The sequence below is a fragment of the Novosphingobium sp. ST904 genome (assembly GCF_001298105.1).
Classification (GTDB): domain Bacteria; phylum Pseudomonadota; class Alphaproteobacteria; order Sphingomonadales; family Sphingomonadaceae; genus Novosphingobium.
This window is the reverse complement of the sequence record NZ_LGJH01000165.1, coordinates 171105-286447: the sequence shown is the minus strand read 5'-3', so window position 1 is coordinate 286447 and position 115343 is coordinate 171105. Positions and strand designations below refer to the sequence as shown.

Sequence of the window (115343 nt, the reverse complement as noted above, 5' to 3'; positions counted from 1 at the left end):
ACGCCTCGTCGATGACCAACTTCAACTTCCGCATCCCCGGCCTGCCGCTGACCGTGGTGGCAGCGGATGGCAATCCTGTGCAACCGGTCGAGACGGACGAAGTGCAGATCGCGATTGCCGAGACTTACGACTTCATCGTCGAACCCGGCACCGCGGAAAGCTACGGCGTGATCGCCGAGGCCATCGACCGCTCCGGGCTCGTGCGCGCGACACTGGCACAGCGGCCGGGTCTCGTCGGCGAAACGCCGAAGCTACGTGAGCGTCCGGTCCTCACCATGCGCGACATGGGCATGGACATGAGCGGCATGGATATGGGCGAGGGCGGCGAGATCGATCTCAGCAAGCCCGCCATCAGTTCGATGAGCGGCCATTCGATGTCGATGCGCGATCCTTCGGTCGCCGCCGGCGTGAAGATGGGGCCGGGAGTTGCCACGCTCTCGCCGATGCCCGCGGACCGACTTGCCGACCGGCCGACCGGGCTGGAAAGCGTCGATCACCGCGTGCTGACGTACGCCGATCTGCGCTCGCGCGACCCCAATCCCGATCCGCGCGTGCCGAGCCGCCAGATCGACGTGCACCTGACTGCTGCGATGGAGCGGTACATGTGGTCTATGGACGGCGAGGCGATGTCGGAAAACCCGGCACCGATACCGTTCCGTCTGGGCGAGCGCGTGCGCGTCAATCTCATCAACGACACGATGATGCCGCACCCGATCCACATCCACGGCCACTTCTTCGAACTTGTCAGCGGCGAGCCGGGGAACCGCGCGCGCAAGCACACCGTCAACGTGCTGCCGGGCGGCAAGGTCTCGTTCGATCTCACTGCCGATGCAGAGGGTGACTGGGCGTTCCACTGTCACATGCTTCTGCACATGCACGCCGGGATGATGCGCGTGGTGACGGTGCGCCGGGAGGGAGAAGCCTGATGGCAAGACTCTTCCCGATCCTTACCTCGCTCCTGCTGGCCGGTTTTCCGCTTGCAGCACACGCGCAGGAGAGTGAGGCTGCATCCTCACGGGCCGATGAACATGCCGGGATGGACCATGCCAGCATGAACCATTCGCAGATGGACATGTCCGGCATGAACATGAGCGAAGCGGACATGAAAGGCATGGATCACTCCGCCCACGTCATGCCCGCAAGCACCGTCTCCGATGAGCCGGGCGATGCTCCGCCCCCCCCGGTGCCGACCGATTTTCCCGCCGACCGCTTCTTCGCGCCTGAACGCATGGCCGCCTCGCGCGCGGCAATGGTGAAGGAGATGAGGTTCAACACCTTCGCCCTTCAGGTTGATCAACTGGAATTCCGCACCGGCAAGGGCGGCGACGGTTTCGGCTGGGAAGGGCAGGCGTGGTACGGCGGTGATATAGACCGGATCGTGCTGGCCAGCGAGGGTGAGGGCACATTCGGTCAGCGTGCCGAGCGAATTGAGCTTAACGCCTACTGGCGCCACGCGCTGGACCCTTGGTTCAACCTGCAATTCGGTACGCGGCAGGACTTCCGACCCGATCCGCAGCGAACCTACGCGCTGGTTGGCATCGAAGGACTGGCGCCTTACTGGTTCGAGTTGCAAGGTCAGTTGCTCGTCTCGAACAAGGGCGACATTCATGCACGCGGCAAGGCGGGTTACACCCAGCGCATCACGCAGTCACTGGTCGTCGAGCCTGAAGCCGAGATAGATTTCGCGTTTCAGGACGTGCCCGCCCTGAGTGTTGGCGCAGGCTTCGAGCGTCTCGAACTGGGTGCTCGGCTTCGCTACGAACGCAACCGCTCGCTAGCGCCTTACGTTGGCGTCAACTGGGAGCGTAAACTCGGCGGAACGGCAGACCTCGCACGGGCTGCTGGTGAGGATGTTTCCGGTGTTTCAGCGGTATTCGGCGTGCGCGCGATGTTCTGATTTACGCATTTCACGGCTTCCCGCTTCGAGATTTCTGCACGACCCTTTGTAAAGTCGCGAAATCGATGGCGCCGGGAATGAGGTAGTCGCCTATAACCAGCGAAGGCGTTCCTGAGAGACCAAGGGTCTCCGCCAGCCGTCCGGTCCTCTGTAAGGCCGCATCGATGTCATTGCCGTGGAGCTTGAGGTCGGTCTGCAACCGGGGCCAGTCGACACCGGCGCGCGCCGCTGCCTGGCGAATGGTTGTTGCATCGAGCTTGACCGGGCCAGCCATTAGGGCGTCATTGAAGGCAGCGTGCTTGCCCTGATAGCGCGTTGCCATGGCAACGCGAGCGGCCTCGCGCGATAGGCCTCCGAAGATTGGCCAGTCCCTGTAGACGACACGCAGCTTTCGGTCTGAGGCGAGGAGCCGGTTCAGGTCTGCGTGAAACTTGCGGCAGTATGGGCACTGGTAGTCCGAGAAGACGACCACGGTGACATCGTAACCTTGCGGAGCCAGGATTGGGACGCCCGGATCGTTTGCCAGGGCCTCCTTCATGCGGGCGCGCTCCTGAGGAGAGGCGATGGTCTCGGCCCTTGCGTCAAGGGAGCCCTGTCCGCAACCCAGGAATGCGGCGAGCGCAATGGCCAACCCGGAGATGGCCGGTCCCATGCCCAATTTCATATCGTGAATTCCATTCAAAGCTCTTGCGGCGGCGCTGCGCCAGATTGGACGGGACCGCAAGCCCCTATGTAACTGGACATTCCCGCAAACGGATGATGCGCAGACTTGCGCCTTCGGCCGATCTCCGGCCGACGCGGAAAGAATGAACGTCGAGGTTTGACGCATCATCCGGGCCTAGCTACCGCGTGAGACATGATCGTTCTGCTTTCTCCCGCCAAGACCCTCGACTTCGAACGGACGTTGCCCGCGATTGCCGCCACGACGCCGCATTTCACCGAGGAAGCGCATAATCTCGCCAAATCGGCGGCCAACCTCTCGCAGAAGCGTTTGGCGGAGCTGATGCGGATCTCGCCGCGCCTCGCAAAGCTCAATGCGGACCGGTTCCGCGACTTTGCCGAACTGCCCGAGCGACAGGCGCTTTATGCCTTTGCCGGCGATGTCTACACGGGGTTCGAGGTGGACACGCTGGACGAGCCGGGTGTGGACTTTGCACAGGACCATGTGCGAATTCTGTCCGGCCTTTACGGGCTTCTCCGGCCATTGGATGCGATCCGTCCCTATCGCCTGGAAATGGGTACGCGCTGGGCGCCCCGGCACAAGAAGTTGACCGACTGGTGGGGTGACCGCATCGCAGCGCTGTTGCGCCAGCAGGTCGCGGACGAGGGGTCTGGCGTAGTGCTCAATCTGGCCAGCCAGGAGTATTTTGCCGCCGTCGAGAACAAGCTGAAGGGCTTGCGCGTCATTCACGTCGACTTCCGCGAGCCAGGCCCGGACGGCCCCCGTTTCGTGAGCTTCAATGCGAAAAAGGCCCGCGGCATGATGGCGCGGTGGATGTGCGAGCATCACATCGTCGATGCAGATGCGATGCGCGGGTTTGACAGCGACGGATATCGGTTCGCCCCGGACGAAAGTGACGCCGACAATTGGCGCTTCATCCGGTCATGACCGGAAGAGGCGAAGCGTCCGCCGTCGTCGTCGGGGCATCGGGCGGCATCGGTGCCGCTTTCGAAGCTGCGCTGATCGAGGAGGGGGCTTTCAGGGTCGTTCACGGCTTCGCTCGGTCCCGTGGAGGATCGCAGCACCTCGATCTTCTTGACGAGGCAAGCATTGCGGAAGCGGCCGGACACATTGCCAAGGGGCCAGCGCCGACCTTGATAATCGTAGCGACTGGCTTGCTGCACAGGGAGGGTCTCGCCCCGGAAAAGGCGTTGGCGGATCTCGATCCTGCATGGCTTGCAGAAATCCATGCCGTGAACGCCATCGGTCCCGCGCTTATCGCGAAACACTTCCTGCCGCTCATGCCGAAAGGCGGACGAGGGGTATTTGCGGCACTTTCGGCGCGGGTCGGTTCGATAGGGGACAATCGTCTTGGCGGATGGCATGGCTATCGCGCGTCGAAGGCGGCGCTCAACATGCTGGTGCGCAATCTTGCCATCGAGGAACGTCGCCGCAATCCCGGCGCGATCGTTGTTGCCTTGCATCCCGGCACCGTAGACACTGCTCTGTCCCGGCCATTCCAGGGCAATGTGCCGCCCGGGCGGCTGTTCGACCCAGAGCGTGCCGCTCTGCAATTGCTTGACGTCATCGAAGAGCTGAAAGTGCCCGATAGCGGCAAACTGCTCGACTACGAAGCGAACGAGATTCCATTCTAGCCGATACTTCCAGCCGCTTTTCCTGCCAGCCGCTTTTCCTGAGCGCGTCTGTGGCTGGCCGGCGTCAGCGCCGCTGACGTCGCAAATCAGCGATAGCGTCAGGACTACACGAAGTTTTCTGGAACATTACGCCTCTCCTGTCATTCCATGATCGCAGCCGTAAAATGTTTCCGGAGTGTGAATGATGCTGTCTCGAAATGCGCAGCACCGGCCATCGCCGGCGCCAATCGTCCTGGGCAGCATCATTGCAGCGATCGGAGCGATACTGACGATAGGCGGGGTCTGGCTCGCAGGGCTGGGCGGCTCGGCCTACTATATTCTTGCCGGGATCGGCCTGCTCGGTTCGGGAGCGCTGCTTCTGCGCAGGAACATCCTCGGCGGCTGGCTTTACTGCATAATCTTCGTGTTGACGGTTATCTGGGCCCTGGGCGAAGTTGGCACAAACAACTGGGCGCTGGTGCCTCGGGTGGTCGCACCGCTTGTCCTGCTGGTGGCTTGCTTCCTGGTCATGCCAACGCTTTCGGTTCATCCGGCACGCTGGAAATTCGGCCTTGGCGCAGCCGTTGCCGGCATAGCCCTGGCCGGGGTGACCGCGACGATCTTCGCCCGCATGGCCGATCGTGGCCCTCAATCGGCTCTGCCAGATCTGCGTTTCGAGATGAGCGATCCTTCGCTGGCCTCCGCGGGAGACGATTGGCCTGCCTATGGCGGCAGCGAGGCGGCTCGCCGCTTCTCTCCGCTGGGCCAGATCACGGCAGCCAATGTCGGCAAACTCAAGCGAGCCTGGCTCATCCATACCGGCGATACACCGTCGTCCGCAAAGATCGCCAAGACTTACGGCGGCGAGAATACGCCGCTGAAGGTCGGCGACATGCTCTATGTCTGCACGCCTAAGAACATGGTTCTCGCGCTGGATCCAGCCACGGGCAGGCAGCGTTGGAAGTTCGACCCCAAGGTTGCGGACGATGCCATTCCCTACACGGCGGCCTGCCGCGGCGTCAGCTACTTTGCGGTTCCGAATGCGCCGGCCGATCAGCCCTGCGCCCGGCGGATCATCTACGGAACGCTCGATGCCCGCCTCTTTGCGCTTGATGCGCGTACGGGCGCGCGCTGTACGGGCTTCGGCACGAACGGGGAGGTGGATACCAAGATCGGGATGGGCGACACTCCTCCGGGGTATGTTTCCATCAACTCTCCGCCGACCATCGTTCGCGGTGTCGTCGTAACCGGCCATCAGGTGTTGGACGGGCAGGATCGCTGGGCACCTTCCGGTGTGATCCGAGGCTTCGACGCGATCACCGGCAAGCTGCGCTGGGCCTGGGACATGATGCACCCGGACTGGAACGGTTACCCCCCGCAAGGACAGACCTGGGCCCGAGGCACGCCGAACATGTGGACTATCGCCAGCGGCGACGAGCAACTCGGTCTCGTCTACCTGCCGATGGGCAACGCGGCGGCCGACTATTACTCCAGTTTGCGTCGTCCGCCGGAAAGGGACTTTGCCACTTCACTGGTCGCGCTCGACGTGGCAACCGGCAAGCCCAGGTGGAAATTCCAGGCGGTAAGGGATGACGTCTGGGACTACGACTTCGGCGCACAGGCGACGCTGGTGGACTTCAAGGGAACGCCGGCGCTGGTGTTGCCATCGAAGCAGGGCGATATCTACGTGCTGGACCGGCGCACCGGCCAGCCGCTGACACCTGTCGCACCATCAAGGCGCCGGGAGGTGGGGTCGAGCCGGCGCAGCGGGCACCGGTCCAGCGGGTGTCCCTGTGGCATACCTTGCGCAAGCCGGATCTGACCGAGCGGGACATGTGGGGCATGTCGCCGATCGACCAGATGATCTGCCGTATCCAGTTCCGCAAAGCGAGCTACAAGGGCTTCTTCACCCCGCCGGAAAGCGATCGCCGCTCGATCGAGTATCCCGGCTATAACGGGGGTACCGACTGGGGCGGCATTGCGGTTGATCCGCGCCGGGGTGTAATCATCGCCAATTACAACGACATGCCCAATTACGTGCGCCTCGTTCCTCGCGCGGAGGCGAACAGGAAGGGCTGGGCGCCGCGCGATCAGGCACGAGGCGAGATCGGCGGTGCCGAAGGCGCGGGCGATCCGCAAGCCCACACGCCTTACGCGATTGACGTCAATGCCGGCTGGCGCCTGCCGCTCACCGGCATGCTCTGCAAGCAGCCTCCCTATGGCGGTATCCGCGCCATCGACATGGCGACCGGGCGTACGATCTGGGATCGTCCTCTGGGTGAAGCACGCACCAACGGGCCTTTCGGCATCCCTTCGATGCTTCCATTGACGATCGGGACGCCGAACAACGGCGGCGCTGTCGTAACGGCGGGCGGAGTGATCTTCATTGCGGCCGCGACGGACAACCTGATCCGCGCAATCGACCTGAGGACCGGCAAGGTCCTATGGAAGGACGTGCTGCCTGCCGGCGGCCAGGCCACGCCGATGACTTACATGATGAACGGCAAGCAATACCTGGTGATCGCTCCGGGCGTCATCACTTCATGGAGACGCCGATCGGCGACGAGGTCATCGCTTATGCATTGCCCTGATGCGGTTGTTGATGACCACGCTCGGTCGAATTCGCTGGAAAATGCGTTTCGTAAGTAAGATGACATTACCGAGGCGATTTCCAAAAATGGCTCCGGGGAAACTTGCCGATGACCGACACCCAGAACGAACGCGGTTCCCTGAAGGGCATCAGTGACTACAAGGGACCGGCAGGGGGCTGGGGGGCTCTGGCGGCCGTTGCCCGGACGGTTCGCGAACAGATGAAGGCAAGCCCGGATACGCGGGCTTTGCTCCAGATGAACCAGCCTGACGGGTTCGACTGTCCGGGATGCGCCTGGCCCGATCCTAAGCATACATCCTCCTTCGAGTTCTGCGAAAACGGCGCCAAGGCGGTAACCTGGGAAGCGACCGTCAAACGCGTAGACCCGGAGTTCTTCGCGCTCCATTCCGCCAGCGAGCTTTGGGAGTGGAGCGACCATCAGCTTGAGGACGCAGGCCGCCTGACGGAGCCGCTTCGCTATGATCCTGAAACCGATCACTTCGTCCCGATCGGTTGGGATGAGGCCTTCATACGGGCAGGGGCTGCCTTGCAGGCGCTCGACCATCCCGACCAGGCGGAGTTCTATTGCTCGGGCCGTGCCTCGAACGAGGCGGCCTTCCTCTACCAGCTTTTCGCTCGTGAGTTCGGGACCAACAACTTCCCCGACTGTTCGAACATGTGCCACGAGGCCACCAGCACCGGCCTGCCGAAGTCCATCGGCATCGGTAAGGGCACAGTGACGCTGGAGGATTTCGACCACGCCGATGCGATATTCTGCATCGGTCACAATCCCGGCACGAACCATCCCCGGATGCTCTCGACGCTGGCGGCTGCCTCCAAGCGCGGCGCGCAGATCATCGTCTCCAATCCCATGCGCGAACGCGGCCTTGAAAGGTTCAAGTCTCCTCAGCACCCGACCGAAATGCTGTCTGCGCACGCCACGCCGCTGGCCTCGGCCTATCATCAGGTCCGTATCGGCGGCGACATGGCCATGTTGAAAGGGATGATGAAGGCCCTGTTCGCGATGGAAGAGGCCACGCCGGGATTACTCGACCAGGCCTTCATCTCGGAACATACCGAAGGCTTCGAAGCGCTGCGGGCCGATATCGAGGCAACCTCATGGACGTGGATCGAAGCGGAGTCCCGTTTGGCGCGGGAAGCTATAGAAAGCATGGCGCAAGTCTATGCAGCGGCAGAGCGGGTCATAGTCTGCTACGGCATGGGGATCACCCAGCATCGCCATGGCACCCAGAACGTGCAGGCGATCGCCAATTTGCTGCTGCTCCGCGGCAATTTCGGCAAGGCTGGTGCCGGGATCTGTCCCCTGCGCGGGCACAGCAACGTTCAGGGCGACAGAACCGTCGGCATCACCGAAATTCCCGCAGAGGACATGCTGAAACGGCTTGATGCCACGTTCGGCATCAAGTCCCCGCGCAAACATGGCCACAACGCGGTGGAAGCCCTGGCGGCGATGCGCGATGGGCATTCCAAAGCGCTGATCGCGCTGGGCGGCAATCTCGCGGTGGCGATGCCGGACCCGGAGGCCTGCTTTGCCGCGGTCCGCAATCTTGACCTCTCGGTGAACATTCTCACCAAGTTCAATCGCACCTGCCTGCTCACAGCCAGGGAAACTCTTGTTCTGCCGTGTCTTGGACGCACCGAACTGGACATGCAGGACGCGGGACCGCAGTGGGTCACGGTGGAGGACAGCATGTCGATGGTTCACGCCTCTCACGGTAAGCTCAAGGCACCGGGGTCGATGGTCCGGTCCGAACCGGCGATCGTGGCGGGTCTTGCCAAGGCCGCGATGCCGCAGAGCAGGGTGCCCTGGGACGAACTGGTCGCCGATTACGATCTCATCCGTGACGGGATCGAAGCCGTCTACCCAGACTTCCGCGACTTCAACGTGCGTGTTCGCACGCCCGGCGGATTTCGGCTGACGATCGGACCAAGCGAGCGTGTCTGGCATACCCCAAGCGGGAAGGCGCAGTTCATCGCGCATCCTCATGTCGAGGATGCGACAAGCAAGCCGCTGCTGCTTACGACCATTCGCAGCCACGACCAGTACAACACAACGATCTACAGCCTTGACGATCGCTATCGCGGCGTGACCGGGCGTAGGGACATCATCTTCGCCAACGAGGTCGATCTGGCCATGCTGGGTCTGGCTCACGGCGATGCCGTGGACGTGACTGCGACCGGCGGCAGGACGTTGGAGGGATTTACCGTGGTGAAGCACGCCATCGCACGAGGATCGCTGGCAGCTTATTATCCGGAAGCCAACTGCCTCGTTCCGCTTGACGATTATGATCCGGCCAGCGGAACGCCTGCCTACAAATCGATTCCTGTGACGATCCGGGCAGCGAGCTCAGCCTAATTCCGCGACCAAAGGGCTCGATCATCACCCTTCACGCAGAATCAATGCCAAGATCGATAATGCACATTATGTTAAACCATGCGCCGCTGAGCGCGGTGTCACGGGTCCTGATCTAGATTTCCTTGAGATCCGTGACGAACTCGTAGCGATCCCCGCGATAGACCGAGCGCGTGAATTCCACGATCTGCCCATTGGGAACCCTCGTCGTTCGCTCGATTCGCAGCACTTCTGAATTCTGCTGAACACACAGGATGCCGGCCTCCGTCTGTGTGGCCAACGAAGCGCGCACACGCTGGGTGCCGGATGTGGGACGAAAACCGTGCGCTTCCAACGCCTGATAGAGGGAATCTCCCAGGCTATCGAGGTCCGGCATGAACTCCGCAGGTATCACGGCATGTTCGATCGCCAGTGGTTCGCCGCCGGCAAGGCGCACGCGGCCGAGACGGGCGACACGCGCCGTGGCCGGGACTTCGAGAGCCGCAGCTTCCTCCTCGGTGGGCTGCGCGTAGGACTTGTAGATCCAGACAACACCGGGGTTCTCGCCACGTGAGCGGGTGTCGTCGCTGAAACTGCTCAACCGCGAGCCCGCCGTTTCGATCCGCCGGGCAACGAACGTGCCGGACCCCTGCTTGCGAACCAGTACGCCTTCATCGATCAGCTGTTCGATGCCCTTGCGTACGGTAACGCGCGAAAGGCCGGCCATTTCGCTAAGATCGCGCTCAGAAGGCAGTGCGCTGCCCGGATCGATCCCGCCGCTGCTGATATGCTCGCGCAGGCTGCGGGCGAGTTGCAGATAGAGCGGCGTCCCTTCCTCGCTTCGCGTCCAGGCAATGTCACGCATCTTCGGTCAATCTCGCTTTTCCAGCACCTGCATGACTTCGCGCAGACTGCCATTGTGTGCATCGAGCAGTTCCTGCCCTTCTTCGGCCGAAACACCGAGCGCGACGATCACGCCGAGCCGGATTTCGTTGTCTGCCGCTTCGAGAGCGCGTGCCGCAACGTCGGCATCGACCCCGGCGATATCCTGAACCATGCCCCTGCCCCGTTGCAAGAGCTTCTCATTCGATATGCGCATGGCGACCATGCGGCCCTGATAGACGAGGCCAAGGCGGATCATGATCGCGGTGGAGAGCAGGTTGAGTATCGCTTTCTGCGCCGTTCCCGCCTTCATGCGCGTCGAACCGGCGACGATCTCGCTCCCGGTCACCGCCAGAATGGCGTGCTCGGCCTTCTCCAGCAGGACCGAACCGGGATTGTTGGCAATCCCGATGGTCAACGCGCCCACTGCCCGCGCCTGTTCGATTGCGGCAACGGTATAGGGCGTGCGGCCGCTGGCGGCGACGCCGATCACGATGTCGGAAGGCCCGATCCCGCAATTGCCGATATCGGCGCGTCCGGCCTCCACATCGTCCTCGGCTCCTTCATAGGCTTCCGTAAGCGCGCTGGTGCCGCCGGCCATGAGGAACACCATGCGGCTCATGGGCCAGCCATATGTCGGGTAGAGTTCCGTACCGTCCTGCACCGCAAGGCGGCCAGAAGTGCCGGCGCCGACGAAGACGAGGCGGCCGGTTTCGCCAAGGCGCCCGGCTGCTGCTTCCGCGGCGCGGGCGATGGCGACGGTCTGCGACTGGATCGCCGCTATGGCCGCCATCTGGCCTTCGAGCATGGCTTCCACCGCCAGTTCGGTCGGCCAGAGGTCGAGATCGACGTAACGGGGGTCGAGCGCTTCAGTTTTCATGTTGTCCTTTGTCCCTGTCCGGTGACGTTTATCTGGCCGGGGATCATTATTTGGCCGGGGCCATGTGCTTGCCCGAACCTGCAGGAGCAGCGCAGACGAGGAAGGCCACGACCGTGCCGATGCAGAGCTGGAACGGGAACGACAGCCCATTGAGGATCGGCGGAAGGCCGATGGCGTGCGCGATACCGGGCTGAAGCAGCAGAATGGTGACAAAGCCGACAAGCAGTGCCGCGATGACCGAGCCCGTGGTGCCCCGCCCCGTAAACAGCGCGGTGAAATAGACACCTAGCAGGCCGGCATATGTAAATACCATGACTTGCAGCGCGAACTCCAGCAGTCCCATGTCGCTGTAACGCTGCCAGTAGAACGAAACCACCGCCATCACGAACATGGCAAAGCCGATCACGCCCATGCCGGCGCGTCCGGCCGAAACGAAATGGCGTTCCGGCGCCGGGCCGCGCTTTTCGCGCCAGGGACGATAGAAGTCCTGCACCAGCACCGATGACATCGCGTTGAGCGCCGAATTGGTGGTCGCCACTGCGGCAGCGCAGATGCCCACGGTTACGAGACCGCGCAGGCCGCCGGGAAGCTGGGTGAGGATGTAGTGCATGAAGATGCTGATCTTCTCGCCGCCGAACTCGTTTCCTGCCGCCGCCGTGGCGCCGCCCATCAGGTCTGGCCGGTCATAGAAGACATAAAGCAGGAGGCCGATGACGATGAACATGCCCACCACCGGAATGGTGGCCAGAACCGAAAGGTAGAGGCTGCGCGCGCCGGTCTTGGCGTCCTTGCAAGACAGCAGGCGCTGGGTCGTGTCCTGATCCATGCCCGCATTGGCGATATAGAGCAGCGACAGACCGGTGATGATCGCGAGCATCGAGAACGGGCGTGAAAGGTCGAGCGAAAAATCGAAGAACTTGAGCTTGTTGACACCCTCGGGGGTATTGGCGAGGCCCTGGATGATATCGCCGGTGGTGGCCGGGATCGACATGCGCAGGAACACCAGGACGGCTATGGCCGAACCGAGGTAGACGACGAACTGGATAAGATCGTTCCATAGGACCGACTTGAGGCCGCCCACGAACGTGAACAGCACGCTCGCGACGACGAGAACGGCTGCCGCGATCATGATGCCTTGCGCATCGACGCCGCCGGTGATGACCATGGCCAGGGCGATCGCGGCTAGATAAACGCGCGCACCGCCCGCGAATACACGGCCGACGAGGAACATGCCCCCTGCCCACCGGGTCGCCTTCTCGCTGAAGCGCAATGTCAGCATTTCGTAGGCCGTGGTCGCCTTGATGGCGTAGAAGCGCGGGATCATGACATGGGCGACGAAGATCGCGCCGATCAGTCCGCCGATATTGCCGCTGAGATAGGTCAGGTCGCCGTGATAGCCATAATCCGGGCCACCGAGGAATGTCGCTGCCGACTGGGTCGCCGACAGTACCGAAATCGCCGCGAGCCAGGCCGGAACGCTGCCGCCCGCGAGAAAGTATTCATGCGCGGATTCGGTCTTGCGCGGCGTGAAGATCCAGCCCCCCGCAACCAGCAGCAGCAGGTAGGCGGCTATCACCAGCCAGTCTGCCATCGAGAAAGGGAGCGTCATCGAATTCATCTCCGAACCCGGCCCTGAACGGGATTCCCGTTATCAGAGCCTTGCAAAAAAGCGGGCGCCCGGCCGGAGGAGGAGGTTGACCGGGCGCGCGCAGGGTGGGTTTCCTCAGATATTGCGCGGTCAGCGAGAAGCCGATCGTGCGTCCGAGGATGTCGTATGTGTCGGGGAAGGTGTTGAAGACACCGCCCGTCGACACATAAGGGGGATTCTTGTCGAAGAGGTTGTAGACGCCGGCGCTGAAGGTGATCGCGTCGGTGAACTCATACGAGGCGGACAGATCGAAGGTGTTCTGGGCCGAGATCGTCTCGGTAGACCCGACGGTGCTGGACCGGACCTTGCCGATGCGCTGCCAGTCGAACTGGACCACGCCCTTGTCGAACAGCCAGGAGAGGCCGACCGTGTGGCGATAGTCCGGCTGCACCAGCGTGGTGCCGTCGCTGGAGCAGGTGGCGCCGAAGGTGCCCTTGCACTGGACCGCCGAAACCGTCGAGTTTGCCTGGATCAGGTACGAGGTGACGATGTTGCCCTGATAGCTCAGGCGCATGCCCTCGCCCGGCAGGAATGCTGGATGCAGGGTGTAGCTCGCCGAGATGTCGAAGCCGCGCTGCAGCAGACGGCCCAGGTTCTGGTTGTTGACATAGGCGTCCTTGAAGGTGCCGTCCGCGTTGCGCGTCACCAGCGAGCACAGCGGGTTGCTGGCGGTCGGATTGGTGACGTAGCAGCTCGTGATCGCCGCGATCGGCTGGATCACGCCCACGGCGCCGCGCAGGTCAAGCTCGTACCAGTCCACGGTCAGGTTCAGGCCCGGAAGGAAGGTCGGCGTGAACACGGCGCCAAGCGTCGTGGTGTAGCCGGTTTCCGGCTTGATGTCCGGATTGCCGCCGTAATAGTAGTTGCCGGTCAGGTAGCTGGCAGACGTGGAATCCGCAGAGCCGACGGCCGGCGCACCGAAGCGGGCGCACTGGGCGGCGTCGCCGGTGCCCAGCACGCACGGATCGCCGCCGTAGCGCGGCTTCAGGCGGTCGACCGTAACGAGGTTGCTGAACGGCAGCGATGAGGTGCTGGCTGCGAACTCACCGAAGTTCGGCGTGCGCAGGACGCGCTGGTATGTGCCGCGCAGGCGCAGGTTGCGATCGACTTCCCAGTTGCCCTCGACCTTCCAGGTGCCGTGCGTGCCGAACATGTTGTAGTCCGACAGACGGTAGGCGCCGCCCACGTCGAGCTTGCGGATCAGCGGCAGGTCCCGAAGGATCGGCACTAGGACTTCGCCGTAGAGCTCCTTGACGTCGAACGAGCCGCTGTAGGCAGCCTGGACGCCCTGGCGGTAGGTATTGCCGGTCAGAAGCGCCGTATCCTGGTCGATGCTGGCGGTTTCGCGGCGATATTCGACGCCGACGGCGAAGCCGATCGGACCGGCAGGCAGCGAAAACAGCTCTTCCAGAGTGCCGCTCAGGGTTGCCGCCGTGACGAACTGGTCACGCTTGCGGTTGAACCCGTTGATCGAGCTGCCAAGGGCATCGGCGAGTTCGGTCTGGTTCGGGCCGAAGATGTTGACGCTGTTGACGATCGAAGCGAAGTTGTTGGCGCCGGTCGAGCTGGTGACGAGGCCATCGCCGGTAATCAGCGTGTTTTCGGTCGAGCGGCCGTACTGGGCGTAGACGTTCCACTTCACCGCACTGGTCAAGGGACCGCGCAGGCCGGTCTGGAGCTGAAGCGTGTTCCGCTCGGTTTCGTAGTTGATGAGGCCGAGTTCGGCGAGCGAGCGCGAAACGTTCACCTGCGCCGCTCCGTTGACGAAAGTCAGCTGGTTGCGGATGTCGTCGGTGAGGTACGGATTGCTCTCGCTGATCGAGACAGTGCGGTTCACCGAGGCCGGCGTGGCGCCGGGGGTGCCGGTCTCTTCGGTGCGCGAATTGGTATACATCGCGCGGCCGTAGACTTCGACCTGGGGCGTGATCTCATACTTGAACAGCGCCGCGACGTTGATGCGCTTGAGCGGCGATACCAGCGGGTAGCGGTCCGAGATGTTCGAGGTGGCCGAGGGGCTGGTCGTGAAGTCGCCGCTGTCGGTGAAGCCGAACTTGCGGCCGCTGGCCACGTCGGTGAAGACGCCGCCGATGCTGGGGATGGTCTGGTTGGGAGTTTCCGCCCAGTCCCGCTGTCCCGAGCGGATCAGGTCGCGCTGGGTATAGTCCGCCGCGATGACGATGTGGCCGCGATCGCCGAGGCCGGTGCCCATCATGATCGAGCCGCCGTAAGTGGCGCCGCCATGTTCGGACAGGCGGCTGGTGGCCGTGCCGCGAATGCCCTCGAAATCATCGTTCAGGATGAAGTTCACGACACCGGCGACCGCATCTGCGCCGTAAACTGCGGCAGCGCCGCCGGTCAGCACGTCAACGCGCTTGATCAGCGAGGCGGGAATGGCGTTGACGTCGGCCGAGTTGCGGAAGCTGAACGGCGTTGCGCGGGTGCCGTCGATCAGGACGAGCGAGCGGCTCTGGCCGAAGTTGCGCAGTTCGAGAACCTGCGCGCCGAAGGCGTCGCTGCCCTGCGAACCCTGGCGGACGCCGCCGGAAAGCTGCGGAAGCTTGGTGGAGAAGTCTTCAACGGTGAGCGCCGACTGCAGCTTGATCTGCTCTTCGCCGGTCGAGGCGACGGGGCTGCTGGACGTCAGGCCGGCTACCGCAATGCGGGTGCCGGTGACGACGATGTCCGCGGTGGTGTTTGCGTCTTCGCCCGAATCGGCTGCCTGCGCGAAAGCGGTGCCCGGCGCCTGCGACAGCGCGATGGCGAGAGCTGCGATTGCCACGGTATGTCGTTGAGACTTAACCATTTATGACTTCCTCATTTTCGTTTCCCTGGACCCAGATCCCGTCGTTTCTGGTGCGACCCGAAGACTCGACGGCGTGCCTTTTTAGCGTTTTTGCACCATGCATACCTGTCATGGATATGTAAAGGTGTGGTATTCAAGTGGTGATATAAAATTTGGCAGGATATCAGACCACTTCGAGCGCGGCCGGTTCCGGGCGCCAGATCGTGCCCCCGGTGAGCGGGCGGGCGACCCCGGTCGTGCCGGGGAAGGTGAGCGGCAGGCCGCGCAGGCTGCGCGCCGCCAGGAAAGCCATCGCCTCGGCTTCGACGAAGTCGCTCCGAAGGCCAACTTCGTCCGCCGTCCGGCAGTCTCCAAGCCGATCGCGCAGGGCCTGCATCAGCGTGGGATTGTGGCTCCCGCCCCCGCAGACGACCCAGACATTCGGCGCCTGCGGCAAGGTGCGGAGCGACAGTGCAACCGCTTCCGCCGTGAAGGCCGTGAGCGTTGCTGCCGCGTCCTCGAGCGAACAGGCCTCGGCCCATTCGAGAGGAAAGTCGTATCGGTCAAGCGACTTCGGGCCTTCTCCCCGGAAATGCGCGTGCGAAAGCAGGTCCGTCAGCACATCCCGATTGACCGTGCCTGCCGCCGCGATCCGGCCGCCATCGTCGTAGCGACCGGCGCCGTGCGCCTGAACCACCTGATCGATAAGACCATTTCCCGGCCCCGTGTCGAACGCCACCAGCGATCCGTCGGCTCCGATCCAGGTGAGATTGGCCACGCCGCCAAGGTTGAGGAAAGCCACCGGCCCATCGAGCCCGATCCGATCTGCCAGCGCGGCATGATAGGCCGGGACCAGCGGAGCCCCCTGCCCGCCCGCCATGAGATCGTCCTGCCGCATCTGCGCCACGACTGAAATTCCCAGCGCATCGGCCAGCACCTGCGGGTCGCCGATTTGCACGGAAAGCTTGCGCTCCGGCCGATGGAGCAGGGTCTGCCCATGGAATCCGATCAGGTCCGGCCGCCGTCCGGCCCGCGCGATCACGTCGAAACCGGCGCGGACATGCGCGCCCTCGATCACATCCGCCGCCAGCGCGAAGGATCGGGGCTCTTCACCCTGCCCGTCCCACGCCAGCGCCTCATGCGTGGCCCTTTCGAGCACGGCGCGTTCGGTTGCCGAAAAGGCGATCATCGCCGACGGCCCGAAAGCATCGATCCGCTCTCCATCGGTTTCGATCAGGGCGACATCGACACCGTCGAGCGAGGTTCCGCTCATGTATCCCATGACCAGCATCAGCGCGCATCCTCCCAGCTACAGACAACAAGGCTGGCATCGTCGCGCGGCTTCACGCGGGCAAAACGATGCAGCGAATCGGGCTCGTCCTCGAGATCGCGCAGCAGCCCAAGCCAGCGCGCCCAGTCCTCCTGCCCGGAAATGGCGAGGAGATCGGCCGGTGCCGCCGCGCCGAACAGTTCGACGAGGCGCAGAAAACCGTCACTGGCGATGGCGAATCTCTGGCCGGGCCGCACGGGCATCCGCACTTGCCAGAGATGATCCGCAGCGGCCGGCTGGGTGCCGAGCACCCAGTAGCCGCCATCGCGGTTCATCAACCGGCGATTGGCGCGCAGCCCCGGCATCAACCGGGCCTTGAGCGCCTCGAAACCGAGATCGCCCTCTTCCGCGACAATCGCCTTCATCGCCTCGATCGTGCGGGCCTCGATCGCATCGAGCGCGGAACTGCCGAACAGCCGGGCGCCGCCGCCGCTTTCGCATGCCGCGATTCGGCAGTCGGCCAGGGTCGTGAATTCCGCCTCGCCGCCGATGATCCGCACCATCGCGAAGGCCGCAGAAGGGTGCTCGTGCGGGCCGTCCGCAGGCCTGACCTGTTCGCGTGCCAGCGCTTCGGCGCATCCGGCCATGACCTGGCGGAGCAGTTCCACGGTCGGAATTTCCGGCGCTTGCGCTAGCGTGTCGGCCAGGAGGTCGCCGGCCTTGCGCGCCAGCCAGGAAGCGTCGCTCGGCGCGCCGAGCAGCGATGGCCCGATGCCGGTGGCACCGTCGATCACCCATGCCGCATCGCCCTGATGGCCGAAGCGGTCCTCATTGACTTCACCTTGCCCATCGGAGGCGGCAATCTCGATCCTGAGCATCGGATTCTCCCGTCACAATTCACTTGCGATGTAAGACCGGTATCACGACGACGGTAAAATATAAAACCACTTTAATGCCACTTGTGCCAAAAATCGAAACTGGTATCTGTCCTCGACATGACTCTAGCGACACCTAAAGAGACCAGAGCGGCACCTGAGGCAGGTACGCAGATGGCCCGCGAAGCCCATGAGGCTCCCCAGCGCTGCGTCGAGCAGCTTCGGCTCAATGCCGATCTCGTTCGCGAGGCCGGACGGCAACTCCGCGCGCTGGCACCGCCTTTCGCCGCCACCCTTGCGCGCGGAAGTTCCGACCAGGCAGCCGCTTTCGCCAAGTTCCTGCTGGAAACCCATGCCGGCGTTCCCACGCTGAGCCATGCGCCTTCGGTGGGCTCGCTCTATCATGCCACTTCGCCGCGTTTTGAAGGCGTGCCGCTGATCGCGATCTCGCAGTCCGGCCGCAGCCCCGACCTGCTGGCGGCGGCGCAGGATGCGCGCGAAAAGGGCGCGGTGGTGATCGCGGTGGTCAATGACGCCGCATCGCCGCTCGCCGAACTGGCGCAGATCGTCATTCCCGTCCACGCCGGACCCGAAACCAGCGTGGCCGCCACCAAGAGCTTCGTCTGCACGCTCGTCGCCCTCACCCATCTCGTGGCCGAGTGGAGCCAGGACGAGGCGCTGCTCGCCGCGCTCGAGACGACAGGCGAAGTGCTGGAAGAAGCCGCGAATGCGGACTGGACCGCGGCGGTCGAACTGCTCAGGGACGCCGGCGAGATGCTGGTGCTCGGCCGAGGCCCCACGCTTCCCATCGCGGGCGAGGCCGCGCTCAAGCTGAAGGAAACCTCCAGCCTGCATGCCGAAGCCTTCAGCAGCGCCGAAGTGGCCCATGGCCCGATGACGCTGGTGGGCGAAGGCGATCCGGTGCTGGTGCTCGCCCCGCTCGACGTGGCCCGCACCGGCCTGCGCGAACGGCTTGAGGACTTCGCGGCACGCGGCGCGCGGGTGATCGCCGCCGGGCTTGCCGAGGACATCGCCCCGGCAGCGCTCGTCCTGCCTTCGCGCACGGACGTTCATCCGGTACTGGGCGCCATCGGGCAGATCCAGAGTTTCTACAGCCTCGCCAACGAACTCTCGCTGGCGCGCGGTCGCAATCCGGACAACCCTCCGCACCTCAACAAGGTAACGCGCACGCTATGACCCTGACAGCCCTTATCGGAGCGCGCATCGTTCTTGCCGACCGCGTGGTGGAAGGCGAGGCGCTGATCCTGGACGGCGCGCGCATCCACGGCCTTGCCGCGCCCGGCGCCTTGCCGGAAGACTGCACGGTCGTCGACCTTGGCGGCGGCTACCTGCTGCCCGGCTTCATCGATACCCAGGTGAACGGCGGCGGTGACGTGCTGTTCAACGACATGCCCTGCATCGAGGGCATTCGCGCGATCGCCAAGGCACATCGCCGCTATGGCACCACCGGCCTGCTGCCCACGCTCATCAGCGATTACCCGCAAGTGGTGGAAGCCGCGATCGCAGCGGGCGAAGCCGCGCTGGCGGAAGGCGTTCCCGGAGTTCTGGGCGTCCATATCGAGGGGCCGCACCTCAACGTCGCCAAGAAGGGCATTCACGACCAGAACCGCTTCACGCGGGTCGATCCCGAAGTGATCGCACGGCTTTCCGCACCCACCGCCGGTCGCCGGGTGGTGACGCTGGCACCCGAACTCGCCGCCGAGGGCACGGTGCGCGCGCTTGCCGAGGCGGGCGTTCTCGTCTGCGCCGGACACAGCCTGGCCGATTACGACCAGGCCCGCGCGGCGCTGGCCGAAGGGCTGGCCGGCTTCACGCACCTGTTCAACGCGATGACGCAGTTCCTCAGCCGCGATCCCGGCATGGTCGGCGCCGCGCTGGAGGACCGCGCCAGCCACTTCGGCCTGATCGTGGACAGGTTCCACGTCCACCCCGCCGCCATGCGCGTGGCGGTTTCGGCCCGCGGCGATGAAGGCGTGATGCTCGTCACCGACGCCATGCCGCCGGTGGGCGGCACGCTGGGGCAGTTCACGCTGATGGATCAGGACATCAAGGTCGCCAATGGCATGTGCACCGGGCCGGACGGCACGCTGGCAGGCTCCGCGCTCACCATGGCGCAGGCCCTGCGCAACGCGATGGACATGATCGGCTGCGACATCGTGACCGCATCGCGCATGGCGAGCGGCAATCCCGCCCGTTTCCTGCGGCTGGATCATGAAACCGGCGCCATCGCGCCCGGCCTTCGCGCCGATCTCGTCCACCTGGGCGATGACCGTCTGGTCCGCTCGACCTGGATCGGCGGCGCCCGCGAGGATCACCGGGAATGACCCGGGAAGCTCCTGCCGCCAAGCCCGTGCTTCAGCCGGAACTGGGCCTGATCGAAGGGCGCTTCGGCCGTATCTGGAACGAGGCCGAGCGCAGCTACGTGGTCAGGACGCTGGCGGAGGCCGGTTACGGCTTCTACCACTACGGCCCCAAGGCGGACCGCTCGCTGCGGCGCGAATGGCGAAAGACGCATGACGCCGCGCAGGCCGAATCCCTCGCCCGCCTTTCCGCCGAGTGCCGGGCCGCCGGGATGCGCTTCGGCATGGCGATCACGCCGGTCGGCTCCACGCACCCCTTCGACGATGCCGCCCGCGCCGACCTGACGCGCCGCGTCGCCGAGCTTGACGCCATCGGCATAGACGACCTTGCAGTGCTGTTCGATGACCTTCGCGGCGACATGCCGGAACTTGCGGAGCGTCAGGCCGAAGTGGTCAACTTCTGCGCCGGGCTCACCCGGGCCACGCGGGTCTATACCTGCCCGACGTACTATTCCGACGATCCGGTGCTGGACCTCGTCTTCGCGGACCGCCCGGCGGACTATCTCGGCAAGCTCGGCCGCCTGCTCGATCCGGCCGTGCAGGTCTACTGGACGGGCGAGGAAGTCTGCGCGAAGGAAATCGGCCCGGCCCATCTCGAACGCGTGGCGGGCGAACTGGGCCGCAAGGTCTGCCTGTGGGACAACTGGCCCGTCAACGACGGCGCGCGCATGTCGCGCTTCCTGCACTTGCGCGCCTTCACCGGCCGCCCGGCAGGTATCGCGGAGCATGTTTCCGGCCATGCGATCAACCCGGCGATCCAGGCCCATCTCGGCTGCATCCCGGCGCTGACGCTGCCGATGGTCTATGCGCAGGGCGGCGACTATGCCTATGGCGCCGCCTTCGCCGCCGCCGCCCGCCGGCTTCTCGGAGATGAATTCGCCGTAATGTTGCAGCAGGACCTTCCGGCCCTCCAGGACGTGGGCTACGAGCGGCTCGGCGTTCGCGGCGGCCGTCTTCGCGCGCGCTACGAAGGCATAGACCATCCCGCCGCGCGCGAGATCCTGCACTGGCTCGACGGCGCCGACCTGATGACCGACGACGAGGTCCAGACCCAGTAACCGGGGAAAGAACCATGGCAGCGAGCATCACCACACGGGACAAGGCGCTTCTGGCCGCCCTTCGCGGCGCGGTCGGCAAGCGTGACGTGCTCACCTCTCCCCGTGCCACGGCGCGCTTCCGCAAGGGCTATCGCACCGGCGAGGGCCCGGCCATCGCGGTGGTGCGCCCCGGCACCCTGGTGGAGCTGTGGCGCGCGGTACAGGCCTGCGTGGCGGCGGACGTGTCGATCATCATGCAGGCGTCGAACACCGGGCTTACCGGCGGTTCCACCCCCGATGGCGACGACTATCCCGGCGGTCTCGTCATCATCAGCACCACGCGGCTCTCCGCGCTCAAGGTGATCCAGCGCGGCACCCAGGTGCTTTGCATGCCCGGCACCACGCTTTACAAGCTGGAGCAGGCGCTGCGCCCCTTCGGGCGCGAGCCGCATTCGGTGATCGGCTCATCCTGCCTCGGGGCCTCGGTCGTGGGCGGGGTCTGCAACAATTCGGGCGGCTCGCTGATCCGGCGCGGGCCTGCCTATACCCAGCTCGCGCTCTACGCGCAGGTCCAGGCCGACGGTTCGCTGCGCCTGTTCAACCACCTCGGCATCGATCTTGGCGACGAGCCCGAGACCATGCTCTCCCGCCTCGACCGCGAACAGTATACCGAGGCCGACATCGACCCCGCCGGCGACAAGTGGGCGCACGACCATGCCTATGCCCGGCACGTCCGCGATATCGAGAGCGAGGTGCCCGCCCGCTTCAACGCCGATCCGCGCTGCCTGTTCGAGGCGGCGGGAAGCGCAGGCAAGCTGATCGTCTTCGCCGTCCGCCTCGACACGTTCGCGCGCGAGGACGAGACGACCACGTTCTACATCGGCACCCGCGATCCCGACCGGCTGACGACCTGCGCCGCACCATGCTGCGCGATTTCGATACCCTGCCGATCGCGGGCGAATACATGCACGCCGAGGCTTTCGACGTGGCGGACCGCTACGGCCGCGACATGTTCTACGCCATCGAGCGGCTCGGCACCGATCGCCTGCCCGCGCTGTTCGCGGCCAAGTCCCGCTTCGACGGGCTGTTCGGCGGCGGCCTTGCCGACCGGCTGATGCAATGGGCAAGCCGGTTCATCCCCGAGCACCTCCCGCCCCGCATGCGCGAATACCGCGCCCGCTTCGCGCATCACCTGATCCTCAAGGTGCCGCGCGATCAGGTAGAGGCGGCGCGCGCGCTGCTTGCCGCGCTGTTCCCCGGCGATGCCGATGGCGATCATTTCGAATGCACGCCGCAGGAAAGCGCCAAGGCCTTCCTCCACCGCTTCGTCGCGGCGGGGGCGGCGGTGCGCTACCGCGCTGTCCATCGCCGCGAAGTGGAGGACATCGTCGCGCTCGATGTCGCCCTGCCCCGCAATACCCGCGAATGGGTGGAGCAGCTTCCCGCCGATCTTGCCGCGCGCACGATCCACACGCTCTATTACGGCCATTTCTTCTGCCAGGTGTTCCACCAGGACTACATCGTGAAGAAGGGCACGGACCCGCTCGGCTTCGAGCACGCGCTCTGGGCGCTGCTCGACGCGCGCGGCGCCCGTTATCCGGCCGAGCACAACGTCGGCCACCTCTATGTCGCGCGGCCCGAACTGGCGGAATTCTACCGCGAGATCGACCCGCGCAACCAGCTCAACCCCGGCATCGGCCATACCCCCCGTGGCCGCGACTGGACGGGGACTCACGGAGAACACCCATGACCTATTTCCTCGGCATCGACGCAGGCGGCAGCAATTGCCGCGCCCGGCTGGTCGACGCGCAGGGCAAGGAGATCGGCCATGGCAGGTCCGGCACCGCCAATGCGCGGATCGGCATGGAAGCGCTTTACGAAACGCTCAAGGATACGGTCGATCAGGCCGTGGCCGAAGCCGGACTGACCGCTGGGCAGCGCGCCGCCATTCATGCCGGCATGGGCATCGCCGGGATCACCCGCCCCGGCGTGCGCGATGCGCTGGCCGAACTCGATTTCGGCTTCGCTTCGGTGAATTATGCCACGGACGCGCAGATCGCCAACCTCGGCGCGCACGCCGGACAGGACGGTGCAATCCTCATCATCGGCACCGGCAGCGCCGCGCAGGTGCGGGTGGACGGCCGGGATTTCACCATCGGCGGCTACGGCTTCCCGATCTCGGACGAAGGGAGCGGCGCCGCGCTCGGCCTTTCCGCGATGCGCCACGCCTTGCGCGCGCTGGACGGGCGCACCCGCAAGACCCCGCTCAGCGCCGCCGTGACGAACGGTTCGAGCATGACACTGCACGGGCCATCGCCTGGATGGACCATGCAAGCCCGCGCGATTACGGCACCTTTGCGCCGCTGGTGATGGACTATGCCGAGGCCGACGACGCCATCGCCCGCTCCATCGTCGAACACGCGGCAGGCCATATCGAGCGCTTCATCGAGACCATCTTCGAACGCGGCGCCACGCGCTGCACGCTCGTCGGCGGTCTCGCCCCGCGGATGCAGCCGTGGCTGCGTTCGCGCACGGTCGAGCGTCTGAGCCCTGCCCTCGGAGATTCGCTGGACGGCGCGCTGCGCCTTGCCGGTTTCGTGCCTGCCTGAGCTTACGGCAGCCGATCGGGCGCTTCGCGGCTGTCGAGCGTGAGCTGAAGAAAGGCGAGGTCCAGCCAGTTTCCGAACTTGCAGCCGACCTCTTTCAACAGGCCCACGGATTCGAAGCCGAGCTTTTCGTGAAGGCGGATCGAGCCCTCGTTGCGGGCCTCGATCCCCGCGACCATGGCGTGCTTGCCGATGGCCCGCGCCCGTTCGATCAGGGCGATCATCAGACTCTCGCCGATCCCGCCGCCGCGCCGGTCCGCGCGGACGTAGACCGAATGCTCGACGGTGTGGCGATAGCCGTCGAATGCGCGCCAGTCCCCGAAGGAGGCATAGCCCAGCACCGTCCCGGATTCGTCGACCGACACCAGCACGGGATAGCCCGCCTGCCTGCGGTCGGCCAGCCAGGCGAGCCGGTTGGCGGTGTCGACGGCGGTTTCGTTCCAGATCGCGGTCGTGTTCAGCACGGCGTCGTTGTAGATGGCCGTGATCCCTTCGATATCCGCCGGTACGGCATCACGAATGGTCAAACATGCTCCACCGAGGTGCCGGTCGATATCGTCAGCTTGCGTCATCCCGGCACTATAGTGGACGGCTCGGTCCCCGCAAGCAGCCCCCCAATTGCGAAGTTTCCCCAGGCGGAAAATTATGACGGCCAAGCGCCCGGCCGGGGCCGCGGCTTTCCTATAAAGCATTGACGCAAAGGATTTCATTACGGCCGGCGAGCCGCCGCCGCACGGGAGATCAAATTGACAGTCAAGACGATCGAGGAACGGCTGGAATTCCTCGAGTTCGACCCTGCGCAGCGCCGCGTTCTCGCGGCGGCGCAGCCCCTGCTTCGCAAGTGCATTCCCCCCGCGCTCGACCATTTCTACGCACGGGTCCGCGCCACGCCGCAAATGGCGCGCATGTTCACCAGCGACCGGCACATCGATTCCGCCAAGAGCGCCCAGCTCGGGCACTGGATGGGCATCGCCACCGGCCGCTTCGACGAGAGCTACCACGCCGCCGTCAGCCGCATCGGGAAGGTCCATGCCCGGATCGGCCTTGAGCCCCGCTGGTACATCGGCGGCTATGCGCTCGTGCTTGAGGAAATCATGCGCGCGGTGGAGCGCAGCGCAAGCCCGTGGAAGCGGATGCTCGGCCTCTCGCGCCCCGGCAAGCTCAGCCGGGCGCTGATGAAGGCGGCCATGCTGGACATGGACCTGTCGATCTCGATCTACTTCGAAGAAGCCGAGGCAGAGCGCAACCAGGCCATCGCCGCGCTGGACCGCGCGATGTCTCGGCTGGCGGGCGGCGATCTCATCCATGACATCGACGACCTGCCCGGCGGCTTCCTCTCGCTCAAGCAGTCCTACAACGGCAGCCTCGCGAACCTGCGCGGCACGATCGGCTCGGTAGTGCGGACGTCGGAGGCGATCTACGGCGAATCCGGCGCGATCGCCCGCGCGTCCGAGGATCTTGCACGCCGCACCGAAAGCAGCGCCGCCAATCTCGAAGAGACCGCCGCCACCCTTGTGCGGGTGGAGGAACGGGTGAAGGCCACTGCCGGCGGCGCGCAGGAAACCCTCGGCATTGCAGGCGGCGCGCTTTCCGTCGTGCAGCAGGGCCGCGCCGTGGCCGAAGATGCGGTGCAGGCCATGCAAGTGGTCCACGAAAGCGCGCGCGGGATCGACGAGGTGATCGAGGGGGTGGACAAGATCGCCTTCCAGACCCGCGTCCTTGCCATGAACGCCGCCGTCGAGGCGGGCCGTGCCGGAAACGCCGGGCGCGGTTTCGCGGTCGTGGCCGACCTCGTCAGTTCGCTGGCCATGCGCGCCGAGGAAGAGGCCCGCAAGGCCCGCAACGGCCTTTCGGCCACCCGCTCCGAGATCGACCGGGCGGTAGAGACGGTATCGCGGGTGGACCGCTCGCTGGAACGGATCGCCGGAGAAGTCGACCGGGTTCACCACCTTGTCGAAACCATGGCGCGGGACAACGACGCGCAGGCCTCGGCAATTTCCGAAGTGAGCGTCGCCGTGGGCATGATGGACCGCACCACCCAGCAGAACGCCGCGATGGTCGAGCAGACGTCCGCTGCCGCCCGCACGCTGATCTCCGACGCGACCACCCTTGCCGAACATGCCAGGCGCTTCCAGATCGGCGAAGCACCCGGCGGCCTGAAGCCCAGGTTGCAGGCGGTCTGAGCGAAGCGGGGCCGGGTGCGGAAAGGACAATCCTTGCACCCAGCTCCCCCTTCGCCCCATTTTTCGCCCCTCTTCAAAGTTTAACTTTCGACACTTTGCCCGCCGGTAAAGTGTCACGGCCGACAAAGCGCAGAATTGCGAAAGATCAGGGATTCTCACGATTCGCGATCTGTGCTCTATAGATTCCCGTTATGTTTCTCGCGCCGACCGATCCCGCCCGCCGCGCTCCCGCCAGCGACATGGCAGCCCTGCTAGATCAGGTCGCTCATGCCAGCAACCGGCCCCGCTATGCCTTCATGGTGCTCAGCCTGATCGCCGAGATCGCCCGCCCGGACGGCAGCGCCGGGCCCTTCATCGCCCATCGCGGCCAGTCCATCCTGCTGCGGGACTGGCTCTGCGACGCGCTGACACCGATGGGCGGGCGCGATCCCAAACGGCAGGCGCTGATGATGAAAGTGCGCGCGGAGCTGGAACGGACGGGAAAACTCCCGCAGCAGCCCACTGCCGCCGAAGCCGCGATCGAGGCCGAAGTGCGCGAGCGTGTGCGCAGTTCGGGCAAGACCAACCTCAGCCGGGCAACCACCGAACTGGTCAAGGCGGGCCTGATCCAGCGTCATTATCAGGGCTTTCGCGTGGACCATCACAACCGGGGGGCGCAGCGGCACGTCGTCTACACCCTGACCGGCCGGGCGCGCTGCCTGATGGGACGCTCCGGCCCCATCTCGGGCGATCGCAGGCAGGGCGAACTCGCGCTCAACTGAAAACACGCGGGGCGCCCCCTCCGCTTCCCGGCGCTGGGCAAAGTGTCACGCGGGACAGGCACGCGCACCAGTCAATCTGCCCGAAGTGACGACAGGATATTGCCGAAAAGCGGCACTGCGGGCATTGACGTTTCGCGCCGCCTGGTGAACGGCTCCCGCTCCCCAACGCAGGAGCGATATCCAGTGAGCAACCAGAAGACCGGCAACGCCACCATCGCCGGCATTGCCTGCGGCGCCGGTGCGGGCGCGTTCTGGGGGCTCGTGTTCCTGGCGCCCGAACTGGCCGGAGACTTCACGCCGCTGCAGCTCACTGCCGGGCGCTACCTGTTCTACGGCGCGCTCTCGCTGCTTCTGCTCCTGCCGCGCTGGCGGCAGCTCGGCCCGCATGTGACCCGGCGCGAATGGCTGGCGCTGGGCTGGCTCGCCTTCACTGGCAATACGCTCTATTTCATCCTGCTATCAAGCGCGGTCCAGAACGGCGGCGTCGCGCTAACCGCGCTTGTCGTGGGGTTCCTGCCGGTTGCCGTAACCATCATCGGCAGCCGCGACCATGGCGCCGTGCCGCTGCGGCGGCTGGTCCCCTCGCTGCTGCTCTGCATGGCCGGCGCGATCTGCATCGGCTGGCAGGCCGTTGTCGATCCCTCTTCCGGCACGGTGGAGCAGCAACTGATCGGCCTGGGCTGCGCGGTGGGCGCGCTCATTTCGTGGACCGGCTTCGCGGTGGGCAATTCCCGCTGGCTGGCGCGGCTCGACCATGTTTCCCCGCATGACTGGAACCTGCTGACCGGCCTCGTGACCGGCGCGCAGAGCCTGCTGCTGCTGCCTTTCGCGCTGCTGCTCGATACCGCGCACCATACCGATGCCGCGTGGCTGCGCCTCGGCGCGATTTCGCTGGGCGTGGCGGTGCTCGCCTCGATCCTCGGCAATGCGCTGTGGAACCGCATGAGCCGCCTGCTTCCGCTGACGCTCGCCGGCCAGATGATCCTGTTCGAAACGCTGTTCGCGCTCGTCTATGCCTTCGTCTGGGAACGGCGCCTGCCCACCCCGATGGAGGCCGCCGCCTTCGCCCTGCTGGTGCCCAGCGTGATCTCCTGCATCGCCGCCCATCGCAAGCCCGGGACGGTGCCGGTAAGCGACGGAGATACCCTGCACCCCTGATCGCCGCGCTCTCCCGCTGCTCGCCCGCATTTGACTCCGGATTATAGGTAGCATACTACTTATATTCGTTGAGGCGGTACCCGTTCGTCCGAACCGGGAGCCCGCCTGTGTTGGAGAGGATGAGACGATGCAATTTCACCTGAACGGATTCCGCACCGGCGACCCGGCCGTTTCTGAACCGGCCCCCAACCTCGCACTTGGGAGCGACAGGCCCTCCGGCGCGCCGGACGATGTGGACGTGCTGATCGTCGGTTGCGGCCCCGCCGGGCTGACGCTGGCCGCGCAGCTTGCGCGGTTCCCCTCGATCCGCACCCGCATCGTCGAGCGCAAGGACGGTCCGCTCGCGCTCGGTCAGGCGGACGGCATCGCCTGCCGCACGATGGAGATGTTCAACGCCTTTGGTTTTGCCGACCGCGTGGCGCGGGAAGCCTACTGGGTCAACGAAACCACGTTCTGGAAGCCGGACGACAGCGAAGCGCGCCGGATTTCCCGCCACGGCCGCATTGCCGATACCGAGGATGGGCTTTCGGAATTCCCCCACGTCATCCTCAATCAGGCCCGCGTCCATGACTTCTACCTTGAAGCGATGCGCAATGCGCCAACCCGCCTTGTTCCGGACTACGCCATGGAAGTGGCGGGCCTGACCATACCGGAAGACCCGGCCGAGCCGGTCCTCGCAAGGCTGCGGCGCGTGGGCGCAGAGGGAGAGGAAGGCACCGAACTGGTGCGGGCGCGCTATGTCGTGGGCTGCGACGGCGCCCGCAGCCAGGTCCGCCGGGCGATCGGCCGCGAACTGATCGGGGAATCCGCCAACCAGGCCTGGGGCGTCATGGATGTGCTCGCCTACAGCGATTTTCCCGATATCCGCCTCAAGAGCGCGATCCATTCCGCGAACGAGGGCAACATCCTCATCATCCCGCGCGAAGGCGGCTATCTGGTGCGTCTCTACATCGAACTGGACAAGCTCGGCCGGGACGAGCGGGTGGCGGCGCGGAACATCACGCGCGAACAGCTCATCGACGCCGCCCGGCGCATCCTCCATCCTTACGTGCTCGACGTGAAGGAAGTGGCGTGGTGGTCCGTCTACGAGATCGGCCAGCGCCTTTGCGACAAGTTCGACGATGTGCCCGCCGGAGCGGAGCAGCGCCGCCTCCCCCGCGTCTTCATCGCGGGCGATGCCTGCCACACGCACAGCCCCAAGGCCGGACAGGGCATGAACGTGTCCATGCAGGACGCCTTCAACCTCGGCTGGAAGCTTGCTGCCGTGCTGCGCGGGCAGGCCGGGCCGGAACTGCTGCACAGCTATTCGGCCGAGCGGCAGACGATCGCGCAGGAGCTGATCGATTTCGACCGCGAATTCGCCGCGATGTTCAGTGCGAAGCCGAAAACCGCCGAGGACGAGGACGGTGTCGATCCCGCCGAATTCCAGCGCTATTTCGTGAAGCAGGGTCGCTTCACGGCAGGAACCGCCACGCAGTATCGCCGCTCCGCCTTGACCGGAAGCGGCGAGCACCAGCACCTTGCGGAAGGTTTCAGGGTCGGGATGCGCTTCCATTCGGCGCCCGTCGTGCGCCTTGCCGATGCAAAGCCGATGCACCTCGGGCACGCCGCCGAGGCGGACGGGCGCTGGCGGATCTACCTCTTCGCGGGCGATGACGGTCTCCAGCCCGGCTCCCGCCTTGCCCGGCTGTGCCGCACGCTGGAAACCGACCCAGCCTCGCCTCTGCTTCGCCACACGCCGAAGGGCGCCGATGCCGACGCCCTGTTCGACTTGCGGGCGGTATTCCAGCAATCGCACCGGTCGCTGTCGATGGACGAGCTTCCCGGGCTGCTCTGGCCGCGCAAGGGCGAACTGGGCCTGCGCGACTACGAAAAGGCGTTCTGCGCCGATCCGGGCGCGGGCGACATTTACGACATGCGCGGCGTGAACCGGGAGGAAGGCTGCATGATCGTGGTCCGCCCGGACCAGTACATCGCACAGGTGCTTCCGCTTGACGGCACGCGGGAACTGGCAGTCTACTTCGCCGCCAACCTGACCGCCGCCCGCATTCCCGAACCGGCGGGCTGAACCTTCCGGCCGAGGTCGGCCATGGCAGCACACGGGAGGCTTGAGCAGGCGGGCGTTATCAAGCTAGGTGGCTGTCATGAGCGACCTCGAGACCATGCCCGGCCACCTGATCCGCCGCCTTCAGCAGATTTCCGTGGCGCGCTTCACATCGCGCATGACCGAGGCCGGGCTTGACCTGACCTCGGTCCAATATGCGGCGATGCTGACCCTGCGCGATCATCCGGGGCTGGACCAGCAGACGCTGGCGGGCATGATCGCCTATGACCGGGTGACGATCGGCGGCGTGATCGACCGGCTCGTGCAGAAAGGGCTGGTCGAACGCGAGGTCAGCCCGACCGACCGCCGCGCCCGCGTGCTGATGCTGAGCCGGCAGGGCGGCGAGGCTCTGGCCGCGGCAACGCCATGGGTGGACCAGGTGCAGGAAGACATCGTCTCTCATCTCACATCAGAAGAACAGGATATCTTCCTGAAACTTCTGAAGAAGACCACGCGCGCCGGTAACGAGCTGAGCCGCGCGCCGCTGCGCCCGGCGCCCACGGGGGCAGGCAACCGGAGCGAGTGAGCAAGCCTTCCGGGAGGCAGGCCGTGCTCAGGCCGACTGGCGCCTGAGCACGCGTTCCGCCCATAGTCCGAAAGCCAGTCCGATGGTGGCCCACAGCACGAGCTGCGTCCCCATCGAGGCGAGCCGGAAGTTCCAGAGCAATACCGCCGGGAAATCGGCAGGCACTTCGTTGATCGCGGGAAGCAGGAACTGGCCGAGGCCGACCATCCCCAGATAGACCACGAATGCCAGCAGGGTGGCATCGAAGCCCCTGCCCGGCCGCGCCAGCCTGCCGCGAAGGCGCCCGGCAACCACGGCCGCGCCGAGCGACAGCGCGATCATGCCGAAATAGGCCGCCGTGCGCAGGGCCACCGTCTCGTGCTTGCCCACGGCCGGCGGGGTCTGCGGATACTTGATCGCGGGAACCACCACCACCAGCACGAAAGTCAGCGCCGCCAGAAGCAGTGCGAAGCTGCGCGGGCCGAGATGGCCCATCCGGCCATAGCCGTATGCGAAGACCAGTGAGAAGATGCCCCCCACCGCCGCGCCGTAAAGCGCGAGCGCGGTAACGAGGCCGGCCCCCTTCTGGGTATCGCGGCTGACGAGTTCCTCTTCGTCCGCCGGATGCGGGTGTGCGAGCGGCGCAGATGCCATCGCCATTCCAGCATGATCGGGCGCCGGGTGATCGGGCGCCGGGTGATCGGGCAGAGCGCCGTGGGCCGCATGATCTTCCTCGTAACCGATCGCGAGATCGATCTGCGGTTCCGCGAAACCGCGTGCGAAAAGCGTGGCCAGAAGCGCGCCCAGAATGCCGGCAAGCATTCCGCGCCAAAGCAATTGACGGGTCATGACGTTACCTCAGTGGCAGGGAAAACCGAGGAGGTGCCGGCCGTCGTGGACGAATTCGTGAACGTACATGCCCTGGAACAGGGAAAAAGCGCCCTGTTCGGTGCTCACGAAATAGAGGAAGATAAGGGCCAGCAGCGTGCCCAGCACGGCCCAGGGAGCGATGTCCTCGATCGGGATGGCGCTGCCGCCTTCGACCGGAATGAAGGTGTCATCGAAAATTGCGGCGGAAACAGCCATGCTCATGCTCCTTGGCGGGATTGCGCGTCCCCGGAAAATCTGTGCCAAGGCGGAAGGTCTGGCTCTCGACGGGGAAGTTCCCGTTCGATTACAGTGGCGCGACCGCGCCGGAATTGCACCGGCTTCTTCAATCCTCGACGCCTTCCCTTAGGGCCGGGTGACCGGCGGCGTCAACGACCTCGATGGAATTCAGGCCTTGGCGACGACCCTCCTGCTGATCTGCATCGCCGCCACGGCCCCGGCCCGTCACGGCGGCTTTGCAGGGTCTGACGAACCGCTGGACGAGGGCGGGCTGCGCGATGCGGCGCGCACCGCGCTGAACGATCGCTTCCGCGATAGCACCTTCACCAGCCCCGCCCTCGCCGCTGCCGAGACCGCAGGGGCGATGGGGATTACCGGGCGGACGGAACCCGCGCTGGCCGATATCGATCATGGCCGCTGGTCCGGCCGCGCCTTTGCGCAAGTGCACGAGGACGAGCCTAGCGCGTTCTCGGCATGGATCGCAGACCCGCTCGGCGGCGCTCCGGGGGGAGAATCGATGGAAACCGCCCGGCAGCGGATCGGCCGCTGGATGGACGAGATCGCCCGTCACGACGGCCAGGCCTGCGGGATCACGCACCCGATGATCGTGCGCGCGGCGCTTTCCCATGCGCTCTGCCTGCCGCTTTCCACCACGCTCGCGATAGACATCGCGCCGCTTTCGCACACCGTGTTTTCGTTCAGCGGCAGATGGCGGCTGCAATCGCTTGGCCTTGCCGGGGGGCTTGCGGGCAGCGGCCTGCCCGGCTAATCGCCGCAGGGCCCGTTTCGCCCTTCAGGACGCCGCGGGCAAAGTTCGCGCCGGTGCCCCGCAAGGGGCTTAATACGGGAACCCGGTAGAGTTTTGCTCGAAAGAGTTTGCTCGATTCCGGGGCTGTCCCTGCAACTGTAAGCGGTGAGCGCGATGCACATTCGCGGCGGGACAATCGCTTCCCGACGCAGCCACTGGGCCGGACGCTAAATCCTGCGAGGCCTGGGAAGGCCGTGCATCACGCCCTGACCCGCGAGCCAGGAAACCTGCCTGCGTCGATGTCGCTCTTGCCCGGGTCCAGGGGATGGCCAAGGCACGGTAACTCTTCCGTCTGAGCGACGTGATGCATGCGGCCGGGGCCGCAGCGCATGCCGTGTCGGGCGCGTGCGCCGGTCCGACGCGGCACGCCGCAATCGTCGCGCCCGCGACGGGAAGCCCCGCCGTTTCAGGTCGCTGGCGCGCGGGAGACGACACATGAGCAAAGTTCCCACCACCGTCATCACCGGCTTTCTGGGCGCGGGCAAGACCACGCTGATCCGCCACCTGCTGCAAAACGCCAAGGGCCGCCGCCTTGCCCTCATCATCAACGAATTCGGCGATGTCGGCGTGGACGGAGAACTGGTGAAGGGCTGCAATGACGAGGCCTGCCCGGAAGACGATATCGTCGAACTGGCCAACGGCTGCATCTGCTGCACCGTCGCCGACGATTTCCTGCCGACCATGCAGAAGCTGCTGGACCGCGAGAACAGGCCCGATCACATCATCATCGAGACCAGCGGCCTTGCCCTGCCCAAGCCGCTGGTGAAGGCCTTCCAGTGGCCCGACATCCGCACCCGCGCCACCGTTGACGGCGTGGTCGCCCTGATCGACGCCGATGCGGTTGCCGCGGGCCGCTTCGCAACTGACGAGGCAGCACTGGCCGCTGCCCGCGCGGCCGATCCGATGCTGGACCACGAAAGCCCGCTGGAAGAACTGTTCGAGGAACAGCTGGGCTGCGCCGACATGGTCGTGCTCAACAAGACCGACTTGGTGGATGCCGATGCCCTTGCCCATGTCGAAACGCTGGTGTTGGCCGAAACGCGCCCCGGCGTGAAGATCGTGCGCGCCGATCACGGCGCCGTCGACATCGCCGCGCTGCTGGGCATCACCGCCGCGGCAGAGGACGATCTCGATTCCCGCCCCTCGCACATCGACGGGCTGGACGAGGATCACGACCATGACGACTTCGACAGCTTCGTCGTCTCCGGCGGCGATGTGGCCGATCTCGACGCTCTTCTCGCCCGTTTGAACGGCCTGATCGCAGAGCACGACATTCTGCGCGTGAAAGGCATGGTCGCGGTCGGCGGCAAGCCGAGCCGCCTTGTCGTGCAGGCCGTCGGTCCGCGCATCCAGCACTTCTACGACCGCGCCTGGCTGCCGCAGGAACTGCGCCGCACCCAGCTTGTCGTCATCGGCCAGAAGGGGCTGGACCGCACCGCCATCGAAGCAGGGCTTGCCGGGGTTCTCGGCCCCGTGGCCACTACAGCAGACGCCTGATGCACCTGCTGTCCGCCACGCCGGGGACGATCTCCAACGGCGAGGAGGCGATCGACCTCGACCAGTCTCCCGGCGACATGGTGATCCTCACCGTGGCGGACAGCGAACTCGCCTGCTTCGCGGGCGCGGCGGCGCGTTTGCCGGAAGGTGGGCCGAGCGTTCGCCTCGCCAATCTGCTGCAACTGCGCCACCCCTACTCGATCGACCTCTATGTCGAGAAAGTGATCGCGAAGGCCAGATTCGTCTGCGTGATCCTGCTCGGCGGCAAAAGCTACTGGGGCTACGGGATCGACGAGATCGCCCGTGTCGCGCGGGAGAACGGCATTGCCTTCGCCGCCATCGCCGATGGGCGCGAGGCCGATCCCGCACTCGACCGCGCCTCCACCTTGCCCGCCGAGGTCCGCGAGCGGATGCGCGACTATCTCCGGCAGGGCGGCATGGCCAATGCCCTCTCGTTCCTGCGCACCGCCGCGCGGACCATCGGCCATGACGCAGGCGAGCCGGACGATCCGGTGCCCGTGGCCGACGCCGGGCTCTACCTTGCAGGCACCGAGCGCGCCGGGCTTGCCGAAGTGCAGGCAGGCTGGACCGAAGGCCGCCCGCTCGCCCTGCTGGTGTTCTACCGCGCGCTGATGATCGCGGGCACGCTGGACGCCGTGGACGCGATGATCGCGGCGCTGCAGGAGCGCGGCTTCAACGTCGCCGCCGTTCACGTTCGCGCCTTGCGGGAGCCTTTCGCGGTGGACTGGCTGGGCGGATTGCTGGGCGAGGTCGCGCCCGATGTGATCGTCAACGCCACCAGCTTCGCCTCCTCCTCCGCAGGTGACGATCGCAAGCCGGGCATTCTCGAAAAGGCGGACTGCCCGATCCTGCAAGTCGCCTTCGCGGGCGTCCTCGAAAGCGAGTGGCAGAGCGCCGCGCGCGGCCTTGGCCCGCGCGACCTTGCGATGAATGTGGCGCTGCCCGAAGTGGACGGCCGCATTTTCACCCGCGCCGTCGCCTTCAAGGCGGCCGAGCGTTTCGACGAAGTGACCCAGTGCGGCATCGTCGTCCCGCGCGTCGCACCGGACCGGGTGGCCTTCGTCGCCGATCTGGCCGCCAACTGGGCGCGCCTGCGCCGCACCCCATCCACCGAGCGCCGTGTGGCGCTGGTGCTGGCGAACTACCCCAACCGCGATGGACGCATCGGCAATGGCGTGGGCCTCGACACCCCTGCCAGCACCGCCGCGATCGTCGCCGCGCTGGCCGAGGCGGGCTATGATACCGGCAACGCGCCAAAGGACGGCGCCGCACTGATGCACGTGATGACCGGCGGCGTGACCAACGATCTGACATCGCTCGAACGACCGGGCGAAGTCTCGCTGCCGCTTTCGGCCTACGAATCCGCCTTCGCAATGGTGCCCGAAAACGCGCGCAAGGCCATGGTCGAACGCTGGGGCGCGCCATCGGCCGATCCCTTCGTGCGGGATAGCGCCTTCCGCCTGCCGGTCCACCGTTTCGGCAATCTCGCCGTCGCCGTGCAGCCCGCGCGCGGCTACAACATCGATCCCAAGGCCAGCTATCACGACCCAGCCCTGCCGCCGCCGCACGCCTACCTCGCCTTCCACGTCTGGCTGGCGCAGGACTTCGGCGCGCAGGCGGTGGTCCATGTCGGCAAGCACGGCAATCTGGAATGGCTGCCCGGCAAGGCCATCTCGCTCTCGCGCGAGTGCTTCCCGGAGATCTGCGCCGGGCCGCTGCCGCAGCTCTACCCCTTCATCGTCAACGACCCCGGCGAAGGCACACAGGCCAAACGCCGGATCGGCGCGGTGGTGATCGACCACCTCACCCCGCCCCTGACCCGCGCCGAGACCTATGGCCCGCTCAAGCAGCTTGAGGCGCTGGTGGACGAATATTACCTCGCCGCCGGGATGGACCCGCGCCGCCTCGACCGCTTGCGGCGGGACATTCTCGATCTGGCGCGCAGCCACGGCCTCGACCGCGATGCCGGGGCCAGCGGAGACGATGACGACGCGCTTTCGGCCATCGACAACTACTTGTGCGAACTGAAGGAATTGCAGATCCGCGACGGCCTGCATGTCTTCACCCGGTCACCCGAAGGCCGCTTGCGGCGTGACCTGCTGGTCGCGCTGGCCCGCACGCCGCGTGGCTATGACCATGCCGGACAGGCCTCGCTTTTGCGCGCGATGGCTATCGACTTAGGCCTCGACTTCGATCCGCTCGATTGCCGCATGGGCGATCGCTGGGACGGCGCGCGGCCCGAGGCGCTGGCGGCGATTTCGGGCGAGCCTTGGCGCACGCATGGCGATACCGTCGAGCGGCTCGAACTGCTGGCAGCCGAGATGGTCGATACGCCCAGCGGCAACCTCGGCAGCGAAACCGCCGCCGTCCTCGACGCCATCCGCACCGACCTCGCCCCCCGCATTGACCTGTGCGGCCCACGCGAGGCCGAGGCCCTGCTGGCCGGTCTGAACGGCCGCTTCGTGCTGCCCGGCCCCTCCGGCGCGCCCACGCGCGGGCGGCCTGACGTATTGCCCACGGGGCGCAACTTCTATTCGGTCGACACCCGCGCCGTGCCCACCGCCGTTGCCTGGGAACTCGGCCGCAAGTCCGCCGATCTGCTGGTGGAAGACTACCTCCAGCGCGAGGGCGAATACCCCAAGGCCATGGCCCTTTCCGCATGGGGCACCGCCAACATGCGCACCGGCGGCGACGACATTGCACAGGCCCTCGCGCTGATGGGCGTGCGCCCGCGCTGGGACTGGGCTTCGGGCCGCGTGGTCGGCTTCGAGGTGATGACCGTGGCCGAAATCGGCCGCCCGCGCGTGGACGTGACCTTGCGCGTCTCCGGCTTCTTCCGCGATGCCTTCCCCGAACAGATCGACCTGATCGACAGCGCCGCGCGCGCGGTTATGGCGCTCGACGAACCGCTGGGCGACAACCCCGCCGCCGAGCGCCACCGCGCCGAAACCGCGGGGCTCATCGAAAGCGGCGAGGCGGAAACGCAGGCCACCCGCCGCGCCGGAACGCGCGTGTTCGGATCGAAACCGGGTGCCTACGGCGCCGGACTTCAGGCCATGATCGACGAGAAGATCTGGCACGAACGTAGCGATCTGGCCGATGTCTATCTCGACTGGGGCAGTTACGCCTATGGCGGCGGCGTGGAGGGTGATGCCGAGCGCGGCCTTTTCGCCGCGCGCCTCGCCTCGGTCGATGCCGTGGTCCAGAATCAGGACAACCGCGAGCACGACCTGCTCGACAGCGACGATTACTACCAGTTCGAAGGCGGCATCGCCGCTGCCGTCGAGCATCTGAAGGGCAGCGCGCCGATCAGCTATCACAACGACCACAGCCGCCCGGAACGCCCGGTCGTCCGCACGCTGGAGGATGAGATCGGCCGCATCGTGCGCGGGCGCGTCACCAATCCCAAGTGGATCGCCGGCGTCATGCGCCACGGCTACAAGGGCGCGTTCGAGATCGCTGCCTCGGTAGATTACCTCTTCGCCTTCGCCGCCACGACCCACGCGGTGAAGGACCACCATTTCGACGCCGTCCACACCGCCTTCATCGAGGACGAGGCGGTGCGTGATTTCATGGCCAAGGCCAATCCCGCCGCCTTGCGCGAAACCGCCGCACGCCTTGCCGAGGCGCTCGAACGCGGCCTCTGGAAACCCCGATCGAACAGCGCGGGCCTGACGCTCGCGGCCCTCTCAGGAGCATGACCATGGTGCAACGCAGTGACGAACAGCACGCCGAGAAGATGAAGAAGAAGCAGGCCGCGCATGACAAGATCATGGCCGGAAAGACGGTCGAAAAGGGCCTGCTGATCGTCCACACCGGCAAGGGCAAGGGCAAGACGACCGCCGCGCTCGGAATGGTGGTGCGCGCCATCGGCCACGGCAAGAAAGTGGGCGTCGTCCAGTTCGTGAAAGGCGCGATGACCACCGGCGAGAAGGTCGTCTTCGATGCCTTCCCGGATCAGGTCGAATTCAAGCCGATGGGCGAAGGCTTCACCTGGAACACGCAGGACCGCGCCCGCGACATCGAACTCTCGCGCGAGGCGTGGGAGGAAGTGAAGCGGATGGTCGCCGATCCGGGCTATGACATGGTGCTGGCGGACGAACTCAATATCGTGCTGCGCTATGACTATCTGCCGCTGGACGAAGTGCTGGACGTACTGACCGCGCGCGGCGAGATGAAGCATGTGCTCGTCACCGGCCGCAACGCCCCCGAAGCGCTGATGGAAGCCGCTGATCTCGTGACCGAGATGACGCTGGTGAAGCATCCGTTCCGTTCGGGCGTGAAGGCACAGGCCGGCATCGAATTCTGAAGATGCCGCCGCGCTTCGGCTCCGAATTCCGGGAGCAGCTGGGCGAGCTGCTGGCATGGCGGCGTGATGTCCGCCATTTCCGCAGCGATCCGCTGGGTGAAAGCGTGGTGGCCGAACTGCTGGCGGCGGCGCAGCTTGCGCCGTCGGTGGGCAACTCGCAGCCCTGGCGGTTCGTGCGCGTCCGCTCGGCGGACTTGCGCGAAACACTGGCGGAGCATGCCGATACCGAAAAGGCCGCCGCCGGATCGGGCCTGGCAGACCCGGCCCGGCGTGCCGCCTATGCCTCGCTCAAGCTCCACGGCCTGCGCGAGGCGCCGGAGATCATTGCGGTATTCTGCGACGAAGGCGCGCTGAGGGCGGCGGCCTCGGCGCGGCGACAATGCCGGAGACGCGGGCCTATTCGGTGGTGCTCGCCGTCCATACGCTTTGGCTGGCGGCACGGGCGAAAGGGCTGGGGCTGGGCTGGATATCCATCGTCGAGCCCGATTTCGTCACCGCGCTCCTGGGCGTGCCGCCGCGCTGGCGTTTCATCGCATTGCTGTGTCTGGGCCACCCCGAGGAACCGGACATGGTCCCCGAACTCCAGCGGCGGGGCTGGCAGGCGCGGCTCGACTGGCGAACGAACGTCAGCGAGCGTTGACCTGCCGCGCAAGGCTGCGCGCCGCCTTGACGTAGGCGGGACCGCCGCAGACCGTCCAGGCCTGCGGGATCGCGACGCGCGGAATGTCGCGCAGGATCGGATGATGGATCATCTCGGTGCCCTGATCCGAGACCTTCTGCGTGGCACTGTCGATCACGATGTAGTCCGGACGCGCCATCGCCATTTCCTCCAGGCTCATCTGCGAAAGCGACGGTTTTCCCAGCTTACCGGCGAGATTGACGAGGCCGACCCGCACCATCAGGTCGTCGATCAGCGTGCCGGTGCCGGTGAGATAGCCCCGGCGCTGGTAATAGGCCGCAACCTTGCCGCCCCGCACGCGGGGAATTCCGGCGAGATCGGCGTTCATTCGCGCAATCAGTGCCTCTCCGCGCTTCGGATGTCCCACCGCCCGCGCCACGTCGCGTATGGAGGCGACGATCTCGTCATAGTCATGCGCCGACTTGAGATCGAGCGAGCGATAATGGCGGTTCCGCAGCACCGCGATGGCCGGATTGCGTCTTGCCGGCATGCCCACCACGAGATCGGGATCCGCCGCCATGACCTCCTCCGCCGACCCTCCGAAAACGGGCAGCCCCTTCGCTTGAGACGCCACGGCGGACATTTCGGGATCGGAAGCATAGCGCGTAAGTCCGGCGATCTGGTCACGGTCGGCCAGAGCCACCAGCAACTGGTCGGCGCAAAGATTGAGCGATACGATGCGATGCGGAACCGCGCCCTTGTTTGCCGCAGCAGGAGGGGCATTCCCGGTCGCCGCGCCCGGAAAGAGCGCGAGCATGACCCCGGCAACGACGCCGAGATTCCGATGCCGGGCAAACTCCTTCATCGCACCACGCAATTTCATAGACTTGTTCGCCAATCCTGAGACGCTATCGAGATTCTTTCGGTGATGCTCTCCCACCCGAAATCCCCCGACGAAAGGCGACTATGGGATCACCGGCGCCATGGCAACGCCCTATTCCCTGCCGCATTTCCCGCCGTTCAGCAGGGCGCCCGGTACGACGGCAGAGTTAGCGCAAACGAATAGCCTATCGTCAGGCGGTGGGTTTCAAAATGCTGCATTGCACCTATATGGTCGGCACCGGTACGCCCGCACGGAAGATGGACGGCCTTGGATTTGGGGGGACGTCCTTGTCAGTACGCCAACCGGAAACATGCCCATGATCCAGCTTGCCAATCTCCCCGAGGCCCCATGCTGAGGCCCAGGCGGCGCGGTATCGCCTCCGTCAACGCGGAAGTGCGTGACGGCATCGTCCCGGCCGCCGGCTCCATCGCCAAGACCCGCGATCTCGGCCCAGCCGAATCCGGAGCGAACTACCGGCTCGTCGCGCTCATCATCGCGTCGGCACTGTTCATGGAATTCGTGGACGCCACGGTGCTCGCCACCGCCCTTCCCACCATGGCCCGGGACTTCGGCGTTCGCCCGCAAGAGATGAGCGTGGCGCTGACCTCTTACCTGCTCGCGCTTGCCGTATTCATTCCGGCTTCCGGCTCGCTGGCCGACCGCTTCGGATCGCGAACCGTGTTTCGTGCCGCGATCGTGCTGTTCGTGCTGGGCAGTCTTGCTTGCGGCCAGTCCCGATCGCTGGAGATGATGGTCGCCTCCCGCTTCGTGCAGGGGATCGGCGGCGCGATGATGATCCCGGTGGGGCGGCTCGTGCTGCTGCGCTCGGTCGCCAAGCAGGACATGGTCAATGCCATGTCCTGGCTGCTGGTGCCCGCGCTGATCGGGCCGATCGTGGGGCCGCCGCTCGGCGGGTTCATCGTGACCTATCTCGACTGGCGCTGGATCTTCTACATCAACCTGCCGATGGGCATGCTCGGGTTCTGGCTGACCAGCCGCTACATCGCCAATATCCGCGAGGACGAACCCGGTCGGTTCGATACCCTTGGTTTCATCCTCAGCGGGATTTCGCTCGGCTGCCTGCTGTTCGGCTTCGAAATGGTGAGCCGTCCCGGCGAAGGCGCCATCGCGGCGGGACTGATCGCCGTCGGAGCGTGGCCGGGTTCTTCTACATCCTCCACGCCCGCCGGCACGAAGGCTCGATCCTCGATCTCGCCCTGCTCAAGGACGATACGTTCCGGCTTTCCGTGATCGCCGGTTCGATCACCCGCATCACGCAGGGCGCCCAGCCCTTCCTGCTGCCCTTGATGATGCAGGTCGGTTTCGGCTTTTCCGCCGCGCGCAGCGGCACGATCACGGTAGCGACCGCGATAGGTTCGCTGGCCATGAAGAGCTTCGCGCCCCGGCTGCTGCGCCGCTTCGGCTTTCGCCGCGCGCTGATCTGGAACGGCGTGATCGCCACCGCAGGCTATGCGATCTGCGGCCTGTTCCGCCCAAGCTGGCCGGTGTGGACGATGTTCTGCGTGCTGGCGCTGTCCGGCTTCTTCATGTCGTTCCAGTTCACCGCCTACAACACCATCGCCTATGACGGCGTGGACAAGCGCCACATGAGCAGCGCGACCGCGTTCTATTCGACCTTCCAGCAGCTCATGCTTTCGCTGGGCATCTGCGTGGCGGCGATCGCGCTGCACCTTGCCATGCTCGCCAGCGGGAACGAGACGCCCTCCCTTGGCGACTTTTCGGCGGCATTCTGGGTGGTGACCTCCATTTCGCTGACGGCAACGCTCTGGAACCTGCGCTTCGCGCCCGAGGCGGGCGGCGAGATCAGCGGACATGTCCAGTCCGAGCCGGACGGCGAAACGAAGCGCGAACCCGCCTAGGCGGCGGAAAGCGCGGTATCCCCGCCGATCCGGCCGAGCATGGCCTCTATCTCTGCCGCCACCACCAGCGCGGCGGGTGAGCGGGAGCGCCCTCGCCGCAGGAGCATGCAGATTTCGCTGTCGATCGGCGCCAGATCGCTTACCGCCAGCCGGACAAGGCTGCCTTGCTCAAGCTCCCCCGCCACGAAGGCGGGCGAGGACAGCCAGACACAATCGGTCCTGAGCACCAAGTCGCGCAGGACGTGGAAGTGTCGCAGACAAACGATCCCCCGCGCCCCGCCGAAACCGCCGGAGGACAGCTCAACGGCGCTTGCGGTGGGATAGCCGTCGAGATCCGGCGTGGATACCGCAGTCCGGCCCGCCAGCGGATGGCCCGCGCGGACCATCACCTCCAGCCGCACCCTGCCCAGATCGCGCTTTTCCGTGCCGGGAACGTGGCTCATCTTCCAGTTGTTGCCGACGATCATCTCGATCCGGTCGTCCAGCAGTTCGGGCAGCAATTGCTCCGGGGGGCGGGTGACGGTCACGATCCTCAGCCCCGGCCGCGCCCGGAGCAGCGCCTGCCCGAGATCGGGAAGCAGCAGACTTGCCAGCATCGGGCCGAGCCCGAAGGCGACGCGGCCGACATCGCCCGTGCCATAGAGCCGCAGGCTGCGTTCCAGATCGTCTGCGGCGGCGAGCAGGGTCCGCGCCTGCTCGATCACCAGTTCGCCTGCCGGGGTCGGCCGCGCCCCGCCGCGCCCGCGATCGAAGAGGATCACCGCGTGGCGCTGTTCGAACGCGGCGATGCTGCGGCTGAGGGCGGGCTGGGTGATCCGTTCTTCCTCGGCCGCGCGCGAAAAGCTGCCCGTGCGCGCGACCGCAAGGATGTGGCGAAGACGGACATGTTCCAAGGCAGCACTCCCTTTCCATTACCACGGGGCATGGAATGGAGCATTGATATGCATTGGACGTAATGGCGCGCCAAGCCCAAACACGCCGCTTGAAACAACAGCGGGCAAGAGGGCGGGCAATGGGAAATCGATGGATGGGGTGGCTGCTGGCGGCCACCGTGCTTTCGGGCGGGACGGCGAATGCGCAGGAGGAAACCGGGCGAGCGGTGCTGCCCGTGCCGACCGCGCCGTTCGACGGCACATTCGCCGAAAACGTCCTTGACGCGCGGCGGGGCACGGCAAGACCCGTCAGCGCTCCTGTCGGCGCGCCGAACATGTTCGTGATGATGAGCGACGACGTGGGCTTCGCCATGTCGAGCGCATTCGGCGGCCCGGTGCCGACACCCAATTTCGATGCGGGTCGCCGCGCAGGGCCAGCGCTACAACCGCTTTCACACCACCGGCATCTGCTCCCCCTCGCGCGCGGCGCTGCTGACCGGGCGCAACCACCATGCCGCCGGCGTGGGCTGGCTGAGCGACGTTCCCTCCCCCTACCCCGGTTATGGCGGAAAGATCCTGCCCGAAACCGCCACCGTCGCGCAGATCCTGCGGCTAAACGGCTACAACACCGCCATGTTCGGCAAGCACCACAACACCCCGTCGAACGAACGCAGCGAGGCAGGCCCGTTCGATGCATGGCCCACGGGCCTTGGCTTCGAATATTTCTACGGCTTCGTCAGCGGCGACAGCGACCAGTATTCGCCGATGCTCTATCGCGGCGTCCAGCGCGCCGATCCGCAGGATGGCCCGCGCGAACTGCTGGACAAGCGGCTTGCGGACGACATGATCCGCTGGATCCACAACCAGAAGGCCGGAGCGCCGGACAAGCCGTTCCTCGCCTATCTCGCCCCCGGCTCCACGCATGCGCCGCATCAGGCGCCGCCCGCCTATATCGCGCGCTTCAAGGGCAAGTTCGACCAGGCTGGGACAAGGTGCGCGAAGAGACCTTCCGCCGCCAGGTCGCGATGGGCATCGTTCCCGAAGGAACCCGGCTGACGCCCCGCCCGCCGGAAATTCCCGCGTGGGACACGCTCACCCCGGCGCAGAAGGCCTTTGCGGCGCGAACCATGGAAGTGGCCGCGGCGCAGCTCGTGTTCCAGGACGAGCAGGTGGGCCGGGTGCTGGACGAACTCCAGCGGATGGGCCAGCTGGACAACACCATCGTCGCGATCATCGAGGGGGACAACGGCGCCAGCGCCGAGGCCGGCCCGCGCGGCACGATCAACGAGATGCGCAGCATGGGCCGCCATGACGAGGCCGAAGCCTGGATGACGGCCAATCTCGACCGGCTCGGCGGGCCGGATACTTACGAAAGCTATCCGGCGGGCTGGACCTGGGCAATGAACACGCCGCTGCGCTGGACCAAGCAATATGCCTCCATGCTGGGCGGCATCCGCAACGGGATGATCCTGTCGTGGAAGGGCCACGTCGCTCGGCCCGGCAGCATCTGCGGGCAGTTCAGCCATCTGGTGGACATGGCGCCGACCCTGCTGGATGCCGCGCACGTGCCGATGCCGGCGAACGTGCCGATGCCGGCGAACGTGCTCGGCTCGGCGCAGAAGCCGCTCGACGGCCGCAGCCTCCTGCCCGGCCTCGCTTCCTGCGATCCGGCCATGCCGCGCACCCAATATTTCGAGATCGGCGGAAAGGTCGGCCTCTATCACGACGGCTGGTTCCTCTCGGGCGACGATGGCCGGATGGCCTGGGAGAACCTGCCGCCCGAAGGGCCCCGGCCCCGCATGCAATGGTCGCTCTACAATCTCTCGAAGGATTTCTCGCAGTCCATCGATCTTGCCGCGAAGGAGCCGGAAAGGCTGAAACGGATGCTGGAGCTGTGGCAGCAGGAAGCACGGCGCAACAACGTATTCCCGCTCGATCACCGCTTCGCCATGGCCCGCGCCGTGGCGGCCATGCGCCCCAGCGGGCGCAAGCAGTTCACGTTCTGGGGCAAGGACGTGTCGATCCCCTCCACCACGGAACCCGTGCTGATCGGTCGTTCCTTCACGCTGGATGCGGACTTGAGGCTGGACACCGCCTCAGCCTCCGGTGCCGTCGTGGCGCTTGGAAGCCGCTTCGGCGGCTGGAGCCTCTACCTCGATCGCGGAGTGCCGACATTCGTCTGGGCCCGCTCCACCGACCCGGACGAGATCGTCAGGGTCCGCGCCGCCCATGCGCTGCCGCAGGGGGCCACGACCCTGCGTCTTCGCTTCGCCGTGGCAAAACCGGGCGGCCCGGCCGAAATCGCACTGAGCACCGGCGGTGAGGAACTGGCGCGCGGCTCATTGCCCACCAGTATCCTGACCCCGGCGGGCGGCGGCGAGACGCTGGACATCGGGCGGGATCTCGGCGTCACCGTCACGGATTATCCCGTGCCTCATGGCGCGATCGAGGGAGACATTCCGCGCATCTCCATCACGTTCGACTGAGGCGGGCGGGGGCAGACCTTCAGCCAAGCAGCCCCCGCGTCCAGTCCACGATAGCCCGCTCCGGCATGGCGCCGGACTGGCGCCCGATCTCCCGGCCCTGCGAAAACAGGATGAGCGTGGGGATCGAGCGTATGCCATAGCGCCCGGCAATCGCGCTTTCCGCCTCGGTATCGAGCTTGCCGAGGCGGACCTGCGGCTCCAGCAGCCGGGCCGAGGCCCCAAAGGCAGGCGCCATCTGCCGGCATGGCCCGCACCAGCTCGCCCAGAAATCGACGAGCAGCGGGATGCCCGAGCGCGCGGCATGAGCATCGAAATTGGCCGAAGTCAGCGTGATCGAGACGCCGGCGAAAAGCGGCTGGCCGCAGCGCCCGCATTTTCCGCCCGCGGCAAGCCGATCGGACGGCACCCGGTTGCGCGCCGCACAGTGCGGGCAGGCGATCAGCAGGGCATCGCCCCTGTCGGTGGGCATGGTCTTTCCCTTTTTCCGTAAGCTTTGCTCTTCCCTTTATCCCGCCAGCGGATCAATGCCAGAGATTGGTCCGCGCCAGATCGACGATCTCGTCACCCCGGCCGCTCATCACGGCCTTGACCATGTAGAGGGTGAAGCCCTTGGCCATCTCGGCATTGATCTTGGGCGGAATGGGCAGTTCCGTCCGCGCGACGACCGCGTCGATCAGGACCGGGCCGTCATGCTCGAACGCACGGCGGATCCCCTGCTCGACATCGGCAGGGTCTTCGAGACGAATGCCCTTGATGCCGATCGCCTCGGCCATGGCGGCAAAGTCGGGATTGTCGAGATCGGTTCCGAACGGCAGGAATCCGGTCGATTTCTGCTCCACCTCCACGAAACCGAGCGTGCCGTTGTTGAAGACCACGATCTTCGCCGGGAGCCGGTTCTGCCGCAGGGTAAGCAGGTCTCCCATCAGCATGGCCAGCCCGCCATCGCCCGATAGCGAGATCACCTGCCGGCCGGGAAAGGCGCTCTGGGCGCCGATGGCCATCGGCAGCGCATTGGCCATGGAGCCATGCCACAGCGAACCGATCAGTCTCCGCCTGCCGTTCATCCGCAAGTAGCGGGCGGCCCATACGGTAGGCAGCCCGACATCGAAGGTGAACACCGCATCGTCCGCCGCAAGATCGCTGATCGCCCTGGCGACCTGCTGCGGATGGATCGGCGTCTTGCCGGGACGGCCTACCGCCTGCGAATCGAGGTCCTCGCGGGCGCGGCGATAATGCTTGAGCGCCTTTTCCAGATGCCTGCCATCCGTCCTTGCCCGCAGGCGGGGCAGCAAGGCCCGCACCGTAGCGCCGACATCGCCCACCACCCCGAGGTCCAGCGAAGTGCGGCGGCCGAGCTGGCCGGGCCGGATATCGACCTGCACGGTCCGCACGCCGCTGCCCGCCGGATAGAACTGGCGATAGGGAAAGTCCGTGCCCAGCATCAGCAGCACGTCGGTATCCATCATCGCATAGTAGCCCGAGGAAAATCCGATCAGGCCGGTCATGCCCACGTCGTAGGGGTTGTCGTATTCGACATGTTCCTTCCCCCGCAGCGCATGGACGATGGGCGCCTGGAGCCGCTCGGCCAGGGCCACCACTTCCGCGTGAGCGCCGGCGCAGCCCGAGCCGCACAGGATCGTGACACGGCTCTCGTCGTCGAACATCGCCGCCAGCGCCGCGAGGTCCGGCTCGTCCGGGATCACCACGGGCGGTCGGGGCAGGAGCGAGGCGGGCGGGGGCTCGGCAGCGGCGGTCGCCGGTTGCAAGGCCACGTCTCCGGGAATGACGACAACGGAGACGCCCTTTTCCCCGATCGCGGTGCGGATGGCGATTTCAAGGCTGCGCGGCATTTGCGACGGATCGGACACGAGTTCGCAGTAATGACTGCACTCGCGGAAGAGGTCCTGCGGCCGGGTTTCCTGGAAATAGCCGGAGCCGATTTCCGGCGAGGGAATATGGGCGGCGATGGCCAGCACCGGCACGCGCGAGCGATGACAGTCGAACAGTCCGTTGATGAGGTGGAGGTTGCCCGGGCCGCAGCTTCCCGCGCAAACCGCGATGCTTCCGGTGAGATGCGCCTCGGCCCCGGCGGCGAAGGCGGCAACTTCCTCATGGCGGACATGGATCCATTCGATGGTGCCGCGAGCCCTGATGGCATCGGTCAGTCCGTTCAGACTGTCTCCGACGAGACCGTAGATCCGCTGCACGCCCGCTGCCTCCAGCGTGGCGATGAACTGGTCCGCTACGTTCCTGGCCATCTGCAACTCCTCGTCGTTCGCCGCGCGCGGCTGTTGGGAAACCTTCTGAACGGTCAGGGGCCGCGGAAGTGCCGTGCGATCCCTGCAACCCCGGTTTCAGAACGCGCGCTTTCCCGGCGAGGGGCAACCCTGACCAAAGTATGAGCCGGTCGCATTGTCTCCCTGCGGGAATCAGTCTGTCTCGATCACCCCGGATTATCCGCCTGTTGTTCGAGGGCCATATCGCTCCTGTCCGATCCGGACATGAATCAGGGAACAAGACAATGAACAGGATTATCGCAGGGATCATGGCCGCAGCTTCCGTGATGGCAGCTTCCCCCGCCTTCGCCGAAACGTTCGACGGCCCCTATGTCGGCGTCAGGCCGGCCTGAACCACGACCGCGCCCGCGGCGCGGATACCGACATCGGCGAAGTCAACGTGCGCGATTCCCGCGACAGCTTCATCGGCGGCGCCTTTGCAGGCTATAACTACAGGCTCACGCCCCATGTCGTGATCGGCGCGGAAGGCAGCTTCGACATCGGCGCCGCCGACGCCCTGCGCAGCGGCGCAGCCGTGATCGACCCGAACCATTCCTTCGACCTGTCGGCCCGCGCCGGCTACCTCGTGACCCCGGAAACGCTGCTCTATGTGCGCGGCGGCTACGAGAACATGCGCGCCCGCATTTCGGATGGCACGGCGACCGGTCATGATACGTTCGATGGATGGAGCGTGGGCGGCGGCGTGGAGCGCGCGATCCTGCAGAACGTAACGGCCCGCATCGAGTATCGTTATTCCGATCTCGGCAACAACGACCATGACTTCGACCGCCATCACGCGCTTGTCGGCGTAGCCTACCACTTCTGACCCCACCGCCGGGCGGGGCTGCCGACAGGCGGCCCCCGGGCGACGCGGCGGCAATTGCGCCCTACAATGACAGCAATGAATGAAAAAGGACTTCACCCCGGCCCGCGTTCTCCCCATCTAGGGCGCCAAGGAGAACGATCCATGCCAACCTACAAGAAATCCGACGAGGCGATCGCACGCCTGACCCCCGAGCAGTTCCACGTCACCCAGCACAGCGGGACCGAGCGCCCCGGCTCAGGCGAATACCTTGGCAACAAGCGCGCCGGAATCTACGTGGACATCGTTTCGGGCGAGCCGCTGTTCGCCTCCTCGGACAAGTACGAGTCCGGCTGCGGCTGGCCGAGCTTCACCAAGCCCATCGAACCGGCCAACGTCAGCGAACTGCGCGACATCAGCCATGGCATGATCCGCACCGAAGTGCGCTCCGCCCACGGCGACAGCCACCTCGGCCACGTGTTCGAGGACGGGCCGCGCGATCAGGGCGGATTGCGGTATTGCATCAATTCGGCCGCCCTGCGGTTCGTGCCGCGTGAAGACATGGAAACAGAGGGTTACGGCGATTATCTCGATCAGGTCGAGGAAATCGGCCACCACGGCTGACGCCTTGATGCAGGGGCGGCCCGAGCCCTGTGGCCGGGCCGCTCGCCGCTGCGGCGCAACCGAACTCCCGAAAAACGCAAGGAACAACTCGTCCACCGAGCCATTGCAAGACGTTGAGCCTTGGCCGTCTTGCACGGTAAGGCCGTTCGCATGTCGGCATGCCGCGATATCGGCGGCAGCCACGGTCGCCGAAACGAACATGGATTGAGCGCAGGATGAGCACCCCCCACTTCCCCCCCGAGCCCCAGCCCCGGCGCCCACGCGATGCCGGACGTGGCCACGCAGGTCCATAACCTGTCGAGCGCCAGGTCTCGTGGTTCCAGACCTACTGGCTCCAGATCATCGTCGCTGGACTGATCGCCATTGCCATAACCTCCGGCCTCTATGCCCTTCGCGGATTGGGCAATCGCCTCTGCCGGGCGGAACGCGGCAGGGGTGCCTGGCTGACCGTGATCGGCCGCGCCGTGACCAAGACCACGAACTACTTCATCGTCATGGTCGCGATCCGCGTGGTGGACGGCTATGCACAGACGCCGCCCGCGCTCGACGGTCTGGTAACGTTCCTGTTCACGATCGCAGCGGTCCTGCAAGGCGCGATCTGGGCGCGCGAACTGATCCTCGGCGCAATCGAACACCGCACTTCCGCCGAACATTTCCAGGGCGAGGCGATCATCAATGCGATGGGCCTGATCCGCCTCCTCGTCAGCGTGGTGGTCTTCGCCGTCGCGGCGGTGGTGCTGCTCGATAACCTCGGGGTCAACGTGACGGGTCTGGTCGCGGGTCTCGGCGTCGGCGGCATAGCCATCGGCCTTGCTGCGCAGGGCATCTTCGCGGACCTGTTCGCGGCGCTGGCCATCATCTTCGACCGCCCCTTCAGCAAGGGGGATGCAATCAGCTTCGGCACCAGCACCGGGACTATCGAAGCCATCGGCCTGAAGTCCACGCGCATCCGCGCCTATTCAGGTGAATTGCGAGTAATTTCCAACAAGAGTTTGCTTGATAAGGAAATTCTCAACGTCACGCGGCGCGATCATATCCGCCTGCAGTTCACCATCGGTGTCGCTTACGAAACCCCGCCCGACACGCTCGCCCGCATACCGGGCATCCTGTCCGAACTGGTCGAAGCCGAAGGCGGCAAGGCTGCTCGCGCCGGGTTCGAGGCGTTCGGAGCGAGTTCGCTGGACTTCACCCTGCTGGTGGACGTGCCCGGTGCGGACTGGTCGTCGCGCATCCGCTGCGCGACCGGCTGCTGGTGTCGATCATGCGGCGCTTCGCCGCCGAGGGCATCTCCATCCCCTATCCGACCCAGACGACCTACACCGCCTCACCCGACGGCAAGCTCATCATGCCCTACCCCGATCACTCGGTAGAGAACCATCCTGCCCCGGCGAAAACCGTACCCGCACAGGAGGCCTGATGAACCACGTTCGCGCCGCCCTCATTCCGGCGGCAACGGGCGCGGAACCGGCACTTCGGCGGATTGCCCCTGCCATGTCCGCCTGACGATCCATTCCCGCTCCGCGGCGCGAAGTTCATAGCTTCCTCTCGCGAAAAGTTCGGGCGCCGATTTCCGTAAAGCCAGCAAACGGGCGGTGAGCGAGAACTTCCGTTCCGGCAGCGAGCCGGCGGCGTGTTCGGCCCGGCGATCCACGGCGCGGCGGTTGTCCGGATCGGTGAGGTTTGCCGAGACCCACTCCGTGCCCTGATATATGTCCGGGATGCCCGGCGCGGTGATCTGGAGCGCGACCTGAGCCAGGATCACCGCATCGAGCACCTCATGGAACGACGCCTCCTCCTTCCCGTTCCAGATGCCATCCCCGGCGAGTTCCTCCAGCAGCCCGGCAGCGAGCGCGCCGAGTTGCCGCTCGGCACCTTCATCCGGGTTCTCATAGCTGGACAAATCCTTGGCCTCGCGTGCTGCCTTCGTCATGTGTTCCACCAGGCGGGCCTGCGCATCGGGTTCCTCCCGCATGGCAAGAGCCGTCTGCATCGCATAAATGCCCCAGCGCGGCGCCAAACCGCACACAGAAGCGCGTGCGCCCGCATGAGCGTAAAACCGGCTAGCGAGCGCGGGAAAGTACGAGAGCGCGACGATCGCCGCACGCGCATCGGCCGAGCGCTTGGTATCGTGCGTCGAAAGCGCGTTGAGCCCGTAAGGCGTCCGCGCCGCGCGCCGGTTCATCAAGGCTTCGAACGCACTCCTCGAAATGGTCTGAAGTTCGGGTTCGGCGCCCACCTCGCAGAACGGCAGGTAGGATACCGCACGGAAAAAGACGGTATCCTCCTCGGACTTGGCGGTGAGCGCTCCGGTCAACTGCTCGAACCGGGCTGCGAACTGCCGGGCCTGCGGATCTCCGGCAGCCGCTTGCAGCAAGTCCAGCAATGCCCCCGCCATCCCACCGGCAGAGCGCAGCCCCGCGAATTCCGGCGAGAGTGGAAGACCGTCGGCCGTGTAAGAACGGTAGACCGGCCAGACCAGCGCAAGTGCTTCCACCGCCTGCTCGACCGCACCCCGCAGCGCCTCGGTACAGCCTAGCGCCGCCATGGCCGCATCGACGACGCGCGCGTGCTCGGGCACGAAAGTGCCGTGCAGCAAGGCCCGCCTGACGTTCCGCACTTCATCCGCCATATCTTCAGGCACGGCATGCCGGGCCGCCGCCCGCATCGCGGCAAGCCCGTCCGGCTGCGTGAGGAACTGCGTGACCGGGGTCATGAACTCATACCCGCTCATGCCTTGCACGGGCCAGTCCGGGATATCCTCGCCTTCCTTGGCGATCTTCTCCACCCACACCGGCACATCTGGTCCGACAAGCTCCCGCAGGTGCGCAAGGTAGCCGCCGGGCTGCGCCAGACCATCGACATGATCGACCCGAAGCCCCTGAATTCGGCCGGCTTCGACTTGCCGCGAAATCCAGCGATGGGTAAGCCGGAATACTCCTATACTTTCCTGACGAACACCGATCAAACTACTGATATTAAAAAATCTTCTGTGATTTATGGATTGAGCGGACTGCCGCCAGTCCCCGATGGACCAGCATTGCTCCGCCAGCAGGTCGGCAAGCGCTGACGCATCCAGTTCACCGCGCTCCGCAAGCTCCCGCGACAGGGGCGTATCGGCGAGCGGATAGCTCTGACCGTAGACCTCCAGCACGGCATCATCGCCCAATCGCCCCATCGCGATCTGCCCTGCGGCAAGGACTTCGTCCGGCGTGCCGTCAAGCACCGGGAAATGCAGCGGCCCCTTGGCCCAGTCGATATCGAAAATCTCACTGGAGGCGCTATCGCGGCCGCCCTTCATGAGGTCATACAGCAGCGGGTTTTCCGGTACGCAGGCCATATGGTTCGGCACGATATCCAGAACCACCCCGATCCCGGCAATCCTTGCCGCGTCGCTCAGGCGGATGAAGGCTTCCTCCCCGCCCAGCACCGGGTCCACCTCGTTGGGATCGATCACGTCGTAACCATGGGTAGAGCCAGTCGCTGCCCTGAAAAGCGGCGAGAGATAGAGATGGCTGACGCCAAGCGCACCCAGTTCAGGCAGAAGCTCACGCGCGTCATCAAGGCTCATACCGCTTCGCAGCTGTAATCTGTATGTAGCTGTTATTTCGTATGAATAATTGGATACGATAACCATGTAAGTCATCCGTTCCCAAGCGCTGCGGAGAATGCGAAGCGGCTTGCCCCGCCTCCCACTTCGATGAGCGGATCATCGTGCGGCACAAACGTCCCGCTGCCGAGGGAGGCGCGCATCAGCAGCCGGCCCTTGGTGAACGTCCAGGTCACGTCGATCGCGCCGCCGTCCCGCGTCACTTTCACTTGAGGATGGGCGCCCGCGGCGAGCAGCGGCACGATCCGGTCTCGGCGCAGCGCCAGGAGGTCGCGGACGAAAGCCTCATGCGAGACCTGATCTGCGCCAACGGCATGTCCGATCTTCGAGGCGAGGAAGGTGTCCGGCGAGATCGGGTCCGGAACCTCCCCGCCGAACGCCGTGAAACCGGCAAACTCCTCGGCCCGCCCCGTCCGTACCGCTGCGGCGAGATCGCCGGTGAAGTCGGCAAAGAACTGGAACGGGGCACTTGTGAGAAATTCGTCGCCCATGAAGATCATCGGCACGGAAGGCGAAAGCAGCGTCATCGCCGTAACCACGCGAAGCGCGTTCCGGTCTCGGACGAGGTGGTGCAGCCGCTCGCCCCTTGCCCGGTTGCCCACCTGATCGTGATTGCCGAGGAAATTGATGAAGGCGGTTCGCGCCATCCCGGCGGAAGGTTCCCCGCGCGGATGAGAGGCCCCCTTGCGAGGCTGGCCCTGCTCTACATAGCCGTCTCGCAGCGCGGTTTCGATATCGGCCAGCGGGTCGACGGCGAAAGAGGCATAATAGGCCTCGTCCTCGCCGGTGAGCAGGCAATGCAGGGCGTGGTGCCAGTCGTCGTTCCACGTCGCGTCGAAAGGTGCTCCCGGCCCGAAGCCGGACGCGGGATTACGCTCGTCCTCGGTGACCAGATGAACCGGGCGGCCCCATTCCACCGCGCGTACCCGTTCGGCCAGTTCGTCCAGGAAATGAACCTCGGAGCGATCCTCGATCGCATGGACCGCATCGAGGCGCAGGCCGTCCAGCCGGTATTCGTCCAGCCAGTAGAGCGCGTTCTCGATGAAGTAGTCGCGGACCGCGCGCTGCTCATAGGCGATGCCCTGTCCCCAAGGCGAGCGGCGGTCGGCATGAAAGAAGGACGGCGCCCACGCGGCAAGGTAGTTACCGGAGGGCCCCAGGTGGTTGTAGACCACGTCCAGCAGGACACCCATGCCAAGACCGTGCGCCTTGTCCACGAAGCGCCTGAAATCGCCGGGCGATCCATAGGCGTTGTGGGGCGCATAGGGCAGGACGCCGTCGTAGCCCCAGCCCCGCTCGCCGTCGAACTGGGCCACCGGCATCACTTCCACTATCGTCACCCCGAGATCGCGCAAATGGCGCAGCTTCCCGGCGGCGGCGGCGAAAGTGCCTTCTTCGGTGAACGTGCCGAGGTGCAGCTCGTAGATGACCGCCTGCGACCACGGGATGCCCCGCCACTCCGCCTGCCAAGCATATGCCGCCGGATCGACCAGAACCGAGGCCCCGTGAACATCGCCTTCTTGCGCGCGGGCGGCCGGATCGGGAAAGGCCGCGTCGTCCACCCGGAACCGATATGTTGCCCCGCAGGCGGCCCGGGTGTCGATGCTCCACCAACCGCCCTCCCCGCGCTCCAGCGGCATAAGGCCATCGGCGAGTTCCACCGCCACCATTCCCGCGTCCGGCGCCCAGAGCCTGAACCGCCAGTTGCCGCCGCCGAGGGGCCGCGCTCCCCACGTCCAGTCGAGATCCTGCGGCATCGCCAATTCCGGCCCCGTCATTCCGGTGCGAAGACGCAGACGCTGGCCGGCGGAATCGTCGCCGCCTCTCCTTCGACCGGCTCAGGCTCGAAAGCGAGATCGCGCGAGGTGTCCAGCACGCGGTGCCATTTCAAAACCCCGTTATGCGCCGGGAGGACGAAGTCCACGGGATCGCCCGCGTTCAGGACGATGAACAGCGGCCGCTCGCCTTCTACGAAGGCTCCTGCGCCGAGTAGCTCAGGAAGAAGCCCAGGATGCGCAGTTCGGCCTGCCCCCATAGCTCCGCGTCCATCTGCCGCCCGTCGGGCTGGTGCCACGCGATCTCCACGCGGCCGTCTTCGGCAGGCTCGCCGTTGAGGAAGTTGTCCTGAGAGAGCACGGGATGGTCCCGGCGGAACCCGATCATCCGGGCACAGAACTCCAGCAGGGCGTCATCCCGGCACGGCCAGTCGATCCAGGCCGTCTCGTTGTCCTGGCAGTAGACGTTGTTGTTGCCCTGCTGGCTGTTGCCGATCTCGTCCCCGGCCAGGATCATCGGCACGCCCTGGCTGAGCAGCAGGGTTGCCAGCATGGCGCGGCGGCGGCGCGCGCGGGCGGCGTTGATGGCTTCATCCCCGGTCGCGCCTTCGGCGCCCATGTCGTCGGACAGGTTGTTGTCATGGCCATCGGCCCCGCCCTCGCCGTTCGCCTCGTTATGGCGATCGTTGAAGGAAACCGTGTCAAGCAGAGTGAAGCCGTCATGGGCGGCGAGGAAGTTGACCGAGGACGTCGCCCCCCGATCGGAATGGTTGAACTGTTCGGGCGAACCGATCAGGTGGTTGGCCAGATCGCCCACAAGCGCCGGATCGCCCCGCCAGAAGCCGCGTGCCGTATCGCGGAACTTGTCGTTCCATTCGCGGAACGGATAAGGGAAACCGCCCACCTGATAGCCGCCGCTGCCCACGTCCCATGGCTCCGCGATCAGTTTCACGCCGGAGAGGATCGGGTCCTGCCTGATCGCGTCGAAGAAGCCGCCTTCCCTGTCGAAACCCATGGCCTCGCGGCCGAGGGTGGAGGCGAGGTCGAAGCGGAACCCGTCGACGTGCATCGCCTGTACCCAGTAGCGCAGCGAATCCAGCACCATGCGGATGACCATCGGATGGGCCACGCTGAGCGTGTTGCCGGTACCGGTCTGGTCGAAGCTGTAGCGCGGGTTTTCCGGTGAAAGCTGGTAGTAGCTGGCATTGTCCAGCCCGCGAAAACACAATGTCGGACCGCGCTCGGAACCCTCGGCCGTGTGGTTGTAGACCACGTCCATGATCACTTCGATCCCGGCCCGGTGAAAACGCTTCACCATGTCCTTGAACTGGCGGATCGCCGGCGCCTTGCCCCGCTTGGGCCCGAGATAGCGGGGCTCCGGCGCGAAGTAGCCCAGCGTCTGGTAGCCCCAGTAGTTGGAGAGCCCCTTGTCCAGCAACATCCGGTCGTCGAGGAAATACTGGCAGGGCAGCAGTTCGATCGCCGACACGCCCAGCTTGCGCAAATGATCGAGGATGGGCTCGCTGACCATGCCGGCATAAGTGCCCCGCAATTCCTCGGGCACGTCGGGATGGGACATGGTCAGGCCGCGGACGTGGGCTTCGTAGACCACGGTTTCATTCCATGGGTGGCGGATGGAATTGTCACCCTCCCAGTCGAATTCGGGGTCCTGGACCACGCCCTTGACCATGAACGGCGCGGAATCGCGGGTGTCGAAAGTCATGTCGTCGCCCGAGGCAAGGTCGTAGCCCCAGAGCGCGTCGTCCCATTTCAGGCTGCCGGCGATCTCGCGGGCGTAGGGATCGAGAAGAAGCTTGTTGGGGTTGAAGCGGTGGCCCTGTTCCGGCGCATAGGGGCCGTGCGCGCGGTAGCCGTAGAGTTGGCCGGGCCGCACCCCCGGAACGTAGCCGGAGAAGATCGCCCCCTCCCGGCTCGGCATTTCCAGCCTCGCCAGTTCCTCGTCGCCATCGTCCGAATAGAGGCAGAGCTCGATCGCCTCGGCATTTTCGGAGAAGACCGCGAAGTGCGTTCCGTCCCCCGTGAATTCCGCGCCGAGTTCATGGTACTGGCGGTCGGGCTTGGCGAATGCAAATGTCATCGGTTCCCCTTGCGGGTAGGAGGATGGATGCCGGTCAGGATAACGGGCACGTAGGCCGATATGTGGGACTGTATCTGCAGGCGAAGTCCGGCCGGAAGGAGCGCGTTTGCGCCGGGCGCGGTTCCGCGCAAGCGCGTGCCGGGGCAATCTTGCAGGATCGTCGGCCGGAAATCACACCGTGCATTAGGCCCCCGGATCGGAAACGTCGTGATCGGCAGCGTAAAATCGCGAACGGCGGCCGGGTTCCGGCTTCCCGGAGCGGCAGGATCAAAAAGGCCGGATAGATCTCAGCTTTCTGGTGAAGTATCTCCACCAAGTGCCTGATAGACCTGAACTTGTGTCACCAGTTGATTATAGCGGTTCTGGATCAGGCCGGTGCGGGCGCTGCGCAGGCGTTCCTGCGCGTCCAGCCAGTCGCGCAAAGGGATTGCCCCGGCCCGGTACTGCCGTTCATAAAGCCTTTCGGCGTCACGCGCGGCAGCGTAGTTCGCCTCCACGAAGCCCGCCTGCTTCAGATATTGCTCCCGCGCCGAGAGGGAGACCTGCGTATCGCGCAAGGCATCGTAGAAGGTCTGGCGGAAATCCTGCACCGCGATTTCGTAGTCGGCCCGGGCGATGCCGGTGCCGAGGCGGATTTTCTCCGGGTTGAGTTCGGCAAGTGACAGCACCGCGCCAAGGCTGGCTGCGGGATCGCTGAAGAACCCCAGCAGCGCCGAGCTGGCCGTGCCCAGTCCGCCCGTCAGGCTGAAGCTGGGGTAATAGCCGGCGACGGTGGCATCGCTGGCGGCCAGCGCCTTGCGCAGGCGCAGTTCGGCGGCGGCGAGGTCGGGACGGCGAGACAGCAGCGAGGCCGGCGCCTCTGCGGCGATCTGCGGCAGCGGTTGCCGGGGAAGAGCCTGAAGCTCGGTCCCTTCGTAGGATTGGCGGTTCACCAGCGCGGCGATCGTCTTCAATGCCGAGACACGCGCCTGCACGAGCTGGGTCTGCGAGGCTTCCTGCGCCGCGACCGATTGCTGGGCATCGCGCAGTTCGAGGCGTGACACCGCGCCCGCATCGTACTGGCGCTGCACGAGGTCCAGCGCACGGCGGACATAGCCCAGACTTTCCTCGCCTATGGCGATCTGTTCGTTGGCATAGCCGAGCTGCCACCAGGCCTGCGCCGCCGTGCCGATCAGCGAGAGCCGCGTTTCGGCCAGATCCTGCGCGCTAGCCTGTTCTTCCCACTTCGCGGCATCGGCAGTGGCGCCAAGGCGGCCGAAGAGGTCCAGTTCCCACGACACGCCGAGCGAGGCGGCGCTCGATTTCGTCCAACCCGCCCCGCCGTCCAGCGCTTTCGAGCCGCTGGACGAGAGGCTGGCAGTGCCGCTCGGGAACAGGCCCTGCCGCGCCTGTTCGGCGGAAAGGCGGGCCTGATTCAGCCGCAAGCCTGCCGCCGCCAGATCGGCATTGGCGGCCAGCACCTGATCGACAAGCGCGCTCAGCGCCGGATCGCCGAATTCGTTCCACCACGGGGCGCCCGCCGTTCGGGCCGCGCCTTGCGAGGGCTGGTCCCATGCATCCGCGATCGGCAGTTCCGGGGCGGCATAGCGAGAACGCGTCACACCCGCGCAGCCGCCGGTGCCCAGCGCGAGCGCCAGCGTGGCCAGCAGGACAGGGCGGAAGGGCTTGGTCTGCTGGGGCACGGGGTCAGTCTCTCGAAAGGGCATCGACCGGGTCGAGCCGGGCCGCGCGGCGGGCGGGCAGGAAGCCGAAGATCACGCCGATGAGCGTGGAACAGGCGAAGGCGGCGACGATCGAAGTGACCGAATAGGCCATGCGAAAGTCGATCGGCGTAAAGGAGATCGCAACGCCGACCGCGAGCGACAGGCCCACCCCGATCACGCCGCCGATCAGGCAGACCAGCACGCCTCGATCAGGAACTGCTGGAGAATGTCCGACTGGCGCGCGCCCACGGCCATGCGCACGCCGATCTCGGCGGTACGCTCGGTCACGGAAACGAGCATGATGTTCATCACCCCGATCCCGCCGACGATCAGCGCGATCACCGCGATGGCGGCGATCAGCAGTGTCATCGTGTTGGTGGCGTTCGTGATGGTCTCGCGGATATCGTCGGAATTGCTGATGAAGAAGTCCGTGGTCCCGTGCCGTTTGGCGAGAAGCTGCGTCACCGCCGATTCCGCCGCCGCCGTGGAAGTATCGTCGTTCACGCGCACGGTGATGCTGGACAGGTAGGTCTGGCCTAGCATCCGGCTCATCGCCGTGGTGTAGGGCACATAGGCGGTCAGGCTGTCGCTGCCGCCGAAGCCCTGCTGCTGGGTGCCGACCACGCCGACGATCCGCGCGGGCACTTTGCCCAGCAGCACGACCTTGCCGAGCGGGTCCTCGACATTGGGGAACAGGGTATCGCGCGAATTCTCGTCGATAACCACGTCCTGCGCCAGTTCGCGCACGCTCTGGGCATCGAACAGGCCGCCCGAGATCAGTTCCAGCCCGCGCACGCGAAAGTAGTCGGCACCGACGCCGCTGACCTGCGCGGTCGCCGCGACATTGCGATAGCGGGCGGTCACGCTGGTCGAGACGCTGGGGGTGACGCTGTCGACGTAAGGCAACTGGCCGAGCGCATCGGCATCGGCATCCTTGAGCGTCTCGATCCTGGCCGACCGCATGTCGCCGAAGCTCTTGCCCGGATAGATCGTCAGCGTGTTGGTGCCCAGGCTGCTGATATCGGAGAGGATTTTCTCCTGCGCGCCGCCGCCCAGCGCCACTACCGAAACCACCGAGGCAATGCCGATGATGATGCCCAGCATCGTCAGGAACGTGCGAAGCTTGTGGGCGGACATCGCCAGCACCGCCATGCGGAAGGCTTCGCGGAAGCGGTCTGCCACCTGCTGGAAGCCGCTGGCGACCGGCGCGGCCTTCTGCACGGCCGGGCGCACCGCGTTTTCGCGGGTGCGGCGGTCATCGATGATCTCGCCGTCGCGGATCTCGATGATCCGGTCCGCGTGCTCGGCCACTTTCATATCGTGCGTGACGATGATGACGGTGTGGCCCTCGGCATGAAGCTCGCCTAGGATGGCCATGACTTCCACGCCGCTGGCGGAATCGAGCGCGCCGGTCGGTTCGTCGGCGAAGATCACCTCGCCGCCGTTCATCAGGGCGCGGGCGATAGAGACACGCTGCTGCTGGCCGCCCGAAAGCTGCCCCGGCCGGTGGCCGGTACGCTCGGCAAGGCCGAGACGGGCGAGTATCTCGCGGGCCGCCCTGCCCGCTCCCCGCGCGCGCGGCCGGCATAGACGGCGGGCACCTCGACATTGCCGAGGGCCGACAGGTCGGTCAGCAAGTGGTAGCGCTGGAAGATGAAGCCGAAATGCTCCCGGCGCAGCGCGGCCAGTTCGTCGGGCTCGAGGTCTCCGGTGTCCCGCCCGTTGATGCGGTAGGACCCCGAAGTCGGCCGGTCGAGGCAGCCCAGAATGTTCATCAGGGTAGACTTGCCCGAGCCGGACTGGCCGACGATGGCAACCATCTCTCCCGCCTCGATCGACAGGTCGATGTCCTTGAGCGCCGCGAAGACACCGTCGCCCGAGGGATACTCGCGCCGGACGTGCGACAGGGTGATGAGCGGGGTGCTGGTCATCGAACGGGCCGGCGGCTCAGACCGGGGGCGGGCCCATCGGCCCCTGATTGGTCTTGGCCGCGGTGCTGGCCTCGCCCACCACAACGGATTCGCCCTCCTTCAGGCCCGAGAGCACTTCGGCGCTGATATTGTTGTCGATGCCGATGCGCACCTTGCGGGCGGCGATCTTGCCGTCCTCGCCCTTCACGCGGACGGAATATGTGCCGTCCTTGCCCTTGGCGCCGAGCGCGGTCGAAGGGATCATCAGGGCATTGGCGCGCTTGGCCAGAACGATGCTGACCTTGGCGGTCATCAGCGCGCGCAACCTGCCGTCCTCGTTGGGAACCTCGAACAGGGCGTTGTAGTAGATCGCCGAATCCGTGGTGCTGCTGGACGAGGTGGTCGACGAGGAATCCACTTCGTTGACGATCGATTCCGGTGCCGGTTCGATCAGCCGCAGTTTTGCCTCGTAGCGCTTGTCAGGATCGCCCAGGATCGTGAAGTAGACGGGCAGGTCCGGCTTCACGTCGATCACGTCGGCCTCGGAAACTTCGGCCTTCACCGTCATCACGTCCAGCTTGGCGAGGATGACGATGGTGGGAGCCGACTGGTTGGCGTTGACCGTCTGCCCCTGCTTGGTGACGACCGAAACCACCACCCCGTCCATGGGCGCGGTGATCTTGGTGTAGCCAAGCTGGACCTGCGCGGTATCGACGCTGACCCCGGCCGCGCGGATCTGCGCCTGAAAGGCATCGAAGCTGGCCTGCGCCGACTGGAGCTCTGCCCGCGCAGCCTCGAAATCGGCCTGGGAGGTCGCCTCGCCCGCGCGAGCGCCTGCTGGCGCCGGAACGCCAGTTGCGCCTTGACGAGCGTGGCTTTCGCTCCGGCAAGCTGGGCCTGCATGTTGGAAAGGTCGGCCCTGGCGGTTTCGAGGCTGTTGGTCTGCGTGCGGGGATCGATCAGGCCGATAAGGTCCCCCTGATGGACGACTCGCCCACCGCGACGTTGAGCTGTTCGAGCCGCCCGGAAACCTGCGCGCCCACGCTGACCAGTTCCTTGGGCTCCAGCGTGCCGGTCGCCTCGACGGTCTGCTCCATCGTGCCGCGCGTCACTTTCGCGGTGGCGACGACGGGTTCGGCCGGTCCCGAGAAGAGCTTCCAGACAAGGAGCAGGGCAAGGGCGGCGGCAACGAGAATGCCCCCGATCACGAGACGGCGCTTGGTCGACATGCCATGCGGTATGGCGAGGGACGAGGCGGTTGTGGGTAAAGAGTTCGAAAGCGAACTGTAAAGTTATCGCAAGGAAAGGGTTGCGAAGTGTTGCTGGACCGTCATCGCGCCTTGCCGCCGGTCATCCCCGGAAAATGCCCGCCTTCAGAAATGCTTGAGCGCCATTTCCATGTCGCCCAGCGCCAGGTCGATGAGCTTGCGCATGGCACGCCGTGCACGGCCGGGGCTGCGATCGGCGATATGCCGGTGGAGTTCGCGGTGCTCCGGCATCGGGTCGCGCGGATGGACATGGATGTGCTGCTTGACCGCCGTGGTCGAGGCGATCGCCGTGAGGATCGAATTCGACAGCGCCAGCAGCATCTCGTTGTGTGTGGCTTCCATGAGCAGGGCGTGGAACCGCAAGTCGGCGGCGCGGCCTTTTTCGCTTTGGAGCGTGTGATGCTCCATCGTGTCGAGCGCATTGGCCATGTCCAGAAGCTGGCTTTCCTCGCGGCGGAGCGCGGCCATTTCGGCGGCCTGGGGCTCCACCACCCTGCGCAGTTCGAACAGGTCCCTCAGGAACGCATCGCTGGCGCCGCACTGGAGCTGCCAGGCGAGCACGTCGGGATCGATCAGGTTCCAGCGCTTGCGCTCGTTGACCCAGGTTCCCGCCTTGGGCCGGCTCGAGACGAGCCCCTTGGCGGTGAGCATGCGGAACGCCTCGCGCAGGACCGAACGCGAGACGCCCAGCGCATCGGCATGTTCCACTTCGGCCGTGAACAGATGGCCCGTGGGATATTCGCCCGAAACGATCCGCAGCGCCAGGCGACGAGCCACGTCGTGATGCAGCCTTCCGTGCCCCGCAGCTGCAAGGGCGTCAGGCTCGGGCGTGAGCGAAAAGGTCATCTTGTTCATCCGGTCAGGTCCGTTTCAAGCGCGACGCACCCGCGAGATGGAAAGGGGAAGACGCCCGTCCTCCGCGAAAATCGCGAAGGACGGGGCACCCTCGGCCACCGGCGACAGAATGGCGGTACGTCGCTGGCTGCCGGGAGGAAGACGAACGGCCAAGTCCGCCCTACTGGAACGTGAAGCGCGCACCGATGGCGAACGTCCGCGCCAGCAGGGTCGTGCCGAGATTGTCGGTGGTGGAGCCGCCGGCATCGGCGAACTTGTAGTAGCTCTGCTGCTTCGACTTGGTGAGGTTGGTGGCGTCGAAAGTCACGCCGATCGCCTTGGTGACGTTCCAGGTCAGCTGGAAGTCGAGGCTCTCCTCGGACTTGTACCAGATGCCGATCGGGTTCGCGAAGAGGCTGGACTCGTTGTTGTGCAGGAAGCCCTTGCGCCAGATGTAGGAGAGGCGCGCGTTGAACGGCCCCCGGTCGTAGGCCAGCGTGGCATTGTACGAGAGCTTCGAGACGTCGAAGAACGCCGACCGCGAATAGCCGGTGATCGTGCCGGCCGAGTCCGTGACCGGGATGGTCTGGCTGGAATCGAGCACCGTAAGGCTGCCCTGGAAGCCGAGCCCGTCCAGCGGCCCGGGCAAGTAGTGCGGGAAGTAGGTCAGCCCCACCTCAACGCCCTTCAGCACGCCGTCGGATGCGTTCACCGGCTTCGTCACCACGAAATAGTCCGTGGCGCCCGCGACGATGCCGTTGCCGGGGATGTAGGTCATGACCGGCAGGCTGACGACGAGGCCGTCGATCTCGCGGCGGAAAGCGGTCACGGTAATCGCGCTGTCGCGGTCGAAGTACCATTCCAGCGCCACGTCGTAGTTCTTCGAATGCGTGGGCCTCAGGCTTGCATTGCCCGCCGTGCCGCTGCCGTAACCGACGCTGGTGAGATCGCCGGTGAGCGAATAGGTCGGGTTCACGTCGCTGAAGTTCGGGCGGCGCAGCGTCTCGCCATAGTTGAAGCGCAGGCGCAGGCGGTCGGTGATGGCATAGCGCGCGGTGAAGGTCGGCAGGAACTTCGCCGAGCCCGAATTGGCGCGGCTGCGGGCATAATCGTTGTAGCGGTCGAAGAAGTTGTAATCGGTCGCTACGTTCACATAGCGCACGCCGCCCTCGATATCGAGCGGACGCCCGAAGACAGAGACCTGCCCATCCGCCAGCAGGTAGGCCGACATGGTAATCTCGTCGATGTCGAAGGTCTTGTTGAGGACCAGCGATTCCGAGGTCGGCAGGCCATAGAGGCTGCGCACATAGTCGGCGTTATTGTAAAGCCACGCGCCATCAACCGTCACCCAGCTGCGCGGCACGTCGGCCTCGCCGCTCATGAAACCGGAGTTGGTGAAATAGGCGGCTTCGGGCAGCGTGGTCAGGCTGGTGCCGAGGCTGGCGGCATCGGCGGTGCGCACGTAGCTCGACGCCTTGCGATCGTCGTAGCGCAGCCCCGCCTTGATGCGGCGGATGAACCCTTCGTCCCAGGTATAGTAGCCATCGAGCGAGGCCGTGACGGCACTGCCCTTGTCCTTGTTGGCGTTGTCGTAAAGCTGCGCGACGTTCCAGGCAGAAGGATCGGTGAGCAGGGAATCGTCGTCGAAGTGGTACGAGGGCACGCCGCCGCCCGAGTTGAAGTCCACCGAAATCTGGTCGGCCGTGCGATCGGTACGCATGGCGATGAACGAGGTCTTCGCGGTGCTGGTCTGATAGGCGAGGTCGCCGGTGATCTTGCCGCGATCGCCCAGATCCCACTGGCCGTTAAGCGCGTAGACGTAGCTGTCGGTCTTCGACCTCGTATAGTCGCCGCTGTTGAAGCCGTAGACGTCGTCGGTCGTGCGGGACTTGATGATGTTCGTGTCGGGGTAGAGCTCGAAGGCGCCCGGATTACTCCAGTAATCGACATAACTGAACATCATGTCGCTGTAGAGCGAGCTGCGATAGCCGGTGTAGAACACCTCGGCGGTGTAGACCGAACTGCTGTTGGGGGCCCACTGGAGCGCCGCGTTGAACGAGGGACGCTTGCGCTTGCCGTACTGGTCGGTGGAGAACACCGCATCGCGCGAAAGGTAGTAAGGCACCTCTACGCCGTTGTAGTTGATCGTCGAACCGGGCGTGGTCGGCAGGCCTTCATTTAGGCCGGGCGTCCAGCCCGAGAAGATGCGTTCGAGCGGGGAAAGGCCGGAGCCTTCCGTCGGGTTCTCGGTGGCGAAGGGCACCAGTGCGCCGGCAGTGACGGTCTCGTTGCGATACTTCGTCTGGCTGTAGCTGCCGTTCACCAGCAGGCCGATCTCGCCGATCGGTGTCTCCCAGCGGTCGGACACGAGCAGCGCCACGTTCGGATTGAAGCTGTCAGAAACCTCGTTGTAGATGCCGCGCACGAGGCCGGAGACCGCCAGGCCATCGAAATCGAACGGACGGCGGGTCTTGACGTCGATCTGTCCGGCCAGCCCGGTTTCGAGCTGATCGGCCGAGCGCGTCTTGTAGACGTCCACCTGCTTCACGAGGTTGGCGGAAATGTCCTGCAGCGCGAAGGACTGCCCGGTCGAGGTGAAGATGTTGCGGCCGTTCATCGTCGTCACCGCGTCGGGAAGCCCGCGAATGGTAACGGTGCCCGCCTCGCCGCCGGCGCGATCGGTGATCTGTATGCCGGTGACGCGCTGGAGCGCTTCTACCACGTTATTGTCCGGCAATTTACCCACGTCCTCGGCCACCACCGAGTCGACGATCTGGATATTCTCCTTGCGCACGTTGAGCGCGCCGACAATCGAGGCGCGCACGCCGGTGACGATGATGTCTTCCGCTGTCGGCTGCGAACTGTCGTCGCTGGCGGCATTATCCGCCGCACCCTGGCCTGACCCGGCGTCCTGCGCCTGGGCCATCCCGGCAAGGCCGAGAGCGAGAACGGATGCGGTGCAGAATGCGAATGGCTTGAGCGCCATGAATCAACCCTCCCTGAGGGGCTGGCCGATACCATGCCCCTTCAAACTAGACCGGACCTCTATTTGTCCGAGTAATGAGGATATGGCGCGAGGCGATGCATTTGTGGGTAAAGAGTTCGCAAGCGCATCGTAAAGTTTTCGTAAGGCGCAACGCGAAAGGCTGACATTCGCGGCGGACTGCGCCATCAGGGGGTGTGCAAGAGGAAGCCAAACGCATCCTGCTGATCGACGACGACCTCGAACTGGGCGCCATGCTCGGCGAGTATCTCGAAAGCGAAGGGTTCCGGGTCGAGATCGTGACGGACGGTCTGGACGGCATGCGCCGCGCCCTGTCCGGAGAACACGACGCGGTCGTACTCGACATCATGCTGCCGCGCCTGAACGGGATAGAGGTGCTGCGCCAGCTGCGCGAGAACAACGAAGTGCCCGTCATCATGCTTTCGGCGCGCGGCGACGAGGTGGACAAGGTGATCGGGCTCGAACTCGGCGCGGACGATTATGTGGCGAAACCCTGCTACCCGCGCGAACTCGTCGCGCGCCTGCGCGCCAACTTGCGCCGGCACTACCCGGCCGACCGGACGCCGCTGCCGCCCTCGGTCGTCGAGGCAGGCGGGCTCGAAGTGCAGGTGGCCGCCCGCAAGGCGCTATGGCTGGGCAGCGCGGTGGAACTGACCGCATCGGAGTTCAACATCCTGCTCGTGCTGGCCCGCGCGGCCGAGGCGGTTTCGACCAAGGACGAACTCTCGCTGAGGGGGCTGGGCCGCGCGCGCCAGTCCTACGACCGCAGCGTGGACGTCCACGTCAGCAACTTGCGCATCAAGCTGGAGGGCGCCTCGCAGGGTGCGGCCACGATCGAGACGATCCGCGGGGTAGGCTACCGGCTTCAGGTCCGATGATGCGGCGCAGGCTGTTCTGGAAGATCCTGCTGGGCTTCCTGGTGACGTTCCTGCTGATGACGCAGGCGGTATGGCTGCTGTTCGCCCTGCGTGACGACCGCGAGTTTCCCGAATGGCTGGTGACGCAGCAGATCGGCCCCGCCGTGCTGGAGGCGGCCACCCAGGCCGTCGCGGCAGGCGGCAGGACGCGGTACGACGAGATGGCCAGCCACCTGCCGCAGGACCAGCGCCGCCGCCTCGACATCTTCGATGCAAGGCAGCCGGTCCCGGCGCCTCTCGCGGACGATCCCGAGAATGCCGCGATGGAGCGCGGAGTGACCGACCAGGCCGGAAATCCCTTCGTCGTGCGCTTCCGCTACCACCGGGACAGGCAGCCCTGGCGGCTGAATGTCCCGCCCGAACTTCTCTTCATCGGCGTCATCGCCGGGCTGCTGTTCAGCGCGTTCCTCGCCTGGTATCTGGTGCGCCCGATCGAGCATCTCCGCCGCGGCTTCCAGCGGCTCGCGCGCGGCGAACTGACCGCCCGCGTCTCGCCGGCGATCGGCAGCCGGCGCGACGAAGTGGCGGACCTCGCACGCGAATTCGACCGCATGGCGCGTCGGCTAGAAAAACTCGTCGAAAGCCGTGAGCGGCTGATGCACGATGTCTCGCACGAGTTGCGCTCGCCGCTGGCCCGGCTGCAACTCGCCATCGCGCTCGCACGCCAGGCCCCCGAGCGGTTCGAAAGTGCGATGGAACGGATGGAGCGCGAGGTCGACAGGCTAGACGGGCTCGTCGGCGAACTGCTGATCCTCGCGAGGGTCGAGAACGAGGAAAATCCGGGCGACGAGTATTTCGATATCGCCGGGATCGCCGAAAGCGTCGTGGCCGATGCACGCTATGAAGCGCAGCCCGGCGGCATCGAAATCTCCTTCGAACCGCCCGCCGCCATGGCCGATCAGTTCCCGCCTGTTCGCGGCAGCTCCGAGCTTCTTCGCCGGGCGATCGACAACATCGTTCGCAATGCCTTGCGCTTTTCGGCGCCGCTCGGACATATCGACGTGTGCTGCACCTACCGGGAGCAGGAGAACCGCTTCGTGATTTCGGTGAGCGACGAGGGGCCCGGCGTTCCTTCGGAACTGGTGGACACGATCTTCGACCCTTTCGTGCGCGGCAGGCCGGACGGGAAGAACCTCGGACTGGGGCTGGCCATCGCGTCGCGGGCCATCGCCGTGCACGGCGGGCTCATCACCGCCCGAAACCTGCCCGAAGGCGGCTTCAGGGTGGAGATCGAGATACCCGCCGCCCTTTGATCCGTGGAGGACGGACTATCCTACAGGCGGACATTTCATCCTCGCGCATTCGACAGCGACAGCGGCACCGGCAGAACCGGCGTCTGGAAAGAACAGCGCCCGCGAACAGACGGCCCCGGAGGAACCTCATGACGATAAAGCGAAACATCGACCGCGCTCTGGCGGTGCTCGCCGCCGGGCTGGCCCTGTCGCTGTCGGTTGCGCCCTCCGCCCTCGCCCAGATTGCCGCGCCGGATGCCGCGGCGCAGGCCCATCCATGGCTGACCGTCACGCAGCTTCGCAAGACCTATACGGACAGGCAAAGCCGGTTCTTCACCGTGGGCGGGCTCTCCATCCACTACAAGGACGAAGGCCCGCGCGGTGCGCCCGTCCTGCTGATGGTCCATGGGTCGGAAAGCAGCCTGCGGACCTGGGACCGTATCGCACAAGTGCTCAAGGGCCGATACCGCGTGATCCGCTTCGACCTGCCCGGCTACGGCCTGTCGGACGGCGCGACCGACGAGGCGGCGAAAACCCTCTCACCCACCGACGTCCCCATCGCCCTGCTGGACCGGTTGGGCGTGAAGAAGGTCACTTTCGTGGGCGTTTCCAGCGGCGGCACCATGGGCATGTACCTTGCGGCCAGACGGCCGGACATGGTCGAGCGGCTGATCCTGTCGAATACGCCTTCCGATCCTGTCGACACCAGCCATCTCGTCATGCCGAAGAGCTTTCTCGATGCGCAGGCCCGGGCCAGGCAGACCGGTTTTCGCGACCAGGATTTCTGGAACGAGTTCCTGAGCTATTTCGCCGGCGATGCCTCCCGCATTTCCACTCAGACGCGTAAGGAATACTACGATTTCTACCGCCGCGTGCCCGAAAAGAACCTCATCGCGCTGATCGCCCGCATCGGCGACGGCAAGCAGGCTTCGATAGAAATGGCCAAGGTCGACAAGCCCACGTTCCTGATCTGGGGCGGTGCCGACCCGCTCCTGCCGGAATCGGCGGTCACCGCGATCACGCGCTATCTTTCCCATGCCCAGATTTCCAAGGTCATCATGCCTGACGTGGGCCACTATCCGCCGCTGGAAGTTCCGGACCGCTTCGCCCAGCTGATCGCCGCCTATGTCGAGGCGGGGACGCCTGATCCGGCGCGGTAGCCGGGACGGGCGCCGAGTGCCCGCTGTTCGGAGACTATGCCGCCCCGCCCTCCTTCCCGTCCGGTTCCGGCCTAGTAAGAGGGCATGACCGCACCGCGCACGCTTTACGAGAAGCTGTGGGACAGCCACGTCGTCGCCGAAATGCCCGGCGGCGCCAGCTTGCTCTACATCGATCGCCACATCGTCCACGAAGTTTCCAGTCCGCAGGCCTTCGTCGCCATGCGCGAGAGCGGGCGAAAGCTTCGCCGTCCCGAGACGCACCTCGGCGTAGCCGATCACGCGGTGCCGACCCGGAGCCGCGGCGGCGAAATCGCCGATCCGCAGGCCCGCGCGCAAGTGGCCGAACTGGAGGACAACGTCGCCGAGTTCGGCGTGCCCTACGCGCAGCTCGATGGGCCGGAACAAGGCATCGTCCACGTCATCGGCCCGGAAACCGGCTTCACCCTGCCCGGCACCACCATCGTCTGCGGGGATAGCCACACGACCACCCACGGCGCGTTCGGCGCGCTGGCCTTCGGGATCGGCGCAAGCGAGCAAGGCACGGTCATGGCGGCGCAGGCACTGCCGCAGGCCAGGGCCCGCACGATGAAGGTCGAACTGCTCGGCGAACGCCATCCCCTGATCGATGCCAAGGACATCGCCCTGGCCCTGATCGCGAAAATCGGCGCGCACGGCGCGGTCGGCCACGCGGTCGAATATGTGGGGGCGGCAGTGGCGGGCATGGCGATGTCCGAGCGCATGACCTTGTGCAACATGACCATCGAGGCCGGCAGCCGCATGGGGCTGGTCGCGCCTGACGAGGTGACTTCGCCTATCTGGCCGGCCGCCGTCTCGCGCCCGAAGGGAAGATGTGGGATGCGGCCACCGCTTACTGGCGCACGCTCGCCAGCGATCCCGGCGCGGTCTACGACAAGGTCGTCACGCTCGACCTGGACCGGCTAGAGCCGCAGGTGAGCTGGGGCACAAGCCCCAACCAGACGCTGCCGATCGGCGCCCTCGTTCCCGATCCTCTGGCAATCACCGACCCCTCGGAGCGCCGCGAGACGGAGAAGGCGCTCGCCTACATGGGCCTCATGGCCGGCCAGCCGCTATCGCAGGTGGCCATCGATCAGGTCTTCATCGGCTCCTGCACCAATGGCCGCATCGAGGACTTGCGCGCCGCCGCCCGGATTGCAGCGGGGCGCAAGGTCGCCGCAGGCGTCCGCGCGCTGGTCGTGCCAGGCTCCGCCGCGACCCGCGCGCAGGCCGAGGCCGAAGGGCTGGACCGCGTGTTCCGGGACGCGGGATTCGAGTGGCGGTTTGCGGGCTGTTCGATGTGCGTGGCCATGAACGATGACCGCCTCGCGCCGGGCGAACGCTGTGCCAGCACTTCCAACCGCAACTTCGAGGGACGGCAGGGCCCCGGCGGGCGCACACACCTGATGAGCCCGGCCATGGCCGCCGCCGCCGCCGTCTCCGGCCACCTGGCCGACGTGAGGGACTTCGCCTGATGCCGAACCAGCCTTTCGTCACCGTCTCCGGCCTCGCCGCCGCCATGCGCGAGGAGAATATCGACACCGACATCATCTTCCCCGCCCGCTTCCTGCTCATCACCGCGCGGGCCGGGCTCGGCGAATATGCCTTCCATGACCGCCGATTTGACCCGGACGGCAAGGAAGTACCCGGCTTCGTGCTCAATTCGGACAGGTTCCGCGATGCGCCGGTGATCGTCGCAGGGGCGAACTTCGGTTCCGGGTCCAGCCGGGAGCAGGCGGTCTGGGCCCTGCTCGGCCGCGGTACCCGTGCGGTGATCTCTTCCAGCTTCGGCGAGATTTTCTATTCGAACTGCCTGCGCAACGGCGTGGTCCCGATAGTGCTGCCCGAAGCCGATGTTTCCGCGCTGATGGATGCAGCGGAGAGCGGCGCCCGGTTCACGGTCGATCTCGATGCGCAGCAACTCGGTGTGGAAGGGCGCCCCGCGCGGGCTTTCGATGTTCCGCCCGAACGGCGCCTCGCCATGCTGAACGGGTGGGACGAGACCGACCAGATCGTCAACCAGTACGGCGCCGAAATAGACTCTTTCGAACAGCGGCAGCGCCGCACGCAGCCATGGCTGCATCACAAGGAACAGGACGCATGAGCAGCGAGGAAGACCTGCTGGCCAACTACAGGAAGGCCTATGACAACCGCGTCGGCTTCGGATCGCGTCCGGCGCTGATCCTGATAGACTTCTGCCAGGCCTATTTCGAACCGGGTAACGCGCTCTATTCCGAAGTCGACGATGCCCTCGAATCGGCCTTGCGCGTGCGCGCGGCCGCCCGGGCGGCGGGCGTGCCGGTGGTGCTGACCAATGTCGTCTATCACCCCACCGGGTTCGACGGCGGCCGATTCTACGAGAAAGCCATGCCGCTGAAGAACTTCCTGAAGGGCAGCCCGATGGGCGCCTTCGGACCGGGGCTGGAACCGTTCGATGACGAACTCGTCGTGTCCAAGCAATATCCGAGCGCCTTCTTCGGCACATCGCTCGCCTCGACGTTGACGGCGGCAGGGATCGACAGCGTGATCCTCACCGGCCTCACGACCTCCGGCTGCGTCCGCGCGAGCTGCGTCGATGCGATGAGCCACGGCTTCCGCACCGCCGTCGTTGCCGAGGCCTGCGGCGACCGTCACGCGGCGCCGCACGATGCCAACCTCTTCGACATGAACGCAAAATACGCGGACGTCGTGAGCGAGGCGGAGACGATTGCCTTCCTCGGGGGCCTGAGCCGCTGAATCGGCGCGCCTGAAAAGGCGCATTCCCAGCACGATCACATGCCGAACCCGCCGGGCCCAGCCCGCGCGGGTTCGCAGCGCATGGGCCGGCCGCGAGCGCCGCGCACGCTCATCCGACAGGCGAATACGCACCAGATTCGCCGTCATTCTGACGAGACTCAAGTAAATCTATCACTGACAAAAAAGCAGCGGCCCGCTCGATCGGGACGCAAGACAAAAAGAGGGAAGAAGCAATCATGGCGACAACCCGGACAAATATCGGGACCGCCAAACAACACCCCAAGAACACGTAAAAACAACCAGAATACAATCTGAAGAACAAATCGGGCGAACATCCGGAGACAAGCGCTGAAGCGCGATCCTGACGCCTTGCAAGAACAAAGTGTTCAAGCAGCAGGGACTCAATTTGAAGCGATGCGCCCTTGCGTGTCCTTTCGATCAGCATTGAGGGAAAACATGACTGGCAATTCTCACACCATCCGTCTCGCTTCCACGCTATCAACCCTGGCGCTCGTCGCCGGTATGACATGGTCGGCACCGGCCATGGCCGAAGCTCCCGAAAACACCAGTGGCGACATCGTCGTCACGCGCGCAAGACCGGCGAGGACATCCTCAAGGTGCCGGTTACGGTGACGGCGATCACGTCCGAGACGCTCGAAGCCAAGGGCATCGTCTCGATGGTGGATGTCGCCAACTCGACGCCCGGCATCAACATCAACAACAGTTCCTCGGGCCATGCGGATCGCTCGTTCCAGCAGGTCGTGCTGCGCGGCTTCACGCCGTCGACGACGCTGGCGACCACGGTTTCGACCTTCATTGACGGCGTGCCTGTCTCGTCACCCTCGCAGGTCGGCGCGATCAGCAATCCCGAGCGCATCGAAATCCTCAAGGGCCCGCAAAGCGCCTACTTCGGCCGCAACACGTTTGCAGGCGCCATCAACGTCGTGAACAAGGTGCCCGGCAACGACTGGGGCGGCCAGATCCTCGGCATGGTCGGCACGCGCGACAACTGGCGCCTGCAGGGCTCTGTAGAAGGGCCGATCATCGAGGACCTGATTTCCTTCCGCGTCACCGGCGAGAAGTGGTCGAAGAGCGGCTCGTGGAAGAACTACGACGGCAGCACGCTGGGCGACCAGTCCTCCACCGTCGGCACCGCGATGCTGGCGATCACCCCCTCCTCCTCCGTCACCATCAAGCTCTTCGGCATGATGGGCGAGGACAAGGACGGCCCGGCGGCACAGACCCGCCTCAGCGCCTATACCGTCACCGCCCCCAACGGCAGCGTCGTGCTTCAGGGCCAGTCGAACTGCACCCTGACCGGCGATACGCGCGGCGTGCTCGATCCCACCACGGGCCAGCCGATCGGTACCGCCGTCAGCAATCCCTATTTCTGCGGCACGATCCCGACGATCGCGAACCCCGTCACCGCCAACGTCGAGAATACCGACCAGGTGCGCCAGTTCCTGGCCAGCACGCGCGGCCGCGTCGTCTCGCCTGACGATACCGTCTCGGGCTACGGCCTGCTGCGCAAGACCCGCCACGTCCACGGCACCATCGACGTGGACCTGACAGACAACCTTACCGCTTCCGCCCTCGCCGGTTACAACCGCGAGGTCTGGACCACGCTGATCGACCTCGACGGCTACGATACCCGCGCCTTCAGCAACGACTCCTACGATCCGCCCGCGAACTACGGAAAGGGCTACTTCGACTATCCCTACCTGATCGAGCGCAAGATCGAGGACTTCTCGCTCGAAGGGCGCCTGTCCTACACCAAGGGGCCGTTCCGCGGCGTCGCCGGTGTCAGCTACCTCAGCGCCGACCAGATCCAGGGCAACGGCGGCAGCACCGGCTCCCTGCTCACCGCGTCGATGTTCCCCGGCGGTCTCAGCCGCAACAAGACGACCGGCTTCTTCTTCGGCCTGACCTATGACCTGACCGACACCATCTCGGCCAGTGTCGAAGGTCGTTACCAGATCGACAAGTTGCAGGCCTTCGCCACCGCATCGGGGCTCACCGTGGCCTCCAGCGCCTTCATCCCGGCCGGGTTCTACGAAGGCGGTTCGCTGCTGGCCAGCGCCACCTACAAGAACTTCACGCCGCGTGCGATCATCAACTGGCAGATCTCGCCCGACATGATGGTCTACGCTTCGTGGTCGAAGGGCGTGAATCCCGCCCAGTTCAACACCTCGATCCTGTCCAACGCGGCAACCGTGCAGCAGGCCGCGCTCGATGCGGGCGGCCAGCTCTCGATCAAGCCGGAGAAGATCACCAACTACGAACTGGGTCTCAAGGGCAAGGCGCTGGGCGGCAACCTGCGCTACAGCCTGGCGGCCTACTACGCCCAGTGGCGCGACCAGATCAACGCGGTGACCATCGTCGCGCCCGATTCCACGCAGGCTACCGGGTTCAGCTTCGTCAACACCTCGGCCAACTCGGGCGACGTCGATCTCTACGGTGTCGAGGGCGAGGTTTCCTGGCGGCCGACCGACTTCATCACCATCGATGCGGCCGGCGCGGTCAACGAAACCGACATCCAGAAGTTCACCAGCACCACCATCAGCGCGCTGACGGGCATCTACGATTTCTCCGGCAAGGAGATGAAGAACACCTCCAAGTATTCGGCCAACGTCGGCGTGACTCTGGGCACCGAGATCGCCGGTTGGGACGAAGGCCGCTGGTTCGTGCGCGGCGACTGGAACTTCAAGTCCGGTCAATGGTCGAACGAGGCCAACCTCGCGAAGACGCCGGACCTGCACCTCTTCAATGTGCGTGCCGGCATCACTCACGGCCAGATCACGGTGGAGGCATTCGTCAACAACCTGTTCAACAACCACACGCCGATCTCGGTATCGGACAACTTCGTGTTCAACCCGACGTTCAGCTACACCGCGCGCTACTCCGCGCTCATGCTGGGCCTGCCGGAACTGCGCACGGCCGGTATCCAGACCAAGATCACGTTCTGATCGCGGTCTTCATTCAACTACGAAGGAAGGGCCGGGCGCGGGGAGCGCCCGGCCCTTCTCTTTTCAGCGCAAGTAGAATTCCACAGGAACCGTCAGTTCCAGCGGGTCCGGCCGGTCTTCGGGAAGACGGGGCAGCGGCTGCGCGCGCCCAAAGGTTTCGAGCGCCGCCTGATCCAGTCCCGAGAAGCCCGAACTGCGCTGGATGACGGCAGCAAGAACCTGCCCGCCGCGCGTAACCTTGAAGCGCACCAGAACGGTGCCCTGCTGCCGCGCCGAGCGGGCGCGCGCCGGATAGCGGCGGAACCGTTCAAGATGCGCAAGAAGCCGGGCTTCCCAGTCCGGCTCGGCCATGTTCGAAAGCCGCGGCGCAGGCGGCGCCTGGATGCTCTTCGGCGCGGTCGTTTCCGGTATCGGCGGGCCGGGATCGACCGGCTCGGCCACTTCCTGCCGCTCCTCCCGAGGCTGGATGGAAACCTTCTGCAGCGTGAAGACGGGGGCTTCCTCGGCCTGGACCTCCACCCGTTCCTCCTGCCTCTCGACCTGCTCCGGCCCGGGCGCGACATCGCGGACCGGTCGGGCGCCGCAAGCGGTACGAGATTGACCGTGAGCGCAGGCGTGGAGGCGGACAGTATCCTCGGCGCCTCCCGCCAGACCACCAGCATGGCCCCGGCAACAGCCAGATGCAGCGCCACGCTCAGCCCGAATGCAGCCGGATTGCGGGCCGGTGCGTAACCTGTCTGGCCTGCCCTTAAATCAGGCACGGGCGAGATGATCCTCGACGAGCCCCCTCACCCGCAGGAATGCCGCTTCCGCTCCGGCGCGCGCGCGGGCCTGCTCTGCCGGGGAAAGCGCCGCCGCGTCCAGTGCGGCAGTAAAGCTGCGCCAGTGCCGTGCGCGGCCCTCGGGATGACCGGCGAGGTGGCGCGCGCCGCTATTCTCGTCCAGACCCAGTGCCGCCGCCGCCTTGAACAGGAACGCCGCCCCCAGGTTTGAGCCTTCCGCAACATAGAGCCAGCCCAGCGCCGTGGGAATGTCCGCGCCTGCGCCGAAGGCCGGCGCCGCGCCCGCCTCGGGAACCGCAAGGCCGAGATCGGCAAGATCGAACGCGATCAGCGGCAGTCGGCGGCGGTCAGCAAGATCGGGGAGCAAGGCGGCCAGCGCGGGCTGCTCGTAAAGCGCATCGATATCGCGGTGGAACAGGTACTGAACGGCAACGAAGCGCCCGTAGCGCTCACGGTCCGCGAATGGATCGGCAGACATGATCCGCTTGTCCAGTGCCTCGTGAACGCTTTCGGTTTCCACCTTGAGACGCTTCGAAAGCGGAAGGGGAACGGTATCGGTGGTCATGGTCATCGAACTCTCCTTTTTCGGGGATCGGTTTCAGAAGGAGCGGCTAAGCCGGAGGCTGACGGTCGTGCGCCGGTAGGAATAGAGCCAGTCGATATTGCTCTTCACCCGGTTGTGCTGGACCAGCGCCTCGGGCACGAGCCCCGCCAGCCTGAGCGCCGGCACGCGCAGGATTGCGGTATAGACCTGCTCCCGGTCCCGGCGCTTCGCTTCGAAAAGTTCGCTGTAGGCCCGGTAGCGGCGCTCCCTCGCGGAGCCGAGCAGGAGCAGGCTGGCGGCATTGCCGAAGGACTTCGCCACACCGAGGCGCGCACCCAGCTGGCGATAGGCATCGACGGGATCGCCCGCCGATTTGTCGAGCGCATCGGGCCCGCCCAGCAGGGTCCAGCCGTGCGGCAGGGTATACCAGCCGGTGAGGAACAGATCGGCCAGCCCGCCGTCCTGCGTGTCGTAGCCGGCCAGGGCATAGTCGAACCGGCGGTAGTTGCCCTCCAGCTTGAACAGCGCGCGCGGAGAAAGGGTATGCGTCCACTCCGCATTCACGCCCCAGGCCGTGTAGAGGATCGAGGAACCGAAGGTCCCCAGATCGAAGGAGGGCGAGATGGCCACGCCGTCTCGGGCCGTCTGGTAATCGTAGCCGAGCCGCATGATCGCGGTGGTTTGCGAATAGGCGTGATGCTCGGGATAGATGTCCCCGAACAGCATCGCCCTTGCCCGCAGCCCGCCATGCCCGCCGAGCGCGATGCGGCGGCTGAGCGTTCCCTCGATGTTGATCCCGGTGGAGGCGATCGCATCCGGCACCTTGCGATCGATCAGGCAGGTGCCGTCATCGGCGGCGAGGAGGCAGGTATAGCTTGCCGAGGACTGGTTGAGATTGGTGCTGTAGCCCGGCCCAAGCGCCAGGCTGCCCTGCCAGCCCTGCCGCGTCTTCAATGCGGAGAGGAAAGCGTCGATCGAGCGCAGCACTCCTTCGCCTTGCGGCCCGCCTCCGGCCACCTGAAGCCGCGCGGCGCGGAATATGCGGGCGGCCTCCCGGTCCTTGCGGTTCTCGAACAGCGTCCGCGCCAGTTCGAGCTGCCCGGGCAGGAAATCCGGCTTGAGGTCCAGCAGCGCACGGTAATCGCGTTCCGCCTGCGCCAGTTTGCCCTCGCTGCGGGCAAGCGCGCCGAGAGCGTAAAGCTCCAGCATCGGATCGCGATCTTCCAGCTTGCGGTAGGCCGCCAGAAAACGGCGCACGTCGCGCCATTGCTTGCGAGAGACGGAAATGTAGAGCGCCTGCCCGAGGTCGCTGGCATTGTTGCCGACCGCATAGGTCTCGCCGTCGATCACCATTGAAGAGGGCACTTCGTCCAGTGCTTCGGCATCCTCCCGCGCTTCGGCTTCGCGCTGGGCTTGCTGCCGGTCGATCTGCTGGTCCAGGCGCAGGCGCGTGTCCTGCCCGCTTCCGCTCTGTGCCACTGCCGAGGGGGTTCCGAGCGGCATGCCCGCACAGAGCAGCAGCAGGTACTTGCGAAAGGCGGCCATGAGGATCGTGTCTATCCCGTTCGCACGTGGTGGGACCGGACGCACGGCGGCGCCCGATCCCGATTTCACGCTCGGATCAGTTCTTGGTGCCGCCGAACGCGGTGTTGTACTGGCGGGCCGACGCAAAGTTGACGATCCCGGCCAGCGCATCGGCATTGGTGCCGAAGAAGCTACCGCTGACGGCGCCGTTCGTGGCGACCGTGGTGGTGCCGCTGGTAGCCGTGGCGGTAGTGCCGGAGAAGGCGCCTCCGCTGATGCCCGCCGTACCGATGTTGACGCCGTAGCTTCCCGAAGCATTGCTGAGCTGCGGTCAGAATGCCGGTGCCGCCGCCCGTGAACGTCGCGTTGAAGGTACCGGTCAGGATGCCCTTGTTGGCATAGTCGCTGATGCCCTTGACCGAGTAGCTGGCGGCGCCGCTGTTGGGCACTGCGCTCGTCTGGCCGGTGCCGCCGTAGTAGACGGTGTGATCGCCGGCAGTGGCGCTGCCGGTCTGCGACCATTCGCCAAAGTAGACATCCTGCGTGCCGACCTTGGCAAAGTCGAAGCGGCCGTACTTGCTGTGGTCGGTGACGGTGCCGGTGACTTGCGCAACCGAGGTCACGCCGTTGGCATCAGCTGCGGCATAGGCCTGGAGCCCCTGGAAATCGACGTACTGCACGCTGGTCAGGCTCGGCACGTTGATGCCCACGCGTCCGGCCACGTGAGGTCCGCCGCTGACGGTGCTGGCGGCGATCTTCACTTTCGCCGTGTCGCTCGATGCACCGACCACTTGCGCCTGGGCCGTACCGGCCAGCGCGGTCGAAAGGGTGAAGGCGGCAGCAATTGCTTTGAGATAGGCAGACTTCATTCTACTTCTCCTGCAGTTGGTGCGCCCGATCGTTCGGGCGCGTTGATCCAGGATCGTCGCCGGTGCCCTGCTCTGTCAGGATCAAGAGCACCGGCGGCGGTCCTGAAATTCTCCTCAGAACCGGCCGGTCACGCTGAGCTTCACGGTGCGTCCCGGTGCGGGCAGCAACGAACGCGACAGCGGGTCGAGGTAATAGCGGTTGTTGAGGTTGAGGCCGGTCAGCTCGGCGCTGAACCGGTCGTTGATGCGGAACTTCGCGAAGGCATCCAGGGTCACGATCTCTCCCCAGGTGTACGGGATATTGAGCGCGCAGCCGCCGATGCAGTCCGCCTCGTTGGTGAATTCGGCCAGTTGCGGGTTGTCGTAGCCCGCATACCAGGTGAGCCTGCCGCCCAGTTCGAGCCGACGGTCGAGGAAACGGCCGCCCACCGTCCAGTTCACCGTATCCTCGGGCGTGGCCTGCGTGAGCAGGAAACCGGCGATGAAGCCGTACTTCACGCAGTCGGGCACCCGGCCCCGGCTCGGGTCCATGGTCGCCGCCTGGCTCTCGTCGCAAACCTTATTGGTCGTCATATGGCCGGCGCTCAGATCGGTGAAGAAGCGCCCGTTGTCATACCGCGCCTGAAGCTCGAAGCCGGCGATCACCTGCTTGTCGAGATTGCTGAACATCAGGTGGATGTCGCGCTCGATCACGTCGCGGGTGGTGTTGTGATACCAGGTCAGCTTGAGGTCGGCGTACTGGCCGTCGTTCAGGCCGAACAGAGGGCGCAGGTCCTGTATCCAGGCCGCTTCCCACGAACGGATGCGCTCGGGCTTCAGATCGCGCGAGGGGTTGATCGAGGCTGAAAAGCCGATCGTGCTCTCGAACATGCTGGGGAAGCGATAGGCCTCGGCATAGCGCAGATAGGCCCGGCTGGCGCTGCTGATGTAAGCGGTGGCCGAAAGCGTCGGCGCCCAGCCGCTGCCCGACTTGCGCTTGGCCTGCGTTATCGCGACCAGTTCGTTCTGGGCGCTGACCACACAGCGGCCCGCCACGAAGCCGGCGATGCTGTCGGTCGAACCGTTCAGGCAGAAATTGTCCGCGCGGTGGAAGTTGCCCGAGGCGTCCGGGGTCCAGTCCGGCCCGTCGTGACTGACGACGAAAGTATAGGGATTGGCCGCGTAGCTGGCGATCTCGATCGGCAGGATGATGTCGATCACCGATTGCGGCATGTTCAGCCCGGTCCAATAGGCCCGGCGATAGGCTTCCCACGCGGCGGCGCCGGATTCCTCCGTTTCATAAGTGGTCTTCCACGAGGGCGTGACATACTGCGAGATCGAACCGCCCTGCAGTTCGAGATACTTGGGCAGGAAATCGTCCTTCGCCCAATATCCCGAATAGGTCAGTCCGGCATTGAACTTCAGGAATTGCGCGGGGCGCCATTCGCCCTTGAGGCTGAGGCGATATTCCTCGCGCCGTCCCGCGCGCGGCAACTGACGCCAGCCGTTGGCCATCGCCTCCGAATATTCGTCGTCCGAACGCAGCTTCTCGTGCTGCCAGCTTCCCTCCATCAGCAGGTCCAGCGTCGAGGTCAGTTCGAACTGGTTGCTGGCGGTCAGGCCATAGCGGTTGTTCCGCGAGTTGGAGAGCGCCTTATTGGTGATGATCGGGTCCGCCTCCGAAGCGGCATTCGGAAAGCCACCCGCGCTGTAGGTATCGCCAACGGTATGGGTCGCCCAGAGATTGGCCTTGAAATCGATCAGGCGGCTATCCGGGTCCCACTTGTACTCCCCGTTCCAGGCCTGTGCATGGACCTTGCTGAGCGGCCACTGGATATTGCCGAAATATCCGCCTCCGGCGGTCATGATCCGCGATGGCATGATCTCGCCGAACTTCGAGCGACTGTCGCGAAAACCGATCTGGAGAGCCTGATCGTCGGCGATCTTCCAGGTTGCCTTCAGCAGCCACGATTCCAGCTCGCTCGAGGTATTGGGAACCTCGTTGCCGGGTTCGTAATTGAGGCCCAGCTTCCGCACATAAGTATCGGCGTTCAGCGGCAGGTCTTCCTGCTGGTAATAACCGGCCCCCGTCTTGCCCGAAAAGTAGTTGCCGCGCTCGCGGTAGGCGTAAGCACCGAACAGTTCGAAGTCTCCCACGCGCCCCGCCACGGCCAGCCGCGCGGCACGATCGCCGAATGAGACGAATTCGTTGTCGTCGCTGCCTTTCAGGTTCACCCGCAACGAAGGGTCCGCATAGGGATAGGTCGGCGAAGCGCCCACGCCGGTGCCGACGAAGCCGGGAATATCGCGATAGTCCAGCCCGGTCAGCAGCGTCGGCAGGCGCGGATCGGTGGAGTTGTTGCCGCCTTCCAGCCGCATCTCCACGCCGAAGCTCTGCCCGGGCTTGAGGATGTCGCTGGCGTCGAGCGTGTTGATGACCACGGCACCGCCGGTCGATCCGTTGACCCCGCGGGTGGAAACCGGCCCCTTGAGCACCTGCACGCCCGAGATCAGGCTGGGATCGATGTAACTGCGATTGCTGGCGCCGTTGTATCCGCGCCAGACCGTCAGCGCCTGCTCGGTTCCGTCGATCAGCACGGGCACGCGGCCCGGCCCCTGGATGCCGCGAATGCTGGGGTCGAGCGCGCCGCCGTTACGGGCATCGCCGCTGAAGACATTGACCATGCCCTTCAGCACGTCGGCGGTATTCACGCCCTTGTAGCGTTCGACCTCCTCCTTGCCCGCATAAGTCGAAGAGATATCCTGATCGTAGACCGCATCGCGCTGCCGGGTATCGCGCTCAGCGCCGGTCTCCGCCGCGTTGCTCACGCTGCCTTCGACCCGCAGCGGGCCGAGCTGGACGCTTCCGTCGGATGCGGCAGGCAGTTTCGAGAGGCTGACCACGCTGCCTTCGATGCGATAACCGAGGCCGGTGCCCGCCAGCAGGCGCCCCAGCGCCAGCGCCGGAGCCATGCGGCCGCTCACGCCGCCGGTCGAACGGCCGCGCACATCATCCGCATTGACGCTGACCTGCAGGCCGGACTGCTCTCCGAAATCCGTCAGCGCATCGGCCAGGGACTGCGCCGGAATGCTGAACGCCCGTGCTTCGCCGCTTGTGCTGGCCTGCGCTGCGGCCACAGCGGGAAAAGCCAGCCCTGCTGCGGATACCGACGCCAGAAGCGCTCCCGCCCAGGCACGCGCCGCCCCATCCCGCAAAACTTCACCCCCGCAATCACCGTCAAAATCCCCCATTCGTCAAACGGGCGACTAAATGCTAATGCAAGTCAGTCGCATATCCTAACGACGGGCGAGGCTCAGGAAATTCCGGAAAAAAATGCAGTGAGCGGTGAATTAATTGAAGCCTAAGGGAAACTGCATGGAAAAGCAGCCTTCTCAGCGCCTGCCGGCCATCCCCCGGCTCACTCTACGGTGACGATCCTCAGCCATGGCGTAATGTCGCGCACGGCGATGGTGTGGGCTCTCGCAAGCGCCTCCAGCGCTGCATCCGGATGGCGCAGATCGTAAATGCCCGTTACCCGCCTCGTGTCGAGCCCCGGCCCTCGCGCGACGATATAGCCCCCGTACCAGGGACGCAGCGCTTCGAGCACGTCCCTTACCGGGCGATCGTTGACCAGAAGGCGGCCGTTCATCCACGCCGCGATCCGGTCTGGCCGGACCTGGCCGCGCGAAGGGCTTCCGGCCCAGGGCACCGCGATCGATCGTCCGGGGCGCAGCCGGTCTCGCACCCGGCCCTTGGGATAGGAAACCTCCACAAGCCCCCGCCGAACGGAAACCGCCATACCCTGCTCGTTGAACCCTGCCTCGAACGCGGTGCCGAGAACCTTCACCTCCCCGTCTCCGGCCTCCACGCGGAAGGGATGGGCAGGATCGTGGGCCACGTCGAAATAGCCCTTTCCGCGCAGAAGTTTCAGGCGCCGGCCCTCTGCGTCCATCGAGAATGCCATCGCAGCGCCGGGCGCGAGCCAGGCGGTGCTGCCGTCCTGCAAGGCCACCTTGTGAACCTCTCCGGTGCGCGCGATATCCTGCGCCTGCATCCAGACCGGAATGTCGGCCGCCAGAACCAGCCCAAGGCAGGCTGCTGCCGCGAGCGGCACGAACACACGCCATTTGCCCCGCGCCTTGCGGCGAAACTTCAACGGAACGACATTCCCGGCAGGCAGCGCTACGGCATCCACCGGCCTTGCAGCCTCAAGCAGGAGATCGAGATCCCGCGTTTCCGCCCATACCCGGCGATGCTCAGGGCTGGCATCGAGCCACTGCTCGAATTCCGCGCGCAATCCGGCGTCCTCCGGATCGTCATCGAGACGAACCAGCCAGGTCGATGCCATTCGCTCGACCGCGCCCATATCCACTTCGTCATTCATCACGGGTCTTGCCGCATTTCCTGTCGCCAACGAGACTCCACATGATTGAGACGAACGACGCCGCCGGGAATCCGGATAAAAATGCAGGTATCGTCATGGCCGCCGCCGCAAGGCCTTGCGGCAGCGCTCCAGACCATCCACCACGAGTTCCTGCGCCAGGCTCCTGGAAATGCCGAGCCGCTCCGCGATGTCGATCAGGCGCGCGCCCTCGAACCGGTGCATGGTGAACGCCAGCCGCGTCCGCTCCGGCAGGGCGTCCATGGCCGTGCGAATGATCGAAAGCTCATCCATCGCCTCCAGCCGGGTCTGTGCGGAAGGCTCGTCGCTTGCAATCAGTTCGGCCACGCCGCTGTCGTCGCCGCTGAACAGCTTCTGCTCGAAGCTGCGGCGGCGCCGGCCATCGAGCGCAAGGTTACGGGCGATGCGGAACAGGAATCCCCGAGGTTCGCCGATAAGCTGCTTCTTCGCCGCAGCATTGAAACGCAGCCAGGCCTCCTGGACGATGTCTTCCGCCCCGGCCCGGTCCCCAACGATGTTCGCGGTATAACGGACGAGTTCGGAACGCTGCGCCAGGAAGACGCGCAGCAGTTCGCCATCGGACGATGCTCCGTTTTCCCTGTCTGCTCGATCCATGGCCGGGACGGATAGCAGATCACTTATTGCGAACCAATCGCAATTTATGGAAAATCAGATAACGACGACTTCCTGATCGATCGAACCGAACGGCGCGGTGCCGTCCGCGCCGGTTGCCGTCATGCGGATCGTGTCGCCATGCACCATGAACGGCGTAACGGGTCTGCCCTCCCGGATGATCTCGATGGCACGGACTTCGGAAATGCAGCTCGATCCCACTTCTGCGTAGTTCGCATTGGACACCGTACCGGAACCGATCACCGTTCCGGCAACGAGATCGCGCGTCAGCGCGGCATGGGCGATCAGTTCATGAAAGCCGAAATCCATGGCCGAACCGCTCGCGGCGCCGAACCGCTGCCCATTGAGATCTATCTCCAGATCCAGGCAGACACGCCCATCGCGCCACGCATTGCCGAGCGCGGCGGGGGTTACGGCGAACGGCGCCATCGAGCACGGCGGCTTGGCCTGGATCCAGCCGAAGCCGGTCTTCATCTCCACCGGCGCCAGGGTGCGCAGCGACCAGTCGTTGATCTGGACCACCAGCCTGATGTGCTTCGACGCATCCTCGGCGCGGGTGCCCATGGGAACGTGATCGACGATCACGCCGAACTCGCCCTCGAAATCGATGCCGTGGGCAGCGTCTGCAAACGGCACCGCGTCGCTCGGGCCGTAGAAGCGGTCGGAAACACCCTGGTACATCAGCGGCCGTCGCTATCGACCGGAGGCAGGCCGAAAGCGACCTGCATGAGTTCGCCATGCGTGCCGAAGGCCGACCCGTCGAGCCATTGCCACGAACGCGGCAGCGGCGCGCGCAGGCAGGCGGGATCGAGCCGTCCGCCCGCTCCGCCCTCAAGCGCCGCGGCAAGCCGAAGGAGATCGGGCTCGGCCGCCGGCCAGTCCTCCATGGCCGACAGCAGGCTCAGCCCGGCCGCCTCCAGATAGCGTGCGCCATCGGTCGAGACGACCGCCAGCGCGCCATCCGGGCGGCCGTTTTCCAGAGTTGCAAGGCGCATGCTCAATCCTCGAAGATCGCGACGGCGCGGGTCCAGCCCGCCGAGGCACCCTTGATCTTGTGCGGGAAGCACGAGACGGTGAAGCCATGGCCGGGCAGCACTTCGAGGTTGTGCAGCTTTTCGAGGTGGCAATACCCGATATCGCGGCCTGCCTTGTGGCCTTCCCATATCAGGGACAGATCGCCGGTTTCCTTGACCTTTTCAGCGGTGTAGCTGAACGGCGCATCCCATGACCAGGCATCGGTGCCCGTCACCCGTACCCCCCGCTCGGTGAGGTACATGGTCGCCTCGTAGCCCATGCCGCAACCGCGGTTGACATAGTTCGGCTCGCCCAGCGCCTTGCCGGCGGCGGTGTTGACGAGGACGATATCGAGCGGCTTCAACGTATGGCCGATGCGGGCCAGTTCATCCTCGACATCCCTGGCCGTAACCACATAGCCATCCGGGAAGTGCCGGAAATCAAGCTTAACGCCGGACTGGAAGCACCACTCCAGCGGCACTTCGTCGATGGTGAGAGAACGTTCAGGCTCTCCGTCCTTGCCGTTCATGGTCGGATGGAAATGATAAGGCGCGTCAAGATGCGTGCCGCTGTGCGTCGTCAGCCTGACCCATTCCGCAGCGGCGAAACCGGCACCATCCGGCGTATCCTCGGCAGTCACGCCGGGAAAGAACATGTTCAGTTCGCCCACCGTTTCGGAATGGGTCTGGTAGGTGATCTCCGGCTTCAGGAACGGCGGATCACTGACGACATCGTTGCAAAGCGAGATCGAGAGATCGACGAAACGGCGAGTCATGCGGTCTTTCCTCCCAGCGTCTCGGCGAACCAGTCTGAAATCAGATCGCGGCCATAAGCCATGTTGTCCGCTCCGACGTGCTCGACGCCGCCTTCGCGGGGCGTGAAGATCACCTTCTCGCGGCGCGGCGAATTGACCAGCTGGTCGTAGAGATCGCTGGCGTAGTTCACGCTGATCTGGCGATCCTGCGCGCCGTGAGTGACGAGGAAGGGCACCTTTATGCGGTCCATGTGGCCGTTGAGGTTCATCGCATCAGACTTCGCCAGGAAATCGTCCTGATCCTCGGCACCGAAGGCCCAGTGGACATGCGCCCAGTAGTGCGGCACCGGGTTCTCGCCCTCGCGTGCCATGCGCTTGTCCTGCACTTCGCGCCAGTTGTGGTTGGCCCCCCAGACCGCGCCGGACGCAAAACGCGGTTCGTAAGCGACCGCGCGCGGCGCGAAGTGGCCGCCAAGAGAGATGCCGGTCATGCCGATGCGCGCCGGATCGACGTCCGGCTGCTGCTCCAGCCAGTCCACCGCCTTGCTCGCCCAGCTTTCCGAATTGGGATCGACCGGCAGGTTCTGAAGGCGCAGCGCCTCGCCCGATCCGGGCTGGTCGACGCAGAGCGTGGAGATGCCCCGCCGCGCCAGTTCCTGCGGCAGGCGGGTCCAGTAGAGCAGTTCCTTGCAGCTATCGAGACCGTTGCAGAACACCACCACCGGTTGGCGTCCCTCTCCGGGTGCCCGCGTGAACAGCGCAGGCATCGTGCCGGTTTCCAGCGGGATTTCCACGCGCTCGCGGTTGATCCGGCCCAGCGCGGTCGAACGGTCGAACGCTTCGCGCGCCCTTGCGTAAGTTTCCTGGCGGCCGGGATGGCCGTGGCCCTGCATGCGTTCCGCGGTGATGAGGTAGAGCGAGGCGCGCTCCAGCTTGTTCGAGGCGGAGAACTTGCGCCCCGCAGCCTCGTCCTCGGCCGCAAGTTCGAGCAGCTTGTCGCCCATCGCCGCCCATACCTTCATGAACTGCGGCGTACCGGCATCGGCGCCGCTGGCCGCCGCGTCGCGGATCGGCTGGCACATGTCGATGATCTCGCCAAGCTGCGCGCCCGATTCCATCGCGATCGAAACCGAGAGGTTCCAGATGTAGTTCGGAAAGTATTCGAACAGAGCCATGGTTCAGGCCTCCGCCGGCTGGAACAGGCGCGCATCGGGTGCGGGATGCGGCATCGTCTGCGGGCCCCCGACACCGATGCCCCACTGGTCCATGATCTGCGGCCCCGGAATGTGGACCTTGTGCTGATGCGTTTCGAAATCGACCTCTTCCAGCTCGGACGTATACTCGACCGCGAAGCCGCCGGGCGTCGTGAAGTAGCTGAAGGTATTGTTGCCCGCCGTATGGCGGCCCGGCCCCCAGCGCAGGTCCGTGCCGCGCTGCTTCAGGCGATGGACGCCGCGCATCATGTCGTCGACCGAGAGCATATCGTAGGCGACATGGTTGAGACAGGGCGGACCGGGCAGGATGGCGACGCGGTGGTGCGCCCCGTTGCAGCGCAGGAAGCACATGAAGTCACCCAGCCAGTCGCTGATCTTGAAGCCGAGCACATCGGTGAAGAAGGCCACCAGCGCCTGATGATCAGGCGAGTGCATGACGATGTGGCTGATCTTCACCGGCACGCCTTCCCAACGCTCCATCGCCCGCTTGCCGAGCTTCTCCACGTCCGCCGAAATCTCGAAGGGGAGGCCGTCGGGCGAGAAGAAGCGGAAGGCATAGCCGCCGCCGGGGGCATCGAGTTCGCGCGGGGCGAAGATCACCTTGCAGCCTGCCGCCACGACCTTCTCGTGCAGACCATCCACATCCCCCCGCGTATCGGCGGCAAACGCGATCACCTCGACATGGTCGGCATCCGACTTGTGGAGGCGCACGACATGGTGCTCGTCATGCCCGTGGGTCTTGAACCAGGCGAAATCGTCCTGCGCGGCGACCTCCACGAGGCCCCAGTCCTGGGTATAGAAGGCGCGCTCGGCGTCGAAATCCTGAACGCCATATCCGACATAGCGGATTTCGGTCACTCGGCTCATGGCTGCAATTCCTTGAATGAAATGGTCAAATGGGTTGGCTGACAACCGCGAACATCTCAGCGGTGGCCTTGTGGTTATCGACCGGGGGGCCCTTGCCGATCTGGCCGTGGCAGATCGCCAGCGAAGCCTCGACGATGTAGCGGCAGCGCTCGTAACGACGGGCGCGATAGGCCGCGAATGCCTCCTCGGGAGCGGTGTGCGCCGAGAGTTCCTCGGCCAGAACCAGCGCATCCTCGATCGCCATGCCGGCGCCCTGCCCCAGATGCGGCGTGGTGGCGTGAATGGCATCGCCCAGCAGCACCACCCGTCCTGCATGCCAGGGGCCGTGAACCATCATGCCTTCGAGCGGGCGGTAGACCACGCCCTCGTCATCGGTGATATGTTCGGCCAGTTCGCGGATTGCCGGTGCGGCCCCGGACAACCTGGCGCGCATCGCCGCGGCCAGGCCATCCACCGGATAGCGGGGATTGTCCGGCTCCGGCGTGGTCGCATAGATGTACATCGTGTCGGCCGACATCGGCACGAGGCCGACGCCGGTAGGTCCGTTGTAGACGTGAAGCGCATCAAGCCCTTCAGCGCGCGGAAAGTTGTAGCGCCAGACCGATTGACCGGTGAATTCCGGGCTTTCCGCCTGAGGCAGGACCATGCGGCGGGTTTGCGAATAGACGCCGTCAGCGCCGACCACCACATCATAGCGCCCGTCGGAGCCATCTGAGAAGCGCACGAAAACGCCCGTTTCATCCTGATCCAGCAGTTCGACAGTCACGCCGAGGCGGATCTCGGCGCCGAGGGCCCGGGCGCTGTCGCCAAGCACCTTCTGCAGGGCACGGCGGCCGATACCGACATTGGAGGGCCTGCCCTCCACCAGTCTCGGCGTGGGAATACGGGCCACGCGGGTCCCGTCGGGAAGGTAGATCTCCACGGCATCGAACCCGCAGGCCGCATCCAGAAAGGCTTCGAGCACGCCGAGCTGGTCCATCGCGCGGACCACGTTCGATTGCTGGATGATGCCGACGCCATAGACCGACCACTCAGGATCGCGCTCGATCACGGTGACGCGATGCCCCTTGCGAAGGAGCGCAATCGCGGCGGAAAGGCCGCCGATGCCACCGCCGATCACGAGAATATCGAGTTTTTCCATATACCTGCTTTCAGGAACGCCATCCGCATCCGCCACGATGCGCCGCCATTCTTCTCCCATGCCCATCGCGAGCCCGTTGCCGGAGGGATTGCAGGACCGCTTGCCACAGATCAAATTTTTTGTTTTTGTCCATTACCAACGATGGAATCAATACCTGATGCGCCTGGACAAGTTCGACCTCAACCTGTTGATCGCCTTTGAACTGCTGCTGGAGGAACAGAACGTCACCAGAGCGGCACAGAGACTGAACCTGACGCAATCCGCGATGAGCGCCGCGCTGGGTCGGCTTCGACTGGCGCTGAACGATGAACTGCTGGTGCCGCACGGCCGCCGGATGGTGGCCACGCCCCATGCGCTGGCGCTGGCGCCGATGGTATCGGAAGCGGTGCGCAATCTTCGCGTGCTGATCTCGGGCGCGACCGCCTTCGATCCCGCCACGTCCGATCGCCGCTTCGAGATCGCGGCTTCGGACTATATCTCGACGGTGCTCCTCAGCCCGCTGCTGCCCCAGCTCAAGCACGAGGCGCCCGGGGTGGAGATCAACGTCGTCCTGCCCAACCGGGAATCGAGCGCGCTTCTGGAAGACGGCAAGCTCGATTTCCAGCTCACGCCCGAACAATACCTCAGCCCCGACCACCCCAGCGAACTCCTGTTCGAGGAACGGCACGTCGTTGTCGGATGGTCGGGCAATCCGGTGTTCCGGCAGGAAATGACAGAGGAAGCGTTCCTGTCCTGCGGTCAGGTCGCGGTGCGGATCACCGGCGTTCCCTCCTTTGCCGAACGCCACCTGCTGGCATCGGAAGACCGCCGCCGGATCGAGGTGACGGCGCCATCGTTTTCGCTGGTGCCATGGTTGCTGCCCGGCACGAACCTGCTGGCCCTGATGCACGAACGCCTCGCCCAGGTCTTCGCGCCGCTGCTGCCGCTGGAAATCCGTCCGGCGCCGATGGCCATGCCGGCGATGCGCGAGATGATCCAGTACCATGCCGCCCGCACCACCGATGCAGGGATGATCTGGTTCAAGGACAAGCTGATGACGGCAGCACGCTCCCGGTGAACGCCGGCCTCATACCAGGCGCGAAGGCACTGCCGTAAAGACCTCGGTGCCGTGCGGCTGCCGGGCGCGGAATTCCAGCGTGCCGCCCAGCCGGACGCGCGTTCGCGCATTCCTACCAGCCCATAGTGACCTTCGCGGCGCCCCGCTTCCCGGATCGCATCGGGCAGGCCGATACCGTCATCCGCGATGGAGAGGGTGAGCTTGTCCGCCGCATACCGGATACGGATTTCGACCGATGAAGCCTCCGCATGGCGAACGGCATTGGCCAGCGCCTCGCCAACGATGCGGGCCAGTTCGTCCGCCACCGAGGCGCGGATCGGCCGGACACTGCCTTCCTCCACGATCGTCCAGCGCAGGGCCGAAGGCACGATGCGGGCCGCGAGCGGAGCCAGCAAGGGCGCCAGCGGCACCGGCTCGCGGTCCTCCCGCAGAGAACGGACGCGGTCGCGCCCTTCGAGCAGCACGTCGTCCGCCCGCTCCAGCGTATCCTCGAGCGCGCTGCGGGCCTTGTCTCCTTTGGGGAGCAGTTCGACGATGGACTGGAACCGCAGCATCAGGCCCTGGAAACCCTGCAGCAGGGTATCGTGAAGTTCCCGCGCGATCCGCTCCCGCTCGGAGAGGCGGGCCTCCAATCGGCTGCTGGCCTGCGCCGCCACCGTTCGCAGGCGCCAGCGATAGAATGCCCAGACCACCGCGCCGATCGCCAGACATGCGAGAGCGAGGAACCAGCCCGTCTGGTAGAAGGCCGGAGCGATGGTGAAGGCGATTTTCGCGCCCTGCCGGTTCCAGACGCCGTCGTTGTTCGAGGCGATGACGCGGAACTCGTAATTCCCCGGACCAAGGTTCGTGTAAAGCGCCTGGCGCTGGTGCCCGGCATCGACCCAGTTGCCGTCAGCGCCGCGCAGGACATAGCGGTATCGGTTGGCACCGGCATCGGTAAGGCTGAGAGCGGCGAATTCGATCTCTACGCGGTCCGTGCCGACCGGCAGTGCGATCACGCTATCGGACGGAGCATGCAGGGTCTTGCCCGCAATCAGCGAGCGGATCATCACCGGCGGCACGACGTCGTTGCGCGTCAGCCGTTCCGTATCGATCCAGGCCAGCCCCTGGTTGGACGCCAGCCAGAGCCGCCCGCCGCCATCTGCCGCCAGGTCATTGGTGCCGAACACATTGGATCTTGCCCGGAACCCTTCCTCATGGCCGAAGCGGTCGAACGGCAGGGCGGCGCCGGGCCTCTGGAAGGCGCGGTCCAGCCCCTTGGCCGGAATGCGTGCGATCCCCGTCGCCCCGATGGTCCAGACCGCACCGTCCCCGGTTCGGCCAATGCCGGTCACGCCGGCCAGCACGGGATAGTCCCGCTCGGAAAGGCTCTCGAGACGCGTGCCCCGCAGCCGCGCGATGCCCTTCTGCCCGCCGAACAGCAAGCTCCCCCCGCTCCCGACGACGAGGTTGACCGAACCGATGCGGTTTGCGCCTGCCGGCCAGAGGCTGGTCGCCGAGCCGCCCGCGATGCGCTGAAATCCGGCCTTGCTGCGGCCGACGAGCAATGTGCCCGGCCCATCGGGGCGCAGGGTCAGCACGGTGCCGTTCCGGTCTCCTGCCGGACCGGAGGCAGGCTCCAGCCGAGTGCCTGAAAGCCGATAGACCCGGTCCATGCCGGTCCAGAACGTTCCCGTATCGTCCAGGGTGCAGGATACCGAAAGCGGACCTGCTATCGCTTTGGACTGCGCGACGGTTCCGTCGCCCCGCAATGTCAGCAGGTAATTCCCATCAAGGCCGATGGCCAGCAGGCGCCGGGCATCGCCGCACAGGACGCCGAGGGACGCCTTGCGGAAGATCAGTTCCGGCTCCTCGCGGTCCCGCCCGGCCCGGTAGACACCGGAAAGCCCGGCATAGAACACATGCCCCGAGCGCGGATCGGCCACGAACCCCGTCACCACCGCTTCGTGATTGCGCGGCCGGGCGACATTGCTGGCGGAAAACCGGTCGAGACCGGATTCGGTGCCTACCCAGACATTGCCCTCGCGGTCTTCCAGAACCGACAGGGCAAGCGATGCGGTCAGCCCGTCCCGGTCGGGAAGCCGATCGAACACGGGCCTCCCCGCCGCCGTGGAGGGAACGACCCGGGCGAGACCATCATCCTGACCGGCGATCCACAGGGCATCGCCGCGATCGAAGGCGATCTGCCGGCGAACGTAGGGCGTGTTTACGGGAGACAGCGGGGCGATAGGCCCGCCGCCCGAGAGGTTGCGAAGCCCGCCCTCGTCGGCCAGCCAGATACGATGACGGGAATCCTCGGCAAGCGCAGCGAACGAACCGGCGCGGGCCCCCAGCGGTTCGAAGCGCGAGGCCCCCGGAGCAAGGCGGAGCACGCGCGATGGCTGGGCGACATAGAAGCTGCCGTCCGATGCGCTCAGCATCGAGCCCATCGCCGCCTCGGCAAAGCCCTGCGCCGGTCCGAAATAGGTCCATCGTCCGTTGAGGTAGCGCGACAGGTTCATCACGCCCTTGCGGTCAACCGCGATCCAGACGGCGCCGTCGCGGCCCTGCCGGATGCTGTCCACCCCGCCCGAAGGCGGCCGCGGGTTCGCCCCTCGCAGCACGCCGCGATGAGGACCGCTGCCGCGCAGCACCGCGATGCCGCCGAAATCATAGCCGACCCAGATGTCCCCGTTGCGGGCCGCCAGCAGCGCCGTGACCTGTATCGACCGGCCGGGATCGTCGTCCACCGGATTGACCCGTTCGAAGCGAATGCCGTCGAAGCGGTAAAGCCCCGTGGAAGTGCCGAGCCAGAGGAACCCGTCGCGCCCCTGGGCCATCGCGCGGATATTGCCCGGAGCGCCGTCTCCCAGCGACCAGCGCGTATGCCGGAACTGATCGAGCCTGCGGGCCGGATCGAGCGCGGCGCCGGGCCCGGCAAGGCCCAGCAGCGGCAAGGTCCAGAGCAGCGCCGCGAAACGGCGAGCCAGTGGCCTCATTCCGCGCCGGGGTTCTGAAGATCCATGCGGATATTGAATCTGTCCGAACGATAATGCGCGTAAGTGCGCAGGAACGGCCGGTCCTGCCGATCATAGACGGTGCGGGTGATGCGCAGGATCGCGGACATCGGCTCCACCTGAAGCCGTTCCACGCAAAGCACGTCGGCCAGCATGGCGCCGATGGTCTGTTCTGCCCGCGCGGCGTGGTGGCCCGCCTCGTCCAGCAGCTTGAGGATCGGGGCGCGCACCAGCGACGCCTCGTTGACCACCGCGCCCAGTTCGCCCGGAACGTAGCTGACGACATAGCCGATAGGCACCCCGTCAAGACAGCGCACGCGCACCGCGCGGACCACCTCGGCCCCAACGCCCAGCCCCAGCGCGCTTGCCACGGTGGCGGTCGCCTCGCGCCTTTCGACCGAGATCACGTTGACCGTGGTGCCCTGCCCCAGCGCCAGCAGCGAATCCACCGCCTGGTCGATGTTGGCCTCCAGCGGCTTGGCCGGGGATTTGAACACCACGCGCGTGCCAAGGCGGCGCTTGCGCTCGACATAGTTCTGCTCGGCCAGATCGTTCAGCACGCGGCGCGCGGTAATGCGCGAGACGCCGTAGATTTCGGAGACTTCCGCCTCCGTGGGCATGGCGCTGCCAAAGGGACGCTGGCCGCTCAGGATCTCGTCGCGCAACATGAGGTAGATCTGGTGATAGAGCGGCACTGCCGCATCGCGATCGAGCACGTCATTCCCCCGGGAGGTGTCGGGCCAAGGACGCCCGTCTTGGTCCGACCCTGCTCTTCGGAGCCCGCCCCCGCTTAGTCAAGTCGCCGCCGCCACGCGCCAGACCGGATAGCGGCCCATCAGCAGCAGCGAGAACCCTCCCGCCACCAGGCAGCCGACCCCCGCCATGAGCGCCGGATCGTAGCGCCCCATCGTGTCGAAGGCCCACCCGTAGACCACTGGGCCAAGGCCTCCGCCCAGCGCGATCACGGTATAGAAACAGCCGTAGATCGTGCCGTAGTTCCGCCGCCCGAAGTAGCGCGCGATGAGATAGGCCAACAGGTCGAACTCGAAGCCCGCCCCAAGGCCCAGCGCAATCACCGAAAGCACGGCATGGGTGGTGTCGAGTTGCGGCTGCGCCATCATGAAGCTGCCGGTGGCGGGCATGGCGAGAATCACCAGCGCGCAGCCGGGCGCCCAGAACCGGTCGAGCAGCCAGCCGCCGATCACCCGACCGGCGATCACCGAAAGCCCGAATCCGGCCGTGATCGCGCCAATCTCCGCCAGCGAAAAGTGCCGGGTGCGCAGGATATTCTCAAGATTGGGCGTAGGCGCGGTAAGCGCGAAGGCGATCAGCAGGAAGGCGAAGGTCATGATCCAGAAGCGCCTGTCACGCAGCGCCTCGCGCAGGGTCAGCCCGCTTTCCATGATCGGCGATTCTTCCTCGCCCGAACCGCGCCGCTCGCCCCTTTCGCGAAACAGCAGGGAAACCACCGGGAAGCCGATCACGATCGGCAGCGCCCCGATCGCCACGAACGCCCAGCGCCAGCCGAAGTCACCGATCAGCCAGGCAGCCAAGGGCTTCACGAGGAAACCGGTGATGCCCGTGCCGGTGCTGGCCACGCCGATGGCGAGCCCGCGGTGACGGTCGAACCAGCCGTTGACGGCATGCATCCACGTCGCCGTCAGGGTTCCGGCGCCGACCACCGACATGAGCACCCATTGGCCGTAATAGATCCAGAGCGTGCCGTCGCTGAGCGAGAGGCTCATGAAAGTCAGGCCGAACAGCAGCAGCGAGACTTGCGCCACCCGCCGCGCGCCGAAACGGTCCACGGCAAAGCCCGCCATCGGCCCGGTCGCCATGACCACCAGCGACTGCACGGTAATCGCGCCCATGAGCGCGGCGAAGCTCCAGCCGAAAGCCTTCTGCAACTCCGGCGCGAACATGCCCGCCGTATAGAACGGCAAGGGGCTCAGCCCCATCGCCAGTCCCACCATCGCCGCGAAAACCACGACCCAACCCGCGCCGCTGTCTCGCGCCGGAAGGCTGCGATCGGACGTCGCTTCGGGAGATGAAGGCCGTATCTCCGCAGAAGACGGTGCTGCTGTCACCATCGAATTCGAACGCATTTTTCACCTGTCGGAGATTGGGCCGCCCCGCTCTGGACGGACACTGGACAAGGCCGCGATCCTGACACAGTAATAGTCATATTGATATACCATAAAGGACGGGCTGCATGACCACCGCCAGCACCATCAGGCGCCGCTACGTGACTGCCCCGATTGCCGGCAAAGCGATCGGCAAGGGAGCGGAAGCAGGCCGGCTGGTTCACTACCGGGTCTGCGGCGAAGGGCCGGCGGTGGTCATGCTTCACGATTCCCCGCGATCCTCCCGCCTGCACACCGCCACGATGAAAATGCTCGCCAGCCGGTTTCGCGTCTTCGCCCTCGACACGCCCGGTTACGGCAATTCGCAGCCGCTCGGCCTGATCGATCCCGCGATCCCCGATTTCGCCGAGGCTCTGCGCGAAGCGCTTGCGGCGCTGGGGCTGGAGGAAGCCCCGCTTTACGCCACGCACACCAGCGCCAAGATCGCGCTGGCCCTCGCCGCGCGGGGCGGCAAGATGCCGCTGCTGGTGCTGGACGGCCTCTCGATCCCCGACGCCCCCGCCCCCGAAACCTTCATCAACGCCTATATGCGGCCCTTCCGCCCGGATGCCGACGGGGCCTACCTCGCGGCGGAATGGGTTCATGCCCGCGACATGCTGCGCTGGTTCCCCTGGTTCTCGCGCAAGGCCGAGAGCCGCATGGCGATGGATGCCCCGGCGCCGGAATGGCTGGAAGACTACGGTATCGACCTGTTCAGCGCCGGACCGCACTATTCCGACGCCTATGCCGCCGCGATGCGCTGGAACCCGCTGGAGGACCTGCGCACCGTGCAAGTGCCGACCCGGGTGGCCGCCCGTAGCGACGACGTGCTCTACGGGTTTCTCGGCAAGGTACCCGTCGATCAGAACGACAGGCTGACGGTCGAAAGGCTCGGCAGCGATCGCGACGAATGGCTGGACTGGCTGGCGGAAACGCTTGCGGGAGCGGGAGCGGGAGCGGGAGCGGGAGCGGCATCGCCACCCCCGCCTGAAGCCGCACCGGATGCGCAGGCCGGCTATGTGGACCTTCCGCAAGGTCAACTTCACTGGCGGCGGAACCTGTCGGGCAGCGGGCGGACGGTGCTCGCGCTTTCCGCGCCGACCACCCTGGAAGCGCAGGCATGGGCACAGGCCCTCGCCGGTTCGCGCCCGACACTCGTGCCCGACCTGCCCGGATTTGGCGATTCCGATCCGTTGGCCAAACCGGATGCCGACCTTCTGGCCAGTAGCCTGGCCCAAGTCATCGAGCATCTGGCTCTCGGCAAAGTGGACGTGCTCGCCATCGGCCTTGCCGCGCCGCTGGGCGCCAGACTGGCAGCGCTACGCCCCGATCTGGTGGAAACGCTCGTGATCCACGGCGCCCCCCACCTGGACATCGACGCTGCCTTCAACGCCGCCTGCTGCCCGGTCATCCCCTTCGATGCCCATGCCGGAACCCATCTCCACCGCATCTGGCATATGCTGCGGGACAGTCAGGTGCAGTGGCCATGGTTCGACGGCACGCAAGGCGCAGCGCGCAAGTCCGCGGCGCTGCCCGAACCGGCGCAGATGCACGCCGCGCTGACCGGCGTGCTCAAGCAACTCCCGCGTTATGGCGACTGCGTGGCCGCCGCCCTGACTGCCGCCTCTGCAGAGAAGTGGCGGGAAGTCACGGTCCCGACCTTCGTGACCCTTGGCGACGATCCGGCCCAGCACGAGGCGGAGGAAATCGCAGGCCTCCTGCGCGATGGGCAAACCTTCGTCCTGCCCGCCTCGCCGCAGGAAGGCGCGGCCATCCTGACCGCCATGCTCGGCGCCGCCGTCCCGGCCGCTTCGTGAGCGCCGGCATCGAGAGCGCAGCGCCGCTCGCCGCCGCGTTCCCGCGCCGGTCCTATGCCTGGTACGTCCTCGCGCTCCTGACGCTGGCCTATGCGCTGGCTATCCTTGACCGGGTTTCGATCGCGCTGCTGATCGAACCGCTGCAAAAGTTGCTGGCGATTGACGATACCCAGTTCGGCCTTCTGCAAGGCATGGCGTTCAGCGTCGTCTACAGCGTCCTGGGGCTACCGCTGGGGATGCTGAGCGATCGCTGGCGGCGCGTGCCGCTGCTGCTGGGCGGGCTTACGCTCTGGAGCCTGGCAACGATCGGCTGTTCGCTCGCCACCACCTTTCACGAACTCTTCGCCGCGCGAATGATGGTGGGCGTGGGCGAAGCGGCGCTGGTGCCGGTCGCGACATCGCTGATCGCCGACTACTTCGCACCGGACGTGCGGCCCAAGGCCTATGGCCTGTTCGTGACCGGCAGTTCGCTCGGCACGGCCGGAGCCATGGCGCTGGGCGGCCTGTTCCTCGACTGGGCCGACGGGCTGATCGCGGGGCTGCCCGCGGTATTCGGCGGCATGCAGACCTGGCAGGTGGTCTTCGTGCTTTGCGGAGCGCCGGGCATCGTTCTTGCCCTGCTGCTCTGGCTCACGGCGCGGGAACCGGCCCGGCAGGGCAGCGCAAGGGCGACCGAACCGATCAGCCTGCGCCCGATCCTTCGCCTGTTCGCCCGCCGTCCCGGCGCATTCGCGCTGTTCATGCTGGGATCGGTCCTGAACCTCGTCTGCGTTTATGCCATCGTCGGCTGGTTCCCGGCGCTGTTCATCCGCGTGCATGGCTGGGGCGCCGCCGAAACCGGGAAGATTCTCGGTCTCTACGGCTTTCCCGTCTCGATCTTCGCGGCAGTGAACAGCGGCTGGGTCATCGCCTGGCTGGCCCGGCGCGGGCATACCGACGCACCGATCCTCTGCGCGATGGGCTGCGCCGCCTCGATGGCGGTATTCGGCACGCTTGCCTGCCTTGCGCCAAGCGGCAGCCTTGCGCTGGCGGGATATCTGCTGAACGCCCTGTTCCTCAACTGGAACACCTCGGCCGTCTATTCCGGCTTCGCGCAGATCACCCCCAACGCCCTGCGTGCGCAGGTCATGGCGCTCCAGACGATCGCTTCGGGCCTGATCGCGCTCACCGCGGGCAATTTCATCGTCGGCTTCCTGTCGGACACGGTGTTCACCGGCAGGAGCGGCATCGCCTGGTCGCTGGGAAGCGTATTCTTCGGCTGCGGCCTTGGCGCCTTCTTCGTCCTCATGGCGGCGCGGCGCAGCTTCCGCGCCGCCGCCGCCGAACTTGCGGGAGAAACGGCATGACCGGCCTCGCCCCGCTGCTGGACCGACTGGCCGAGACGCTCGGCCCGGACGGCATCCTCACCGATCCCGACAGCCTGCGCCTCCATGGCTCGGACCTGCTGGACGAAGGCGCGGACTGCGCCTTTGTCGTCCGCCCCGCTACGGTGGAGGCGCTTGCGGAAGCGGTCGGGCTGATCGGGCGGGCCGGGATCGCCATGGCCCCGCGCGGCGGCGGCCTTACTTATGTTCGCGGCTATACGCCCGCCGACCGCCGCTTCGCCGCCATCGACCTGTCCCGCCTCGACCGCGTGATCGCGGTGAGCGAAGAAGACATGACCATTACCGTGGAGGCCGGCGCGACGTGGAAGCAGATCCACGATGCGCTTGCTCCGCTCGGCCTGCGATTGCCGTTTTTCGGGACCTTTTCCGGCAGCCGGGCCACGGTGGGCGGCGGCCTGTCGAACGGCGCGCTGTTCCTCGGCACCGCGCGTCACGTCTCGGCGGCGGAAGCGGTCGTTGGCATGGAAGTGGTACTGGCGGACGGTTCGATCCTCCATACCGGACAAAGGGCCGTCGCCCGCGCCCCGCGCCCGTTCCTGCGCACCTTCGGCCCCGATACCACCGGCCTTTTCGTTCATGACGCAGGCGCGCTGGGTATCAAGGCCCGCGTGACCTTGCGCCTGATCCCCGCGCCGGGACACTTCGGCTATCTCTCCTTCGGTTTCGAGCGACAGGCCGACGGCATCGCCGCGCTTTGCGAAGTCGCCCGCTCCGACCTTGCCGAAGATGCCTACCTGATGGACGCCGACAAGACCCGCAGCGCTCTCTCCGGCCCGACCGATCTCCTCCGCGACGTCCGGATGCTGGCCAAGGTCGCCGGGCAGGAACGCGGGCTCCTGAAGGGCTTGAGGGCCGGTGCGAAACTCGCCCTGGCGGGGCGCTCGTTCATCGCGGCGGGATGCCATTCGCTCCACCTCGTCCTCGCCGGCCGCAGCGAGGCGGCCATCGCGGCGGACAGGCAGGCGGCGCGGGCAATCGCCGCCCGTTTCGGCGGCCGCGAACTGCCGGACTCCATTCCGCGCGCGGGCCGCGCCGACCTGTTCCCGCCGGTCAGGGACATGATCCTCGGCCCCCTGGCAGACCGCTGGATCGCCCTTAACGCCAAAGTCCCGCACAGCGAGGCGCAGCGCCTCACCGCGGCGGTGGAAGCGCTGCTGGCCCGCCGCCAGTCAGCACTGGACGCCGCCGGCGTGACCGTCTCGCGCCTCATAACCGTGATGGGCACCCATGCCTTCAGTTACGAGCCGGTCCTGAACTGGCGCGATGCCTGGCTGCCGCTGCACCGCGACGTGCTGGGCCCGGCGACCCGTCTGGACGAGCCACCCGCCGCGCCGGATGCACGCGCGCTGGTCATGGAAGTTCGCGAGGAACTGATCGCCCTGTTCGCGCAACTGGGCGCGGCGTCGAACCAGATCGGGCGCACTTATCCCTATGCCTCGGTCCTGCGCCCGCAAGCGCGCGCGCTGCTCGAAGCGCTCAAGCGCGCGGTCGATCCCGAAGGGCTGATGAACCCCGGCGCGCTCGAACTGGGCTGAGCCGGGGTTCCTTCCGGCTCAGCTACATGCTTTTTATCAGCGACTTAGTTCGACAAGTTCATACCATGTCTGCATATATCCGCCGACACCGCCCTGCACGAAGATCGCGTCGTCGTCTGCCGTCACCCACAGCTCGTAGGGCGGATGGGCATGACCATCGACGGAGATCATGCCGCCTGCATCGTCGGTGAACTGGTACTTGTAGCAATCGAACGTCCCCGCCGCGACGGTAACGGTCTCCTCTCCGACGAAGCCGAGGTCGATGTTCGATTCCGCGATCAGCGGCGGCGTTGCTCCGCGATGGTCAGGCGAAGGCAGGAAGCAGCGGAAATTGCGCTTGTGCACGCCCAGCGAGCGGTCGATCTTCTTGGTGATATAGGCGTCGCCCGAGATCGGATGCGTGCCGAAGCCGTCGAAATCGCCGCCGATCGGCATCTTCTGCGAAATACGGCCGATCGAGGGACCGTAGCTTTCGCATTCCACCGTGTCCTCGCCGATGATGAACAGGCCCGAACCCATGAACCTGTCGCCGATCGTCAGGCGGACGAAGCAATCCATCGGACGGTCGTTCTCGTCGAGGCTGTAGACCACGTCGCGGTGAACGGTGGGCGCGGGCTCGTCGATCTCGCATCGCGCGCGCAGGGAGCGCTTGCCGTCGGTGTGGTGCGTGAAAGTGAACCATTCGCGCCCGCGTTCCTGGCCTTCACGGCCCGGTTTGCGCGAGGTGTAGAGGATCTTTCCGCTGATCGTGCGATGCTGCTGCATGGTTGCTCCGTAAGTCAGAGAGGGGTGGCGATGCCGAGGAAGCAGGCGATCAGCACCAGCACCCAGATGGTGAGGACGCTGATGCGCGCGCGGCCGTTTACGGCGGCGATCACGCGGTCGGTCTCGGGCGTCGGGCCGCTTTCGCGCATCTGCACGATGGCGGGGAACAGCGGCACCAACTGGCGCCGCACGACAAGGCCGAGCGTGATGCAGGCGCCCAGCGCCAGCATCTTGAGCGTGATGAACAGCGGCAGCGCGATCTCGCCCGAAAGTCCCAGGATCACCGCCGCCGCCAGCCCGGCCAGCACGATGTAGCGCACGAGAATGTCGAAGCGCTTGAACGCCTGTCCCTGCGGGCCGTGCTTGAGGTGTACCGTCCAGGCCAGCGCCAGCCATGCCAGGCCCAGCACCCCTGCGAGGATCGCCCAGCTTGCGGGCAGATCCAGCCATCCCTTGGCGACAGCAAGCCCGAAACCGGTCGGAAATGCGAGGATCAGCGTGGTGCGCGGCGCCATGTCGATATTGTTGAGGATCTTGAGCGCCATCATGCGCTCTGCCACCGAACGCTTCGGATCGACCATGAAGCGCGAACCGTAGAATGCGCCAAGATCGCCGCCCAGCCAGTAGACCGGAATCAGGATGTGAAGCAGCGTGAGCAGCGAAAGACCGATATCCATGGTTCAGGAATGTCCTGCGAAGAAGGCGGCCATCGCGTCATGGCGAACGGCGCGGAATGTGGGATCGTCGAAGCGCGGCAGTTCCAGGAAGCGGCCGTTCGGCAGCAACGGCGCCAGACGCACGCTGGCATCGTAGAGCGGATCGTTGGTCGCCGCCGTCACCAGCGTGGGACACTGGATCAGCGACAGGCGCCGGTCTGCGGGCCACTTGAAGGCCGCCCGGTAATTGAGATGGTACGTCGTGCTCGCCTTCATCACTTCGGTGACCCAGGCGTGCAGGTCCTCCGCGCTGCCCAGCCCGCCGTCCCGCCGCCCGGCGCGGGTGCGGCGATACCACGGGAAGAACAGGTACTGATCGCGGCAGAACTGGAACAGCCGCGCCAGATAGGCGCCGTCGAGGTCGGGCTCGAACGGGAAAGCGTAAGTGGCGAGTATCTCCTCCAGTTCGGCGCCTTCGATCAGGCTCACCCCGTCAAGCACGAGATGGCTGACACGCTCCGGAGCGAGTATCGCCAGTTCCGCGGCGATGGCGGCGCCGGTGTGCGAACCGTAGAGACGCACCCGCTCCAGCCCCATTGCGTCGAGATAGTCCACCATGGCTGCCGCCAGCGCGGTAATCTCCGGCTCCTCGGCGCAAAGCGCATCGGAATCGCCGTTTCCGGGGGTGTCGGGCGCGAAGACCATGGCTTCGCCCGCGAAATCCTCGATCAGGCGCACTTGCTGGCGCGAACTGCCCGGCGAGGCGTGAAGGATGAGCAGCGGCGCGCCTTTCGTGCCGGCCGCCCTGTAATGAACCTGCCCCTGCGCAAGATCGGCGAAACCGCGCCGGATGCGGATCTGCGTGTTCATCGTCAAAGCTCCCCGCCTTCGATCACTTCGAGCAGCGCGCCCTCCGGCGTCACCAGCACCCCGCTGCGGCGGCCGTCATAGAGCGGCCCTTCGCGCACCACCGGCATCGCGGCCCAGTGCCCTTCGAGCCGCGCAAGATCGGGATGAAGCATGGTCGTGATGGCAACGCCCGGCGGCAGAGCGCCGGGATGGCGCGGACGCTCGGTCGCACCTTCGGGATACTGGTCGAGCTCAAGGAAGACCTGCCCCGCACCCTTGGCGGTCACCAGTTCCGTCTTCGCATCCTCGTCGAGACCGAAGCTGAGCTTGATCATCGAATAGCGGATCGCCACCGGATCGATCACCGGCAACCCGAGCACGTCCTTCACCCACTGCGCCGACTTGCGCAGGTCCGGGCAGGCCAGCACCATGATGAAGGGCCGGTCGACGAGGGAGCGAGGCTGGGGAAGGCCGGTTTCCGGCCCCGGAGCAAGGATTTCGGTGAGGTAGACGGTCTCCTGGTCTGCCCCGCGCACCTGCATCGGCTTCACGGTGGCGAAACCGTCCAGTTCCCTGGGCGGACCGATCACCTCGAACGGGCTTTCCAGCATCCGCAGGTTCACCGCTTCCACATCGGAAACGCACAGTTCGATGGCGGCCCAGCCATAGCTGCGGATCGGCGCGTAGCCGGGTACCGGATCGCCTTCGACGAAGCGCAGGAACACCGCCTCGCCCGAGGCGGGCTGCATCAGCGCATAGCCGCGTCCGGCACTGGCAGGTGCCTGCCAGGCGGCAGCGAGATCGGGGGGAACCGCTCCCTGTTCGACGAGGCGATAGCCCATCCAGTCCCGATACCGGTCCACCGCCGCCGGAAGGTCCGCAACGACGTGAGTGGCGCACTTGAGTAAGGTCATTTCGCTTCCCTGCCCGATCCGCTCGATTATTTGATATAGGTTTATATCATAATGCAAGAGGCAATCTGCCTTGTCTGCACATGACCTGTCCGCCCTGCGGCATGGCTCTCCGCCCAGCGGAGAAACCACCCCTCAGCCCATCACGCCGGCATCGCTCAGAAGCGCCACCGCATCGGCAGAGCCAGGCATGTCCGCGATGGCCTGGGCGAGAGCCTCGTGCCGATGCTCCAGTCCTGCATAGGCAAGGCAGCGCGCGCCTTGGCGAGATGCTCCGCCCCGGACAGCGGCCACTCGGGCGAGCCGAACTGCGCGGCGACATCTTCCGTCCATTCCCGGCCATCGCGGGTTCGCGCCACCGCTCTTGCGGGAACGAAGGCGGCAAGATCGGGATTGTCGTCAGCCACCACCCGTATCCGGGCGGCGAGCGCAAGGATTTGCGGATCGTCGAGGGTTTCCCTCTGGAAATCGCCAAGCGAAACGGTTCCCCGCAGCAGTGTCACCGCCGCCAGGAAAGGCAGGCAAAGCCGTGCATAGCCCGGCTCCATCGCCGCCTTGGCGGGCCTTCCGACGAGGCGATGGATGAGCGGCGGCGCGTGATATTCAAGGCTCTCCAGCCCTTCAGCACCCGGCGCGCCCGCGATCAGTCCCCGCTCGATCAGCCTCTGGACGGCAACGATACCGCCATGGCCGGCCCGCCCGGTCGGAAACGGCTTCCAGCTCACTTCGGTGATCCGGTGCCCCTGCTGCAGCCGCGCAAGCGCCGCGCCGAGTTCCTCGCGCTTTTCCATCAGGGCGAAGTAGCCGAAAGGGCCGTCCAGCGGGTGCTCGACACCCGGCATTCCGGCACGCGCGAGATCGATGGCGACAAGGCTGGAGCGCGCGGCACCGGCAACCTGCACCGGCAGCGCGGGCTTGCCTTCGACATGCGCCTGCATGGTGCCGGAGGCCAGCGCGAGCGCATGCCCGAAGGCATCGAGCGCCATGACGCGCGGCATCGCCCTGAGGCTGGCGATGGCAGCGACGCAGCCGAAGATGCCTGCCGTGGCCGGACGAAAGAACCGGAGCGCATCCGGCGCGGCGATACCCAGCGTGACCGCCACGTCCACGCCGGCGACAATGGCGGTCAGGAACTGTTCCCCGCTCACCGGCGCGCCGCGCTCGGCCTCGGCCAGCAGGGCTGCCAGCACGGTCGCCATCGGATGCAGCACCGCCGGTTCGTGGACGCAGTCGTACTCCTGCCCGTGAATCTGGAAGGCATTGAGGAAAGCCGCCGAAGCCGCCGGAAGGCGCAGCCCCGGCCGCCCCAGCACACCAGCGGCGCCGCCCTCGCCCCAACCTTTCGCCATTTCCAGCACGCCGTCGGCATGGGCGGCGTTGCGTCCGGCCACCCCCACGGCAAGACTGTCATGCAGGAAGACGGACGCCCGCTCGCGCGCCGCGCCGGGAATGGCCTCCCAGCGAAGCGACAGGGCGTGATCGATCAGGACTTCGGCGGGATTTTCGTTCATCTCAGTGCGGTTCCTCACCGCCCGAGACATTCATGCTTTCCCCGGTGATATAGGCCGCTTCATCCGAGCAGAGGAAGGCGACCGCGCTTGCGGTGTCCTGCGGCAGGCCGGGGCGGCCCATCGGAATACGCGCAGCCATGCGCTTGAGGTATTCCTCCACCGAGATGCCCTGGACCTCGGCGAAATGCTCGTTCTGCCACTTGCCAAGGCCGGTCGTCACATGGTTCGGGCAGACGTTGTTGACGGTGATCCCTTCCGGTCCAAGCTCGATCGAGGCAGACCGCACAAGGCCGACAAGCCCGTGCTTGGAAGCCGTATAGGCCTGAGCATGGGGAAAGCCCGACTTGGCGGCCTGGCTGGCGATGTTGACGATGCGGCCGCCGCGCCCCTGGCGCACCATGCGCGCCGCCGCCGCCTGAAGGCCGAACCACGCCCCGCTCAGGTTCACATCGATCACAGCGCGCCAGTCTTCCGGCGAGACTTCGGCGAGCGGCTTCATGATGTAGCCAATGCCCGCATTGTTCACCCAGATATCGAGCGAACCGTGCTTTTCCATGGCATGATCGGCCAATCCCTCGACCTGGGCCGGATCGCGCACGTCGCAGGCGAACGTCGAGCCGCCGGAGGGCAGCGAGGCAGCAATCTCGCGCATTTCCTCGGTTCCGCCGATCATGCCATCCGGCGTCGCCGCATCGCGCGAACCGCCGATGTCCGAGATGACGACCCTTGCCCCCTCTTCCGACAGCCGCCGCGCAATGGCCTCGCCAAGACCGCCCTTGCGGCCCGACCCGGTGACGACCGCAACCTTGCCCGCGAACCTCATGCGGCCAATTCTCCGATGGTCACTTCCTCGGTGGTGAGGAATGTCACTTCGACCATGCCCTGGAATGCAGCGGCCACTTCCTGCATCGCCGCCGAAGCCACTTCGGCGCCGAACTGCTCCATGTCCTTCACGTCCAGCACTTCGACATAGCCGAACGGCGGCGGCGCATCGCTGCCGAGCACGCCGGTCGTGCGGAAAACGCGAAAGCTCTCGATCGAGGACAATGCATTCACCGTGGGGAGGTCCGATTCGCGGGCCCAGTTCTCATAGACTTCGACCGAGACCCCCGGCTTCAAGTTGAACAGCGCGAAAATCAGCATTCTTCGTCCCTTTCTTGTCGCCTGCCGGTCATCGCCGCTTAGCGTGCTTGCTTCCGGCGCCCGGCCATTATATCATATCTCTATAACAAATGAGGTAGGCCGTGAAGACGTCTCAGAAACCCCATTCCCCAGCCCCGGCCGCAACGACCCTAACGCGGCCTACGATGGCCCGCCGGACTATCGGGTGATTGGCCGCCACGCGGTTTTCCCCGAGACCAGCCATGACGAGATCGAGCGGATCAACTTCCTCGCGCAGATGAACCGCCATCTCGCCGCGCGCGTGGTGCCGGGGGTCAAGGCATCGTTTGAGAACCGCGTTGCGCCGGGCTTCGCCGCGCAGAACGGCCGTCCGCTCGCCAATCGCCACGAAGCGCGCAAGGCCATGCTCGATGACCCGGCGTTCCAGACCTGGTCGGCGCTGCGCCGCATGACGATGGAGCAGCGGCAGCAGGCCGGGCGCTGGACGGCGCTGCGCCAGAACGAACGGCTTGCCCGGATTGCCGCCGATCTTACCGATGGCGACGAGCGACTGGCCCTCGATCCCACGCTGCCAATCCCGCGCTACGTCTCGGCCGTGGATCATCACTGCATGCCGGGCAGTTACCACACGGAATACTTCCCCGGCGACGTGACCAACGGCGCCAATTACGACCACGCCGGTTTCGTCACCACCAGCGGCTTGCTGGGCAAGTATTCGGACGCGGCGGGCATGCCGTGGTCAACTGGGTCCGCCGCAACCTTCCGGATTTCAAGCCCCGCAAGATCCTCGAAATCGGCGGCACGGTGGGCCATTCCAGCCTGCCGCTGGCCCAGGCCTTCCCCGACGCCGAACTGACGATCGCCGATCTCGGCGCGCCGGTCCTGCGCTACGGTCTTGCGCGCGCCAAGTCGCTCGGCGTCGACAACGTGCGCTTCGTGCAGGCCAGCGGCGAGGATCTTTCGCTGTTCGAAGACCAGAGCTTCGACTGGATCCAGACGACGATGTTCCTGCACGAGCTTTCGACGAGGGCGCTGCGCAATATCTTCGCCGAGACCCGCCGCCTGCTGCGGCCCGGCGGCGTCGTCCTTCACGTGGAGCAGCCGCAGTACGCGCCTGAAATGCCACTTTGCGAGCAGGCCATGCGCGACTGGGATGCCTTCTACAACAACGAGCCGTTCTGGAGCCGGATGCACGAGATGGACCTCGATGCCGAAATGGTCGCCGCGGGGTTCGCCGCCGACAGTCTGATCCACGGCGGCGTGTTCGGCGTCGTCGACCGCGAACTGTTCCCCGATGCGGCCGAGGACGAAACCGAGGATTACGGCCGCAAGGCGGCCTGGCACGTGATCGGAGCCGTGGCATGAGCTTTACCGACGCCCTCAACCACGCCGGCGCCAAACCGGCCGGAAAACGCCCCTATTTCCTCGAACCGCAAGTGGAGCGGGTCCTCGCCATCACCATGGCGGTGGCGCAGGAACTGGCGGTTGCCCGCCAGCGCGCGGACACGCTGGAACGCCTGCTGCTCGAAAAGGGCGTGTTGTCGGAAGGCGAGATCGACGCATTCACGCCGGACCGCGCTGCCTCGGCCGAACGGCAGATGTGGAACCAGGAATATATCGCCCGCATCCTGCGCGTCGTGCAGCAGGAGAACGAGGCCGCCATGCTCGCCGAAGATGTCGCCTCGGGCGATGTGGGCGACGAACTCGCGAGCGAGGCATGAGCGGCGAGGCCTTCGAATTCAGCGTCCCGGTCCTGGTGGTTGGCGGCGGGGCATGCGGCTGCATTGCCGCTCTTTCCGCGCGGGAATCCGGTGCCGAAGTGCTGCTGGTCGAGCAGGACGAGCGGCCCATGGGCTCCACCGGAATGTCGCAGGGCCTGATCTGCGCGGCGGGCACCCGGTCGCAGGCGGAGCACGGGATCGAGGACGATGCCGAGCGCTATTATGCCGATATCATCGCCAAGACCCGCGGGCAGACCGACCCGGTGCTGGCCCGCGCCATCGCCGATCACGCAGGGCCGACGGTGGACTGGATGGTCGGCGCTCTCGACATGCCGTGGCAGCTCGATACCGGCTTCCGCCCAGCCTATGGCAACAGCACTTACCGGGTTCACGGATGGCGCGGCCATTCGGGGCAGGACATGGTGGAACTGCTGCACCGGCGGCTTGACGACGCCGGGGTGGACGTGATGGCGGGCACCCGGCTTTCCGGGGTAGAATCCGATGAAAACGGCCGAATTCTGGGCGTTTCCCTGACCCGGCGCGATGGCTCGGTAGAGCGTGTGGGCTGTGGCGCGCTGGTGCTGGCCTGCGGCGGTTTTGCCGCCGATCACGCCATGGTCGCCCGGTACATGCCCGAGATGGCCCATGCCCGGAACAACGGCCACGAAGGCAGCCGGGGAACGGCAGTGCGGGTGGGCGAGCAGCTGGGCGCCGCCCTGGGCGACATGGGGGCCTACCAGGGCTACGCCATGCTGACCGAACCGCAGGGAATCCCGGTGCCGCCGGGCGTTCCGGTGGAGGGCGGCGTGCTCGTCAACATGGCGGGGGAGCGGTTTACCGACGAGACCGCCGACATCGCCGGCATGGTCCATCCGGTGCTTCGGCAGGAGGGCGATCACGTTTGGGTGGTGTTCGACGCCAGGATCGAGGCCGCTGCCGACTATATTCCCGAGATGCAGCAGCTCAAGGCCCTCAACGCCTTGAAAAAGGCCGATTCCATCGCCGATCTGGCCGAGGCGATGGGCGTTCCCGCCGCCGCGCTCGAAGCGACACTGAAAGCGACACAAACGGCACAGAGCGAGGGTAGAGCCGACCCCTTGGGCCGCGTCTGGGGAACCGACCTGCCGCCTGCCGCCCCGTACCGGGCGCTCAGGGTGGTGGGCGCGATCTTCCACACGCAGGGCGGCCTCCAGATCGACGGCGAGGCCCGCGTCCTGCGCGCCGATGGCACGCGGCTGCCCAATCTCTTCGCCGGCGCGGCGCCGCAAGGTCGGTCTCGGGACCGTCCTACTGGGGCTACCTGCCCGCGATGGGCCTTGCCACGGCAGTGACCTTCGGGCGGCTCGCCGGGCTGGGCGCCGCGCGCGTGGGGAGCGCTTTCGCAGAGGCCGAACTGTCCGACAGGTGACCATGTTCATCCGACAGGCGGGCAATCGCGAAACCTGCATTCAATTGATCTAAGAAAAAGCCAATTCAAGGCTTCCAGCGTCCGGGGAACCAAGCCATGTCCGCCAACCCTGCCACGAACGAAACCCTGTCCGGGATCGCCCCCTGCCCCGCCGACCTGCGCGCCGCGCTGGTGGCCATCGTCGGGCCGGAAAACGTCAGCGACGACGAGGCGCGCCTTCGCCTGTTCAGCGAGGACGTGTGGACCCGCGCCGATCACGTCGCCATGCTGGCCGTGGCGCCTGCCACCACCGCTGAGCTCGCCGCCGTGGTCAAGGCCGCGAACGAGGCAGGTGTGGCGCTGGCGCGCGCGGCGCGGGCATGAGCTATACCGAAAGCTATCTTCCGGTCACGGACGACACCGTCACCATCGACACCACCCGCATGGACAAGGTGCTGAAGATCAGCCCCGAGGACATGACGGTGACCGTGCAGTGCGGCTGCACCTGGCGCGCGCTCAACGAGGCGCTCGCGCCGCATGGCCTGCGCACCCCTTTCTGGGGGCCGATGTCGGGCATCTATTCCACCATCGGCGGCGGTCTTTCGCAGCTCAACGCGATGTTCGGCGCCGGGCACCACGGCACCTCCAGCGAGAGCGTGATCGCGGTGACCATGGTGCTGGCGGACGGACGGACGCTGCGCACCGGCGCGCGCGGCCCTGACGGCGACACGCCGCACTACCGCCACTTCGGCCCCGATCTCGCCGGGCTGTTCTGCGGCGATTCCGGGACGCTGGGGCTCAAGGCCGAAGTGACTTTCCGCCTGATCCGCACGCCCCGGTTCGAGGATTCGGTCTCGTTCTCGTTCCCCACCGGCCAGATCATGATCGAGGCGCTGGCGGAAATGACCCGCGCCGGCATCGCTTCGGAGACCTGCGGCTTCGACCCCGGCCTCACCAAGGTCCGCATGCGCCGCATGTCGCTCGCCAGCGACGTGAAGACGCTGGGCAAAGTCGTGGCCAAGGAGAAGTCGCTGGGCAAGGGCCTGCTGGCCGCCGCGAAGATCGCCATGGGCGGGCGCGACTTCATCCCGGAGGACGACTACCCGCTTCACATCACCGCCGAGGGCCGCTGCAAGGAATCGGTGGCGGCCGATATCGCCAGTGCCCGCGATATCGCCAGGCGCTTCGGCGGCACCGAGATCGAGAACTCGATCGCCAAGGTGATCCGTGCCATGCCGTTCCCGGCGCCGAACTCGATCCTCGGCCCCGAAGGCGAAAGCTGGGTGCCGGTTCACGGACAGGCCTCGCTTTCCACCGCGCCTGCCATGTTCGGCGAAATCCGCGCCTACTTCGATGCGATGAAGGCCCGCTTCGATGCGCTGGGCATTCACAACGGTTTCCTGTTCTCCTCGCTCTCCACCAATGCCATCGTCATCGAGCCGGTGTTCTTCTGGCCCGAAGGCTATCGCCCGGTCCATGAATCCATGGTCGAGCCCGAGCATCTCAAGCGCCTGAAGCAGCTTGGCCCCGCGCCGGAGGCGACCGCGCTGGTCGCCGAAGCGCGCGAGCAGGTGAAGGCGATCTGCAAGAATACGGCGCCGCCCATTTCCAGATCGGCCGCGCTATCCCTACCGCGAGACGCGCGATCCCGCGTTCCTCGATGTGCTGGATGCGGTGAAGAACGTGATGGACCCCAAGGGCCTGTTCAATCCGGGCGGGCTCGGCTTCCCGCAGGGAAAGATCGCGCAATGAGCGAGATCTACCGCGCCATCCGTCTCGAACGCGTCGCGCCCTCGTTCCGCGAAGGAAGCGAGATCGTCGAACTGCCGCTGGCCGCGCCCGGTCCCGGCGAGATCCGCGTGCGCAACCTGCATTGCGGCGTCAACGGCATCTTCGACACCCAGATCGCCCGCAACGCGGTGGACTATGTGAAGATCGCCCTGCCCACTTTCACCGGCGTGGAGGCCATCGGCACGGTGGAAGCGGTGGGCGAAGGTGTGAGCGACTTCGCGGTGGGCGATGCGGCCGTGACGGTGCGCTTCACCGGCGGCTACCGCGAGGCCAATACCGGCCCCGCCAGCCAGTTCGTGAAAGCGCCCGCCGCCAAGCGCGAATATCTGGCGCTGGCCTCCACCGGGGTTTCCGCCCTTGTCGCGCTGGAGCGGATCGGCGAGCTGAAACGCGGCGAAACCGTGGCCATTTCGGCAGCGGCGGGCGCCTCGGCCACCTGCTGGTTCAGCTTGCCGTTCTCATGGGCGCGCGGGTGATCGGCGTGGCGGGCGGCCGGGCGAAATGCGATTTCGTCGCCTCGCTCGGGGCGGAACGGGTGATCGACTACAAGTCCGAGGATGTAGGCGCCGTGCTGGCGGCCGAATATCCCGGCGGCCTCGACGTGGCGGTGGACACGGTGAGCGGCGCGATCTTCGATGCCTTCCTCGCCAATCTCGCCAATCATGGCCGCCTCGTGGTGGGCGGCGCCGCCTCGGACCTAGAGGGCAAGCCCGAGATCGTCACCGGCCCGCGCATCGCCCATGCCATCTACTACAAGGGCGCTTCGGTACGCGGCTTCATGAACGGGCTGCTCACGCCCCACTGGGCCGATGCGCGCGAGCGGCTTTTCGACCTTTACGCACAAGGCCGGATCAAGGTGCGGTTCGACGATCAGCCGAACATCGGCATCGAGGGCGTGTTCGGCGCGGTGGAGCGGCTGCTCTCGGGCCGATCGATGGGCAAGGTCGTGGTCGACCTTGCCGGACAGGACGACTGAAACCGCGCGAAAGCGGGTGCGACGACACATGACAGGCAAGACTCTCTTCGAAAAGATCTGGCAGGCCCACCATGTCGCGGACAGCGCGACCGGGGCCGCGCTCATCGCCATAGACCGCGTGTTCCTGCACGAACGGACCGGCGCCGCCGCGCTCAAGGCGATGGCGGCAGCGGGGCGCCCCGTGCGCGATCCGGCGCGCGTTTTCGCGGTGATGGACCATATCGTCGATACCCGCCCCGGCCGCGGCGACGGCACGCTGATGGAGGGCGGCTCCGCCTTCATCACCGAGACCCGCGCCGCCGCGCGGGCCGCCGGGATCACCCTGTTCGACGTGAACGACCGCGACCAGGGCATCACCCACGTCATCTCACCCGAGCTTGGTATCGTCCTGCCCGGCGTCACCCTTGTCGCGCCCGACAGCCACACCTGCACGCAGGGCGCGCTGGGCGCGCTGGCATGGGGGATCGGCTCCAGCGAGGCGGAACATGCCATGGCAACCGGCGTGCTGCGGCTGGACCGGTCGGGGACGATGCGCGTCACCTATACCGGCACGCTTGCGCCCGGCGTCACCGCCAAGGACATGGTGCTGGCGCTCATCGCCGCGCACGGCGCGGGCGGCGGCGCGGGACATGTGGTGGAGTTCGCGGGCGAGGCTGTGCGCGCGCTCGACATCGAGGCGCGCATGACCTTGTGCAACATGGCCACCGAGTTCGCGGCCATGACCGGCATCGTCGCGCCGGATGCAAAGACTTTCGAATATCTGGCGGGCCGCCGCTATGCGCCGGAGGACTTCGGCGAGCCATACTGGCACGGCCTGAAAACCGACGAGGACGCCCGGTTCGACCGCGAGATCGTGATAGACGCCGCCGCGCTCGCCCCGATGGTGAGCTGGGGCACCAGCCCGGAACATGCAGTGCCGGTGGACGGCACGGTGCCGCAGGGACCGGCGCGGGCGCACGACTATATCGGCCTCGATGCCGGCAGCCCGCTGCTGGGCACGCCGATCGACGTGGCGTTCCTGGGATCGTGCACCAATGCCCGTCTCTCCGACCTGCGCCGCGCCGCCGCTTTGGTGAAGGGGCGCCATGTCGCGCCCTCGATCCGCAAGGCCATGGTGGTGCCCGGAAGCTCCGCCGTGAAGCGCGCCGCCGAGGCCGAGGGGCTCGACGCGATCTTCGCCGAGGCCGGGTTCGAATGGCGCGAAAGCGGCTGCTCGCTGTGCTTCTTCGCAGGGGGCGAACGCTTCCCCGAAGGCAGCCGGACGATCAGCAGCACCAACCGCAACTTCGAGGGGCGGCAGGGTCCGGGCATCCGCACCCATATCGCCAGCCCGGAAACCGTGGTTGCCAGCGCGATTGCCGGCGCGATCGCCGATCCCCGCGAACTCATGATCCGGAAGCCGGCGCGATGACCCCGTTCACCACCCTCACCTCGCGCGCGGCCGCGCTGCTGCGCGACAATGTCGATACCGACGCGATCATCCCCAGCCGCGAGATGAAAAGCACCGGGCGCACCGGCCTTGCCGACGGGCTGTTCGCGCCGTGGCGCTATATCGACGCCGCCGCGCGCGTGCCGGACCCGGCGTTCCCGCTCAACCGCCCCGAAGCGGCGGGCGCGCAAGTGCTGCTGGGCGGGGCGAACTTCGGCTGCGGATCAAGCCGCGAACATGCCGTCTGGGCGCTGGCAGAGTACGGCATGCGCTGCGTGATCGCGCAAGGCTTCGCACCGATCTTCCGGGCCAACTGCATCCGCAACGGGCTCCTTCCCGTGGTCCTGCCCGAAGCGGCCATCGCCGCCATGGCCTGGCAGGAGGTGACCGTGGACCTGCCCACGCAGGAAGTGCGCTGCGGCGCCGCCATCCACCGCTTCGCCATCGAGCCCGAACCGCGCGAGATGCTGCTCGAAGGGCTCGATGCCATCGACCTCACGCTCAAGTCGTTGCCGGAAATCGAGGACTGGACCTCGGCCGACCGCAAGGCGCGGCCCTGGGTCTACCTCGGGGCCACTCTCGAAAGAACACCATGACGCAGATACTCGTTTCCGAAGTCGGCCCGCGCGACGGGTTGCAGTCGATCAAGGCGATCATGCCGCTGGAGGCCAAGAAGGCGTGGATCGCCGCAGAGGCCGCCGCCGGGGTGCGCGAGATCGAGGTGGGCAGCTTCGTGCCGCCCAGCCTGCTGCCCCAGATGGCCGACACCGCCGAACTGGTCCGCTTCGCGCGGGGGATCGAGGGGCTCAACGTCGTCGCCCTCGTGCCCAATGCCAAGGGGGCGCAGCGGGCGGTGGAGGCGGGTGTCCACGCCATGTCGATCCCCCTTTCGATGAGCGAGACCCACTCCATCCGCAACGTGCGCAAGGACCATCCGGCGATGCTGGCGGAAATCGCGGCCGCGTCCGAAATCGCAAGGGCGGCAGGCGTTCACTTCGCCGTCGGCCTCGCCACCGCGTTCGGCTGCACCATCGAAGGCGCCGTGGCGGAAGATACGGTCGTGCGCCTCGCCCTTGCCGCGGCCGAGGCAGGCGCGCAGGAGTTCAGCCTGTCCGACACCACCGGCTATGCCGACCCCGCGCAGGTCCGGCGGCTGGTTCGCAAGGTCAGGGCGGCGGTCGGCGCCGACATGCTGACCACGCTCCACCTTCACAACACGCGCGGGCTCGGCCTCGCCAATGCGCTGGCCGGGCTGGAGGAGGGCATCACCACGCTTGACGCCTCGCTCGGCGGGCTCGGCGGCTGCCCGCCGCGCCGGGGGCCTCGGGCAATCTCGTGACCGAGGATCTCGTGCTCATGCTCAATGCCATGGGGCTCGATACCGGCATCGACATCGAACGCCTGCTGGAAGTGCGCCAGATTCTGGCCGCCGCCTTGCCCGGCGAACCGCTCTACGGCTTCACGCCCGATGCCGGGCCGATGCTCGACTACAACGAAAGGATCGCCCGATGAGCGAGAACGCCCCGCAGCCAGCGGTCCCGCAGCCTTTGGCCGGCATCCGCGTCGCCGAATTCACGCACATGGTCATGGGCCCCGCCGTGGGCCACATCCTCGCCGGGCTGGGCGCCGAAGTGGTGCGGATCGAGCCCATCGGCGGACCAGACCCGGCGCCTGCTCGGCTCGGGCTCGGGCTATTTCCCGATGTACAACCGGGGCAAGCAGTCGATCTGCCTCGACCTCAAGTCGGCCGAGGGCCTGCAGGTCGCCCGCGACCTCGCCGAGGGCGCCGACGTGCTGATCGAGAACTTCCGCCCCGGCGCGCTCGACCGGCTCGGGCTGTCCTACGAGGAACTGGCACAGGCCAATCCGCGCCTGATCTACTGCTCGGAAAAAGGCTTCCTGCCCGGCCCCTACGAACAGCGCACCGCGCTGGACGAAGTGGCGCAGATGATGGGCGGCCTTGCCTATATGACCGGCCCGCCGGGACGTCCCTTGCGCGCGGGCTCCAGCGTGATCGACGTGACCGGCGGCATGTTCGGCGTGATCGGCATCCTCGCCGCGCTGGAGGAGCGCCATCGCACCGGGCGCGGCCAGAAGGTCGTCGCCAGCCTGTTCGAGACCACCGCCTACCTCGTTGGCCAGCACATGGCGCAGTTCGCCGTCACCGGGAAAGCCGCCGCGCCGATGCCCGCGCGCATCTCGGCCTGGGCGATCTACGACGTGTTCGAAACCCGCGACGAGCCCGTGTTCATCGGCGTGGTTTCCGACGTGCTGTGGCAGAAGTTCTGCGCCCTGTTCGAACTGCATGAGCTCTGGGCCGACGAGAGCCTGCGCACCAACAACCAGCGCGTCCTCGCCCGCGACCGTATCCTGCCGCAGGTCCGCCAGCTCGTCGCCTCGATGACGCGGGCCGAGATCGTGGCGAAGCTGGAAGGCACCGGCCTGCCTTTCGCCCCCATCGCCCGTCCGGAGGACATGTTCGACGATCCGCAGCTGGCCGAAGGCGGGCTGGAACCGGTCGTGCTCGACACCGGCGAGGAAACCCGCCTGCCGACGATCCCGCTCCAGATGGGCGGCCTGCGCCCCGGCGCGCCGGTGACGCTGCCCGCCCCCCGGCGCGAACAGCCGCGCGGTGCTCGAAACGCTGGGCTATGCGCCGGAGCGGATCGAAGCCCTCGTCGCGCAAGGCGCGGTAGGGGCCTGAGCTTTCCGTTCCCGGGGCGCCGCCCCCGCGCCCTGCAGCCGGAAGGATTGAGGCCCAGACTTGAATTTGATCGCGTAGTCATACTGAGCTAGGCCAATCGGGTTCAAGGCTAGGGAAGCAAATGCACGCGATGTCGGACCTGATCGCAGATGATATGGAAGCGGTCGCCCGTATCGACGCGGTGCCCTCCATCCTGGAGATAGCCTGCCGCATTACCGGCCTGCGCTTCGCCGCCGTGGCCCGGGTGACCAGCACCAGCTGGACGGCCTGTGCGGTCAGGGACGAAATTGCCTTCGGCCTGGAAGTGGGCGGCTCGCTCGATCTCAAGACGACGATCTGCGACGAGATCCGGGATTCGGGAACCGGCGTGATCATCGATCACGTGGCCCTGGACCCGATATTCCATAATCACCACACGCCGCGTCTATATGGCTTCGAAAGCTATATCTCGATCCCGATCTTCCGCCGCGACGGCAGTTTCTTCGGAACCCTTTGTGCGCTGGACCCGCTTCCCGCCAAACTGTCCGATCCGGGAATCGTAGCCACATTCGAGAATTTCGCCAGATTGATCGGCCTCCAACTCGACCTTCAGGACGATCTGCACCGCAAGGAGCAGGAACTGGCGAATGCGGATCGTTCCGCTTTGATCCGGGAACGTTTCATCGCCATCCTCGGCCACGATCTGCGCAATCCCCTCGCCGCCGTGGTTTCGGGAATGAGGCTGCTTGCAAGGATGGATCCCTCACCTCGGGCCGCCCTGGTGATCGAGAACATGGGCCAGAGCACCCGGCGCATCGAAATGCTGATCGACGACCTGCTGGACTTTGCGCGCGGCCGCCTGGGCGACGGCGTATTCCTCGATCTGCAGACGACGGACTCGCTGGAAGCGCCCGTTCGAGAGGTGATCGAGGAATTGCAGATCGTTCATCCAGAGGCATCGATCGATGTGATCCTCGATCTGGAAGAACCGATCATCTGCGACATTTCCCGGATTTCGCAATTGCTTTCCAACCTGGTCGGCAACGCGCTCGTCCATGGAACGCCGAACCGGCCGATCACCGTGCACGCGCGCAGCGGGCAAGGGCGGTTCAGTTTGTCGATCGCCAATGAAGGCGGTCCGATCGCCCCGGAGCTCGTCCCCACATTGTTCGAACCCTTCACCATGGCGAACGGGAACGAGCGGGGGAACGGGTTGGGGCTCGGGCTGTTCATCGTTTCCGAAATCGCCAAGGCGCACGGCGGCACGGTACATGTCAGCTCGGACAGGA

General features: G+C 66.0%; 91 protein-coding genes, 12 pseudogenes and 2 riboswitches (2 of these 105 cut by a window edge). Of the genes and pseudogenes, 55 read left to right on the top strand and 48 right to left on the bottom strand.

Features of this window, described 5'->3' with window-relative positions; genetic code table 11:
* Positions 1–926, top strand: partial view of a copper resistance system multicopper oxidase gene (locus tag ADT71_RS27665; RefSeq protein ID WP_054441991.1) — the 3' portion only. Its footprint begins 847 nt before the window's first position; 926 of the gene's 1773 nt are visible here — the last part of the coding sequence; the start codon falls outside the window, past its left edge; its stop codon occupies positions 924–926.
* Positions 926–1897: a copper resistance protein B gene (locus tag ADT71_RS27660; RefSeq protein ID WP_082370602.1), complete on the top strand. Its 972-nt coding sequence runs from the start codon at positions 926–928 to the stop codon at positions 1895–1897. Before ADT71_RS27665 ends, ADT71_RS27660 begins: the two co-directional genes overlap by 1 nt.
* A 10-nt stretch (positions 1898–1907) precedes the next feature.
* On the opposite strand, the gene ADT71_RS27655 is transcribed toward ADT71_RS27660, so the two are convergent.
* The gene (locus ADT71_RS27655) at positions 1908–2561 is read right to left on the bottom strand and encodes a DsbA family protein (RefSeq protein WP_054441938.1); all 654 of its coding nucleotides are present in this window, start codon (positions 2559–2561) and stop codon (positions 1908–1910) included.
* A 192-nt stretch (positions 2562–2753) separates the two neighbouring features.
* Here ADT71_RS27655 and yaaA point away from each other — a divergent pair, with 192 nt between their 5' ends.
* The 4 genes and pseudogenes from yaaA (at position 2754) to ADT71_RS27635 (ending at position 9159) form a co-directional block, all read left to right on the top strand.
* Positions 2754–3506: a peroxide stress protein YaaA gene (gene yaaA / locus ADT71_RS27650; RefSeq protein WP_054441937.1), complete on the top strand. Its 753-nt coding sequence runs from the start codon at positions 2754–2756 to the stop codon at positions 3504–3506.
* On the top strand, positions 3503–4213 hold the full coding sequence (locus ADT71_RS27645; RefSeq protein WP_054441989.1) for an SDR family NAD(P)-dependent oxidoreductase: 711 nt from the start codon (positions 3503–3505) through the stop codon (positions 4211–4213). Before yaaA ends, ADT71_RS27645 begins: the two co-directional genes overlap by 4 nt.
* Before the next feature lie 184 nt (positions 4214–4397).
* Positions 4398–6783, top strand: a pseudogene (locus tag ADT71_RS27640) (membrane-bound PQQ-dependent dehydrogenase, glucose/quinate/shikimate family).
* 108 nt (positions 6784–6891) lie between these two features.
* Positions 6892–9159 carry an FdhF/YdeP family oxidoreductase gene (locus ADT71_RS27635; protein WP_054441936.1) on the top strand — a complete coding sequence of 756 codons (2268 nt, stop codon included), beginning with the start codon at positions 6892–6894 and terminating at the stop codon, positions 9157–9159.
* A 112-nt stretch (positions 9160–9271) separates the two neighbouring features.
* On the opposite strand, the gene ADT71_RS27630 is transcribed toward ADT71_RS27635, so the two are convergent.
* The 6 genes from ADT71_RS27630 to ADT71_RS27605 form a co-directional block, all read right to left on the bottom strand.
* A complete protein-coding gene (locus ADT71_RS27630) occupies positions 9272–10000 on the bottom strand; it encodes a GntR family transcriptional regulator (RefSeq protein ID WP_054441935.1) in 729 nt (242 codons plus the stop codon).
* A gap of 6 nt (positions 10001–10006) precedes the next feature.
* A complete protein-coding gene (locus tag ADT71_RS27625; protein ID WP_054441934.1) occupies positions 10007–10897 on the bottom strand; it encodes an N-acetylmuramic acid 6-phosphate etherase in 891 nt (296 codons plus the stop codon).
* Between the two features lie 46 nt (positions 10898–10943).
* On the bottom strand, positions 10944–12506 hold the full coding sequence (locus ADT71_RS27620) for a sodium:solute symporter (RefSeq protein WP_082370600.1): 1563 nt from the start codon (positions 12504–12506) through the stop codon (positions 10944–10946).
* Positions 12397–15324, bottom strand: a complete 2928-nt coding sequence (locus ADT71_RS27615; RefSeq protein WP_231636256.1) for a TonB-dependent receptor domain-containing protein — start codon at positions 15322–15324, stop codon at positions 12397–12399. The genes ADT71_RS27620 and ADT71_RS27615 overlap by 110 nt, the downstream gene beginning before the upstream one ends.
* 187 nt (positions 15325–15511) lie before the next feature.
* On the bottom strand, positions 15512–16618 hold the full coding sequence (locus tag ADT71_RS27610; protein WP_054441932.1) for an anhydro-N-acetylmuramic acid kinase: 1107 nt from the start codon (positions 16616–16618) through the stop codon (positions 15512–15514).
* Positions 16618–17475, bottom strand: coding sequence for a protein phosphatase 2C domain-containing protein (locus ADT71_RS27605; protein WP_054441931.1), 858 nt, complete (start codon positions 17473–17475; stop codon positions 16618–16620). Before ADT71_RS27605 ends, ADT71_RS27610 begins: the two co-directional genes overlap by 1 nt.
* Before the next feature lie 171 nt (positions 17476–17646).
* Here ADT71_RS27605 and ADT71_RS27600 point away from each other — a divergent pair, with 171 nt between their 5' ends.
* The 5 genes and pseudogenes from ADT71_RS27600 to ADT71_RS27580 all read left to right on the top strand — a co-directional run bounded on the left by ADT71_RS27600 (position 17647) and on the right by ADT71_RS27580 (position 23499).
* Positions 17647–18669, top strand: coding sequence for an SIS domain-containing protein (locus tag ADT71_RS27600; protein WP_231636255.1), 1023 nt, complete (start codon positions 17647–17649; stop codon positions 18667–18669).
* A complete protein-coding gene (gene nagA / locus ADT71_RS27595; protein ID WP_054441929.1) occupies positions 18666–19817 on the top strand; it encodes an N-acetylglucosamine-6-phosphate deacetylase in 1152 nt (383 codons plus the stop codon). Before ADT71_RS27600 ends, nagA begins: the two co-directional genes overlap by 4 nt.
* The gene (locus ADT71_RS27590; RefSeq protein ID WP_054441928.1) at positions 19814–20911 is read left to right on the top strand and encodes a beta-N-acetylglucosaminidase domain-containing protein; all 1098 of its coding nucleotides are present in this window, start codon (positions 19814–19816) and stop codon (positions 20909–20911) included. Before nagA ends, ADT71_RS27590 begins: the two co-directional genes overlap by 4 nt.
* Before the next feature lie 14 nt (positions 20912–20925).
* Positions 20926–22640, top strand: a pseudogene (gene dld, locus ADT71_RS27585) (D-lactate dehydrogenase).
* Positions 22637–23499 (top strand): annotated as a pseudogene (locus tag ADT71_RS27580) (BadF/BadG/BcrA/BcrD ATPase family protein). Before dld ends, ADT71_RS27580 begins: the two co-directional pseudogenes overlap by 4 nt.
* A gap of 2 nt (positions 23500–23501) precedes the next feature.
* Here ADT71_RS27580 and ADT71_RS27575 read toward each other — a convergent pair.
* Positions 23502–24023, bottom strand: coding sequence for a GNAT family N-acetyltransferase (locus ADT71_RS27575; RefSeq protein ID WP_054441927.1), 522 nt, complete (start codon positions 24021–24023; stop codon positions 23502–23504).
* Positions 24024–24242: 219 nt separating this feature from the next.
* Here ADT71_RS27575 and ADT71_RS27570 point away from each other — a divergent pair, with 219 nt between their 5' ends.
* The 5 genes from ADT71_RS27570 (at position 24243) to ADT71_RS27550 (ending at position 30228) form a co-directional block, all read left to right on the top strand.
* A complete protein-coding gene (locus ADT71_RS27570) occupies positions 24243–25679 on the top strand; it encodes a globin-coupled sensor protein (RefSeq protein ID WP_221937306.1) in 1437 nt (478 codons plus the stop codon).
* Positions 25680–25870: 191 nt separating this feature from the next.
* A complete protein-coding gene (locus ADT71_RS27565; RefSeq protein ID WP_054441926.1) occupies positions 25871–26440 on the top strand; it encodes a hypothetical protein in 570 nt (189 codons plus the stop codon).
* A 183-nt stretch (positions 26441–26623) separates the two neighbouring features.
* Entirely contained in the window at positions 26624–27598 is a 975-nt protein-coding gene (locus ADT71_RS27560; RefSeq protein ID WP_054441925.1) for a DMT family transporter, read from the top strand.
* Between the two features lie 127 nt (positions 27599–27725).
* Positions 27726–29666, top strand: a complete 1941-nt coding sequence (locus ADT71_RS27555; RefSeq protein WP_054441924.1) for an FAD-binding monooxygenase — start codon at positions 27726–27728, stop codon at positions 29664–29666.
* 76 nt (positions 29667–29742) lie between these two features.
* Entirely contained in the window at positions 29743–30228 is a 486-nt protein-coding gene (locus tag ADT71_RS27550; protein ID WP_054441923.1) for a MarR family winged helix-turn-helix transcriptional regulator, read from the top strand.
* 27 nt (positions 30229–30255) lie between these two features.
* On the opposite strand, the gene ADT71_RS27545 is transcribed toward ADT71_RS27550, so the two are convergent.
* On the bottom strand, positions 30256–31056 hold the full coding sequence (locus ADT71_RS27545) for a CbtA family protein (protein WP_054441922.1): 801 nt from the start codon (positions 31054–31056) through the stop codon (positions 30256–30258).
* A 9-nt stretch (positions 31057–31065) separates the two neighbouring features.
* Positions 31066–31293 carry a CbtB-domain containing protein gene (locus ADT71_RS27540; RefSeq protein WP_197283150.1) on the bottom strand — a complete coding sequence of 76 codons (228 nt, stop codon included), beginning with the start codon at positions 31291–31293 and terminating at the stop codon, positions 31066–31068.
* Between the two features lie 36 nt (positions 31294–31329).
* A riboswitch (cobalamin riboswitch) is annotated at positions 31330–31454 on the bottom strand.
* 35 nt (positions 31455–31489) lie between these two features.
* Here ADT71_RS27540 and ADT71_RS27535 point away from each other — a divergent pair.
* From ADT71_RS27535 to bluB, 5 genes and pseudogenes are all read left to right on the top strand, one after another.
* Positions 31490–32083, top strand: coding sequence for a histidine phosphatase family protein (locus tag ADT71_RS27535; protein WP_165913203.1), 594 nt, complete (start codon positions 31490–31492; stop codon positions 32081–32083).
* 34 nt (positions 32084–32117) lie between these two features.
* Positions 32118–32372: riboswitch (cobalamin riboswitch) on the top strand.
* 185 nt (positions 32373–32557) lie between these two features.
* The gene (gene cobW, locus ADT71_RS27530) at positions 32558–33619 is read left to right on the top strand and encodes a cobalamin biosynthesis protein CobW (protein WP_054441920.1); all 1062 of its coding nucleotides are present in this window, start codon (positions 32558–32560) and stop codon (positions 33617–33619) included.
* A complete protein-coding gene (gene cobN, locus ADT71_RS27525) occupies positions 33619–37341 on the top strand; it encodes a cobaltochelatase subunit CobN (RefSeq protein ID WP_054441919.1) in 3723 nt (1240 codons plus the stop codon). The genes cobW and cobN overlap by 1 nt, the downstream gene beginning before the upstream one ends.
* 2 nt (positions 37342–37343) lie before the next feature.
* Entirely contained in the window at positions 37344–37949 is a 606-nt protein-coding gene (cobO, locus tag ADT71_RS27520; protein ID WP_054441918.1) for a cob(I)yrinic acid a,c-diamide adenosyltransferase, read from the top strand.
* A gap of 2 nt (positions 37950–37951) precedes the next feature.
* Positions 37952–38589 (top strand): annotated as a pseudogene (gene bluB / locus ADT71_RS27515) (5,6-dimethylbenzimidazole synthase).
* Here the strand turns inward: bluB and ADT71_RS27510 are convergent.
* Positions 38576–39451, bottom strand: coding sequence for an ABC transporter substrate-binding protein (locus ADT71_RS27510; RefSeq protein WP_231636254.1), 876 nt, complete (start codon positions 39449–39451; stop codon positions 38576–38578). The pseudogene bluB and the gene ADT71_RS27510 overlap by 14 nt on opposite strands.
* A 348-nt stretch (positions 39452–39799) precedes the next feature.
* Between ADT71_RS27510 and ADT71_RS36090 the strand changes: the two genes are divergently transcribed.
* A complete protein-coding gene (locus ADT71_RS36090; RefSeq protein ID WP_369818349.1) occupies positions 39800–40702 on the top strand; it encodes an MFS transporter in 903 nt (300 codons plus the stop codon).
* The gene (locus tag ADT71_RS36085) at positions 40606–41331 is read left to right on the top strand and encodes an MFS transporter (protein WP_369818348.1); all 726 of its coding nucleotides are present in this window, start codon (positions 40606–40608) and stop codon (positions 41329–41331) included. Before ADT71_RS36090 ends, ADT71_RS36085 begins: the two co-directional genes overlap by 97 nt.
* On the opposite strand, the gene ADT71_RS27500 is transcribed toward ADT71_RS36085, so the two are convergent.
* Positions 41328–42224, bottom strand: a complete 897-nt coding sequence (locus tag ADT71_RS27500; protein WP_054441916.1) for a LysR family transcriptional regulator — start codon at positions 42222–42224, stop codon at positions 41328–41330. The two genes, ADT71_RS36085 and ADT71_RS27500, sit on opposite strands and share 4 nt — an antisense overlap.
* 393 nt (positions 42225–42617) lie before the next feature.
* Between ADT71_RS27500 and ADT71_RS35245 the strand changes: the two genes are divergently transcribed.
* Both ADT71_RS35245 and ADT71_RS30835 read left to right on the top strand, forming a co-directional pair.
* Positions 42618–43259 carry a sulfatase-like hydrolase/transferase gene (locus tag ADT71_RS35245; RefSeq protein WP_054441915.1) on the top strand — a complete coding sequence of 214 codons (642 nt, stop codon included), beginning with the start codon at positions 42618–42620 and terminating at the stop codon, positions 43257–43259.
* Positions 43196–44689, top strand: a complete 1494-nt coding sequence (locus tag ADT71_RS30835) for a sulfatase-like hydrolase/transferase (protein ID WP_054441914.1) — start codon at positions 43196–43198, stop codon at positions 44687–44689. The genes ADT71_RS35245 and ADT71_RS30835 overlap by 64 nt, the downstream gene beginning before the upstream one ends.
* 19 nt (positions 44690–44708) lie before the next feature.
* On the opposite strand, the gene trxC is transcribed toward ADT71_RS30835, so the two are convergent.
* Together trxC and poxB are read right to left on the bottom strand one after the other, a co-directional pair.
* The gene (gene trxC / locus ADT71_RS27485; RefSeq protein ID WP_054441913.1) at positions 44709–45158 is read right to left on the bottom strand and encodes a thioredoxin TrxC; all 450 of its coding nucleotides are present in this window, start codon (positions 45156–45158) and stop codon (positions 44709–44711) included.
* 52 nt (positions 45159–45210) lie between these two features.
* Complete coding sequence (gene poxB / locus ADT71_RS27480) at positions 45211–46947, bottom strand: ubiquinone-dependent pyruvate dehydrogenase (RefSeq protein ID WP_054441912.1); 1737 nt, start codon at positions 46945–46947, stop codon at positions 45211–45213.
* A gap of 418 nt (positions 46948–47365) precedes the next feature.
* Between poxB and ADT71_RS27475 the strand changes: the two genes are divergently transcribed.
* The 3 genes from ADT71_RS27475 to ADT71_RS27465 all read left to right on the top strand — a co-directional run bounded on the left by ADT71_RS27475 (position 47366) and on the right by ADT71_RS27465 (position 49761).
* On the top strand, positions 47366–47791 hold the full coding sequence (locus tag ADT71_RS27475) for an outer membrane protein (protein WP_231636253.1): 426 nt from the start codon (positions 47366–47368) through the stop codon (positions 47789–47791).
* 141 nt (positions 47792–47932) lie between these two features.
* The gene (gene msrB / locus ADT71_RS27470; RefSeq protein ID WP_054441911.1) at positions 47933–48391 is read left to right on the top strand and encodes a peptide-methionine (R)-S-oxide reductase MsrB; all 459 of its coding nucleotides are present in this window, start codon (positions 47933–47935) and stop codon (positions 48389–48391) included.
* Positions 48392–48789: 398 nt separating this feature from the next.
* Positions 48790–49761, top strand: coding sequence for a mechanosensitive ion channel domain-containing protein (locus ADT71_RS27465; protein ID WP_369818347.1), 972 nt, complete (start codon positions 48790–48792; stop codon positions 49759–49761).
* A 68-nt stretch (positions 49762–49829) separates the two neighbouring features.
* On the opposite strand, the gene treY is transcribed toward ADT71_RS27465, so the two are convergent.
* From treY to ADT71_RS27425, 11 genes and pseudogenes are all read right to left on the bottom strand, one after another.
* The gene (treY, locus tag ADT71_RS27460) at positions 49830–52025 is read right to left on the bottom strand and encodes a malto-oligosyltrehalose synthase (RefSeq protein WP_054441986.1); all 2196 of its coding nucleotides are present in this window, start codon (positions 52023–52025) and stop codon (positions 49830–49832) included.
* 5 nt (positions 52026–52030) lie between these two features.
* Positions 52031–53755, bottom strand: a complete 1725-nt coding sequence (gene treZ, locus ADT71_RS27455) for a malto-oligosyltrehalose trehalohydrolase (protein WP_054441985.1) — start codon at positions 53753–53755, stop codon at positions 52031–52033.
* A 17-nt stretch (positions 53756–53772) separates the two neighbouring features.
* Complete coding sequence (locus ADT71_RS34670) at positions 53773–53922, bottom strand: hypothetical protein (protein ID WP_231636251.1); 150 nt, start codon at positions 53920–53922, stop codon at positions 53773–53775.
* Positions 53923–53966: 44 nt separating this feature from the next.
* Positions 53967–55871, bottom strand: a complete 1905-nt coding sequence (gene glgX / locus ADT71_RS27450) for a glycogen debranching protein GlgX (RefSeq protein ID WP_231636250.1) — start codon at positions 55869–55871, stop codon at positions 53967–53969.
* A 287-nt stretch (positions 55872–56158) separates the two neighbouring features.
* The gene (locus ADT71_RS27445; protein WP_231636249.1) at positions 56159–57553 is read right to left on the bottom strand and encodes an efflux transporter outer membrane subunit; all 1395 of its coding nucleotides are present in this window, start codon (positions 57551–57553) and stop codon (positions 56159–56161) included.
* Between the two features lie 4 nt (positions 57554–57557).
* Positions 57558–59119, bottom strand: a pseudogene (locus tag ADT71_RS34660) (ABC transporter permease).
* Positions 59023–59505: an ATP-binding cassette domain-containing protein gene (locus tag ADT71_RS35295; protein WP_304437754.1), complete on the bottom strand. Its 483-nt coding sequence runs from the start codon at positions 59503–59505 to the stop codon at positions 59023–59025. The pseudogene ADT71_RS34660 and the gene ADT71_RS35295 overlap by 97 nt, the downstream one beginning before the upstream one ends.
* 16 nt (positions 59506–59521) lie before the next feature.
* Positions 59522–60226: pseudogene (locus ADT71_RS34650) on the bottom strand (efflux RND transporter periplasmic adaptor subunit); the annotation flags it as partial.
* A gap of 217 nt (positions 60227–60443) precedes the next feature.
* Positions 60444–60713, bottom strand: a complete 270-nt coding sequence (locus ADT71_RS34645) for a hypothetical protein (RefSeq protein ID WP_231636247.1) — start codon at positions 60711–60713, stop codon at positions 60444–60446.
* A 144-nt stretch (positions 60714–60857) separates the two neighbouring features.
* The gene (locus ADT71_RS27430; RefSeq protein ID WP_197283149.1) at positions 60858–61607 is read right to left on the bottom strand and encodes a FadR/GntR family transcriptional regulator; all 750 of its coding nucleotides are present in this window, start codon (positions 61605–61607) and stop codon (positions 60858–60860) included.
* A gap of 160 nt (positions 61608–61767) precedes the next feature.
* A complete protein-coding gene (locus ADT71_RS27425) occupies positions 61768–64572 on the bottom strand; it encodes a TonB-dependent receptor (protein WP_054441909.1) in 2805 nt (934 codons plus the stop codon).
* Positions 64573–64766: 194 nt separating this feature from the next.
* On the opposite strand from ADT71_RS27425, the gene ADT71_RS27420 reads away from it, so the two are divergent.
* The 7 genes and pseudogenes from ADT71_RS27420 (at position 64767) to ADT71_RS27390 (ending at position 73616) form a co-directional block, all read left to right on the top strand.
* Positions 64767–65468, top strand: a complete 702-nt coding sequence (locus tag ADT71_RS27420; RefSeq protein WP_231636246.1) for a response regulator transcription factor — start codon at positions 64767–64769, stop codon at positions 65466–65468.
* Positions 65465–66760, top strand: coding sequence for an ATP-binding protein (locus tag ADT71_RS27415; RefSeq protein WP_054441908.1), 1296 nt, complete (start codon positions 65465–65467; stop codon positions 66758–66760). The genes ADT71_RS27420 and ADT71_RS27415 overlap by 4 nt, the downstream gene beginning before the upstream one ends.
* 128 nt (positions 66761–66888) lie before the next feature.
* Entirely contained in the window at positions 66889–67899 is a 1011-nt protein-coding gene (locus ADT71_RS27410; protein ID WP_054441907.1) for an alpha/beta fold hydrolase, read from the top strand.
* 84 nt (positions 67900–67983) lie between these two features.
* Positions 67984–69389: pseudogene (gene leuC / locus ADT71_RS27405) on the top strand (3-isopropylmalate dehydratase large subunit).
* Positions 69389–70018, top strand: a complete 630-nt coding sequence (gene leuD, locus ADT71_RS27400; RefSeq protein ID WP_054441906.1) for a 3-isopropylmalate dehydratase small subunit — start codon at positions 69389–69391, stop codon at positions 70016–70018. The pseudogene leuC and the gene leuD (ADT71_RS27400) overlap by 1 nt, the downstream one beginning before the upstream one ends.
* Positions 70015–70650 (top strand): isochorismatase family protein, encoded by a 636-nt coding sequence (locus tag ADT71_RS27395; protein ID WP_054441905.1) that lies wholly within the window; start codon positions 70015–70017, stop codon positions 70648–70650. Before leuD (ADT71_RS27400) ends, ADT71_RS27395 begins: the two co-directional genes overlap by 4 nt.
* 527 nt (positions 70651–71177) lie before the next feature.
* Complete coding sequence (locus tag ADT71_RS27390) at positions 71178–73616, top strand: TonB-dependent receptor (RefSeq protein ID WP_231636245.1); 2439 nt, start codon at positions 71178–71180, stop codon at positions 73614–73616.
* A gap of 63 nt (positions 73617–73679) precedes the next feature.
* Here the strand turns inward: ADT71_RS27390 and ADT71_RS32480 are convergent, their stop codons facing one another.
* Positions 73680–74135 (bottom strand): energy transducer TonB, encoded by a 456-nt coding sequence (locus ADT71_RS32480; protein ID WP_054441904.1) that lies wholly within the window; start codon positions 74133–74135, stop codon positions 73680–73682.
* 84 nt (positions 74136–74219) lie between these two features.
* Here ADT71_RS32480 and ADT71_RS35230 point away from each other — a divergent pair, with 84 nt between their 5' ends.
* Positions 74220–74348: a hypothetical protein gene (locus ADT71_RS35230; protein ID WP_255351701.1), complete on the top strand. Its 129-nt coding sequence runs from the start codon at positions 74220–74222 to the stop codon at positions 74346–74348.
* Between the two features lie 21 nt (positions 74349–74369).
* Here the strand turns inward: ADT71_RS35230 and ADT71_RS27380 are convergent, their stop codons facing one another.
* From ADT71_RS27380 to ADT71_RS27330, 12 genes and pseudogenes are all read right to left on the bottom strand, one after another.
* The gene (locus ADT71_RS27380) at positions 74370–74969 is read right to left on the bottom strand and encodes a biliverdin-producing heme oxygenase (protein WP_054441903.1); all 600 of its coding nucleotides are present in this window, start codon (positions 74967–74969) and stop codon (positions 74370–74372) included.
* A 27-nt stretch (positions 74970–74996) separates the two neighbouring features.
* Positions 74997–76556 (bottom strand): surface lipoprotein assembly modifier, encoded by a 1560-nt coding sequence (locus ADT71_RS27375; RefSeq protein ID WP_231636244.1) that lies wholly within the window; start codon positions 76554–76556, stop codon positions 74997–74999.
* Positions 76557–76563: 7 nt separating this feature from the next.
* On the bottom strand, positions 76564–76743 hold the full coding sequence (locus ADT71_RS34640) for a hypothetical protein (protein WP_231636274.1): 180 nt from the start codon (positions 76741–76743) through the stop codon (positions 76564–76566).
* Positions 76658–77335 (bottom strand): hypothetical protein, encoded by a 678-nt coding sequence (locus tag ADT71_RS27370; RefSeq protein ID WP_231636243.1) that lies wholly within the window; start codon positions 77333–77335, stop codon positions 76658–76660. Before ADT71_RS27370 ends, ADT71_RS34640 begins: the two co-directional genes overlap by 86 nt.
* 114 nt (positions 77336–77449) lie before the next feature.
* Positions 77450–80452 (bottom strand): TonB-dependent receptor, encoded by a 3003-nt coding sequence (locus tag ADT71_RS27365; RefSeq protein ID WP_231636242.1) that lies wholly within the window; start codon positions 80450–80452, stop codon positions 77450–77452.
* Between the two features lie 281 nt (positions 80453–80733).
* The gene (locus tag ADT71_RS27360; RefSeq protein WP_054441901.1) at positions 80734–81699 is read right to left on the bottom strand and encodes a FecR domain-containing protein; all 966 of its coding nucleotides are present in this window, start codon (positions 81697–81699) and stop codon (positions 80734–80736) included.
* Between the two features lie 93 nt (positions 81700–81792).
* Complete coding sequence (locus tag ADT71_RS27355; protein ID WP_082370598.1) at positions 81793–82332, bottom strand: sigma-70 family RNA polymerase sigma factor; 540 nt, start codon at positions 82330–82332, stop codon at positions 81793–81795.
* A 54-nt stretch (positions 82333–82386) separates the two neighbouring features.
* A pseudogene (locus ADT71_RS27350) lies at positions 82387–83345 on the bottom strand (fumarylacetoacetate hydrolase family protein).
* A 2-nt stretch (positions 83346–83347) separates the two neighbouring features.
* Positions 83348–84139, bottom strand: a complete 792-nt coding sequence (locus ADT71_RS27345) for a cyclase family protein (protein ID WP_054441900.1) — start codon at positions 84137–84139, stop codon at positions 83348–83350.
* Positions 84136–85293 (bottom strand): S9 family peptidase, encoded by a 1158-nt coding sequence (locus ADT71_RS27340; protein ID WP_054441899.1) that lies wholly within the window; start codon positions 85291–85293, stop codon positions 84136–84138. The genes ADT71_RS27345 and ADT71_RS27340 overlap by 4 nt, the downstream gene beginning before the upstream one ends.
* Before the next feature lie 3 nt (positions 85294–85296).
* A complete protein-coding gene (locus tag ADT71_RS27335; protein WP_054441898.1) occupies positions 85297–86199 on the bottom strand; it encodes a VOC family protein in 903 nt (300 codons plus the stop codon).
* Between the two features lie 25 nt (positions 86200–86224).
* On the bottom strand, positions 86225–87340 hold the full coding sequence (locus ADT71_RS27330; protein ID WP_054441980.1) for an FAD-dependent oxidoreductase: 1116 nt from the start codon (positions 87338–87340) through the stop codon (positions 86225–86227).
* A 157-nt stretch (positions 87341–87497) separates the two neighbouring features.
* Between ADT71_RS27330 and ADT71_RS34635 the strand changes: the two genes are divergently transcribed.
* Complete coding sequence (locus ADT71_RS34635; RefSeq protein ID WP_054441897.1) at positions 87498–88397, top strand: LysR family transcriptional regulator; 900 nt, start codon at positions 87498–87500, stop codon at positions 88395–88397.
* 152 nt (positions 88398–88549) lie between these two features.
* On the opposite strand, the pseudogene ADT71_RS27320 reads toward ADT71_RS34635, so the two are convergent.
* The 3 genes and pseudogenes from ADT71_RS27320 to ADT71_RS27310 all read right to left on the bottom strand — a co-directional run.
* Positions 88550–91216: pseudogene (locus ADT71_RS27320) on the bottom strand (triple tyrosine motif-containing protein); the annotation flags it as partial.
* Between the two features lie 155 nt (positions 91217–91371).
* Positions 91372–92109, bottom strand: coding sequence for a GntR family transcriptional regulator (locus ADT71_RS27315; protein ID WP_054441896.1), 738 nt, complete (start codon positions 92107–92109; stop codon positions 91372–91374).
* Between the two features lie 78 nt (positions 92110–92187).
* Positions 92188–93498 carry an MFS transporter gene (locus ADT71_RS27310; RefSeq protein WP_231636241.1) on the bottom strand — a complete coding sequence of 437 codons (1311 nt, stop codon included), beginning with the start codon at positions 93496–93498 and terminating at the stop codon, positions 92188–92190.
* Positions 93499–93605: 107 nt separating this feature from the next.
* Here ADT71_RS27310 and ADT71_RS27305 point away from each other — a divergent pair, with 107 nt between their 5' ends.
* From ADT71_RS27305 to ADT71_RS27295, 3 genes are read left to right on the top strand one after another with little or no spacing between them, the layout of a single operon-like run.
* Complete coding sequence (locus ADT71_RS27305) at positions 93606–95333, top strand: alpha/beta fold hydrolase (RefSeq protein WP_054441895.1); 1728 nt, start codon at positions 93606–93608, stop codon at positions 95331–95333.
* Entirely contained in the window at positions 95330–96679 is a 1350-nt protein-coding gene (locus tag ADT71_RS27300; RefSeq protein ID WP_054441894.1) for an MFS transporter, read from the top strand. Before ADT71_RS27305 ends, ADT71_RS27300 begins: the two co-directional genes overlap by 4 nt.
* Positions 96676–98253 carry an FAD-binding oxidoreductase gene (locus ADT71_RS27295; protein WP_054441893.1) on the top strand — a complete coding sequence of 526 codons (1578 nt, stop codon included), beginning with the start codon at positions 96676–96678 and terminating at the stop codon, positions 98251–98253. Before ADT71_RS27300 ends, ADT71_RS27295 begins: the two co-directional genes overlap by 4 nt.
* Before the next feature lie 36 nt (positions 98254–98289).
* Here the strand turns inward: ADT71_RS27295 and ADT71_RS27290 are convergent, their stop codons facing one another.
* The 7 genes and pseudogenes from ADT71_RS27290 to ADT71_RS27260 all read right to left on the bottom strand — a co-directional run.
* Positions 98290–99018 (bottom strand): hypothetical protein, encoded by a 729-nt coding sequence (locus ADT71_RS27290; protein WP_054441892.1) that lies wholly within the window; start codon positions 99016–99018, stop codon positions 98290–98292.
* A 14-nt stretch (positions 99019–99032) separates the two neighbouring features.
* A complete protein-coding gene (locus tag ADT71_RS27285) occupies positions 99033–99695 on the bottom strand; it encodes a hypothetical protein (RefSeq protein ID WP_054441891.1) in 663 nt (220 codons plus the stop codon).
* A 3-nt stretch (positions 99696–99698) separates the two neighbouring features.
* Positions 99699–100544, bottom strand: coding sequence for an alpha/beta fold hydrolase (locus ADT71_RS27280; RefSeq protein WP_054441890.1), 846 nt, complete (start codon positions 100542–100544; stop codon positions 99699–99701).
* A gap of 2 nt (positions 100545–100546) precedes the next feature.
* Positions 100547–101437, bottom strand: a complete 891-nt coding sequence (locus ADT71_RS27275; RefSeq protein ID WP_054441889.1) for a hypothetical protein — start codon at positions 101435–101437, stop codon at positions 100547–100549.
* Positions 101438–101592: 155 nt separating this feature from the next.
* Positions 101593–102945, bottom strand: a complete 1353-nt coding sequence (locus ADT71_RS27270) for an MmgE/PrpD family protein (protein ID WP_054441888.1) — start codon at positions 102943–102945, stop codon at positions 101593–101595.
* A 1-nt stretch (position 102946) separates the two neighbouring features.
* Positions 102947–103768, bottom strand: a complete 822-nt coding sequence (locus ADT71_RS27265) for an SDR family NAD(P)-dependent oxidoreductase (protein ID WP_054441887.1) — start codon at positions 103766–103768, stop codon at positions 102947–102949.
* Positions 103765–104007: pseudogene (locus ADT71_RS27260) on the bottom strand (REDY-like protein HapK); the annotation flags it as partial. The gene ADT71_RS27265 and the pseudogene ADT71_RS27260, both read right to left, overlap by 4 nt.
* Before the next feature lie 265 nt (positions 104008–104272).
* Here ADT71_RS27260 and ADT71_RS34630 point away from each other — a divergent pair.
* The 15 genes and pseudogenes from ADT71_RS34630 to ADT71_RS27210 all read left to right on the top strand — a co-directional run.
* Positions 104273–104923, top strand: a complete 651-nt coding sequence (locus ADT71_RS34630; RefSeq protein ID WP_231636240.1) for a hypothetical protein — start codon at positions 104273–104275, stop codon at positions 104921–104923.
* Complete coding sequence (locus ADT71_RS34625) at positions 104851–105432, top strand: methyltransferase domain-containing protein (protein WP_369818357.1); 582 nt, start codon at positions 104851–104853, stop codon at positions 105430–105432. The genes ADT71_RS34630 and ADT71_RS34625 overlap by 73 nt, the downstream gene beginning before the upstream one ends.
* Positions 105429–105788, top strand: coding sequence for a hypothetical protein (locus ADT71_RS27250; RefSeq protein ID WP_054441885.1), 360 nt, complete (start codon positions 105429–105431; stop codon positions 105786–105788). Before ADT71_RS34625 ends, ADT71_RS27250 begins: the two co-directional genes overlap by 4 nt.
* Complete coding sequence (locus tag ADT71_RS27245; RefSeq protein WP_231636238.1) at positions 105785–107119, top strand: FAD-dependent oxidoreductase; 1335 nt, start codon at positions 105785–105787, stop codon at positions 107117–107119. The genes ADT71_RS27250 and ADT71_RS27245 overlap by 4 nt, the downstream gene beginning before the upstream one ends.
* Positions 107120–107292: 173 nt before the next feature.
* Positions 107293–107559, top strand: coding sequence for a hypothetical protein (locus ADT71_RS34620; protein ID WP_231636237.1), 267 nt, complete (start codon positions 107293–107295; stop codon positions 107557–107559).
* Positions 107556–107822 (top strand): annotated as a pseudogene (locus ADT71_RS36080) (FAD-binding oxidoreductase); the annotation flags it as partial. The gene ADT71_RS34620 and the pseudogene ADT71_RS36080, both read left to right, overlap by 4 nt.
* A gap of 1015 nt (positions 107823–108837) precedes the next feature.
* Complete coding sequence (locus ADT71_RS36075; RefSeq protein ID WP_369818356.1) at positions 108838–108927, top strand: hypothetical protein; 90 nt, start codon at positions 108838–108840, stop codon at positions 108925–108927.
* Complete coding sequence (locus ADT71_RS36070) at positions 108924–109442, top strand: alcohol dehydrogenase catalytic domain-containing protein (RefSeq protein WP_369818355.1); 519 nt, start codon at positions 108924–108926, stop codon at positions 109440–109442. The genes ADT71_RS36075 and ADT71_RS36070 overlap by 4 nt, the downstream gene beginning before the upstream one ends.
* Positions 109427–109942 (top strand): zinc-binding dehydrogenase, encoded by a 516-nt coding sequence (locus tag ADT71_RS34615; RefSeq protein ID WP_231636235.1) that lies wholly within the window; start codon positions 109427–109429, stop codon positions 109940–109942. Before ADT71_RS36070 ends, ADT71_RS34615 begins: the two co-directional genes overlap by 16 nt.
* 28 nt (positions 109943–109970) lie before the next feature.
* Complete coding sequence (locus ADT71_RS27230) at positions 109971–111353, top strand: 3-isopropylmalate dehydratase large subunit (protein ID WP_054441884.1); 1383 nt, start codon at positions 109971–109973, stop codon at positions 111351–111353.
* Positions 111350–111967 (top strand): 3-isopropylmalate dehydratase small subunit, encoded by a 618-nt coding sequence (leuD, locus tag ADT71_RS27225; protein WP_054441883.1) that lies wholly within the window; start codon positions 111350–111352, stop codon positions 111965–111967. The genes ADT71_RS27230 and leuD (ADT71_RS27225) overlap by 4 nt, the downstream gene beginning before the upstream one ends.
* The gene (locus tag ADT71_RS27220) at positions 111964–112710 is read left to right on the top strand and encodes a hydroxymethylglutaryl-CoA lyase (protein ID WP_231636234.1); all 747 of its coding nucleotides are present in this window, start codon (positions 111964–111966) and stop codon (positions 112708–112710) included. The genes leuD (ADT71_RS27225) and ADT71_RS27220 overlap by 4 nt, the downstream gene beginning before the upstream one ends.
* Positions 112707–112883, top strand: coding sequence for a hypothetical protein (locus ADT71_RS34610; RefSeq protein WP_231636233.1), 177 nt, complete (start codon positions 112707–112709; stop codon positions 112881–112883). The genes ADT71_RS27220 and ADT71_RS34610 overlap by 4 nt, the downstream gene beginning before the upstream one ends.
* A pseudogene (locus ADT71_RS27215) lies at positions 112880–114167 on the top strand (CaiB/BaiF CoA transferase family protein). The gene ADT71_RS34610 and the pseudogene ADT71_RS27215 overlap by 4 nt, the downstream one beginning before the upstream one ends.
* Before the next feature lie 38 nt (positions 114168–114205).
* Positions 114206–115343: the 5' portion of an ATP-binding protein gene (locus tag ADT71_RS27210; RefSeq protein ID WP_197283148.1), read on the top strand. It continues 41 nt past the right edge of the window; the window shows 1138 of its 1179 coding nt (coding positions 1–1138); its start codon is at positions 114206–114208; its stop codon lies off the right edge, out of view.

Excerpts from the sequence above, each read along its gene's own strand:
- ADT71_RS27265 (WP_054441887.1), bottom strand. The coding sequence starts at position 103,768 with ATGAGGTTCGCGGGCAAGGTTGCGGTCGTCACCGGGTCGGGCCGCAAG.
- cobN (WP_054441919.1), top strand. The coding sequence starts at position 33,619 with ATGCACCTGCTGTCCGCCACGCCGGGGACGATCTCCAACGGCGAGGAG.
- cobO (WP_054441918.1), top strand. The coding sequence starts at position 37,344 with ATGGTGCAACGCAGTGACGAACAGCACGCCGAGAAGATGAAGAAGAAG.
- ADT71_RS27370 (WP_231636243.1), bottom strand. The coding sequence starts at position 77,335 with ATGAAGTCTGCCTATCTCAAAGCAATTGCTGCCGCCTTCACCCTTTCG.
- treZ (WP_054441985.1), bottom strand. The coding sequence starts at position 53,755 with ATGCCGCAGGATCTCGACTGGACGTGGGGAGCGCGGCCCCTCGGCGGC.
- ADT71_RS27415 (WP_054441908.1), top strand. The coding sequence starts at position 65,465 with ATGATGCGGCGCAGGCTGTTCTGGAAGATCCTGCTGGGCTTCCTGGTG.
- ADT71_RS27610 (WP_054441932.1), bottom strand. The coding sequence starts at position 16,618 with ATGCTGGTCATGGGATACATGAGCGGAACCTCGCTCGACGGTGTCGAT.
- ADT71_RS27390 (WP_231636245.1), top strand. The coding sequence starts at position 71,178 with ATGGTCGGCACCGGCCATGGCCGAAGCTCCCGAAAACACCAGTGGCGA.
- ADT71_RS27660 (WP_082370602.1), top strand. The coding sequence starts at position 926 with ATGGCAAGACTCTTCCCGATCCTTACCTCGCTCCTGCTGGCCGGTTTT.
- ADT71_RS27605 (WP_054441931.1), bottom strand. The coding sequence starts at position 17,475 with ATGCTCAGGATCGAGATTGCCGCCTCCGATGGGCAAGGTGAAGTCAAT.
- ADT71_RS27340 (WP_054441899.1), bottom strand. The coding sequence starts at position 85,293 with ATGGCTCTGTTCGAATACTTTCCGAACTACATCTGGAACCTCTCGGTT.
- ADT71_RS27410 (WP_054441907.1), top strand. The coding sequence starts at position 66,889 with ATGACGATAAAGCGAAACATCGACCGCGCTCTGGCGGTGCTCGCCGCC.
- ADT71_RS27655 (WP_054441938.1), bottom strand. The coding sequence starts at position 2,561 with ATGAAATTGGGCATGGGACCGGCCATCTCCGGGTTGGCCATTGCGCTC.
- ADT71_RS27230 (WP_054441884.1), top strand. The coding sequence starts at position 109,971 with ATGACAGGCAAGACTCTCTTCGAAAAGATCTGGCAGGCCCACCATGTC.
- ADT71_RS27310 (WP_231636241.1), bottom strand. The coding sequence starts at position 93,498 with ATGCGTTCGAATTCGATGGTGACAGCAGCACCGTCTTCTGCGGAGATA.
- ADT71_RS27635 (WP_054441936.1), top strand. The coding sequence starts at position 6,892 with ATGACCGACACCCAGAACGAACGCGGTTCCCTGAAGGGCATCAGTGAC.
- ADT71_RS27245 (WP_231636238.1), top strand. The coding sequence starts at position 105,785 with ATGAGCGGCGAGGCCTTCGAATTCAGCGTCCCGGTCCTGGTGGTTGGC.
- ADT71_RS27275 (WP_054441889.1), bottom strand. The coding sequence starts at position 101,437 with ATGACCTTACTCAAGTGCGCCACTCACGTCGTTGCGGACCTTCCGGCG.
- ADT71_RS27285 (WP_054441891.1), bottom strand. The coding sequence starts at position 99,695 with ATGGATATCGGTCTTTCGCTGCTCACGCTGCTTCACATCCTGATTCCG.
- ADT71_RS34645 (WP_231636247.1), bottom strand. The coding sequence starts at position 60,713 with ATGTCGACCAAGCGCCGTCTCGTGATCGGGGGCATTCTCGTTGCCGCC.
- ADT71_RS27425 (WP_054441909.1), bottom strand. The coding sequence starts at position 64,572 with ATGGCGCTCAAGCCATTCGCATTCTGCACCGCATCCGTTCTCGCTCTC.
- ADT71_RS35245 (WP_054441915.1), top strand. The coding sequence starts at position 42,618 with ATGCGGGTCGCCGCGCAGGGCCAGCGCTACAACCGCTTTCACACCACC.
- ADT71_RS27545 (WP_054441922.1), bottom strand. The coding sequence starts at position 31,056 with ATGACCCGTCAATTGCTTTGGCGCGGAATGCTTGCCGGCATTCTGGGC.
- ADT71_RS27250 (WP_054441885.1), top strand. The coding sequence starts at position 105,429 with ATGAGCTTTACCGACGCCCTCAACCACGCCGGCGCCAAACCGGCCGGA.
- ADT71_RS27600 (WP_231636255.1), top strand. The coding sequence starts at position 17,647 with ATGGCCCGCGAAGCCCATGAGGCTCCCCAGCGCTGCGTCGAGCAGCTT.
- ADT71_RS27335 (WP_054441898.1), bottom strand. The coding sequence starts at position 86,199 with ATGAGCCGAGTGACCGAAATCCGCTATGTCGGATATGGCGTTCAGGAT.
- ADT71_RS34635 (WP_054441897.1), top strand. The coding sequence starts at position 87,498 with ATGCGCCTGGACAAGTTCGACCTCAACCTGTTGATCGCCTTTGAACTG.
- ADT71_RS27565 (WP_054441926.1), top strand. The coding sequence starts at position 25,871 with ATGTTTCTCGCGCCGACCGATCCCGCCCGCCGCGCTCCCGCCAGCGAC.
- ADT71_RS27330 (WP_054441980.1), bottom strand. The coding sequence starts at position 87,340 with ATGGAAAAACTCGATATTCTCGTGATCGGCGGTGGCATCGGCGGCCTT.
- ADT71_RS27395 (WP_054441905.1), top strand. The coding sequence starts at position 70,015 with ATGAGCAGCGAGGAAGACCTGCTGGCCAACTACAGGAAGGCCTATGAC.
- ADT71_RS27510 (WP_231636254.1), bottom strand. The coding sequence starts at position 39,451 with ATGAAATTGCGTGGTGCGATGAAGGAGTTTGCCCGGCATCGGAATCTC.
- ADT71_RS27280 (WP_054441890.1), bottom strand. The coding sequence starts at position 100,544 with ATGAACACGCAGATCCGCATCCGGCGCGGTTTCGCCGATCTTGCGCAG.
- ADT71_RS27270 (WP_054441888.1), bottom strand. The coding sequence starts at position 102,945 with ATGAACGAAAATCCCGCCGAAGTCCTGATCGATCACGCCCTGTCGCTT.
- leuD (WP_054441883.1), top strand. The coding sequence starts at position 111,350 with ATGACCCCGTTCACCACCCTCACCTCGCGCGCGGCCGCGCTGCTGCGC.
- ADT71_RS27305 (WP_054441895.1), top strand. The coding sequence starts at position 93,606 with ATGACCACCGCCAGCACCATCAGGCGCCGCTACGTGACTGCCCCGATT.
- yaaA (WP_054441937.1), top strand. The coding sequence starts at position 2,754 with ATGATCGTTCTGCTTTCTCCCGCCAAGACCCTCGACTTCGAACGGACG.
- poxB (WP_054441912.1), bottom strand. The coding sequence starts at position 46,947 with ATGGCCAGGAACGTAGCGGACCAGTTCATCGCCACGCTGGAGGCAGCG.
- ADT71_RS27430 (WP_197283149.1), bottom strand. The coding sequence starts at position 61,607 with ATGAACAAGATGACCTTTTCGCTCACGCCCGAGCCTGACGCCCTTGCA.
- msrB (WP_054441911.1), top strand. The coding sequence starts at position 47,933 with ATGCCAACCTACAAGAAATCCGACGAGGCGATCGCACGCCTGACCCCC.
- ADT71_RS27540 (WP_197283150.1), bottom strand. The coding sequence starts at position 31,293 with ATGGCTGTTTCCGCCGCAATTTTCGATGACACCTTCATTCCGGTCGAA.
- ADT71_RS27290 (WP_054441892.1), bottom strand. The coding sequence starts at position 99,018 with ATGCAGCAGCATCGCACGATCAGCGGAAAGATCCTCTACACCTCGCGC.
- ADT71_RS36090 (WP_369818349.1), top strand. The coding sequence starts at position 39,800 with ATGCTGAGGCCCAGGCGGCGCGGTATCGCCTCCGTCAACGCGGAAGTG.
- ADT71_RS35295 (WP_304437754.1), bottom strand. The coding sequence starts at position 59,505 with ATGACCAGCACCCCGCTCATCACCCTGTCGCACGTCCGGCGCGAGTAT.
- ADT71_RS27625 (WP_054441934.1), bottom strand. The coding sequence starts at position 10,897 with ATGAAAACTGAAGCGCTCGACCCCCGTTACGTCGATCTCGACCTCTGG.
- cobW (WP_054441920.1), top strand. The coding sequence starts at position 32,558 with ATGAGCAAAGTTCCCACCACCGTCATCACCGGCTTTCTGGGCGCGGGC.
- ADT71_RS36070 (WP_369818355.1), top strand. The coding sequence starts at position 108,924 with ATGAGCGAGATCTACCGCGCCATCCGTCTCGAACGCGTCGCGCCCTCG.
- ADT71_RS27355 (WP_082370598.1), bottom strand. The coding sequence starts at position 82,332 with ATGGATCGAGCAGACAGGGAAAACGGAGCATCGTCCGATGGCGAACTG.
- ADT71_RS27380 (WP_054441903.1), bottom strand. The coding sequence starts at position 74,969 with ATGACCATGACCACCGATACCGTTCCCCTTCCGCTTTCGAAGCGTCTC.
- trxC (WP_054441913.1), bottom strand. The coding sequence starts at position 45,158 with ATGCCCACCGACAGGGGCGATGCCCTGCTGATCGCCTGCCCGCACTGT.
- treY (WP_054441986.1), bottom strand. The coding sequence starts at position 52,025 with ATGGTTATCGTATCCAATTATTCATACGAAATAACAGCTACATACAGA.
- ADT71_RS27620 (WP_082370600.1), bottom strand. The coding sequence starts at position 12,506 with ATGACGCTCCCTTTCTCGATGGCAGACTGGCTGGTGATAGCCGCCTAC.
- ADT71_RS27345 (WP_054441900.1), bottom strand. The coding sequence starts at position 84,139 with ATGACTCGCCGTTTCGTCGATCTCTCGATCTCGCTTTGCAACGATGTC.
- ADT71_RS27645 (WP_054441989.1), top strand. The coding sequence starts at position 3,503 with ATGACCGGAAGAGGCGAAGCGTCCGCCGTCGTCGTCGGGGCATCGGGC.
- ADT71_RS27555 (WP_054441924.1), top strand. The coding sequence starts at position 27,726 with ATGCAATTTCACCTGAACGGATTCCGCACCGGCGACCCGGCCGTTTCT.
- ADT71_RS27550 (WP_054441923.1), top strand. The coding sequence starts at position 29,743 with ATGAGCGACCTCGAGACCATGCCCGGCCACCTGATCCGCCGCCTTCAG.
- ADT71_RS27295 (WP_054441893.1), top strand. The coding sequence starts at position 96,676 with ATGACCGGCCTCGCCCCGCTGCTGGACCGACTGGCCGAGACGCTCGGC.
- ADT71_RS27220 (WP_231636234.1), top strand. The coding sequence starts at position 111,964 with ATGACGCAGATACTCGTTTCCGAAGTCGGCCCGCGCGACGGGTTGCAG.
- glgX (WP_231636250.1), bottom strand. The coding sequence starts at position 55,871 with ATGACATTTGCATTCGCCAAGCCCGACCGCCAGTACCATGAACTCGGC.
- ADT71_RS34615 (WP_231636235.1), top strand. The coding sequence starts at position 109,427 with ATGGGCGCGCGGGTGATCGGCGTGGCGGGCGGCCGGGCGAAATGCGAT.
- ADT71_RS27360 (WP_054441901.1), bottom strand. The coding sequence starts at position 81,699 with ATGAATGACGAAGTGGATATGGGCGCGGTCGAGCGAATGGCATCGACC.
- nagA (WP_054441929.1), top strand. The coding sequence starts at position 18,666 with ATGACCCTGACAGCCCTTATCGGAGCGCGCATCGTTCTTGCCGACCGC.
- ADT71_RS34620 (WP_231636237.1), top strand. The coding sequence starts at position 107,293 with ATGTCCGCCAACCCTGCCACGAACGAAACCCTGTCCGGGATCGCCCCC.
- ADT71_RS27630 (WP_054441935.1), bottom strand. The coding sequence starts at position 10,000 with ATGCGTGACATTGCCTGGACGCGAAGCGAGGAAGGGACGCCGCTCTAT.
- ADT71_RS27590 (WP_054441928.1), top strand. The coding sequence starts at position 19,814 with ATGACCCGGGAAGCTCCTGCCGCCAAGCCCGTGCTTCAGCCGGAACTG.
- leuD (WP_054441906.1), top strand. The coding sequence starts at position 69,389 with ATGCCGAACCAGCCTTTCGTCACCGTCTCCGGCCTCGCCGCCGCCATG.